Genomic DNA, 115,343 nt, shown 5'->3' on the forward strand with positions numbered 1-115,343 from the left:
TTCGGGCTCTTCGGTTCCGGACCGCGCGCCGACCGCCAAGTCCCCCACATCTACTCCTCACTCCACGCACTCGCCTGCCCGTCAACCGGCGCAGGCCCACCACTCCCATAACGAGCGGGAGTTCCGCAGGGGTCGGGAGTACGGTCAAACTCTCGGGGGACAGCCTATGCGGAGCGCCTGCCGCCGACGCCTTGGCGCCCGGCGCGTCGTGCACGGTCGTGAAGGTGTCCGGCTCTTCCAGGCGCCGCCAGTGGCTGAACGGCCAGCCGATCACCACCGCCCGGCCCACGACACCGTCCTCCGAGACCGTGCCACGGTACGGCTCGTCCAGGTGGAAGCGCGAATCCGCGGAGTTGGAACGGTGGTCGCCCATCACGAAGATCCGTCCGGTGGGGACGTTCACCGTGAACTTCAGCGTGGAGGGCGGGTTGCCCGGATGGATGTACGGTTCGGTCAGCGGGGTGCCGTTGACGGTGACCTTGCCCTGTTCGTCGCAGCATTTGACGGTGTCCCCGCCGACCGCCACGACGCGCTTGATCAGGTCCTGCTCGTCGGCCGACGGCAGCAGCCCGATGAAGGTCATGGCGTCCTTGACCGGCTGGAAGGCGCCGCCGTCGGCGGGGGGCTTGTTCTGTTCGCCCTTGAGCCAGCCTCCGGGGTCCTTGAAGACCACCACATCGCCGCGCGCCGGCTTGGAGCCGAACCACGGCGTCAGCTTGTCGACCAGCACCCGGTCGCCGATCTTGATCGTCTGCTCCATGGAGCCGGACGGGATGACGAAGGCCTGGACGAGGAAGGTCTTCAGGACGAGGGCGATGGCCAGCGCCACGCCGACGAGGATGGGGATTTCCTTGAGGTAAGAGCGTTGTCTGCGGCGTTTGATGCGCCGCGCCATACGCCGCCGCTCGGCCCGGCCGCCGGTCCCGGTCCGCCCCGCCCGCCTGCCGGTCGCCGCCCCGCCCGCCCCCAAGCCGTCGCTTCCGCCGGTCTCCTGAGGGTCGCCGTACGCGCCGCTGCCGCTGTACGGGGCGTCGGCGCCGCGTTCCGGCCCGCCGCGGCCGCGCCGGGAGCTGTCGGCGCCCCTTCCGGGCCGAGGGGTGTCGGCACCCCTTCCGGGCTGAGGAGTGCCCTTGCCCCCGTGACGGGGGCGTCCGCGGTTACCCATGGGGGCCTGCCGCGGCGGGTATCCGGTCGAAGGACCGTGGGTGCTCGAAGGTGCGCCAGCGGCTCGCCGGCCAGGTGATCAGGTCCGCGCGGCCGATGACCTTCTCCACCGGGACCGTGCCGCCTCCGGGGTCACCGAGGTGGTCGCGGGAGTCGCTTGATCTGGCGCGGTGGTCCCCCATGACCCACAGCCTGCCCTCCGGCACCACGATGTCGAAATCCACCGAGGACGGCGAGTCCCCGGGGTGGAGATACGCCTCATTCACGGGCTCACCGTTCACTTCGATCCGCCCCCGTTTGTCGCAGCAGGTCACGTGGTCACCGCCGGTGCCGATCACGCGCTTGACATAGTCGGTCTCGGCGGGCCGGGCCAGGCCCAGCGCCGCGCCGGCTCCGCGCAGCAGTCCCGTGACGGGATTCTCCTCCTGCTCCCTGTGAACGAAGGAGCCGGTGCCGTCGAACACCACCACATCGCCCCGCGCCGGCTCGCTGCCGAAACGGTACGCCAGCTTGTTGACCAGCACCCGGTCCCCGATCCGCAGGGTGTTCTCCATGGAGGAACTGGGAATCAGAAAGGGCTGCGCCACACACGCGCTGAGCAGCAAGGCGAAGGCCAGGCACAGCGCGAGCAGGGTGGCCGGCCGGTGGCGCAGACCGGCCGCACGGGCGAGCAAACGCGCGGAGCGCGACCCCTGCTCCGGCCCCTGTTCGGGGGTGGGAGAGGGGTCGCGCTCCGTGAGCTGTGCGTCGGTGTCCATCGGGCCCTGAGCCTATCCGGCCGGATCCGGACCCCGTACGCGAGAGTCGGTTTGCGTTGCCCCGGCGCAAAAAATCGCGCTCCGGGACGGCCCGGCTCAGTTGTCGCGCTTCTCCTTGATCTTCGCGGCCTTGCCGCGGAGCTCGCGGAGGAAGTACAGCTTGGCGCGACGGACGTCACCGCGGGTCACGACCTCGATCTTCTCGACGATCGGGGTGTGCACCGGGAAGGTGCGCTCGACGCCGACGGAGAAGCTGACCTTGCGGACCGTGAAGGTCTCGCGCACGCCGGCGCCCTGACGGCGGATGACAACGCCCTTGAACTGCTGCACACGGGAGCGGTTGCCCTCGATGACGCGGACGTGGACGTTGACGGTGTCACCCGGGCGGAAGGCCGGGATGTCGCTGCGCTTCGACGCGGCGTCGACGGAGTCGAGAAGGTGCATGACCTACTGCTTTCTTCGCTGATGCCACAGGTCATCAACGGGATATCGGAAATGATGTGTCGGATGCCGCTTCGTCGGACGGGCGTCGTTCCCCCTGTGGCAGGGGCGCGCGCCGGACTCACACGGCAGCGGCCTATTCTTCCACGGCCCCACTCGTCCGCCCAAATCGGCCGTCCTCGCCCGCTGACCAGCCCAGAGCAGCCAGGATCGCGCGGTCGTGCTTGTCGAACGCGGCGGGGTCGGCGCGCTCGATCAGATCGGGGCGGTTGAGGTCGGTGCGGCGGAAGGCCTCGTCACGGCGCCAGCGGGCGATCTTGCCGTGGTGGCCGCTGAGCAGCACCTCGGGGATTCCGCGGCCGCGCCACTCGGGAGGCTTGGTGTAGACGGGGCCCTCCAGGAGGTCGGCCATCGCACCGGGGGCGAAGGAGTCGTCCTGGTGGGAGGCGGCATTGCCGAGGACGCCGGGCAGCAGCCGGGCCACCGCCTCGACCATGACCAGCACCGGCGCCTCTCCGCCGGCCAGGACGTAGTCGCCGATGGAGACCTCACGGACGTCGACCCGGTCGCCGTACTCCTCGATGACGCGGCGGTCGATGCCTTCGTAGCGGGCCGGGGTGAACACCAGCCAGGGCTTGGCCGAGAGCTCGACCGCGAGCTGCTGGGTGAAGGGCGCGCCGCTCGGGGTGGGGACGACGATCACCGGTGCGCCTTCACCGGACGCGAGGATCGAATCGAGCGCTTCGCCCCACGGCTCGGGCTTCATGACCATGCCGGGGCCGCCGCCGTAGGGCGTGTCGTCGACGGTGTTGTGCTTGTCATGGGCCCATGCGCGCAGGTCGTGGATGCGCACATCGAGCTGTCCGCGGGCGCGGGCCTTGCCGACGAGGGAGACGTTCAGCGGTTCGAGGTACTCCGGGAAGATCGTGACGACATCGAGCCGCATCAGCTGTCCTCGCGGCTGCCGGCGATGTCCGCCTGGCTGTCGTCGAGGAGGCCGGGCGGCGGGTCGATGACCGCGCGCTGCTCCTCCAGGTCGATCTCCGGCACGATCTCGGAGACGAACGGGACCAGCACCTCACTGCCGTCGGGCCGCTGGACGACCAGCAGGTCCTGGTAGGGCAGATGGGAGATCTCGGAGATCCGGCCGACCTCGGTGCCGTCGCGGGTGACGACATCGAGGTCCATCAGCTGGTGGTCGTAGAACTCCTCGGGGTCCTCGGGGACTTCCTCGGGGTCGACCTCCGCGATCAGCAGGGTGTTGCGCAGCGCCTCGGCGGCCGTGCGGTCCGCGACGCCCTCGAAGCGCAGCAGCAGCCGGCCGCTGTGCACCCGGCCGGCCGTGATGGTCAGCGGTCCGACGGAGGACGGTTCGGTGGCGAGGACGGCGCCCGGGGCGAGCCGCAGTTCGGGCTCGTCGGTGCGCACCTCTACCGTGACCTCGCCCTTGATGCCGTGGGCGCGGCCGATCCGTGCCACTACCAACTGCACGCTGTTCTCTCCCGTTTCTTGCGGCTGAGCCGCCGCCGCTTTCGCGGAGGCGGCCGAGGACCGTCGCGGTTTCTCCATGGAGGGCGGTGCGGGTGGATCCACCCTCACCAACGAACTCGGGCCGGGGACGGCCCGAGGGCCCTCCCCGGCCCGAGCCGGTGTTCAACTTGTCAGCGGACCTGGTCCACGTCGACGAGGTCGACGCGGATGCCACGGCCGCCGATGGCGCCCACGACGGTCCGCAGGGCACGGGCGGTACGGCCGTTGCGGCCGATCACCTTGCCGAGGTCGTCGGGGTGGACCCGGACCTCCAGCACGCGCCCGCGGCGCAGGGTGCGCGAGGCTACCTGCACGTCATCGGGGTTGTCGACGATGCCCTTGACGAGGTGCTCGAGGGCTTCCTCGAGCATGCTCAGGCCTCGGTCGACTCGGAGGTGGACTCGGCCGCAGCCTCGTCCGCCTTCTTGTCAGCCTTCTTCGCCTTCGGGGTGATGGCCTCACCCTTGGGCTCGTTGCCGGAGTCCTTGGCCGCGGCCTCGAAGAGGGCGCGCTTGTCGGCCTTCGGCTCGGCGACCTTCATCGGCGCCGGGGCCGGCAGGCCCTTGAACTTCTGCCAGTCGCCGGTGACCTTGAGGATGGCCATGACGGGCTCGGTCGGCTGCGCGCCGACACCCAGCCAGTACTGGACACGCTCAGAGTCGACCTCGATGCGCGAGGGGTTCTGCACCGGGTGGTACAGGCCGATCTCCTCGATGGCCCGGCCGTCACGGCGGGTACGGGAGTCGGCGATGACGATGCGGTAGTGAGGCGCGCGGATCTTGCCCAGACGCTTCAGCTTGATCTTGACTGCCACGGGAGTGGTGTCTCCTGGTCTTGACGTGGTGGGGCACAACGGGATGCCACGTGGGGTTGCGGTACTCGGGGTGCCCGATGGACGCGTCAGCCGGAGGAGAGAGGGGTCCTGTGCGACTGTCGAGTACAGCTAGCTATTGTGCCACACGCCCGTGGGTCAGCCGACCGCGGCCACCTCGGGGATCCGGAAGGGCTTGCCGCAGCCGCCGCAGACGATCGGCGCCTGGGCCAGCACGGAGGGCACCACGCGGACGTTGCGCCCGCAGTCGCAGACGGCCTTGACGCGGACGCCCCCTCCGGAGGAGCCGTGCCGGGCGGCCGGCCCCCGGAAGCTGCGGGAGGTGTCGGTGGCGGTGGCGGCGGTGTGCGCCTTGAGGGCTCTGGCCAGTCGTTCGATGGTGGAGCGGTAGCGCCTTCTGGCTTCGGGGTTGAGCGTGACCAGGGAGAAGCCGCTGCTGGGGTGCGGCTCGTCGGCATGGTCCAGGCCCAGCTCCTCGGCGATCGCCAGGAAGCGGCGGTTGTGGTAGCGGCCTGCGCGGGAGGTGTCGCGGATGCCGCGGGTGGCGGCGATGCCGTGGACTGCCTCATGGAGCAGCCGTTCGAAAGAGAGTTCGGCGCCGCAGGCGGACGAGGACTCTCCGATCAGGGACTCGGGCGCGGCCAGGTCCGGCAGCTCGGGGTGGTGCCGTTGAATATCGGCCCAGGCGAGCGCCAGTTCGGCGGCGAGGACAGGCGGTGTCGTGCTCACGTCGTGACAACGAGCCGGGGTCGCCCGGTGTTCCGATTCCGGGGCATCCCAAATAATTTGCACGTACCAGTCAGTTTACGGTCATGAGGCGTGCCGGGGGCGGGGTGCGCAGATCTGCGCAGAAGACGCCCAGGGGACCTCAAGCCGGTACGTATCCCCGCGTACGCCGCATGGCGTAGCCGGTCGTATCCCGGGGCAACGATCATCGCGGCGATGGTACGGGGGTGCCTGTGCCCGGTCGGCACCGGCTCGTATCCCACCCTAGGGGCCGGCGGGGGTGGGTGGCCGGACGGCACCCGGGGCGCGGGGAGCGTCCGGGCGGCGGGTGCTGCCGTGGCGGAACGGCGCCGGCCGGGGCACCCTGGAACGGCGCTCCAGGGAGCGGGCCCGGCGCACACGGGGGCGCGCGGGAGACAACCCCGGCGCACCCCCTGGACGCCCGGACGAATGCGCAGTTGTCTGGATCGCGGGGGGCGCACCACGCGCGAACACGGGGGCGATCGGTACGGAACAGCTTCGGGTTCTCGGCGAATAGGGGCGCTATCGATGTCACCGACGCTCGTGCGGCACCAGCTTCCGCACTCCGGATCCATGCGCTGCGACGACCCTCTCGTTCCGGCCGGGTCACGGGCGCGCACCCGTGACTGGGCCGAGATCCAGGAGCGGATGCTGGTGCCGCTCTACGAGGCCGCGTACGACCGTCTGGGGGTCGGGCCCGGTACCCGTCTGCTGGGGCTGGGGTGTGGCTCCGGGCTGGCGCTGCTGCTCGCGGCGGCGCGGGGCGCGCAGGTCAGCGGGGTGGATGCGGACGAGTCCCGGCTGGAGCTGGCGCGTGAACGGCTCACGCCGGACGGTATGCCGGAGCACACCCGGCTGGTCAGCGGCGGGCTGGAGGACGCGGCGCCCGGGGACGCCCCTTTCAATGTGGTCACGGCGTTCCATCCGGTGGGCTGCGTGAGCACGGTCGAGGGGCTGACGGCGTCGCTCACCGCGGCGGCGGGGCTGGCGGAGCGCGGCAGTGCGGTGGTGCTGGGCGGCTGGGGCCCGGTGGAGCGGTGTGCCACGGCCGGGGTACTGCGGGTGGCGCAGCGGCCGGCCGGTCCGGCGGGCGAGGACGCCGCAGGCTCAGCCGGGTGCTGGACCGGCGGCCGGGACGATCTGGAGGAGCTGGCGGAGCGGGCCGGGCTGCGGCCCGATGGTTCGGGCCGGGTGGCCTGCCCGTTCGGGTACGCCGATCTGGCGAGTGCGGTGCGGGGGATGCTGTCGACGGGGCTGTTCGACACGGCGCTGGAGGCGGCCGAGCAGCGTCAGGTGGAGAAGGAGCTCGCGGAGGCGCTGTATCCGCATCAGCGGGCTGACGGGACGGTGTGGATGCCGAATGTCTTCCGCTATCTGATCGCGCGGACGAGGTAGCGCGGGGCCGGGCCGGCGACAGGGCCCCGGGGGCGGCCGTCCGGGCGGGCTTTCGGCGGGCGGCCGGCAGTATCCAGGATCCCGGACGGGATCCGTTCCCGGACGGGGTTCGGCCGCGCCGGGCGGCCGGGAAGGCACTGATGAGCGATCTGCTGCAAACCGTCTCGGGCACCTTGCCCGCTTCCGCCGTGCGCGGGCCGGTGCTCGCCCATGAGCATCTGGCGCTCGATCTGACCCGGGGCGCCGACAGCGCGGCGACCTTGACCCCCGGGCACCGTGCCGCGATCACCGAGGAACTGGCATCGCTGCGCACCGAGTTCGGGCTCGGCCTGCTCGTCGAGCTCACCTGCCGGGGCATGGGGCGCGATGTGGCCTCGATGGCCCGGATCGCCGCGGATTCGGGGGTGGCGGTCATCGCGGCGACCGGCTGGTATTACGAGCCGTTCCATCCCGCGGAGCTGAGCCGCACCAGCGCCGAGCGGCTGGCCGGCACGCTGGTCGGGGAGATCGAGCGCGGCTGCGGTGGCTCCGGGATCCGTCCCGGGGTGATCGGCGAGGTCGGCAGCCACGGCGATGTGCCGAGCGAGCCGGAGGCGCGGACGCTGACCGCGGCGGCGCTCGCCGCTGCGGCGACCGGGCTGTCGGTGGCCACCCATGCCCGGTTCGGCCGCGGCGGGCTCGCCCAGCTGGAGCTGCTGACGGCGGCCGGGCTGCCGCCGCACCGGGTCAGCATCGGCCATCAGGACCTGCTCGACGATCCGGCGGTGCACCGGGAGCTGGCGGCGGCCGGTGCGTACCTCGCGTTCGACACCGTCGGCAAGGAGAGCTACCGGAGCGACCGGGGGCGGCTGCGGCTGCTGCTGGCCCTCCTGGAGTCCGGATACGCCGACCGGGTGCTGCTGAGCTGCGATGTCTCCCGCCACGGCTATCTGCTCAGCGAGGGCGGAACGGGCTACGGGCACCTGTTCCGGTCCTTCCTGCCGCGGCTGCGGGCGGCGGGCGTGGACGAGGAGCTGACCGACCGGCTGACGCGGCGCAATCCGCTGCGGTTTCTCACGGGGCGGGACGAGGCGGACGACGGGCCGCCGGCCCTCTGACGCGGGGGCCGCGGGGCCGGCGCCCGGCCCGTGTCCCGTGCTCCCCGTGCCCACCCCGTATCCGCCGGACACGGCGGAGCCCCCGACCACCCATGGCGGCCGGGGGCTCGTCAGCCGAAGCTGCGGAAAGTCGCGGGAGGGCTCAGCCCATGAACTTCTTGAACTCCTCGGGGAGTTCGAAGTTCTGCGGGTCCTGGCCGCCCTGCGGCAGGCCCAGCGGGTTGCCGGCCTGGGCGGCCTCCCGGCGCGCCGTCGCGGCCTCCTCCTCGGCCTTGCGCTTCATCGGGTTACCGCTCTTGCGCTTGCCCTTGGCCTGCTTGACCTGCTTCTTCTTGCGGGCTCCACCGCCCATGCCAGGCATCCCCGGCATGCCGGGCATCCCGGGCATGCCGCCGCCCTGAGCCATCTTGGACATCATCTTGCGGGCGTCGAAGAACCGCTCGACCAGGCCCTTGACCGCGCTGACGTCGACACCGGAGCCCTTGGCGATACGGGCCCGGCGCGAGCCGTTGATGATCGTCGGCTCCTGGCGCTCGGCCGGGGTCATCGACTTGATGATGGCGGCCGTGCGGTCGACCTCACGCTCGTCGAGGTTGTTGATCTGGTCCTTCATCTGCCCCATGCCGGGCAGCATGCCGAGCAGCTTGGAGATGGAGCCCATCTTGCGGACCTGCTCCATCTGGGCCAGGAAGTCGTCGAGGGTGAACTCCTTGGGGCCCTTCGCCAGCTTGGCCGCCATCTTCTCGGCCTCGGCCTGGCTGAAGGTCTGCTCGGCCTTCTCGATCAGGCTGAGCATGTCGCCCATGCCGAGGATGCGGGACGCCATGCGGTCCGGGTGGAACGCGTCGAAGTCGTCCAGCTTCTCGCCGTTGGAGGCGAACATGACCTGCTTGCCGGTGACGTGCGCGACGGACAGCGCGGCACCACCACGGGCGTCACCGTCGAGCTTGGAGAGCACCACGCCGTCGAAGCCGACGCCGTCGCGGAACGCCTCGGCGGTGTTGACCGCGTCCTGACCGATCATCGCGTCGACGACGAAAAGGACCTCGTCGGGGCTGACCGCGTCGCGGATGTCCGCGGCCTGCTGCATCAGCTCCTGGTCGATGCCCAGACGGCCGGCGGTGTCGACGATGACGACGTCGTGCTGCTTGGTGCGCGCGTACTCGATCGAGTCCTTGGCCACCTGGACCGGGTCGCCGACGCCGTTGCCCGGCTGGGGGCCGTAGAAGGCGACCTCCGCGCGCTCCGAGACGACCTGGAGCTGGTTGACGGCGTTGGGGCGCTGGAGGTCACAGGCGACCAGCAGCGGGGCGTGGCCCTGCGTCCTGAGCCAGCGGCCGAGCTTTCCGGCGAGGGTGGTCTTACCGGCACCCTGCAGACCGGCCAGCATGATCACGGTCGGGGGCGTCTTGGCGAGCCGCAGCCGGCGGGTCTCGCCGCCGAGGATGCCGATGAGCTCCTCGTTGACGATCTTGATGACCTGCTGGGCGGGGTTCAGCGCCTGGGAGACCTCGGAGCCGGTGGCACGCTCCTTGACCTGCTTGGTGAAGGCGCGGACGACGGGGAGGGCGACATCGGCTTCGAGCAGCGCGATACGGATCTCGCGCGCCGTGGCGTCGATGTCCGCCTCGCTCAGGCGGCCCTTGCCCCGGAGGTTTTTGAAAGTACTCGCCAAGCGGTCGGAAAGCGTATCGAACACGGCGGTCGTCGATCCTCGGGGTCGGGGGCGGGGTTCAGTCGGGTTCCAGGGTATCGGGCTGCGCAAGCGAACCGGTCCTGCCCCGCTCCCCGCCGGTCCGGCCCCGCGCCCCGGCCGCTACTGCAGAGCACGCTCGACGGCCGCCGCCACCTCATGGGCCGCGCCGTCGGACAGCGGCTCCCCGTCCGCTCCCGTGACATAGAACGCATCCACCGCGTTCGCGCCCAGGGTGCTGATGTGGGCGCTGCGGACGGCGACGCCGGCCTTCTCCAGGGCGCGGCCGATGCGGTGCAGCAGACCGTGTGCGTCCTGGGCGCGGACCTCGATGACGGTCGCGGTGCGGGAGCTGCCGCAGGCCACGGTGACCCGGGGCGGCGGGGCGAGCACGGCACGGGCCCGGCGGGCGTAGGCGCGTTCGCGCTCGGCGAGGCGGGCGGGGATGTCGAGCGAGCCGTCCAGGGCGCGGGCCAGGTCGGCGCGCAGCCGGTCGGCGCGCGGCAGCGAGCCGTATTCGGCGGCCACCCGCCAGCGCAGCAGCAGGACCGGGCCGTCGTCGACGGGGTCGAGCATCAGCAGGTCGGCGGCGCGGACGGTGAGCCGGTGCAGGGCCAGCACACCTGCCGCGGCGGGCAGGACACCCGGCGTGCCCGGCGGGCTCGTCGAGGGGCGGCGGCCGGGTGAGCGGTGCGCGGGTACGGCGATGAGCAGTTCCACCCCGACCGGCTCCCGGTCGGGCGGCGCGGCCCCGTCCCCGGTTCCGGCGGCGGGTTCGGAGCGGGCGTGCAGCGCCAGGACCGGGCCGCCGGTGCGCCGGGCCTCGGTCGCCAGCCGCTCCTGCTCGGCGGTCGGCTCGTCGGCGTCGCGCACCTCCGTACGGGGCTCCCCCGCGAGCCGCGCGGTGACCCGTTTGACCAGGTCGGCGACGAGTCCACCGCGCCAGGCGCTCCAGGCGGCGGGCCCGGTGGCCAGGGCGTCGGCCTCGGTCAGGGCGTGCAGCAGCTCCAGGGTGCCGGTGCCGCCGACCGCCTCGGCGACCGCGCCCACGGTCGCCGGATCGTCCAGATCGCGCCGGGTGGCGGTCTCGACGAGCAGCAGGTGGTGGCGTACGAGGGTGGCGATCACCGCGGTGTCGCGGGCACCGAAGCCGAGCCGGGCCGCCACATCGCGGGCGATGGTCTCACCGGCCACCGAGTGGTCACCGGGCCAGCCCTTGCCGATGTCGTGCAGCAGGGCGGCGATCAGCAGCAGGTCGGGACGGTGCACCCGGCGGGTCAGGGCCGAGGCCCGTACCGCGGTCTCGATGAGGTGGCGGTCCACGGTCCAGGTGTGGACGGGGTTGCGCTGGGGGCGGCAGCGGACGCGTTCCCAGTCGGGCAGCAGCCGGGTGATGATGCCCTCGGCTTCCAGTGCCTCCCAGACGGGGACGGTGTGGCTGCCCGCGCCCAGCAGCGTCACCAGCTGTTCGCGGGCCTCGGCGGGCCAGGGCACGGGCAGCGGCCGGGTGGCGGCGGCCGCGCTGCACCGGCGGATCGAGTGGGTGGCCAGCGGGATCCCGGCCTGGGCGGCAGCGGCGGCGGCGCGCAGGACCAGCACCGGGTCCCGCTCGGGGCGTGCGGTACGGGCCAGCACCGCCTCGCCGTCGAGTTCGACGACGCCTTCGGCGAGCGGTGAGCGCTCGCCCCTGCCCGCGGTACGGCCGTGCAGCAGGCCGCGCAGCATGGGCTTGACGGAGCGGGCGCGCAGCACCCGGCCGACCTCCCGCCAGGTGACATCGGCGGCGTAGGAGATGGTGCGGGCGGATTCGTAGGTCTGCCGCAGCAGGGCGTCCGCGTCGAGCATGCCCAGGGCGCCGGCGACCTGGTCCTGTTCCTGGAGGGAGAGCCGGTCGGTGGCGCGGCCGGTCGTCAGATGGAGCGCGTCGCGGGTGTCCAGCAGGCGGGTGCGGGCGGCTTCCAGACCACCGCGCGGGGCGTCGGCGAGCCAGGAGGCGGCGACCGCACGGAGCGCGGTGGCGTCCCGCAGCCCGCCCCTGGCGTCCTTGAGGTCGGGTTCGAGCAGGTACTGGAGTTCGCCCTGCCGCTCGGCGCGCTCCTGGCACAGGTCGTGGAGTTCCGGCAGCCGCTTGGGGGCGCTCTCCCGCCAGTCGGCGTAGGCGGTGGTGCGCAGCGCGCCGGTCAGTTCCGCGTCGCCGGCCAGGTGGCGGGCGTCGAGCAGGCCCAGCTGCACCTTCAGGTCGTCGCGGGCCGCTTTACGGGCCTCGGCGGGGGTGCGTACGGAGTGGTCGAGGGCCAGACCGAGGTCCCAGACGGGGTACCAGAGGCGGTCGGCGAGCGCGGCGAGGTCGCCGCGGTCGGCGCGGCCGTCGTGCAGCAGGAGCAGGTCGAGATCGCTGCGCGGGGAGAGTTCGCCGCGGCCGTAGCCGCCGACGGCGACCAGGGCGGTCCCGGACAGGCCGGCTTCGGTGGCGTGCCGGTGCAGCAGGCCGGCCAGCCAGTCGTCGGTCAGCCGGGCGAGAGCGGCGCGGCGGTCGGGTCCGATGGCCGCCTCGTCCTGGAGGAGCCGCAGCCGGGCCGCCGGGTAGCCGCCTTCCGGGGCGGGCGCGGGCTCCCGCGCCGGGCCCGGTGTTCCGTCCGGTCCTGCCGTTTCCTCGGCGCTCTCCGTCACGTCGTGCGCTCCTCGGTCGTCCGGTCCCCCGCGGTCACGTCTTCCCCGTACGGCCCCGGGGCACCTTCAGTCTGGGGTGCCGCGGGGCGGGCTGCCATCCGCCGCCCGGACGTCCGCTCCGGCACGGCGGCGGGTGCCGCCGGTGCCGGAGCCGCGCCGCGGCGGCGGTGGCGCGTCACAGTGCGTCCGGTCCCCGCTCCCCGGTCCGCACCCGTACCGCGTCGTCCACCGGAATGCTCCAGACCTTCCCGTCGCCGATCTTGCCGGTGCGCGCCGCCTTGACGACGACGTCCATCAGCTCCTCGGCGTCGGCGTCCTCGACCAGCACCTCGACGCGGATCTTGGGCACCAGGTCGACGGTGTACTCGGCACCGCGGTACACCTCCGTGTGCCCGCGCTGCCTGCCGTAGCCGCTGGCCTCGGTGAGCGTCAGGCCGTGCACGCCGAAGGCCTGCAGGGCGTCCTTCACCTCGTCCAGCCGGTGCGGCTTGATTACTGCCGTGATGAGCTTCACGCGTCCACCTTCTTCGTCAGAGCCTCGCCGAGTGCCGGTCCCTTGCGGCCGACCGTGCCGCCGCCCGCGCCGGCGAAGTCGTACGCGGTCTCCGCGTGTGCGGCCTGGTCGATGCCGGCGACCTCCTCGTCCTCGCCGACCCGGAAGCCCATCACCAGGTCGATGGCCTTGGCAAGGACGTAGGAGACGACCAGGGAGTAGAGCAGTACGCAGACCACACCGACGGCCTGCCGGCCGAGCTGGTCGAGGCCGCCGCCGTAGAACAGGCCCTTGGCCTTGCTCTGCACCCCGCCGGTGGCGAAGAAGCCGATCAGCAACGAGCCGACGACACCGCCGACGAGGTGGACGCCGATGACGTCCAGGGAGTCGTCGTAGCCGAACTTGTACTTGAGGTTGACGGCCATGGCGCACAGCACACCGGCGATCACACCGACCGCGATGGCGCCCAGCGGGCTGACGGCGCCGCAGGCCGGGGTGATCGCGACCAGTCCGGCGACCGCGCCGGAGGCCGCGCCGAGCGTGGTGAACGAGCCGTGCCGGAGCTTTTCGTACGCCAGCCAGCCGAGCATCGCGGCGGCGGTGGCGACCTGGGTGTTGACGAAGGCGACCGCGCCGATGCCGTCGTCGTTGCCGAGCCAGGAGCCGGCGTTGAAGCCGAACCAGCCGAACCACAGCAGTCCGGCGCCGAGCATCACCAGGGGCAGGCTGTGCGGCCGCATCGGGTCCTTCTTGAAGCCGATGCGCTTGCCGACGACGAGAATCACGCCGAGCGCCGCGGCACCGGCGTTGATGTGGACGGCCGTACCGCCGGCGAAGTCGATGACGCCCAGCTTGAAGAGCCAGCCGCCCTCGCCCCAGACCCAGTGGGCGACGGGGAAGTACACCACGGTGACCCACAGGGCGACGAACAGCGCCCAGGCGGTGAACTTCACCCGGTCGGCGAGCGCACCGCTGATCAGCGCCGGCGTGATCACCGCGAACATCAGCTGGAAGACCGCGAAGACATAGACCGGGATGGTGCTGGTGCCCCACAGCTCGGTCAGGCCGATGTGGCTGAGGCCGGCGAAGTTGCCGTTCCAGCCGATGAAGCCGCCCTTGTCGGTGCCGAACGCGAGCCCGAAGCCGTACAGGACCCACAGGATCGTGACGATGCCCAGGCTGATGAAGCTCATCATCAGCATGTTGAGCACGCTCTTGACCCGGACCATGCCGCCGTAGAAGAAGGCGAGCCCGGGGGTCATGATCATCACCAGGGCGGAGCAGATCAGCATGAACCCGGTGTTCGCCGGGCTGAGCGTCACCTTGTCTGCTGCAAGCGTCAGGATGCCTGGGGGCATCGGCGTCTCCTCGTCGTCGATGCGGCCCGTGCGGGCGTGTTTCTGGTGGGCCGGCTTCGCGATGAGGTTGTCGCAGCGCGGTTTCGGCCAAACCTTGCCGGTGTTTCACCGCAGTGACGAAGAAGGCCCCCGTGTTACGCCCCGGTGAACTCCCAGATCAGCCCCGGACCAGCACCGGACCACCCGCAGATCACCCCAACGTCCCCCGTTCACCCCACCGAAACCACCGCTTGAGCAACCCCCACGGCGCCCAACCACCTCCGCGAAAGCGGCGCCGGCTTAGGCGCAAAGGCGAGCCCGGCCGCGACTGCCGCCCGCGTGACCTGGCATGGGGGAGCCGAGTCGGGCTGTACGGGGCGGCGGCCGCGGCCGGAGTTCTGGGAGGGCGTGCCGTCAGACGGCCGCCGCTGATTCGGGAAGCTGGCGGGTGAGCTCGTCGCTGAGCCGGATCACCTCGGCGACACCGCCGAATTCCCGCGCCGCAGTGTCCACGGTCTTGCGCAGCCGGGTGTTGACCCGCTCCGAGCGGACCTGCCGGGCGAACGGGATCGCCTGCTGCGCCATCGCCGCGCAGGCTTCCGGCTCCTTCTGCAGCAGATGCACGGTCGCCATCCCGATCAGGTTGAGCGCATACGACCGCTGGTGCTCGGGGTCCTGGCCGAACAGTTCCACGGCGCGCTCCATGACGGGCTCGGCGAGCGAGGCGTAGGTGGGGCTGCGGCCGGCGACATAGGCGAGATCGCGGTAGGAGTGGGCGTTCTCGGCGTTCAGCTCGGCCTCGGAGAAGAAGCGGATCCAGTCCGGTTCGGGCTCGCCGGGCAGCACGTCGGAGAAGGTGTCCTCGGCCATCCGGACGGCCCGCTTGACCTTGCTGGGCTGGCCCATTCCGGCGTAGGCGCGGGCCTCCATCGCATACAACATGGCCTGGGTGCGCGGGGTGGCCGTTTCGCGGCTGCCGTACTGGGCCAGATGGATGAGCTCCAGTGCATCGTCGGGCCGGCTGAGGTGGATCATCTGCCGGCTCATGCTGGAGAGGATGTACGAGCCCAGGGGCCGGTCGCCGGCCTCCTTGGACGCATGCAGGGCCAGCACGAAGTATTTCTGGGCGGTGGGCTGCAGCCCGATGTCGTAACTCATCCAGCCGGCCAGTTCGGCGAGTTCGGCAGCGACCTTGAACAGCCGCTTGGACACCGCCGCGGGCTGTGGCTCCTGGAGGAGGTCGGTGACCTCGTGAAGCTGGCCGACCACCGCCTTGCGCCGCAGCCCGCCGCCGCACTGCGCGTCCCACTGCCGGAACATCGCCGTCGTCGACTCCAGCAGGTCCAGCTCCGGCTTGGACAGCCGTGCGTGCCGCCTGCCACGGTCGGGCTCCGCGACGTCGCCCTGGCCCGCGGGCACCGGGACCAGCCAGCGCTGCATCGGCTCGATGAGGCTGGGGCCGGCGGCGAGGGCGAGGGAGGTGCCGAGGAAGCCGCGGCGGGCCAGCATCAGGTCGCTGCGCGAGAACTCACTGATGAGGCTGACCGTTTGGGCCCCGGCCCAGGGCAGGTCCACGCCGGAGACGGACGGGGACTGGTGCGCGGAGCGCAGCCCCAGCTCCTCGATGCCGACCACGCAGCCGAAGCGCTCGGAGAACAGCTCGGACAGGATCCGCGGGATGGGCTCGCGCGGCTGCTCGCCGTCGAGCCAGCGGCGGACCCGGGAGGTGTCCGTACTGATGTGGTGCGCGCCCATCTGGCGTGCCCGGCGGTTGACCTGCCGCGCCAGCTCCCCCTTGGACCAGCCGCTGCGCATGAACCACGAACCCAGCTGTGCGTTGGGTTGTTTGGCGGCGTCGGTGCCGCCACTGCCGCCGTTGCCTCCCACTGGAAGCCCCCATCCCGATAGCTGCCTTGAAGTCTGTGCCCGGTGCCCGGTGCCCGGTGCGTGCCGCGAACCCGCCACAGCCTGCCGCCTGTTGCGACGCCTGTCCGGGGTACATCTACCCGACCACGGATTCCGGCCACACCTTTTGGCCTGTGCCCCACCGGTCGTTGCCACCGGCATACCCGTGCGAATGATGCCTCTCCGGGGTTCGTGTACCGAAAGTAATCCTACGATCACCCCTCACGCGAGGGCGATTGCGGAAACGCCACCATTCGCCACCCCTTCGTATGAACTCCCCGACAGGCTCTCGCGATTGACTTGACACAGGTCGAGCAAGGCCGGGCGGAGCGAAGCGCGCCAGGGCTCGCACGGCACACCGCACCACCCGGCACACCACGTCACACCACCGGCACCACGGGCCGGCGACGGAGCGTGAAGGGCGCGACGTCGTCAACCCGCCGACTCGTAACCACTGGCACGCACCACCCGTTGGAGGGGGCATGGGCTTCACGATCGGCGGCATCCGAGAGATGCGCTCCAGCTCCCGGCGCCGCGTCCGCTCGACCGACATCACGGCGGCGGCGGAGTACACCGGGCTGTGGGGCTGGGACGTCGTCCCCGGCGCCCGGGCGGTGCGCGCGGGCAGCGGAGGCACGGAGTGCTCGTGCGGCGCCGCGGACTGCCCCGCTCCCGGCGCCCATCCGCTGGCCTTCGCCGCGGAGCTGACGGCCGGGGCGAGCTGGGAGACGGCCGCCGCGGCCTGGGCGGAGACACCGGGCGCCGCGCTCTTACTCCCGGTGGGCCGGACGTTCGACATCCTCGACGTGCCCGAGGCCGCGGGGCGCAACGCCCTGGCGCGCCTGGAGCGGATGGGACTGCCGCTCGGCCCGGCCGCGGTGACCCCGACCGGCCGGGCGCTGTTCTTCGTCGCCCCCGGCGCGGCCAAGGAACTCCCCGACCTGCTCTACCGGATGGGCTGGGACGACGCCACGCTCGATCTGCGGTCCCTGGGCCCCGGCGACCACATCACCGCGCCGCCCTCCGACCTCGGCGGCCACGGACCGGTGCGCTGGCTGCGCCCGCCGACGCCGGCCACCACGGACCGGCCGCCGCAGGCGCGGCTGGTGGTGGGCACCCTGGCGTATGTGTGCCACCGCGCGGCGGTGTGAGCCGGGCGCCCGGGGCGCACGACGCCGGCCCCCGGTACCCGCCGTGTGCGGGTCCGGGGGCCGATGACTGTCCGGGGCGCGGCGGCCGGCGGCGGCCTCAGTCGATCAGGGCGTCGACGAAGGCCTCCGGCTCGAACGGCGCGAGGTCGTCCGCGCCCTCGCCCAGGCCGACGAGCTTGACGGGGACGCCGAGCTCGCGCTGGACGGCGACGATGATGCCGCCCTTGGCGGTGCCGTCGAGCTTGGTGAGCACCACCCCGGTGATGTCCACGACCTCGGCGAACACCCGGGCCTGGACCAGGCCGTTCTGGCCGGTGGTGGCGTCCAGGACGAGCAGCACCTCGCCGACCGGGCCGTGCTTCTCGACGACCCGCTTGACCTTGCCGAGCTCGTCCATCAGCCCGGTCTTGGTGTGCAGCCGGCCCGCGGTGTCGATCAGTACGACATCGGCGGCCTCGGTGATGCCTTCCTTCACCGCGTCGAAGGCGATCGAGGCGGGGTCGCCGCCCTCGGGTCCGCGGACCGTACGGGCACCGACCCGCTCGCCCCACGTCTGCAGCTGGTCGGCGGCCGCGGCGCGGAAGGTGTCGGCGGCGCCGAGGACCACGGACTTGCCGTCGGCGACCAGGACACGGGCGAGCTTGCCGGTGGTGGTGGTCTTGCCGGTGCCGTTGACGCCGACGACCATGACGACGCCGGGGATCTCGTCGCCGCCGTTGCCGATGCCATTGGCGGTGTGCACGGTGCGGTCGGCGTCCGTGCCGATGAGGGTGAGCAGTTCCTCGCGCAGCAGGGCGCGCAGTCCCTCGGGGGTGCGGGTGCCGAGGACCTTGACCCGCTCGCGCAGCCGCTCGACGAGCTCCTGGGTGGGAGCGACGCCGACGTCGGCGGTCAGCAGGGTGTCCTCGATCTCCTCCCAGGTCTCCTCGTCGAGGTGTTCCCGGGACAGCAGGGTCAGCAGGCCCTTGCCCAGGGTGTTCTGGGAGCGGGAGAGCCGGGCGCGCAGCCGGACCAGCCGTCCCGCGGTGGGCTCGGGGACCTCGATCCCGGGCGCGGCGGGCGCCTCGGGCTCGGCGGCCGGCGCCTCGGCCACGGGGGCCTCGGCGGTGGGCAGCGTGACTTCTTCGATGGTGCGACGCTCTTCGTCGCTGGGGGTCTCGGCCTCCTCGCCGACCTGCGGTTCGGCGGGGGGCGCGGTAACGGAGGGCTTCGGGGCGGCCGGCGGGGACGGCGGCAGCTGCTTCTTCTTGCGGCCGCTGACGACGAGCCCGCTGATCGCGCCGAGCACGACCACGGCGATGATGACGGCAAGGATGACGGTTTCCATAACCCCTCCAGTATCAGCCACGCCCCGCCCGTGGGGACCGCACGCGCCGAAGCCGCGGATGGCGGGAACCGGACGCTGCAGAGTGGCCGGAAAGGGGCGCCGAGAGGGTCGAGCGGGCCGGTGGCGAGACGCGGATCTCCTCGCCGGCCGATGCCCCGCAGGAGCGGCCGCGACGGGCCGGCCATCCGGTGGGCGGGGCGACGGACCGTACCGGGCCGGCGACGGACCGTACGGCCTCCGCCCCTGATCAGAAGCGCTCGACTGGACCGTTCGACGAAGGTGGGTGACACTCGTTCTCGTCGTGGAGTCCAACGGAGCGAATCGGCAGAAGTTGGATCAAAGTACGATGGTGAGCGGCCGCGCAACGCGCGTAGAGTCCTGGCAACCAATTCTGGCCAAGGCACCACAGCCGCTGCCTGCACCTCCTCCCCCGGGGGTGCCTCCAGATCCCCGCACGGAGATACCTGCACCAATGGGCACCACCACGTCCGCTTCCGCTCCCGCATCCGAAGGCACCGTCGAGACCCGCGGCATCGAGCCCGTCCCCGACCACGAACGCCAGGGCCGCGTCCGCGAGCTCTTCCCGACCTGGGTCGCCGCCAACATCAGCGTGTTGTTGCTCACCATGGGCGCCTCGCTCGTGGTGAGCAACGGGCTGAACTTCTGGCAGGTCCTGCTGGTGGCCGCGATCGCCGCCGCCGTCGCGTTCGGCATGGTGGGCGTGCTGTCGGTCTCGGGCAAGTGGGGCGGCGCCCCCGGCGCGATGCTCTCCCGGGCCGCGTTCGGCGTCCGCGGCAACTACTTCCCCGGCGCGATCCTGTGGGTCGCCCGCTTCGGCTGGGAAACGATCAATGCGGTCACCGGCGCCTACGCGGTGCTGACCGTGCTGCATCTGCTGCTGGGGATCGAGACGAACGACGTCCTCGTCGTCGTCACCCTGCTCGCGTTCGTGGCCGTCACCTACCTGGTGAGCGGCCTGGGCCGCAAGGCGCTCAACGTCTGCAACAAGTACTCGACGTACCTGTTCGGCCTGTTCAGCATCATGGTGCTGGTCTACCTGGTCGCCACGATGAACTGGGACGCCATCTTCGCCAAGAAGGCCGGGACCACCGCCATGGTGATCGCGGGCATCGGCACCATCGCGGCCGGCGGCATCAGCTGGGTGCCCACCGGCCCCGACTTCGCGCGCTACCTTCCGCACTCCACGTCCGGCAAGAAGATCGTCGGCACCACCGTCTCCGGCGCGGCCCTGGTGCTGCTGCCGATGGTGCTGATGGGCGGCGTGATGGCCGTCTCCAATCCGAAGCTGGCCGGCCAGAACACCGACCCGATGTCGTTCCTCGGCACCATCCTGCCGCCCTGGCTCGCGGTGCCCTACCTGGCCACCGCGCTGGTCGGCATGGTGCTGATCAACAGCCTGTCGATGTACTCCGCGGGCTTCACCGCCCAGACCATGGGCGTCAAGCTGCCGCGTGCCCTCGCGGTCAGCATCAATGCCGTCATCAGCCTGGTCGGCGGCCTGTTCATGATGCTGGTGGCCAAGGACTTCATCGGCCAGTTCATCGCCTTCCTGACGCTGCTCGCGGTCTCCTTCTCCGCCTGGATCGGCGTCTACGGCGTCGACATGGCCCGGCGGCGCAAGCGGGCGGTGCGCTATGACGCCGACAGCCTGATGAACACCGGCCGCACCAGCCGCTACTGGTACACCGGCGGCTTCTGCTGGCAGGCCATGACGGCCTGGGCGGCCGCGCTCGTCGCGGGACTGTGCTTCACCAAGGTCCAGTGGTTCGCCGGCCCGCTGGCCACCACCTGGATCGGCGAGAACGGCCTGGGCTGGGCGGCCACGATCGCGATCGCCGCGCTCGCCTTCGCCCTGCTGCCGGCACCCCGGGAGTCCGTCCCGGCGGCCGGGGCCGGCGACGCGGCCGGGGCCCGGCAGCCGGCCGAGGTGGGCTGACCCGGCCGCCGCGCCGCGGACCGGAACCGCCCCCTAGTGATCTGACGTAACGTCAGCTAGCGTCCCCTTCGCCAACCGCCTTGGCGAAGGGGACGTTTGCCATGTCTGCCCTGCCTGACCTGCCTGCGCAGCCCGGCCTGCCGGTCACCGTCCTGCGCATCAACCTCGTCGACCCCGCACCCACGCCCGCCGCGCTGTCCGCCCGCTACCGGGCCGCCGTCGAGATGGCCGCGTTCGCCGACGACCGCGGCCTGACCATGGTCCAGACCGAGGAGCACCACGCCACCACCAACGGCTGGATGCCCTCCCCGCTCACCTTCGCGGGCGCCGTCTTCGGCGCCACCCGCCGCATCGGCGTCACCGTCTCCGCACTGATCACCCCGCTGCACGACCCGCTGCGGCTGGCCGAAGACCTCGCCTCGCTCGACCTCCTCAGCGGCGGCCGGCTGGTCACCGTCGCCGGCCTCGGCTACCGGCCCGAGGAGTACGCGGCGCACGGGAAGGACTGGCGGGGCCGTGGCGCGCTCCAGGACGAGGTGCTGGAGACCCTGCTGTCCGCCTGGACCGGTGAACCGTTCGCCTACCGGGGGCGCACGGTCCAGGTCACCCCCCGCCCGTACACCCGGCCGCACCCGCTGCTGCTGATCGGCGGCAGCTCCCGCGCCGCCGCCCGGCGCGCGGCCCGCCTGGGGCTCCCGCTCTTCCCCAGTGCCCACCTTCCGGAACTGGAGGCCTACTACCACGAGCAGTGCACCGCCTTCGGCACCGGAGGCTGGGTGATGCAGCCGCCCGAACACACCTCGCTCCTCCACCTCTCCGAGGACCCGGACCGCACCTGGGCCGCGTACGGCGGCCATCTGCTGCACGAGGCCCGGATGTACGCCTCCTGGCAGTCCGCCGGCACCCGCTCCGCGGTGCGCTCGTCGGCCCGGGATGTCGCGGCGCTGCGCGAGGAGGGTGTCTACCGCATCGTCACCCCGGACGAGTGCCTGCGGCTCGCCCGGCGGGCGGACGCCCAGGGCTCGCTGATCCTGCACCCGCTGTGCGGCGGGATGCCCGTCGACGAGGGGTGGCGCTCGCTGCATCTGTTCGCCGAGGAGGTGCTGCCACACCTCAAGGGCTGACGGCCGGGGCCGGCCTCAAGGACTGACGGCCGGGAACGGCCTCAAGGACTGACGGCCGGGGCCGGGTTCAGCCTTCCGGGTAGAAGACGAAGAGGGTGCAGCCCACCGCCGTCTGCGGGACGTGCCAGGAGCCGGCCGGCGCATGGAGGAAGGACCCGGCCGGGTGGTCGCTGTCACCGTCGTGGAAGGTGCCCGCGACCACGAAGACCTCCTCGGGCCCGGGTGCGTGCACATCGATGCCCTCCCAGCAGCTGCCCGGATCCATCTCCAGCACCTGGGCCTTCGCCCCGTTGCCGCCGGTCCACAGCGGCCTGACCCGGATGCCGGGGAACAGCTCCTTGACCGGGGCGTCGTCCACCGACGTCCACACGTAGCCCGGGGTCCGGCCGGCTCCCCCTGCGCCCCGTCCGTGTTCCGCCCCTTGCCCGTCCGCGGCCGGGCCGGTAGCCGCATCCGCGGTCGTCTCGGTATCTCTCATGTCCCCACCCTCGCCGGACGGAAGGCATCCTCCCCAGTGTCAGAAATGACGTCCTGAGGTACTTTCCTGCCATGGCAGGATCGCCGCGGCACGCCCCGCAGCAGGACCCCGTACACCGTGTGGTGGCGCTGGTGCGCCCGCCCCAGCCGGTGTTCGAACTCGGCTGTGCCGCCGAAGTCTTCGGCACCCGGCGCCCCGGGCTGCCCGCCCGCTACGACTTCGGGGTGTGTACGCCACGGCCCGGCCCCGTACCGACGACGGCGGGCTACGACATGGTGGTGACCCGTGGCCTGTCGGCGCTGGAGACCGCGGACACCGTCGTCATCCCCGGCTGGACCCCGGCCGGGGAACCGCTCGCGCCCGCCACCCGCACGGCACTGCGGCGCGCGCATGCGCGGGGCGCCCGGCTGGTCAGCATCTGTTCCGGTGCCTTCGCGCTGGCACAGACCGGGCTGCTGGACGGCCGCCGGGCAACCACCCACTGGAATCTGGCGGCCACCCTCACGGAGCGTTTCCCCCGTATCGAGGTGGACCCCGCGGTGTTGTACATCGATCACGGCGACCTGGCGACCAGCGCGGGAGCGGCGGCCGGTGTGGACCTCTGTCTGCATCTCGTACGCCGCGACCACGGCGCGGCCCATGCCGCACGGATCGCCCGTCACATGGTCATGCCGCCGCACCGCGAAGGGGGCCAGACCCAGTACGCCGTGCCGTCCCCGGGGGAGGGCGGCGCCCCCTCCCCCGGCATGCGGCACTCACTGGCCCCGCTGCTGGAGTGGGTGACCGGCCGGCTGGCCGAGCCGGTTTCCGTCGAGGACATGGCCGGGCAGCTGCGGATCTCCCCGCGCACCCTCGCCCGGCGGTTCGCGGACCAGCTCGGCACCAGTCCCGGCCAGTGGCTGCTGGACCGTCGCCTCGGCGCCGCCCGGGCCCTGTTGGAGGAGAGCGATCTGCCCGTCGAAGCGGTCGCGCTGCGCGTCGGCCTGTCGTCGGCGGTCAACTTCCGCCGGCGCTTCCAGCGCGCGCTGCACACCACGCCGTCCGCGTACCGGCGGGCGTTCCGCGCGGCGGGCGGCGCGCCCCGGGCCGGCGACGGCGCCTGAGGCGCCGCGGCGCACCGGCACAAAAAACGGGTACTGCCCGGGGTCCCTGATGACCCGGGGCAGTACCCAGTACTGAGGAGACGGACTGGCGGGGGGTTAGCCCATCTCCTCCAACGCCTTGCCCTTGGTCTCCTTGACGTACTTCAGCACGAAGGGGATCGAGAGCAGAGCGAAGACTGCGTAGATGACGTATGTACCCGAGAGGTTCCAGTCCGAAAGGCTCGGGAAGCTGGCCGTGATGGCCCAGTTGGCGATCCACTGCGCGGAGGCGGCGACGCCCAGCGCGGCAGCGCGGATCTTGTTCGGGAACATCTCACCGAGGAAGACCCACACCACGACGCCCCAGGAGAGGGCGAAGAAGAGCACGAAGACATGGGCGGCGATCAGGGCCACGGTGCCTTCGGTGGCCGGCAGGGTGCCGGCCGCGGTCTTGGCGGAGAAGGCCCACGCCTCCAGGCCGAGCGCGATGGCCATACCGGCCGAGCCGACCAGTGCCAGCGGGCGGCGGCCGATCCGGTCGACGAAGATCATCGCGATCACGGTGCCGATGATGTTGATGATCGACGTCGTGAAGCTGTAGAAGAACGACGCACTCGGGTCGATGCCGACGGACTGCCACAGCGCCGAGGAGTAGTAGAACGCGACGTTGATGCCGACCAGCTGCTGGAAGACCGACAGTCCGATGCCGACCCAGACGATCGGCAGGAAGCCGAACTTGCTGCCGAGCAGGTCCTTGAACGACGCCTTGTGCTCGCGGCGCATCGCGTCCTCGATCTCCACGACCCGCTTGTCGAGGTCCACGGTCTTGCCCTCGACCTCGGCAAGCACCTCCTTGGCCCGGGAGACCTTGCCGACGGAGATCAGGTACCGCGGCGACTCGGGGATCGCGAAGGAGAGCAGACCGTAGAGCACGGCCGGGACGACCATCACGCCGAGCATCCACTGCCAGGCCTCCAGGCCGGCGATGACGCCCCGCTGCTTGCCGTCCGCGAGGTTGAGGATGCCCCAGTTGACGAGCTGGGAGATGGCGATGCCGACGACGATCGCGGCCTGCTGGAACGAGCCGAGACGGCCGCGGTAGGCGGACGGCGAGACCTCGGCGATATAGGCCGGGCCGATGACCGAGGCCATACCGATGGCGAAGCCGCCGATGATCCGCCAGAAGGCGAGGTCCCAGAGGGCGAACGGAAGAGCGGAACCGACGGCGCTGATGGTGAACAGCACCGAGGCGATCTGCATCACGCGGATACGGCCGATGCGGTCCGCGATCCGGCCCGCGGTGGCGGCGCCGATGGCACAGCCGATCAGCGCGATGGCGATCACCTGGGCGAGTACGGCGGAACCGACCTCGTAGCGGCCACGGATCGCCTCGACGGCACCATTGATGACAGAGCTGTCATAGCCGAAGAGAAAGCCGCCCATTGCGGCAGCCGCGGTGATGAAGATGACATGGCCGAGATGTTCGGGATGGGCCTTGCGGCCTTCCGAACCCGTCGGCTGCGCGGTGCTGGTCAACGTGAACTCCAGTGGCCCGGCTGCGCTGCCGGGTTAGGGGGCTGGCCCTACAAGTGGTGCATAGGTTGGGGGCACCCACCACTTGAAGGTAAAAGCGACGTTGCAGAGACTATGCCTTCAAGTTTCGAAGTCAATAGGCCGAGATGAATTTGTTTCTCGACCACTCGAGAGGCAGTTCGTTCAAGTTCTGAACTGATGCAGTGTCGGACACTCCGGGCGATCAAAGACCACTCCGAGGTGGGCCACGGCAGACGCCGATTCCGGGCGATATCACCCCGTCCGGCGCGGGCGCTCCCGCGCTCAGTGCAGCCGCTGGCTGATGACCTTGGTGACGCCGTCCCCCTGCATCGATACCCCGTAAAGGGCGTCCGCGACCTCCATCGTCCGCTTCTGATGCGTGATCACGATCAGCTGGGAGCTCTCCTGCAGCTCCTCCATGATCCCGATCAGCCGCTGCAGATTGGTGTCGTCCAGGGCGGCCTCCACCTCGTCCATCACATAGAACGGGCTGGGCCGCGCCTTGAAGATCGACACCAGCAGCGCCACCGCGGTCAGCGACCGCTCACCACCGGACAGCAGCGACAGCCGCTTGACCTTCTTCCCCGGCGGGCGCGCCTCCACCTCCACGCCGGTCGCCAGCATGTCGTCCGGATCGGTCAGCACCAACCGCCCCTCGCCACCCGGGAAGAGCCGCGCGAAGACGCCCTCGAACTCGCGCGCGGTGTCGCGGTAGGCCTCGGTGAAGACCTGCTCCACCCGCTCGTCGACCTCCTTGACCACCTGCATCAGATCGGCGCGGGTCTTCTTCAAGTCTTCAAGCTGCTCGCTGAGGAACTTGTGCCGCTCCTCCAATGCGGCGAACTCCTCCAATGCCAGCGGATTCACCTTCCCGAGCTGCTGATACGCCCGCTCGGCCGCCCTGAGCCGTTTTTCCTGCTCGGCCCGTACGTAGGGCACCGGCTGGTGGCGCGGATGCTCCGGATCGTCCGGAAGCACCTCGCCGTCGGCGGCCGGCGACGGCGGGACCAGCTGCTCGGGGCCGTACTCGGACATCAGGCCGGCCGGCTCCACCCCCAGCTCCTCCAGCGCCTTGGTCTCCAGCTGCTCGATCCGCAGCCGCTTCTCCGCGCCCAGCACCTCGCCGCGGTGCATCGAGTCCGTCAGCTTGTCCAGCTCGGACTTCACCTCCCGGCCCTGGTTGCGCTCGGCCACCAGCGCCTGCTCCCGCTCGGCCTTGGCCCGCTCCGCCGTGCCCCGCTCCTCCTCGGCCCGTACGGCCGACACCTCGGCATGCGCCAGCAGCTGCCGGGCACCGGCGGCGACCGCCCCGGCCACCTGCGCCTCGTGCCGCAGCCGTGCGCGCCGCCGCTCGGCCCGCAGCCGCGCCTCGCGTTCGGCGCGCGCCCCCCGGTCCAGCGCATCCGCCCGTCCGGCGAGCGCCTTGACCCGCTCCTCGTGCGTCCGCGCCTGGAGCCGGGCCTCCATCTCGGTCTGCCGCGCATTGGCACCGTCGGCAGCCAGCCGGTCCCGCGCCGAGGTATCGGGCTCCTCGTCGCCGACGCCCGGCTCCTCCTCGGCCACCGCAAGGCGTTCGGCCAGCTCCTCGGCCTCCTCGGTGGCCCGCGCCAGCGCCTCCTCGGCCTTGGCGGCCGCCGCACCGGCCCGCTCGGCCTCCCCCGCGGCCGCCCGCGCCTGCCCGCCGAGCCGGCCGAGGTCCCCGGCGACCTTCGACTTCTCCCGGTCCGCCGCCCGCCACCGTCCGGCCAGCTCCTCCACCAGCGCGGCACACTCCGTACGGCGTTCCGCCGCGGCCCGCTGCGCCCGTGCCAACTCCTCGCAGCGCGCCGCCAGCTCCTCCAGCTCGGCGGCCGCCTCGTCGACGGAGGCCTGTACCTCCAGCAGGCTCGGCGCACCGGCGGAGCCGCCGTGCGCGAAATGCGCCCCGAGCAGATCGCCCTCACCGGTCACCGCCGTCAGCTCCGGCCGCGCGGCCAACAGCTCCTCGGCGTCCTCCAGCGTCCCGACCACCACGACGTCCTGCAGCAGCCGGGCCACGGCGGCCGACAACTCCGCGGGTCCCCGCACCAGTTCCTCCGCCGGTACGGGCCCGGAACGGGGCCCGGGAACGCGGTGCCCGGCGGGCTCGGCGGCGCCCGGTGCCGCGGCCGCGCCCCCCGCCGGCACCCGAACGGCGGCCTCAGCGGCCTCCGAGGCCCCGGTGATGTCCCCGGCCTCCGCCGCCCGCGCGGGCGCAGGCACCCGCCCCGGACCCCGTCGGCCCCCGCTTCCCCCCAGCACCATCGCCGCCCGCCCCGCGTCCTGGGTGCGCAGCAGCCGGATGGCCTCGGCGGCGGTGTCCGGTCCGGTGACGGCCAGGGCGTCCGCGGCCACGCCGAGGGCGGCCGCCACCGGGATCTCGAAACCGGGGGTGACGGTCAGCAGTTCCGCCGCCGGACCGAGCAGGCCGGTGAGCTGGCCGGCGGCGGCCAGCAGCGCACCGGTGCCATCCTTGCGGCGCAGTCCCAGCGCCAGTGCGTCATGCCGTGCGGCGGTCGCGGCCCGTTCGCGCTCGGCCGTGCTCAGCGCCTCACGCGCGACGGACAGCGCGGACTCCGCCTCCGCCAGGTCGTGGCGGGCCGTCTCGTGCCGCTCGGCGATCTCCTGGTCATCCGCGTCCAGCCCGTCGACCTCGGCCTTGAGCTGTTCGTACTCCTCCTGGGCGGTGGCCGCCCGGCGCCGGGCGTCGTCCCTGGCCTCGGCCAGCCGGCCGATCTCCGCCTGCGCCGAGGCGGCCCGGCCACGGGCGGCGGTGACCTGTCCGCTCAGCCGGGCCAGGCCCTCGCGGCGGTCGGCGATGGCCCGGGCGGCGTCCCGCAGCCGTCGCTCCTCGTCCGCCAATTGCCGCTCCAGTTCGGCACGGTGTTCGACGGTGTCCTCCAGCGCCCGGCTCGCCGCCTCCAGCGCGGCCGTCAACTCCGCCTCCTGCTCGCGGATCCGCGCCGCCTCGCGCTCCATGTCCTCGGGGTCGCGCCCGTGCCGCTCCTCCGGCGGGGCCGCCGAAGCGCTCTTGACCCGTGCCTCGGCCAGCGAGATCGTGCCGCGCACCCGCTCCGCAAGCTGGGAGAGCTCATGCCAGGTCTGCTGGGCGCGCTGCACCCGCGGCGTCAGGGTGCGCACCTCCTCCTCCAGCGCCGCCTCGCGCTGCTGGGCGGTGCGCAGCCGGTCCTCGGCGGCCTGCTTGCGCTCCTTGAGCGCCGCCTCGTCCGCGATCTCGGCGCGCAGCGCCCGGCGCAGGGTGACAAGGTCGTCGGCGAGCAGCCGCAGCCGGGCGTCCCGCAGGTCCGCCTGGATGACGGCGGCGCGCCGGGCGACCGCGGCCTGCCGCCCCAGCGGCTTGAGCTGGCGCCGCAGCTCATCGGTCAGATCCTGGACGCGGGCGAGGTTGGCCTTCATCGCGTCGAGCTTCCGCAGCGCCTTTTCCTTGCGCTTGCGGTGCTTGAGGACACCGGCCGCTTCCTCGATGAACGCCCGGCGCCCCATCGGGTCGGCATGCAGGACGGAGTCGAGCTGGCCCTGTCCGACGATGACGTGCATCTCCCGGCCGATACCGGAATCGGAGAGCAATTCCTGGATGTCCAGCAGCCGGCAGGTGTCTCCGTTGATCTGGTATTCGCTGCCGCCGTTGCGGAACATGATCCGGGTCAGGGTGACTTCGGCGTATTCGATCGGCAGTGCACCGTCGGCGTTGTCGATGGTGAGCGAGACCTCGGCACGGCCGAGCGGCGGCCGCCCGGTCGTCCCGGCGAAGATGACGTCCTCCATCTTCCCGCCGCGCAGCGACTTGGCTCCCTGCTCGCCCATGACCCAGGACAGCGCGTCCACCACATTGGACTTGCCGGAGCCGTTCGGGCCCACGACGCAGGTGATGCCCGGCTCGAACCGGAGCGTCGTGGCGGAGGCGAAGGACTTGAAACCTCGCAGGGTCAGACTCTTGAGATGCACGCCGTGGGACTCTACCGGCCGCCCATCGGGGGACGACCCCCAACATTCCGGCGCCGATCACCCACCCCGTACGGTCCCGGGTATACCGCACCGTTCATTTTCGGTTTCATTGCCGAAAGCGCAGGGCACATCATGCGGTAAGGGAGGGGCGGCACGGCTGAAGTGGCCGGAAGGTCCGAATAGGCCGGACAACGCAAGAGCCGGAAACGACGAAGGGACGCCGAAGCGTCCCTTGCAGATCTTGAAGAGAGCGGTGCCTCAAGCGGCTGGCGAGCAGCCCTACCGGCCCTGAGGTTGGGGTCAGGTGAGCGCGGGCTCCGCCTGGGGTACGTCGATGTCGAGCATCGAGTCGTCGCGACGTGCGGCAGCGGACAGCATGTCGTTTTCGGCCTGCATCCGAATAAGTTCGGATTCAAGGTCTTGGACGCGCTGCTGAAGCCGTCGCATCTCGGAGAGGACTCGGGGGTCGGAGCCGCCGACGTAACCGAGAAGCGCCTTTGCCATGATGGATGGTCCTCCACAATGAGTGACCGACCGAAGCGGTGTGGGTCGTGAGGGATTCGCACCCGCGGTGCTTGTCATTCTCTGCGTGTACTCAATGCCAAACAGCTAAGGTGCGCGGGGATTCCAGAGTCTCACCAAACGGTTTGACGGTCAACACGATCACGCCCCGTATCCTCGGGCACCTGAGAGTGCGCGGCCGCGAGGGCGCTGCGCCGACTCCCCAGAAAGGTCCCGCGGGGGCGTGGAGATCATCCGTACAGCGGCAGCCTTGCACGGGTCAGCCGGATTGGCAACCACCAGGCCTTATCTCCTGTGAGCAGCTGACAAGGACGCCTCTGCAAGATCGCGTGTGACCGCCGTACGGACGGTTCCGGCCGACCCGCTCAGCGGATTTCGAAGCCGTCGTAACCGCCGCGGGGCGTGTCCCATATCTCAGTGACTCCGTCGACCCGCCCGGGCGTGTCTCCGGTGCGGAGCCAGTCCAGCAGCGCGTCGCAGTGATCCTTCGGGCCCTCGGCGACCACCTGGACACGGCCGTCACCGAGATTGACCGCAAATCCGGCGAGTTCGCCGATGCGAAGGGCGTTGGCCCGGGTGAACCAACGGAACCCGACGCCTTGGACCTGACCACGCACCCAGGCGGTCACACGGACATCTTCGTTCATGTGTGCACGTTAACTGGCCAATTGCTCAGCAGTCACTTCTGCCCTTCCGTCATCGCGTACAGTCCACCGGCAAGCGAGGCTCACTCTTATGGGTGAGCCATCTTGACGCAAGGAAGGCTGTGCGGCGGTAGCCGCTCCAGTGGAGCCGGTGCTTGCACCGGGGTAAGGAAGACAGTGGATGGGCCGCCATCGACGCTCTGCTCCCCCAGCCCCCGATGCCCCCGGTGCAGGGCCTGTTGACGCATCGCCGACAGGACACCCCGGCCCGTCGGCCGTGGACCTGCGCCGCGGACATCGCGCGGACCGGCGCCGCGGGCGGGCCCCCGTACGCACCGGACTGCTCGGCGCCTCCGCCGTAGTGGCGATGGGGGCCGTCGCGGTCGCCTCCGGACTGATCCCGGGCCACGGCCAGTTCGACGGGGGGACCGACGGCGACCGGGGAGACCGGGTACGGGCCGGCGCGTTGCCGGAGGCCACCGAGCCGCCGGTCGGCGGGTCGGTGGCCCCGTCCGACCGCGCCACGGAACAGGCCAGTCGCGGCAGCGCCCGCGCCACCGCCCCCGGCACCGGCCGCCCCTCCTCCCCCACCACCCCGTCGACCTCCCCCTCTCCGCACCGGACGGCCGCCTCCCCCGCCGGCAAGTCCGGGACCCGCCGGTCCACCGGGCCCGCCGACCGGTCGTCCTCGGCCGCACCCGAACGCAGCGCGGCTCCGTCGAAGGCCACCGATACCCAGTCGTCCGCCGAGACCCAGGTTCTGTCCCTGGTCAACCAGGAGCGCGACCGGGCCGGCTGCTCCCCCGTCACGGCGGACAAGGAACTGGCGGGGCTCGCCCAGCAGTTCAGTGACGACATGGCCCGGCGTGGCTTCTTCGACCACACCGACCCGGACGGGGACACGCCCTGGGACCGCGCCCGTGACGCGGGCATCGACGACCTGGGCGGCGAGAACATAGCCCGCGGCCAGGCCACCGCCCAGTCCGTGATGGACTCCTGGATGAACAGCCCCGGCCACCGCGCCAACATCCTCAACTGCGATTACAAGACCCTCGGCGTCGGCGCCCATGTCGGGCCGGGCGGCCCGTGGTGGACACAGGACTTCGGCTTCTGAGGCCCGGCCGGACGACGGCACCCGGCCGGGGCGGGACAACCCCGAAGGCATGAAACGCCCGCGCCGCCCCGTGACGGATCACGGGGCGGCGCGGGCTTCTCGCGTGCGGGAGAGCCGCGGGCTTGCGGACCTCGCGGGTGTCTCGCGTACCGGGGGCCGCGGCTTTGCGGACCTCGGGGTGTCGTGCGCGGGGGGACCGCAGGGCCTGCGTCCCCCCGCACTGGTCAGGCGGCGACGGCGGCGCGGCCCGCGGCGAAGATGCGGGCCTGCTCGGCGATACGGCGTCCGAGGTGTTCAGCGGTGGCGATATCGGCCTTGTGGACCGCCTCCGCGCCCTGGTCGTTGTCGGACTGGGCGCCGGCCCCGAGGAAGAAGCCGAGCCGGTTGAGGTCGTTCTCCGAGGCGGTGGAGGAGTTCCAGCCGGGGAGCAGGTTGAGGCTGACCCAGCTCATGCCGTGCTGGGCGGCGAGCACCGTGAAGAACTGCAGGGTGTGCAGCTTGTCCCCGCTCTTGGAGGCGGAGTTGGTGAAGCCGGCCGCGAGCTTGTCCTGCCAGGCACGGGTGGCCCAGCGCTTGGCGGTCGCCTCGGCAAAGGTGTGGAACGCCCCGGAGGCCGTCCCCATGTAGGTCGGGGAACCGAAGACGATCGCGTCGGAGGCATCGAGCTGATCCCACTGGGCCTCGGTGATCTCGTCGACCTTGATCAGGTGGACGGTGGCCCCCGCCCCGGCGGCGGCGGCGCGGACGGCCTCGGCCAGTACGGCGGTGTGGCCGAAGCCGGAGTGGTAGGCGACGGAGACGACGGGGGCGGGCAGGGCGGAGCTGGTCACGACGGTTTCTCCTCAGGGTCAACGGCACCCCGGGACGGTCGGTGCCCGGGGCGTCGGGTGTGATGGGAAAAGAGAAGCACTAACTTTTAGAAAGCGCAATCCATTAGTTAGCGCTGTGTGCGGGTATGGTGTCGGTATGGCGAGCGAGAACCCTGCCGAGACGACCGAGGAGCCGCCCTCCGGCTGTGCGGACGATCTGGCCTATGACGTTTTCGCGCGCGACTGTCCCTCCCGTGACGCGCTCAAGCACGTCACCGACCGGTGGGGCAGCCTGACGCTGGGCGCGCTGCTCGACGGCACCTTCCGCTTCAACGAACTGCGGCGCCGGGTCCAAGGGGTGAGCGAAAAGATGCTGGCCCAGACCCTGCACGCACTGGAACGGGACGGACTCGTCCACCGCGAGGCCCAGCAGACCAACCCGCCGCGGGTGGATTACGCGCTGACACCGCTGGGCCACCAGGTCGCCCACCAGCTGCAGCTGCTGATCGCCCTGGTGGAGGACCGGATGCCGCAGGTGCTCCAGGCCCGGGAGCGCTATGACGCCCGGCACCCCGCGGGCTGAGCCGGCGACCGCGCCGGCCTGCCGGGATCAGCCGCGCGGCGGCCGCTGGCAGCGGGGGCAGAAGTAGCTGGAACGGTTCATCCAGGGACGGCGGCGGATCGGGGTACCGCAGCGGCGGCAGGGTTCGTCCTCGCGGCCGTAGGCGTCCAGGGAGCGGTCGAAGTAGCCGGACTCCCCGTTGACGTTGACATAGAGGCTGTCGAAGCTGGTGCCGCCGACGGCGAGCGCGGCATCCATCACCTCCCGTACGTGGCCGAGCAGTTCGGCGGTGCGCGGGCGGGTGAAGGTGGCGGTCGGCCGCTCGTAGTGGAGCTTGCTGCGCCACAGCGCCTCGTCCGCGTAGATGTTGCCGACGCCGCTGATCAGCGTCTGGTCGAGCAACGCCCGTTTGACGGTGGTCCGGCGGCGGCGCAGTGCGTCGTGGAAGGCGGCGTCGTCGAAGGCCGCATCGAGCGGGTCGCGGGCGATATGGGCGATGGCGTCGGGCAGGTGGTCCGCATCGCCGGGGACGGTGTCGTGCAGCGAGAGACCACCGAAGGTGCGCTGGTCGACGAAGCGGAGTTCGGTGCCGAGGTCGTCGGCGAAGCGGAGCCGGATCCGCAGATGCTTCTCGTCCGGGGCGTCCTGCGGCTGGACGAGCAACTGGCCGCTCATCCCCAGGTGGGCGAGGATCGCCAGGCCGTGGGTGACGGACGGCGTGACCATCGGCGGGAGGCCTTCGGCGGCGGTCTGTGCGGCCGGGCCCCCGCCGGTCACCGGGAGCCAGAGGTACTTGCCACGCCGGCGTGCCGCCCCGAGTTGCAGACCCATGAGCCGGGCCGCGAAATCGGCCGCACCGGCCGTGTGCCGGCGGATCGCGCGCGGATGCCGCACCTCGACCTCGTCGATCGTGCGGCCGCTGACCCAGCGCTCCAGTCCGCGGCGTACGACCTCGACCTCGGGCAGCTCGGGCACCGGACTCCTCGGGACGACTGGGGGACGACAGCCGCAGCGTACCTCTCCCCTCCGGGGCCCAGGGGCCCGCCCGGCACCGTGCACGGGGCTCCGGGCAAGAAGGACCCCCGGTGCGCCGAAGCACAACGGGGGTGGGGTGCCGCGCCGCAACGGCGTGCGCCGTACGGCTAGCCGGCGGTGTCTTCCGAAACGGTCTCGGCGGGCTCTGCCGCCTTGGCCGCTTCGGCCGCCTTGGCCGCCTCGTCCGCCGCGGCGCGGATCTCGCGCCACGCGGATTCGGCCGCCTGCTGCTCGGCTTCCTTCTTGCTGCGGCCGGTGCCGGTGCCGTACGAGACACCACCGACGCGGGCGGCAGCAGTAAAGGTCTTCTCGTGGTCCGGTCCGGTCTCCGTGACCAGGTACTCCGGAACGCCAAGACCCTCGGTCGCAGTGAGCTCCTGGAGGCTGGTCTTCCAGTCCAGGCCCGCGCCCAGGCTGGAGGACTTCTCGATGAGCGGGTCGAAGAGCCGGTGCACCAGCTCGCCGGCCGCATCGAGGCCCTGGTCGAGATAGACCGCGCCGATCACCGCTTCCAGGGTGTCGGCGAGGATGGATGCCTTGTCCCGGCCGCCCGTGCCCTCTTCGCCCCGTCCGAGGCGGATGAAGGCGCCGAGGTCGAGGCCGCGGCCCACCTCGGCAAGCGCACGCGAGTTGACCACCGCGGCCCGGAGCTTGGCCAACTGGCCTTCCGGCAGATCGGGGTGGATGCGGTACAGCGTGTCCGTGACCACCAGGCCGAGCACCGAATCCCCGAGGAATTCGAGCCGCTCGTTGGTGGGCAGACCGCCGTTCTCGTATGCGTACGAGCGGTGTGTCAGCGCACGCACCAGAAGGGCGGACTCGAGCTTGTACCCGAGCCGCCCTTCCAGAAGCGTGTGGGACGAGGCCGTGTCCGCCGGAGTCGGTTCATCCCCGCGTTTGCGGGAAGTCGAATTGGCGTCTGACATGAAGCCTGTCACCAGCCGCTCAGACCTCGAGGACCTGGCGCTTGTTGTAGGTGCCGCAGCTGGGGCACGCGATGTGCTGCAGCTTCGGCTCGTGGCAGCTAGCGCATGCCACCAGGGTGGGGACCGCAGCCTTCCACTGCGACCGGCGGTGGCGCGTGTTGCTGCGCGACATCTTCCGCTTCGGAACAGCCACGGCTACTTCTCCTGCTTCTCGTCGACGCCCGCTTCGGCGCCGCCCATGTTGTCCTTCTCGCCGTCCTTGACGGTCCCGGCGAGTCCCTGCAGTGCCGCCCAACGGATGTCGACGGCGTCGTGGTGGTGGTCCGGGTCGTCCGCCAGCCGCACTCCGCAATCGGAGCACAGGCCGGGGCAGTCGTCCTGGCACACCGGCTGCATCGGCAGTGCAAGCACCACCGCGTCACGCAGCACGGGTTCGAGGTCGAACAGGTCGTCCTCGAGGAAGAGGGTGTCCTCCTCGTCCTCGGCGTCGTCGCCGGCGTCCTCACGGACCCTGGCGTCGGCGTCGGGGTAGGCGAACATCTCCTGGAAGTCCGCGTCGAGCTCTCGCTCCAGCGGCTCCAGACACCTTACGCACTCCCCCTTCACGGTTGCACGGCCGGTGCCTGTGACAAGCACCCCGTCCATGACCGATTCCAGGCGGAGGTCGAGCTCGACCGGTGCGCCCTCGGGCACACCGATGACCTCATTGCCGAGGTCCCGGGGGGCCTCGACGGAGCGGGAGGCCCTCTTCAGCGCACCGGGACGCCGGCCCAGCTCGCGTGTGTCGAACACGAGAGGGGAACGGTGGTCGAGGCGGGCGTTGATGGCTTCCTGCTTTCTGTGGGTTTTCCGGGCCGTCCGTATTCCTGCTGGACAGGATTCGGGCAGCAGAGATCGCGGAGATACGCGCGACCGAAGAGCCAGGATACTGGACGGGCCCCGATAGGCCCAATCCGCTCCCGGCCCCTCCCCGGCCCGCGAGCGGGGCCGCCTACTGGCGCCCCTCTTCGTACGCCCGGAGCTGGTCCAGGTCGATCATGCTGGTGTCGAAGAGGCTGGTCTCGTCCAGGGCGCCGGGCTGCGCGGGGTGGCCGTGCGGAGGCTGCTGGGGCTGCTGGGGCACCTGCTGCTGGAGGTAGGCGTTCGGGTCGTAGCCCTGCTGCTGTGCCTGCTGCCAGTCGTAGCCGTACGGGTCCTGGTGCGGGGCGTACGGGACCTCCTGCGGCTGCTGATAGCCGTAGACGTCCTGCTGCTGGTAGACCGCCGGGTCGGTGTAGTAGCCCTGCTGCTGGAGCTGGGGCTGGAGGGGCTGCTGGTGCTCCTGGACCTGGGGCTGGGGTTGCGCCTGGGGCATGGGAGGTGCCTGGGGCATCGGGGGCGCCTGGGGCGGCTGCTGTTCCTGCTCGGCGCCGATGCCCGCCAGACCGGCGAGATAGTCGGCGTCGGCCTGATGACCGGTCTGCGGGTCACCCTGCGCGGCCAGGTGAAGGCCCAGCTCATCGATCGCACGGGCCCCCTGGAGCTTGTCGCGGCCCCGGCCGACCGCCTCCAGCGTCTTGGTCAGTACGGCCTGGAACGCCCCGAACTTGGCGTCCACATAGGCGTCGGCGCGCTGCCGCAGGGTCTCCGGGTCGGCACTGCGCTCCGGGGGCTGCGTGCCGTCCTCGTCCGGGTACTCCTGCTCGCCCTGCCCGGGGCCGCGGCCGAGCAGCTTCTCGCGGCCGCGGTCGACGGATCCGATGGTCTTGGTCAGCACGACCTCGAAGTTGGCGAGCTTGCTGTCGACGTAGTCGTCGGCCTCGGCGCGGATCTCCTCCGCCTCCCGGCGGGCCTCCGCGAGGATCCGGTCCGCCTCGTCCTGGGACTGCCGGGCGACCTCGGTGTCGGAGATCAGCGATCCGCGCTGGGCGTGCGCGGTCTCGATGATCCGCTCCGCCTCGGCCCGGGCCTGCTCGACCATCTGCTCCCGCCCGCCGAGCAGCTCCTGCGCCTGCGCGAGGGAGCCGGGGAGCGCCGCCCGCACCTCCTCCAGCATGGCAAGCAGCTCGGCGCGGTTGACCACGCACGAGGCCGACATGGGCATGGACCGGGCACCGCCGACGGTCGCGACGATGTCGTCGAGCTTCTTCTGCACGTCCACCTTGGACTCGCCACTCTCTGAAGGGGTTGGAACGACGGAACGGGACGACTGTACGTCCACGGCCCCTTTCCCCGACACCAACTGACGCCCCGTCAGCCGGGCATCGGGCCGGTGCGCCCGGCGGGCGTCAGCCCTTGTTCCGCAGGCGCTCGGTCAGAGCCTCCAGGACGAACGGCGGCACCAGATGGGAGACATCACCGCCCCAGGCGGCGACCTCCTTGACGAGGCTGGAGGAGAGGAAGCTGTAGGTGGGGTTGGTGGGGACGAACAGCGTCTCCACTCCCGACAGGCCGTTGTTCATCTGGGCCATCTGCAGCTCGTAGTCGAAGTCGCTGACGGCGCGCAGCCCCTTGACGATCGCGGGGATGTCGCGCTGCTTGCAGAAGTCGACGAGCAGGCCGTGGAAGGACTCGACCTCCACATTGCCGTACTCGGCGGTGGCGCGGCGGATCAGGTCGATCCGCTCGTCGACCGTGAACAGCCCCTGTTTGGACTGGTTGATCATCACGGCGACGTGGACGACGTCGTACAGCTTGGAGGCACGGGCGATGATGTCCAGGTGCCCGTTGGTGATGGGGTCGAACGACCCCGGACAGACGGCGCGGCGCAACTCGGGTTCCTCGCTCTCCGATCCGGTCATGACACGCTTACTGACGTCGATTCGACGGACGTCGAAGCGGCGCGACCGTACCAAAGCGTCCCCTCGCCGTAGCGACGGGCCTTGATCGCTGCAAAACCGTCCGGCCACGGGAACGTGCCGCCTCGGGTACTGCGTTCCACCGTGACGAGTGCGTCGTCGGCAAGCCAGCCCTGGCCACGGAGTGTGAGCAGGATCTCGCACAGTTCCGCGTCGGTCACCACGTAGGGCGGGTCCAGGAAGACGATGTCGTACGGCTCGCCCGGGGGCGGTGCGGCGGCGGTCTGCTCGGCCTTGCCGGCCCGGACGTCGACGCCCGGGAGGCCCACCGCACGGACGTTGTCCCGGATGGTGCGCACGGCGCGGGCATCGGCCTCGACCAGCAGGACGTGTGCGGCGCCGCGGGAGAGCGCTTCCAGGCCGACGGCGCCGGAGCCGCCGTACAGATCGAGCACCCGGGCACCGCCGAGCGGCCCGTCGAGGGATTCCCAGGTGGAGAACATGCCCTCGCGCGCACGGTCGGAGGTCGGGCGGGTGCCGTTTCCCGGGGGTACGGCCAGGCGGCGGCCGCCGGCCGTACCGGCGATCACGCGGGTCATGGGCCCGTCCTTACGTTGCGCGTGGTCGGTGAGGAGGAGCCGGGCGGGCTCCGCCCCTCCACGATATTCCGTCGGCCGGGGCCCGGCGTCCGGCCGGGGCTTCCCCCAGGCGCACCCGGTGGTGATCGATCTCACGTGGCGGCGGGCGGGTGGAGCCGTGGGCGGGCGGTCCGGGGCCGCGGACCCCGCTCACCCCTTGTCCAGATACTGCTCCCGGTCCTCGTCCAGCAGGGCGGACAGGGCGATCCGCAGCTCCGGATACCCGGTCAGCTCGGGATCGGCGGTGACCAGCGCGGTGGCCTCCTCGCGGGCGGCCGCGATCACCTCCTCGTCCTCGATGACCGCGAGCATCCGCAGCGACGAGCGGACGCCGGACTGCGCCTGGCCCAGGACATCGCCCTCGCGTCGCTGTTCCAGGTCGATACGGGAGAGTTCGAAGCCGTCGAGGGTGGCGGCCACCGCGGCGAGCCGGGCGCGGGCCGGGCCGGCCTCCGGCATCTCGCTGACCAGCAGGCACAGACCGGGCGCCGCGCCACGGCCGACCCGGCCGCGGAGCTGGTGCAGCTGGGAGACGCCGAAACGGTCGGCGTCCATGATCACCATGGCGGTGGCGTTCGGGACGTTCACCCCGACCTCGATGACGGTCGTCGCCACCAGCACGTCCAGCTCACCGGCGGCGAACCGGCGCATCACCTCGTCCTTGTCGTCCGGCGCCATCCGGCCGTGGAGGACCGCCACCCGCAGGCCGGCGAGCGGCCCCTCGGCGAGCTGCCCGGCGATATCGAGCACCGCGAGCGGGGGCCGCTTCTCCTCCGCGTCCTCCGCTGAACCCGCCTGGTCCGCGGCCCCCTTGGAGCCGGCCGGTTTCTTCGCCCCCTTGGGCGCGTCCTCCTCGTCGCCGATCCGGGGACACACCACATAGCCCTGGTGTCCGGCCGTCACCTCTTCGCGGACCCGCTCCCAGGCGCGCGCGAGGAAGTGCGGTTTGTCCTTGGCGGGCACCACATGGGTGGCGATCGGCGAGCGTCCGGCGGGGAGTTGGTCCAGGACGGAGGTCTCCAGATCGCCGAAGACGGTCATGGCGACCGTGCGCGGAATGGGGGTCGCCGTCATGACCAGGAGGTGCGGCGTCTGCTTTTCCCGCTGGGAGTGCCCCTTGCCCCGAAGCGCGTCCCGCTGCTCGACGCCGAAGCGGTGCTGTTCGTCGACGACAACCAGGCCCAGGTCGTGGAACTGCACCTTGTCCTCGATCAGGGCGTGGGTGCCGACGACGATTCCGGCCTCGCCGGTGACCAGATCGAGCAGCGCCTGCCGGCGGGCGGCGGCGCCCATGGAGCCGGTCAGCAGCACCACCTTGGTGCCCTGCTCCGCGCCGCCGAGCATCCCGCCCTCGGCCAGCTCCCCCATCATCTCGGTGATCGAGCGGTGGTGCTGCTGGGCGAGGACCTCGGTCGGCGCCAGCATCGCGGCCTGACCGCCGCTGTCGACCACACCGAGCATGGCGCGCAGCGCGACCATGGTGTTGTGGGTGACGGTGAAGTGGTCGGTCACATAGGCGTGGCCGGGGTGCCGGACGCTGATGCACTGGACGGGCTTGCGGCCGGCGTGCTCGATGGCCCGGATCGTGCGCCCGAAGCCTGCCCCGCCTTCCTGAGGCAACGCCACGTCGACGTCGTACGCCCCCTCCCCCACGGCGCTCAGCCGGGCCCGTCCGCCCAGCGAGCGCACCAGCCAGGCGAGGTCGTCGGCCAGCGGGCGGTGCGCGGCACGGAACACCGCAGTGGCGCCGGCGGGCCCGCTTCCGGCGTCCAGCAGGCCCCGCAGCACGGCCAGCCGGTCCTTGCGCGGCGCGTTGCGGTAGGCGTCCGGCACCCGGGCCGCCGGACCGCCGTCCTCCGCGAGCTTCCGCCCCAGCAGATACGGATCGAGCGGCCGGTCCCCGCCGTCGTCGAGGTCCACCGGTACGGCCGCGGCGATGGACCACCGGGGGCGGCCGTCGGGGTCGTTCAGGTCGCGGCGCAGCTCGCGGGTGGTCAGCACCCTCTCCTGGGCATCGCAGGACCGGACGATCCACAGATGCTCGTCGTCGCACTCGACGGCGCTGCCGTCCGAGAGCACCAGCCGCCACACCTCGCGCTCGCCCTGCGGGAAGACACCGTCCACCACGGCGAGCTCGCCGCTGGGCACCACCACTTCGGTGCCGACTCTCATCTCCCCCATGGGCAGGAAGCCGCGCGGTGTCAGCACCAGCGCATCCAGCGGCTGGGCCTTGCCGGAGCCCACCTCGCCCTGGAGGAGGCGGTGCATGGGGTGTTCGGTCGCCAGGTCGTCGAAGATCTCCCGGCTGACCTTCTGCTGGCCGTCGGTGAGGGTGAAGGGCAGCTTCGCGTCGAAGGCGTCGAGGATGCCGCCGGCGGCCGGCCTCCTTGCCACCGCGGGGAGTTGGGTCTCGGCGAGGCGGCGCCGGGCGAGCGCGACCTGCAGGACGTACGCCTCGTCCCACTTGAGCCGGTCCCGCGCGGCGGCGATGTCGGCCTTGCTCGCCGGGCGGTGGATCTTGAGCAGCGCCTCGGTGAGCGGGACCAGCTCCCGGCCGTCCCGGAGCGCTTCGGGCAGCGGGTCGACGGCGTCGCGCGCGCTGGGCAGCACCGCGTCGACCGCCTTGGAGATCTTCCAGGACGCCATCTGCTGGCAGGCCGGGTAGATCGGCAGGAGCTGACCGGCGAAGGCGCTGACCGCATCCGTGCCGCCCTCGGCGTCGCCGTCGAGGAGCTCGTAATCGGGGTGGGCGAGCTGGAGTGTGCGGTTGAAGACCGACACCTTGCCGGCGAACATCGCCCGGCGGCCGGGCAGCAGATCCTTGTGCGGCTTGTGGATGCCCTTGCCGAAGAAGACCAGCCGCAGGCGGCCGCTGCCGTCGGTGAGCGTCACCTCGAGGCGCTGTCCCCGGCCTCCGTTGAACTTCAGCACCCGGGAGTCCGCGACCCGGGCGACGACCGTGACGTGTTCGTCCAGCGGGAGGTCCGAGAGGCGGGTCAGTTCGCCGCGCTCGGCGTAACGGCGCGGATAGTGGTGCAACAGGTCGCCGACCGTATGCAGGTCGAGATGCTCGGCCAGCACCTTTGCGGTGGTGCCACCGAGAATTTTCTTGAGAGGTTCGTCGAGCGCTGCCACGCCTCTATTGCACACCACGCCTGTGACAATCGCGGCCGGCTCACCCGCCCGGCGCGCTCCCACCGGCCCGTACGCTCGGGCCGGCCCCGACGCTCATCCCGGCCGCACGCGCACACCGGCCCGCGCGCTCACTCCACGCCGATGAGCAGCGGCGCGGCGTGCTGGCCCCCGTCGTAGACGACCGTGTCCACGGCGAGATGACGCTCGCGGACGTACTCCGCCAGCCGCCCGGCGAGCCCGTCGGGTGCCGTCGCGCCGAGGACCAGGGTCACCATCTCCCCGCCCGCCGACAGCATCCGGTCGAGCACCGTCATCGCGGTGCCGGTGAGGTCGGAGCCGATCACCGCGACATCGCCGTCGATCAGGCCGAGGACGTCCCCGGCCTGGCAGACGCCGGCCATCGTCCACGACTGCCGCTCGGCGAGGGCCAGCTCGGCGTAACGGGTGGCGCCCGCGGCCGCGGTCATCGCGACCACGTCCTCGTCGAAGCTGCGGCCCGGTTCGTGCACGGCCAGGGCCGCGAGGCCCTGGACGGCGGAGCGGGTGGGGATGAGCGCGACCCGTACGCCTTCGGCGCGGGCCTCCTCGGCGGCGGCCGCCGCGGTGTGCCGCAGCTCGGCGTCGTTCGCCAGCAGCATCACCTCCCGGGCGTGCGCCTGCCGGATCGCCTGCACCAGTTCGCCGCTGGCGGGCGGCTCCCCGGGACGTACCGGGACGGGGGTCGCGCCGGCCTGGGCACACAGCCCGGCGAGCCCGGCACCCGGCACCACCGCGACCACGGCCCGCGCCGTCATCTCCGGTTCCTTGGTGCGGGCGCCGCCGAAGTGCGTGATCCGGATCCGGTACGGGCGGCCCGCCTCGATGCCGGCCTCCACCGCGGCGCCCGCGTCGTCGACATGGACGTGAACGTTCCACAGGCCGTCCCCGCCGACCACCACGAGGGAGTCGCCGAGCCCGTCGAGCCGGGACCGCAGCCCCGCCACGGCGTCGTCGCCGGCCTCCAGCAGATAGATCACCTCGAAGGCGGGCCCGTCCGGGTCCCCCTGGCCGTCCGCCGCCACCCGGCCCGCGACCTCGCAGCCGGCCGCCTCCGGGAGCGGGGCGTCGGCGCGTACGGCGACCGGTACCGCCGAGACCTCTCCGGACAGCACATCGGCGAGCGCGCCCAGCAGCGCGACCAGCCCGCAGCCGCCGGCGTCCACGACACCTGCCCTGCCCAGCACCGCGAGCTGCCCGGGGGTCTCCTGCAGGGCGCTGCGGGCGCCCTCGTGGGCGGCGCGGGCGACCTCGGCGGCCCCGGCGTCGCCGCCCGCGGCGCGTTCCGCGGCGTCGGCGGCGGCGGTCGCCACCGTCAGCACGGTGCCCTCCACGGGGTGGGCGACGGCCTCGTAGGTCGATGCGGCGGCCCGGCGCAGCGCCCGGCGCAAGGCGTCGGCGGAGCCGTCGGTGGTGGCCAGCACCTCGGTCATCCCGCGCAGCAGCTGCGCCACGATCGTGCCGGAGTTGCCGCGCGCCCCGATGAGGGCGCCGTGTGCCATGGCGCCGATGGCATCGGCGAGGCGGGGGGCGGTGCCGGCCGAGGCGTGCCCGTCGAAGGCGGCCTCGACCGCGCGGGCCGCCGATTCGAGGGTCAGATAGAGGTTGGTGCCGGTATCGCCGTCGGCCACCGGGTAGACGTTGATCGCGTCGATCCGCTCGCGTTCCCGTCCCAGCGCCTCCAGGGCCAGTCCGCACCAGGAGCGGACCGCGGCGGCGTCGAGCGGGTACGGCACGTCGTCCTCCTGAGTCGCGGGATGCCACCGCACAGTAGCCGCGCTGCGGGGGCGGGGCCGGGGCGGGGGCCGGTGGGTGCGTGGTAGTTTCGTTCTACGGGAGCGGTCGTTGTATGCTGCTCCGGTTGCCCGATGCGAATCGGGCCATTCCTCTCCTGACGGTGCCGTTCGGGCAATGCACTCGGCTCGTCGGGATTTCACCGTAAGTGCATCTGAAGTCTTTGGAGTGACCCGTGGCTGCCAACTGCGACGTCTGCGGCAAGGGGCCGGGCTTCGGCAAGAGTGTCTCGCACTCGCATCGCCGTACCAACCGTCGTTGGAACCCCAACATCCAGACGGTGCGTGCAGTGATCGGGCGCACGCCGAAGCGGCTGAACGCCTGCACCTCGTGCATCAAGGCCGGCAAGGTCTCGCGCTGACGTCTTAGCCGTAGCGCACCCAGCCGGTTGCTTGGAGAGCCGGTCCACCTTCGTGGTGGACCGGCTTCTTCCATTTCCGGGGGCGGGTGCGGCTTCTGCCGTCTGTGCGGCGTGGCACGTCTCCCGCCGTTCCCGGGCCGGGCGCCGCGGTGTGCTGCGCCCGGCCGTGGGGCCGCGGTGCACGTCCTCAGTGCGCGTCGCGCCGGCTCCATCGCCAGCCGTGGTCCACGGGGCCGATGCCCGCGCCCAGCCGGAAACCGGCCGCGAGGGCGCCGGTGACATAGTCCTTCGCGGCCGCGGTGGCCTGCGGGACCGTATCCCCCTTGGCGAGCTGCGCGGCGAGCGCACTGGCGAGGGTGCAGCCGGTGCCGTGGGTGTGCCGGTTGTCGTGCCGCGGGGCGCGCAGCCAGTGCTCCTCGGTGCCGTCGGTGAGCAGGTCGACGGCGCTGTCGTCGCGGCCGGCGGGCAGATGGCCGCCCTTGATGAGCGCCCAGCGCGGACCGAAGTCCAGGATCGCGGCGGCCGCCCGGCGCATATCGGCCTCCTCCTCGACGCGGATACCGGTCAGCTGGGCGACCTCGTCCAGGTTGGGGGTGGCGACGGTGGCCGTCGGCAGCAGCGCGGTGCGGACCGCGTCCAGGGCGGTGGCGGCGAGCAGCGCGTCGCCGTGCTTGGAGACCCCCACGGGGTCGATGACGACGGGTACCCGCAGTCCGGCGAGCAGTTCGGCGACGGTCTCGACGAGTTCGGCCGAGGAGAGCATCCCGGTCTTCACCGCCTGAACGCCGATGTCGTCGACGACGCTGCGGAACTGGGCCCGTACGGCCTCGGCCGGCAGCTCCCACGCGCCCTGTACGCCCAGGGAGTTCTGGGCGGTGACGGCGGTGACCACGCTCATGCCGTGGGTGCCGAGCGCCAGCATCGTCTTGAGGTCGGCCTGGATGCCCGCGCCGCCGCCGGAGTCGGACCCGGCGACGGTCAGGACGCGTGGAGGTATGTGCATACCGCCGAATCTACTCGGCGGCGCCCCGCGGTCCTGCGGGCGCCCGTGGTGTCGTCGCCCGTGGTGTCGTCGTCTCCGGTGTCGCCGCCCGTGGCCGTACGCGGCCTATTCGGCATCCCCGTTGTCGCCGAAGTGATCCCAGCCGGCCTTCACCCAGGGGGCGCCGTCCACCGTCACCTGGGGCAGCGCGGAGGGGTGGAGCACTTCCCCGATGACCTTCCACCGGGCGGGCAGCTTCACATCGGGCGGGAAGGTGGCGACGATCGCGTGGTCCTCGCCGCCGTTGAGCACCCACTGCATCGGGTCCACGCCCACGGCCGTGCCGATGTCGGACATCTGCGAGGGGATGTCGATACCGGCGGACCGCAGGTCGATCCGGACCTTGCTGGCCTCGGCGATGTGCCCGAGGTCGGCGACGAGTCCGTCGCTGACGTCCGTCATGGCGGTGGCGCCGAGTCCGGCGGCGGCCGGGCCCGCGTGGTACGGCGGCTCGGGGCGGCGGTGGGCCTCCACGAAGGCGCGCGGCGAGCGGAAGCCGCGGGAGAGGACGGCATGCCCGGCGGCGGACCAGCCGAGCCAGCCGGTCACCGCGACCACATCGCCGGGCTGGGCGCCGGCCCGGGTGACCGGCTCCTGGTTGCGCAGATCGCCGAGCGCGGTGATGGAGACGGTGATGGTGTCGCCGCGCACCACGTCCCCGCCGACGACCGCGGCGCCGGCCACCTGGCACTCGTCGCGCAGCCCGTCCATCAGCTCGGTCGGCCAGGTGGCGGGGAGTTCCGCGGGCACCACCAGGCCGAGCAGGATCGCCGTGGGCACCGCACCCATCGCCGCGATGTCGGCGAGGTTCTGCGCGGCGGCCTTGCGGCCGACGTCGTAGGCGGTGGACCAGTCGCGCCTGAAGTGCCGGCCCTCCAGGAGGATGTCGGTGCTGGCGACCACCCTCCGGTCCGGCGCGGTGACCACCGCGGCGTCGTCACCCGGCCCGATCCGTACGGCCGGAGTGGTCGTGAGCCGGGAGGTGAGCTCCCTGATCAGCCCGAACTCCCCCAGCTCGCCCACGGTGCCCTTCATGCTGTTGCCCTTCCCATGTGTACGGACGGTCCGTACGTGGCTGACGACTGTGCCGTACTTGCCGTGTTCACCGCGCGGGTCTCCCCGCTCCGCTCGGTGACGCGGTACCGTGGCGTCCCTTCTTCCCACATGATCCTCGTAGCCGCCCTGGAGGTTCCGTGGTACAGGCCTACATCCTGATCCAGACCGAGGTCGGCAAGGCCTCGGCGGTAGCTGAGACGATCTCCACGATCCATGGTGTGCTGCAGGCCGAGGATGTGACCGGTCCCTATGACGTCATCGTGCGCGCTCAGGCCGGCACGGTCGATGAGCTGGGTCGCATGGTGGTCGCGAAGGTCCAGCAAGTGGATGGCATCACGCGCACCCTTACCTGCCCGGTCGTCCATATCTAGCTCCCCCGTATCCTCGGCCGGGTGATCTCTACGCGCCGCCGGTACCTGGCCCTTCCGGTGCTCACCGTGCTGTTCGCCGCGGTGAGCTGTTCCCCGTCCGAAGACGTGGCCGTGCCCTCCCCCAAGGGTGCGGCGGCGCGGTACTGCAAGGCGCTGCACAAGGAGTTGCCGCCGACCGTGGACGGGCTGAAGCGGGGTACCCCCGAGCCCGTATCCGACTTCACTGCCATATGGGGCGATCCTGCCGTGAAACTGCGCTGCGGGGTGCCGAAGCCCGACGTCCTGACGTACGGGAGTGAACATTACAACCCCCGTGCCGACGCGGCGGAAGTCAACGGGGTCGAATGGCTCTTTGAGAAGGAGGACGACGGGTACCGCTTCACGACGGTGCTGCGCAAGGCCTACGTCGAAGTGACCGTTCCCGGGAAGTACGCCCCCGAGGTCGATGCGCTCACCGATCTCGGGAGCGCCGTGAAGAAGACGGTTCCCACCGGGGTGTAGGGGCCTTGCCGGGGCGTCGCCCCCGGAGGGGCGGGCCGGCCGCCGGGACGGGCGGCCGGCTCAGCGCAGTCCCGTGGAGCGCTGCAGCGCGGCCTGCAGGAGCCGGTCGATCAGCTCCGGGTAGCTCACACCGCTCTCCTGCCACATCCGCGGGTACATCGAGATGGGCGTGAAGCCGGGGAGCGTGTTGATCTCGTTGATCACGAACTCGCCGTTGTCCTGCAGGAAGAAGTCCGCCCGCACCAGTCCCTCGCAGGACGCCGCCTCGAAGGCCGCGACGGCCAGCTCCTGCACCTTCGCGGTCTGCTCGTCGCTCAGCGGAGCCGGCACGATCCCGTCCGCCGAGTCGATGTACTTGGCCTCGAAGTCGTAGAAGTCGTGCGCGGTGACCGGCGGAATCTCGGCCGGCACGCTGGCCCGCGGGCCGTCCTCGAACTCCAGCACCCCGCACTCGATCTCGCGGCCGCGCAGCAGCGACTCCACGAGGATCTTGGGGTCGTGCCGGCGGGCCTCCTCGATCGCCTCGTCCAGGCCGCCGAGGTCGTCGACCTTGGTGATGCCCATGGACGAGCCGGCCCGGGCGGGCTTCACGAAGAGCGGCCAGCCGTGCTCGCCGGCGAAGTCCACGATCTTCCTGCGGGCGGCTGCAGGATCCTTTTCCCACTCGCGGGGGCGGATGACCTCGTACGGGCCGACCGGCAGCCCGAAGGAGGTGAAGACCCGCTTCATGTAGTCCTTGTCCTGGCCGACGGCGGAGGCGAGCACGCCCGAGCCGACGTAGGGCACACCGGAGAGCTCCAGCAGGCCCTGCAGGGTGCCGTCCTCGCCGTAGGGGCCGTGCAGCACGGGGAAGACGACGTCGACCTCGCCCAGCGCCTTGGGGACCGAGCCCGGCTCGCTGTAGACGACCTCGCGGTTGGTGGGGTCGACGGGGAGCACCACGGCGCCCTCCGTCGACTCGGCGAGCGCGGCCACCGAGGGCAGCTGCCGGTCCGCGATGGCCATCCGGTCGGGGTCGTCGGCGGTCAGCGCCCAGCGGCCGTCGGTGGTGATGCCGATGGGCAGCACGTCGTACTTCTCGCGGTCGATGGCGCGCAGCACGGCGCCGGCCGTGAGCACGGAGATCGCGTGCTCGGAGCTGCGGCCGCCGAACACGACGGCGACGCGGGGCTTGTGTGGGGAGGTCTCGCTGCTCATATCGGGTTGAGGGTACCTGCTGACCGGCGCGGAGTCAGTGCTGCGGCGGCCGTTGGTGGCGTCGCGCCGACGGCCGCCGGGGTGCCGGGGGCCGGGCGCCCGGACGGAACGGGAGGGGACCGGACGTTTCGGCTCCGGTTTCAGTGCCGTTCGGACTTGGCGCTGCGCGACATCAGCTCCTTGAGGGCGACCATCGGCGGCTTGCCCTCGTGGACGATCTCCACGACCGTCTCGGTGAGCGGCATGTCGACACCGTGCCTGCGGGCCAGATCCCGTACGGATTCGCAGGACTTGACGCCCTCGGCGGTCTGTTTGGTGACCGCGATGGTCTCCTGGAGCGTCATCCCGCGGCCGAGGTTCGTGCCGAAGGTGTTGTTGCGCGACAGCGGCGAGGAGCAGGTGGCGACGAGGTCGCCCATGCCGGCCAGCCCGGCGAAGGTGTGCGCGTCGGCGCCCATGGCCAGGCCGAGCCGGGTGGTCTCGGCAAGACCCCGGGTGATCAGGGACGCCTTGGCGTTGTCGCCCAGGCCCATGCCGGTGGCGATGCCGACGGCGAGCGCGATGACGTTCTTGACCGCGCCGCCCAGTTCACAGCCCACCACGTCGGTGTTGGTGTACGGGCGGAAGTACGAGGTGTGGCAGGCGGTCTGGAAGCGCCGGGCGACCGCCTCGTCGGCACAGGCCACCACGGCGGCGGCGGGCTGCCGGGCGGCGATCTCCTTGGCGAGGTTGGGCCCGGTCAGCACCGCGACGCGCTCCGCGGGGACCTTGGCCACCTCCTCGATGACCTCGCTCATGCGCTTGGCCGTGCCCAGTTCGACGCCCTTCATCAGGGAGACCAGGACTGTCCCGTCGGGCAGCAGCGGCGCCCATTCGGCGAGATTGCCGCGCAGTGTCTGGGCGGGCACCGCCAGCACCGCGAACTCCGCACCGCGCGCCGCCTGTGCCGGGTCGGTGGTGGCCCGCACGGACGCGGGCAGCTCGACCCCCGGCAGGTAGTCGGGGTTCGTACGGCCGTTGTTGACGGCGTCGACCAGGGCCGTACGGCGTCCCCACAGGGTCACCTCGCATCCCGCGTCGGCGAGCACCATCGCGAAGGCGGTACCCCAGGACCCCGTGCCGTAGACGGCGCAGCGCGTCACTTGCTTTCATCCTCCTGTGCCTGCTGGGTGCTTCGGGCCTGCTGCGGGCCGACGGCCGGTTCCGGGGCGGCGGCCCGCTCGGCGGGAGCCTGGGCCGCAGCGGCGCCCTGGGCCGTCTTCGCGGCTTCCCGGGCGGCGCGGCGATCCCGGGTGATCGCCTTGCGCCAGTCGTACGGTTCGGCCGGCGCGGGCTCGCCGCGCACGACGGCCAGCTGCTCGGTGATCGCCGCCATGATGACCTCGGTGGCGGCCCGCAGCACCTCGGCGGTCGGCTCCTGGTCGTAGAACGCGCTCAGGTCGACCGGCGGCCCGGCCTGCACCCGCAGCGTCTTGCGCGGCAGGAGGCGGAGCTTCTTCTCCTTGGCGTACGGCGGCATCGCGTCATTGGCGCCCCACTGCGCGACGGGAATGACCGGCGCCTTGGTCAGCAATGCCACCCGGGCGGCACCGGTCTTGCCCTGCATGGGCCACAGCTCGGGGTCGCGGGTGAGGGTGCCCTCGGGGTAGAAGGCGACGCATTCGCCCTTCTCGATGGCGCTGACGGCGGCGCGGAAGGCGGTGGCGGCGTCGGTGGTTTCCCGGTAGACGGGGATCTGCCCGGTGCCGCGCATCATCAGGCCGACAAAGCCGCTCTTGAAGAGTCCGGCCTTGGCGAGGAATCGGGGGACCCGCCCGGTGTTGTACTGATAGTGCGCATAGGAGAGCGGATCAAGATACGAGTTGTGGTTGACCGCGGTGATAAATCCGCCGTCGGCCGGAATGTGCTCCATTCCCTGCCAGTCCCGCTTGAACAGAACCAAGAGCGGCGGTTTGCAGATGACCGCGGCCAAGCGGTACCAGAAGCCGATTCTGCGGCGGGACACTGGGACACCCTCCTTGTGGGACCTGCAAAGCTGCTGCGGGCCGGCAGCCGCACAAGTGTCGCCCCAGGTACCCGCTATGTCGAGGACACCGTAACCCCGACGCTCCCGGAGAGCGGCGGCAGCAGGTGAGAATGGCGCCGATGCGAAGAGACGGAGCGGATGTGGGCTGGAGCCTGGTGGTACCGCTGAAACCGCTGCTGCAGGCCAAGAGCAGGCTCTCCCGGGCCGCCGGGGAAGAGTTTCGGCCACGCCTGGCCCTCGCGTTCGCCCTGGACACCGTGACAGCGGCGCTGGCCTGCAAGGACGTCCGGGATGTGGCGGTTGTCACGGACGACCGGGTGGCCGGTGAGCGACTGGCGGCGCTGGGCGCGCGCATCGTGCCCGACACACCGGCCGGCGGGCTCAATGCGGCGCTGGCCCATGGCGCGGGCGCGGTCCGGGCGCGTCGCCCGGGCGCGGCGGTCGCCGCGCTGAACGCCGATCTTCCGGCGCTGCGCCCCGCCGAGCTGGAACAGGTGCTCCATTCCGCTTCGCTATTTCCCCGTGCATTTCTCGCGGATGCGGCGGATATCGGGACAACACTTCTGACCGCGGCTTCCGGAGTGGAATTGGAACCGGCATTCGGAGGTGCGTCCCGGGCCCGTCACCTGGCATCCGGGGCACGGGAGATCACCACGCCCACGGTGCCCTCGGTACGCCGGGACGTGGACACCGGCGAGGATCTGCTGGCCGCGCTGGCACTGGGCGTGGGCCCGCACACGGCCCTCCAGGCGCCGCACCTGGCGGGCGGGGCGGGCCGGGCGGCCACGGCCACCGACGCGCCGGACGGCTCATCGCGGCTGCTGCCGCCGCAGGTCAAGGCCTCCGGAGCGTGATCGGGCCAAGCATCCGGAGCGTGATCGGCCAAGGATCCCGGAGCACGACCGGTCAGAGCGTCTGGAGCGTGATCAGGGCGATATGCCGGTCGTCGCCTTCGCCGGTGACGTCGATACGGACCCGCTGACCGGGCCGCAGCAGCAACAGACCGCCGGCGTCGAAGGCCGCCGCGTCGAAGGGCAGCGGGGTGCCGTCGTCCAGCAGCACGCTGCCGGAGCGGGTCTGGGAGTCGTACGTATACGCGGTGGCCTGCATGGGAGAGAGCCTAGACGAGCAGCCCCGGGACCCTCCTCCCGCCCGCGGACCGGGAGAACCGGGGAGGGACCGGGGAGGTGGCCGCCGCCCGAAGGGCCCCGAACGCACCGCGGGCCGGGCTCCCCGAAGGGAGACCGGCCCGACGCGTGGCGTCGCCGCTGCTGAATTACCGCTTGCGTGCGGTGGTCTTCTTGGCGGTGGTCTTGCGTGCGGTGGCCTTCTTCGCGGGGGCCTTCTTCGCCGTCGCCTTCTTGGCCGGGGCGGTCTTCTTCGCGGTGGCCTTCTTCGCGGTGGTCTTCTTGGCCGGGGCCGCCTTCTTGGCGGTGGCCTTCGTGGCGGCCTTCTTCGCCGTCGCCTTCTTCGCCGTGGTCTTCTTCGCCGCGGTGGTCTTCTTCGCCGTGGTGGCCTTCTTCGCCGTCGCCTTCTTCGCGGCGGTCTTCTTGGCGGTGGCCTTCTTGGCGGCGGCCTTCTTGATGGCCGTACCGCCGGTGAGGCTGCCCTTGGGGGCCTTCTTGACCGAGACCTCTCCGCCCTTGGGGAGCTTCTTCGAGCCGCTGACCAGGTCCTTGAAGCCCTGACCGGCGCGGAAGCGCGGCACGGAGGTCTTCTTGACCCGCACGCGCTCACCCGTCTGCGGGTTGCGGGCGTAGCGGGCGGGGCGGTCAACCTTCTCGAACGAGCCGAATCCGGTGACCGAAACGCGGTCGCCGGAGACAACTGAACGGACGATTGCGTCCAGTACGGCGTCCACCGCGTCCGCGGCGTTCTGGCGGCCGCCGAGCTTGTCGGCAATGGCTTCTACGAGCTGCGCCTTGTTCACGTCTTCCCCTTCGGAGACATTGCTGGAACGAAAGTTTCCAAGCTTTTTCGCACGTTAGGCAGATATATACCGCAAATCAAACACGAAACGGGCTAATCACCCTTGTGCCGCAACGAACTCGACCTTCACGGACTTCCGTCGGCGCGCACATCTTCGGGATAACGACCTTCGTCGAGGTCTTCCATGAACCACTCCAGACGCCTTGCCGCGTCCGCAAGATCGTGTTTAGCCGCGGCCGTGATGACGAGCAGCTTCCGGGTCAGCGCCATCCGTACGCCCTCCGGGACTTGCAGTGTGCGCACTCTTGTATGTGCGTCCTTGAGCCGGTCGGCGACGAGACCGTAGAGCTCGAGTTGGTCGTCGCGTTCCATGCGCTAATTGTGCCATCTGCGGCGAGTTGTCGCTTCACGGGGCCTCAACAGCAGCCTCGACAAGCAGAAGCGCCCCCTGCCAACTGCACAGGGGGCGCATCGTACGCAATATAGCTTTGAGCCATAAAACCCGAGGTCAGACCTCGAGGGTACGCGGCTTGAACGACGGCCTGTTCGCCTCGTACTCCACGATGGCCGACTCCTCCCGAAGGGTGAGGCTGATGTCGTCCAGCCCCTCCAGCAGGCGCCAACGGGCGTTCTCGTCCAGCTCGAAATCGGCGCTGACACCCTCGGCGCGTACCTGCCTGCCGACCAGGTCAACGGTCACCTCGGCGGCCGGGTCGGCCTCCACCAGCTGCTGCAGCCGGTCCACGGTCTCCTGCGGCAGGACCACCGTCAGCAGTCCGTTCTTGAGGGAGTTGCCGCGGAAGATGTCCGCGAACCGCGAGGAGATGACGGCCTTGAAGCCGTAGTTCTGCAGCGCCCAGACGGCGTGCTCACGCGAGGAGCCGGTGCCGAAGTCGGGGCCGGCCACCAGCACCGTGGCACCCTGGTACCGCTCCTGGTTGAGGACGAACTGCGGGTCCTTGCGCCAGGCCTCGAACAGCCCGTCCTCGAAGCCGTCGCGGGTGACCTTCTTCAGCCAGTGAGCAGGGATGATCTGGTCGGTGTCGACATTGCTGCGGCGCAGCGGGACGGCCCGCCCGGTGTGGGTGGTGAAAGCTTCCATGGTTCAGACTCCCGCGGGCGTGGCGATGGCTGCATCGGACAGATCGGCCGGTGAGGCCAGATGGCCGAGAACCGCCGTTGCGGCGGCAACCTGGGGCGAGACCAGGTGCGTCCGCCCGCCCTTGCCCTGCCGGCCCTCGAAGTTGCGGTTGGAGGTGGACGCGGAGCGCTCACCGGGCGCCAGCTGGTCGGGGTTCATGCCCAGGCACATCGAGCAGCCCGCATGCCGCCATTCGGCGCCCGCCGCGGTGAAGACCTTGTCCAGCCCCTCGGCGACGGCCTCCAGCGAGACCCGGACCGAGCCGGGCACGATCAGCATCCGCACGCCGTCGGCGACCTTGCGGCCCTGAAGGATCGAGGCCGCGGAGCGCAGGTCCTCGATGCGGCCGTTGGTGCACGAACCTACGAAGACCGTGTCCACGTTGATCTCGCGCAGCGGCTGACCCGCCGTCAACCCCATGTACTCCAGGGCCTTTTCGGCGGCGTAGCGCTCCGAGGCGTCCTCGTACGAAGCCGGGTCGGGGACGCTCGCCGAAAGCGGTGCGCCCTGGCCGGGGTTGGTGCCCCAGGTGACGAACGGGGCCAGTGCGGAGGCGTCGATGTGCACCTCGGCGTCGAAAACCGCGTCGTCGTCGGTGCGCAGCGTCTTCCAGTAGGCGACGGCGGCGTCCCAGTCCTCGCCCCGGGGCGAGTGGTCGCGGCCCTGCAGGTAGTCGAAGGTGGTCTGGTCGGGGGCGATCATGCCCGCCCGCGCACCCGCCTCGATCGACATGTTGCAGATGGTCATCCGGGCTTCCATCGACAGTTTCTCGATGGCCGGGCCGCGGTATTCCAGGACGTAGCCCTGGCCGCCGCCGGTGCCGATCCTGGCGATGATCGCCAGGATGAGGTCCTTGGCGGTCACGTCCTCGGGCAGCTCACCGTCGACGGTGATCGCCATGGTTTTGAAGGGTGCCAGGGGCAGCGTCTGGGTGGCCAGGACGTGCTCGACCTGGCTGGTGCCGATGCCGAAAGCCAGCGCGCCGAAGGCTCCGTGGGTGGAGGTGTGACTGTCACCGCAGACCACCGTGGTGCCGGGCTGGGTCAGTCCCAACTGCGGTCCCACGACGTGGACAACGCCCTGCTCGACATCGCCCAGCGGGTGCAGCCGGACGCCGAACTCCGCACAGTTCTTGCGCAGCGTCTCCAGCTGGGTGCGCGAGACCGGGTCGGCGATCGGCTTGTCGATGTCGAGGGTGGGGGTGTTGTGGTCTTCGGTGGCGATGGTCAGGTCCGTGCGGCGCACCGGGCGGCCGGCCTTGCGGAGGCCGTCGAACGCCTGCGGGCTGGTGACCTCGTGCAGCAGGTGCAGATCGATGAAGAGAAGGTCGGGCTCGCCTTCCGCGCGCCGGACGACATGGTCGTCCCAGACCTTCTCCGCGAGTGTCCGTCCCATCGCTTTCCCTCCGGCCGGCCGCATCGCCGGCCTTTCTCGTCCGTGCGCGATGCCCGCAGAAGTCCCCCTGCCGGGCCTTACGCCGGGCCCTGGTCCAGGGCCACACCTACAGATTGACGACTTCCCCGGAAAATTGAACTTGCGTTTCACAGTGTGAGACGCGAGTATCGTTTCATGGACAACTCTAGCGGCGTCGGCGTTCTCGACAAGGCAGCTCTGGTTTTGAGCGCTCTGGAGTCCGGTCCGGCCACCCTCGCCGGGCTGGTCGCGGCGACAGGGCTTGCACGGCCCACGGCCCACCGGCTGGCCGTGGCTCTGGAACACCACCGGATGGTGGCGAGGGACATGCAGGGCCGGTTCATCCTGGGCCCCCGCCTGTCCGAGCTGGCCGCGGCGGCCGGCGAGGACCGCCTGCTGGCCACGGCCGGCCCGGTGCTCACGCACCTGCGCGACGTGACGGGCGAAAGCGCCCAGCTCTATCGACGGCAGGGCGATATGCGGATCTGCGTGGCGGCGGCGGAACGGCTGTCCGGATTGCGGGACACCGTCCCGGTCGGCTCCACACTCCCCATGAAGGCGGGCTCGGCCGCCCAGATCCTGATGGCCTGGGAGGAGCCCGAGCGGCTGCACCGCGGTCTGCAGGGCGCGCGCTTCACGGCCACCGCCCTCTCCGGCGTACGGCGCCGCGGCTGGGCCCAGTCGATCGGCGAGCGGGAGCCGGGCGTGGCTTCGGTCTCCGCCCCCGTACGCGGCCCCTCCAACCGCGTGGTGGCCTCCGTATCGGTCTCCGGCCCGATCGAGCGGCTGACCCGCCACCCCGGCCGGATGCACGCCCAGGCGGTCATCGACGCGGCAGCCCGCCTCTCCGAGGGCCTGCGGCGAAACGGCTGAGTACCCCGCAGCGGGACGGGACGGGGCAGGGGCCGCTGTCGGCCGCGGTCACGACGACGGAAAAGCCCGAGCACCGGCTGAGTACCCCGCAGCGGGACGGGACGGGGCAGGGGCCGCTGTCGGCCGCGGTCACGACGCCGAAAAAGGGGTGGCCCCGTGCGGACGGTCCGCGCGGGGCCCCCGGACGCTCAGGCCGCCATCCGGTCCGCGGCCCGCTCCCCGCGGCGGCCGACCGGCACCGTCCCCCGTGCCTCCCCCAGCCCGGACGACGGCATATTGACGTAGATGCTCTGGTACGAGCCCGCCGGGACGACGAAGGTCTCGTACCAGAGGCCCGCCTTGCCGCGCCCCTCGCGCACCCGCCGGTTGAACGCCGCCCAGGCCGGCCGGTGCCCGCCGCCCTGGTCCGCGGCGTACACCAGCAGCTTCTCCATCGACTCCCAGTACCGGATGACGCCGAGGTCCCTGGGAGCATCTGCGCCGGCTACGGCTCGTCCGGGCCCTGATCCAGGCCGGCCGGGTCCCGGTGACCACCGCCCGCGAGGTCCTGGCCGCCATCGCGGCACTGCACCGCCTCGACCACGCCTGCGACACCGCGCATCTGCTGCCGTACGCGCGCCAGGCGGAACAACTCGCCGTCGCGGACCTGGACCTGCTGCGGGAGTTCGAGACGCCGGAGGGGCAGGTGGAGGCGGCGGTGGCGCTGACCGTGCTCTACGAGCCGGTGCTGCTGAGCCTGCGCCGGCCGGCCGAGCCGGAGGAGCCCAACCGGCGCTTCGGCAGCGGAAGTTGACACGAAGAAGCCCCCCGCATGATGCGGGGGGCTTCTCCTTCTTGTACCCCCGACCGGATTCGAACCGGCGCTACCGCCTTGAGAGGGCGGCGTGCTAGGCCGCTACACAACGGGGGCAAGTTTTCCTGCAGTTGACGTGTCCCGAGGACACACTGCGCTGGGCTACCAGGACTCGAACCTAGACTAAATGAACCAGAATCACTCGTGCTGCCAATTACACCATAGCCCATGGTGGTTTAGACCAGTACCCCCGACCGGATTCGAACCGGCGCTACCGCCTTGAGAGGGCGGCGTGCTAGGCCGCTACACAACGGGGGCCCTAGCGATCCTGCATGAACGACAGTGGGTGCGACCCGGACTGTCCCCCTGGGAAGGATCTGTACCCCCGACCGGATTCGAACCGGCGCTACCGCCTTGAGAGGGCGGCGTGCTAGGCCGCTACACAACGGGGGCCTTGCAGATGAGCTCTGCGAGCTGGCCTACCAGGACTCGAACCTAGACTAACTGAACCAGAATCAGTCGTGCTGCCAATTACACCATAGGCCATCAAAGCGCAACCCCCCGTGGGGGGCTTGATTTGATCTGCGCTTTCCGGCCGGGCCTTTCGGCCCTCTCGGGCGGCGCAGGAAGAACATTACCTGATCGTGGACGGCGCACCAAAACCGATAGTTCCGCGCAACAGCTCGGGGAGCTCCGCCAGACTCGCGATCCGCCGCACCCCCGGCGGCCGCTCCTCCCCCGCCTCCTTCCCAGTGCCCGCACGGTCCAGCCATACGGCTCCCAGCCCGGCATCCCGGGCACCGAGCGCGTCGATATCGAGCTTGTCGCCCACGTAGACCACGTCGCCGGGCGTTAGGCCAAGCGCCTTACAGGCGGCGTGGAATGCCTCCGCGGCCGGCTTTGCGTACCCCAGTTCATCGGCACAGAGCACCGCCTCGAAAGACTCGCGGATCCCGAGGACGGCCAGCTTGCGCTCCTGGTTGGCGGTGGCGGCGTTGGACAGCACCGCCTGCCGTACCAGCGGCGCCAGCGCCTCCAGTACGGGCACGGAATCCGGGAAGAGGACCCAGGACGCCTCGTAGTGGGCGATGTACCGGCCGAACCATGCGTCGGCCTCCGCGTCGGAGAGGAGCGGGGTCCCCAGAAACGTCCGGGCGCGGGCCCTGCGGTGATCGAGAAAGCCCACCTCGCCGGCGAGGAAACGGGCGAACTCGGTCTCCATGACCGTCCGCCAGCGCTCCAGTGCCGCCTCCTCGCCACCGTGGGCGGCGAGGAGCCCTTCGGCCCGGAGGTGGCGCAGCGCACCCGCCCGGTCCGAGCCGGTGTAGTCGAAGAGGGTGTCGTCGAGGTCCCACAGGACGGCGCGCACGGGCATAGGGGCAAGGTAGCCGAGCGCTGCCGGACAGGCGACGGGCCCGGACGCCGTACGGCGTCCGGGCCCGTGGGCACTGCTACCGGGTCAGCCGGCCAGCTTGGCCAGTGCCGCGTCGATGCGCTGGAGGGTGCGCTCCTTGCCCAGGATCTCCAGGGACTCGAAGAGGGGCAGGCCGACCGTGCGGCCGGTGACCGCGACCCGGACGGGGGCCTGTGCCTTGCCGAGCTTGAGGCCGTGCTCCTCGCCGGCGGCCAGGACGGCCTCCTTGAGGGGCTCGGGGCCGGACGCCCAGTCGGCGGCGTCGAGCCTGGCGCGGGCCGTGGTGAGCAGCGCGACCGGGTCGCCCTTCATCGCCTTCGTCCAGGACGCCTCGTCCTCGACCGGCTCCTTGCGGAACAGGAAGTCGACATTGGCGGTGATGTCGGAGAGGACGGTGAGCCGGGTCTGGGCGTGCGGGGCGATGGCCTGCCAGGCGGCCTCGTCGAAGTCCCCGGGCTCCCAGTTGGCGTGCGGGGCCTTCAGCCAGGGCTCGCAGGCCGTGATGAAGTCCTTCACGTCCAGCTGCCGGATGTGGTCGGCGTTGATCGCCTCGGCCTTCTTCAGGTCGAAGCGGGCCGGGTTGGCGTTGACGTCCGCGATGTCGAACTTCTCGATCAGCTCGGCGACCGAGAAGAGGTCCTGGTCCGCCGAGAAGGACCAGCCGAGCAGCGCAAGGTAGTTGAGCAGGCCCTCGGGGAGGAAGCCGCGCTCGCGGTAGAGGTTGAGGTTCGCCTGCGGGTCGCGCTTGGAGAGCTTCTTGTTGCCCTCGCCCATGACGTACGGCAGGTGGCCGAAGGCCGGGACGGTCTTGGCGATGCCCAGCTCGATCAGCGCCTTGTACAGCGCGATCTGGCGGGGGGTGGAGGAGAGCAGGTCCTCGCCGCGCAGGACGTGGGTGATCTCCATCAGCGCGTCGTCGACGGGGTTGACGAGGGTGTAGAGGGGCGCGCCGTTGGCACGGACGATGCCGTAGTCCGGAACGTTCTCCGGGGTGAAGGTCAGCTCGCCGCGCACCAGGTCGGTGAAGGTGATCGGCTCGTCGGGCATCCGGAAGCGGACGATGGAGGTACGGCCCTCGGCCTCGTACGCGGCCTTCTGCTCGTCGGTGAGCGTGCGGCAGGTGCCGTCGTAACCGGAGGGGCGGCCGGCCTTGCGGGCCGCCTCGCGGCGGTCGTCCAGCTCCTCGGTGGTGCAGTAGCAGTGGTAGGCGTGGCCGGCGGCGAGGAGCTTTTCGGCGATGTCCTTGTAGAGGTCCATGCGCTGCGACTGGCGGTAGGGCGCGTGCGGGCCGCCGACCTCGGGGCCCTCGTCCCAGTCGAAGCCGAGCCAGTGGAAGGAGTCCAGCAGCTGCTGGTAGGACTCTTCGGAGTCGCGGGCCGCGTCGGTGTCCTCGATCCGGAAGACCAGGGATCCCTTGTTGTGCCGTGCGTAGGCCCAGTTGAACAGGGCGGTACGGATCAGGCCGACATGGGGGTTACCGGTCGGGGAGGGACAGAAACGGACGCGGAGGGGGGTCGCGTTAGCCACGCTTGATCACCTTGTTGGTGAGAGTGCCGATGCCTTCGATGGTGACGGCGACCTCGTCGCCGACGTTGAGCGGGCCGACCCCGGCCGGGGTGCCCGTGAGGATGACATCGCCCGGGAGCAGGGTCATCGCCTCGGTGATGTGGACGATCAGGTCCTCGACCCGGCGGACCATGTCGCTGGTGCGGCCGAGCTGGCGCTGTTCGCCGTTGACCGTGCACTGGACGGCGAGGCCGGCGGCGATGTCCTCGGGGGTGAGCCCGGTCTCGATCCAGGGGCCGAGCGGGCAGGAGGTGTCGAAGCCCTTGGCCCTGGCCCACTGCTTCTCACGCTGCTGCACATCGCGTGCGGTCACGTCGTTGGCGCAGGTGTAGCCGAGGATGACGTCCTTGGCGCGCTCGCGGGGCACCTCCCGGCACATGCGGCCGATCACGACGGCGAGCTCCGCCTCGTGGTGCACCTCCTGGGAGAAGGAGGGGTACGCGATGGGGTCGCCGGGGCCGGTCACCGAGGTGGACGGCTTGAAGAAGGTGACCGGCACGTCCGGGACGGCGTTGCCCAGCTCGGCGGCGTGATCGGCGTAGTTGCGGCCGATCGCCACGACCTTGTTGGGCAGGACCGGCGGCAGCAGCCGGACCTTGTCGAGGGGGACCTTCTGGCCCGAGCGCTCGAATTCTGCGAAGGGATGCCCCTTGATGACGTCGAGTTCGTCGCCTTCGAGGACGCCGAAGCCGACGTTGCCGTCGATGGAGAATCTGGCGATGCGCACGGGTTGCCGCTGCCCCTCAATTGATCACTGGCCGGAGTTGACACTCCAGGCTATCGCGGGGCCGCTGCCGATCCGGTGACGTATTACGCCGGGACGTCCTGCGCGGGCGCGTCCATCAGGACGGTGCGGCGGGGATTGGCGGTCTGGGCCGGCAGGTCGACGGTGTGCTCCGGTGCCTGGAGTGCCTCGGTGCCGAGCTCGCCGGCGTCGTTGAGGTGAGCCAGGGTGGTGCGCCGCGGGTTGGCTATGTTGCGGAACATCGTCGTCGTCTTCACTGCTGCTTGCCTCGCGTCATCAAAGGTCGGGAAAGGGCCTGCGGAAAGCTGCCTTGTCACATCGGGCAACTGTGTAAAGCGTCAGGCTATGCACGCCATTCCCTGCGAAGTGCTGGGAAACTCAATGATCTTCCTGTGAGTTTGCTCACGAACTGTGCGACAAATGCCGCATTTCCCATGATCAACATCCCTGGGCGAAACGGACAATGGCGGATTGAACTGCACGTTCCGCTCCCGATCACCGCACCTGGGACAGCCGCTGCAGGCGAACGACTCGCGGACAAAAGTCCGTTATGAACAGGGGTACGTTCTACAAGTCGTGACGCGCTCCGTACATTGCGTCACCCACGTCACAGTGCGCGGTTCCGCTCTTGTTGGAGATCCTGCACTGTGCTGGAATTCCACGGACCGCCGCACGTTTCAGCCGGCGCGCAGGGCGCAACGTAGCGCCGCGCGGTGGTGCCGCTCTCTCGGCCAGAGAGGGCAGCCCGCCGGTCACTCACGACCGCCATGGGGGACTCAGCGGTCCCCCATACGACTCGACACCGTCCCGCCGAGGCGGGACGCCTGGTCCAGAGGTTGCGACGCTAGTGCAGGGACGTTTCAAGAGGGATGGCAGCGCTGCGGCGGACCCGGAGCTGCGCGGCGGGACAGACCGCGCCTCCTCGCCCCAGCGCGCCCAGAGCAACGGTTTTGCGGGGGGCACTCTGCCCGTCGACGGAGGCGGTCAGGCGCCGGGCAATGACGCCGCGGACAGTGGCAAGGCCAAGGCGCAGAAGGACGCCGGCGGCCCCGGTTCGCGAATAGCGTTGCGCAACTGGCGCATCAGCACCCGCCTGGTGTCCCTGCTCGCGCTTCCCGTGGTCGCCGCGACCACGCTGGGCGGCATGCGCATCGACACGTCGCTGGACAACATCGACCAGCTCGACAAGATGCAGCTGCTGACCGAGATGACCCGGCAGGCGACCGAGCTCGCCGACGCGTTGCAGGTGGAGCGGGACAAGTCGGCCGGTCCGCTGGCCGGCAGCGGCAACTCCAAGGACGATGCGAACGTCGTCGCGCCCCGTGAGGCGACCGACCGCGCCAAGCTGTCGTTCAACCAGGCCACCGGTGACATCCAGGGCCAGGACGCCACGATGGCCGGTGTCCGGGCGACCGTCCTGGAGATCGGCCGCCAGCTCAACACCCTCAACGAGATCCGTGCGAACTCCTACAAGGACGGCGACAACGCCGCGCGGACCGTCACCAGCTACAACCAGCTGATCAACTCGCTGCTCTCGCTGTCCCAGGACATGGCGCAGGCGACCAGCAACCCGGAGATGATCCGCAGTACCCGTGCGCTGGCGGCGTTCTCGTCGGCCAAGGAGTACGCGTCGATCCAGCGCGCCCTGGTCAGTGCCGGTCTCGCCCACAAGGGCGGCCCCCAGCTGTCCTCCAACGACCGGCTGGCCGGCCGTAACGCCGAGGACAGCGAGAAGGCGGCCCGCGACCGCTTCTCGCAGATCTACACCAACAACGCCGGCGCGCTCACCCGCGGTCTGGACGGCAACAACGACGAGATCAAGGCCGCGGTCGCCTTTGCGCACCGCGCCTTCGCCAGCGGTTCCGGCATCCGCAGCCAGGACTACCGCTACCTCGACTGGTACGACTCCGACACCGTCAAGATCGACGAGATGTCGCGGATCGAGACCACGCTGCTCTCGGAGATGGAGCAGAAGTCCCGTGAGCTGCGCAACGAGGCCACCCAGTCCGCGATCATCAGCGGTGCGCTGATCCTGCTCGTCCTCGGCGTCTCGCTGGTCGGCGCGTTCGTCGTGGCCCGGTCCATGGTCCGCTCGCTGCGCCGGCTGCAGGACACCGCGCAGAAGGTCGCCCAGGACCGGCTGCCCGAGCTCGTCAAGCAGCTGTCCGAGTCCGACCCGCAGGACGTGGACACCTCCGTGCAGTCGGTCGGTGTGCACAGCCGGGACGAGATCGGCCGGGTGGCCGCGGCCTTCGACGACGTGCACCGCGAGGCGGTCCGCCTCGCCTCCGAGCAGGCGCTGCTGCGGGGCAACGTCAACGCGATGTTCACCAACCTCTCGCGCCGTTCGCAGGGCCTCATCCAGCGTCAGCTCTCGCTGATCTCCGAACTGGAGTCCCGCGAGGCCGACCCGGACCAGCTGTCCTCCCTCTTCAAGCTCGACCACCTCGCCACCCGCATGCGCCGTAACGGTGAGAACCTCCTGGTCCTCGCGGGTGAGGAGCCGGGGCGCCGGTGGACGCGGCCGGTGCCGCTGGTCGACGTGCTCCGCGCCGCCGCCTCCGAGGTGGAGCAGTACGAGCGGATCGAGCTCAACGCCGTTCCGCAGACCGAGGTCGCGGGCCGGGTCGTCAACGACCTCGTGCACCTCCTCGCCGAGCTGCTGGAGAACGCCACCTCGTTCTCCTCGCCGCAGACCAAGGTCAAGGTCACCGGTCACGCGCTGCCCGACGGGCGGGTGCTGGTCGAGATCCACGACACCGGTATCGGTCTGTCGCCCGAGGACCTGTCGGCGATCAACGAGCGGCTGGCCAGCCCGCCGACCGTGGACGTCTCGGTGTCCCGGCGGATGGGTCTGTTCGTGGTCGGCCGGCTGTCGCTGCGGCACGGCATCCGTATCCAGCTGCGGCCCTCCGACTCCGGCGGCACCACCGCACTGGTCATGCTGCCGGTCGATGTCGCCCAGGGCGGCAAGAAGCCGGCGCCGAGCAACGCCAAGGCCGGCGGCGACCACGGTGGCGGGCAGTCCAGCCGGCTCGCGGGGCTGCAGCCGCGCGGACAGGTCGGTTCGGGCCCCTCGGCCGGCGGGCGCCCCGCGCTGCCCGGCCGCGGCGGGCCCGGCGGCGGTGCGCCGAACGCCTTCGGTGCCCCGGCACCGGCCGGCCGTACGGCGCCTCCCGGCGCGGGCTCGCCCGGCGCCCCGGCGCGCGGCGGCGACGCCCGCCCGGTCGCCGGCCGTCCCGGCGACTCGCGTCCCTCGCTGCCCACCCGCGGCGCGGACAGCGGCCCGGCGCCCACCGTGGCACCGCCCACCGGCGCACCGCGCCGTGCGGAGCGTCCGCAGCTTCCGGCCCGGGGTCCCGCTGCCGAACTGCCGGGCGGTTCTCCGGCCGGCGGCCAGGGCGGCCAGGGCACTGCGCAGCCGGGCGGTACGAGCTGGGGTGCGCGCCGTGAGCGCGGCGGCTCCGACGACTGGCCGCTGACGCCCCGCGAGCCGCAGGACCGGCCCCGTGGCCACGAGGAGCCGGAGAACACCGGCAGCTTCGAGCGGCCCGCGCCGAGCGGCGGCCCCGGTGACACCGCGGCGTTCGCCCGTCCCGACTTCAACGGTCCGCCGCCCGCCGCGGACGGCTCCCAGGGCGGACACGGCCGGCCCGGCGCGCGTCCGGCCGGCCGGGCCGCGGGCAACGAGCGTGGCGACACCGGACAGTTCGCCGTGCCGGACACCGACGCGGGCCGGCCCGACACGGGTGGGCGCGAGACGGGCCGGTACGAGACGGATCGGTACGACGCCGGCCAGTACGACACCGGCCAGTACGAGACGGGCCAGTTCCCGCAGTCCGGCAGCGACACCGGGCAGTACGAGCGGCCCGGCAGCAACACCGGCCAGTACCAGCGGCCCGACAGCGACACCGGCCAGTACGAGCAGCCCGGCAGCAACACCGGCCAGTACCAGCGGCCGGACGCCGACCGCGGTGCGTACGCCGACGAGTCGCAGGGCACCGGGCAGTTCCCGGCGCCGCAGCCGCAGGAGGGCGGTGCGCCGTCCGCCGATGTGCTCGGCAACGCGGACGCCGGTCCCGGCGACGGCCGTACGCCGATCTTCGACACCATCGAGTCCAACTGGTTCAACACCCCCGCGGCCGCCGCTGCCGGGGTGCCGCCCCAGGGTGACGCCGAGCCCGAGGCCCCGCGGCTGCCGCGCCGCGGATCCGCCCAGGACGGCGAGGCACGCGGTGGCGCCCGCGGCGAGGCACCGGTCAACGGCGCCCGCAACGCGGCGCCCGCCGAGGCCACGCAGTGGCGCAGCTCGCCGAACGACGAGACCTGGCGGCAGGCGGAGCAGATCCGCCAGCCCGCCGCGGGCGGCATCACCACCTCCGGACTGCCCCGCCGGGTCCCGCGCGCGAACCTCGTCGCGGGCACCGCGCAACAGCAGTCCACGCAGAGCGGTCCGCAGGTCTCGCGTGCGCCCGGCGATGTGCGGGGGCGGCTGACCAATCTCCGTCGGGGTATCCAGCAAGGCCGGCAGGCCGGGACGTCGTCCACCGGCAATCACGGCATTGTCGATCCCACACACCAGCAGGAGCGTTAGTTGAGTCCGATGAGCCAGGCGGCGCAGAATCTGAACTGGTTGATCACCAACTTCGTGGACAACACCCCAGGGGTGTCGCACACGGTGGTGGTCTCCGCGGACGGACTGCTCCTCGCGATGTCCGAAGGCTTCCCCCGCGACCGTGCCGATCAGTTGGCGGCGGTGGCCTCCGGCCTGACCTCGCTGACCTCCGGCGCGTCCCGCATCTTCGAGGGCGGGACGGTGAACCAGACCGTTGTGGAGATGGAGCGGGGGTTCCTCTTCATCATGTCCGTCTCGGACGGATCGTCGCTGGCCGTGCTCGCGCACCCCGAGTGCGACATCGGCCTGGTCGGCTACGAAATGGCGCTGCTGGTCGATCGCGCAGGCACGGTCCTGACGCCCGATCTGCGCGCCGAACTGCAGGGCAGCCTGCTGCACTGAAGCGGCGCCCGCAGCGCCGCACCGTTCAGCACCCAACCACCCATGTGCCGCACCCCCCACCGGCCCAACCCGACGACACGTCAGTTGTCCCGCCCGGAGGACCCATGACCCCGCCACCTGCCACTTCCGGCCCGTACGGCGCCTACAGCCAAGCGCCGTACGGGAGCGAAGGTGACCAGCCGCTGGTGCGCCCGTACGCCATGACCGGAGGCCGGACCAGGCCGCGCTACCAGCTCGCCATCGAGGCGCTGGTCAGCACGACCGCCGACCCCTCTCAGCTGCCCGGGCTGCTGCCCGAGCACCAGCGGATCTGCCACCTGTGCCGTGAGGTGAAGTCGGTTGCCGAGGTCTCCGCGCTGCTCCACATCCCGCTGGGTGTGGCGCGGATTCTGGTCGCGGACCTGGCAGAGGCCGGCATGGTGGCGATCCACCAGCCCGGCGGCAGCGGTGAGGCCGGCGGTACGCCGGACGTGACCTTGCTCGAGAGGGTGCTCAGTGGACTTCGCAAGCTCTGACAGCAGCTCCGACGGGAACGGAACCCGCGCCACCACCTCCGCCAAGATCGTGGTGGCGGGCGGCTTCGGCGTGGGCAAGACCACGTTCGTCGGAGCCGTCTCAGAGATCAATCCGCTGCGCACGGAGGCCGTGATGACCTCCGCTTCGGCGGGGATCGACGACCTCAGCCACGTCCAGGACAAGACCACGACGACCGTGGCGATGGACTTCGGCCGGATCACCCTGGACCAGGACCTGATCCTGTACCTCTTCGGTACGCCGGGCCAGGACCGTTTCTGGTTCATGTGGGACGACCTGGTCCGCGGTGCCATCGGCGCCGTGGTGCTGGTCGACACCCGCCGGCTGGCCGACTGCTTCGCCGCGGTCGATTACTTCGAGAACAGCGGCCTGCCGTTCGTCGTCGCCCTCAACGGCTTCGAGGGGTATCAGCCGTACACGCCGGACGAGGTGCGTGAGGCACTGCAGATCGGCCCGGGGGCCCCGATCATCACGACCGACGCCCGGCACCGCAGCGAGGCCAAGAGCGCGCTCATCACGCTCGTGGAGCATGCGCTGATGGCCCGGCTGCAGTAGCGCGCAGACGGCCCGCTCCCGCACCGGGAGCGGGCCGCAGGGCAGTTGTCACCGGCAGGGGCGTTCCCCCCTGCCCGGGCCGGGTTCCCGGCATCCGTGAGTGGATCTGTGTCCTTCGACACGCCACCGAATTTGCTTCATAACGTTTCGACAGTGAATCAGCGGGCTTTCGACACCCCGCGCGCATGCCCGGCTTCGCTGCGCTCACAGATCTCCTGCATTTTGGCGCCGCTCGCCCTTAACGCCCCTTTTATCTCAGGCCCTTTCGACCCCGCTCCGGCTTTGCCCAGTGTTTGGAACGCACCGCCCTGACGTGCTGAAATTCGCTGAAACTCCGGAGTAGGAACGCCCAGAAGAAACGGCACAGCAAATCAGTGCCGGCGCCGAGAGGTTGTTGGTCGAGTGAGGCGAAGCAAGGCGAGCCCTGAGCCGCAGGAACCGCGGCGGGGCAACTTCACCCCGCCACCCAGAGGTGGCCTACCGGCTTCCGACGCGCCCGAAAATACGGTCGCGAAGCCTCCGGTCAGTGGCGGTAAGTACTCCCCGCGCAACTGGCGCGTGGCGACCCGCCTGAACGCCATTCTGCTGATCCCTGTGCTGCTCGCCCTGGTCTTCGGCGGTCTGCGCGTGGACAGCTCGTTCGGCACCTGGCAGGAGGCGCAGGACGCGGAGAACACCGCGAAGCTGGTGCGCGCCGCGCTCTCCTACAGCACCGCCCTGATCGACGAGCGGGACCGCACCGCGGCGCCGCTGCTGAAGGGCAAGAAGGACGACCCCGCCGTCCAGCAGGCGCGGGACACCACCGACGCCGCCGCCGACGCCTTCCACCGGGCCGCCAAGACCATTCCGGACAAGCCGGGCCTCAACCGCCGTCTCGCCGCGTTCGAGAAGGTCGAGCCCAAGCTCCAGAAGCTGCGTCAGGCCGCCTACACCTCCCATCTGCACGGTGTGCAGACCGAAGAGGGCTATGTCGAGGTCCAGCACCCGCTGATGGAGTTCGCCAACGAACTCGGCCTGGGCACCGGCAACATCACCTCCTACGGCCGTACGGTCTACGCCATCGCGCTGGCCAAGGCCGCCGAGTCCCTTGAGCGCTCCATCGGCACCCACCTCCTGGTGGACCCGGCGAGCCCGCAGGGCGGCAAGGAGCACAAGCTGCAGCTGACCGCCTTCGCGTCGTACCGCTACCTGGAGGGCATCGCCATCGGCGAGTACACCTCCGGCGGCACGCCCGAGGACGTCGAGCGGCTGACCAAGGACGCCGGGGCGCTCAAGCAGGCCGCACAGCAGAAGGTCGCACGGGCAAAGGCGCAGGCGCAGGCCGTCGGCCGGCCGTTCCGCACCCCGCCGTCGATCGACCAGATGGGCACGCTGATCGGCACCGGCGCGGCGCCGGAGACACTCGGCGCGCGCGGCGTCACCTCGGACAGCTACTTCGCGGCTGCGACCGGCAAGTTCGACATGTACCGGTCCATCGAGAAGGACCTGGCGGACAAGGCCGTGAACGAGGCGGCCCAGATCTCCGAGGACGCCCGGCAGTCCACCTTCGTCGACTCCGGCATCGTGCTGGCCGCGCTGATCATCGCGTTCGTGGTGGCCGGTCTCATGGCCCGCCGGATGAGCCGGAACATGCGCCAGCTGCGGACCGCCGCCTTCGGCATCGCCGAGCAGCGGCTGCCGATGCTGGTCGACCAGCTCTCGCGGACCGACCCGGGCCGGGTCGACACCCGGGTGCAGCCGATCCCGATCGCCACCACCGACGAGATCGGCGAGGTCGCCCGCGCCTTCGACCAGGTGCACCGCGAGGCCGTCCGGCTCGCCGCCGAGCAGGCGCTGCTGCGGGGCAACGTCAACGCGATCTTCACCAACCTTTCCAGCCGCAACCAGGGTCTGATCGAGCGCCAGCTGGAGCTGATCACCGACCTGGAGAACAACGAGGCGGACCCGGACCAGCTGGAGAACCTCTTCCGGCTCGACCACCTCGCCACGCGTATGCGGCGCAACGGCGAGAACCTCCTCATCCTCGCGGGCGAGGAGCCCGGCCGGCGCTGGAACCAGCCGGTGCCGCTGATCGACGTCCTGCGGGCGGCGACCTCCGAGGTCGAGTCCTACGAGCGAATAGAGCTCACCGGCGTCCCCGAGAGCGAGATCCACGGCACCGCCGTGACCGACCTCGTGCACCTGCTGTCCGAGCTGCTGGAGAACGCCACCACGTTCTCCTCGCCGCAGACCAAGGTGCGGGTCGCCGCGACCCGGCTGCCCGACGGCCGGGTGATGATCGAGATCCACGACAAGGGCATCGGGCTCACCCCCGAGGACTTCGCGGACATCAACCACAAGCTGGCCAACCCGCCGAGCGTGGATGCCGCGATCTCCCAGCGCATGGGCCTGTTCGTGGTCGGCCGGCTGGCCGACCGGCACGGGATCCGGGTGCAGCTGCGCCCCTCCGGCGAGCAGGCGGGCACCACGTCCCTGGTCATGCTGCCCGAGGCGATCACCCACGGTGGTGGCGGCGAGGAACGGTACGACGACGACGACTTCACGGTCTCCCGGATCGTTCCGGAGCACCAGCAGGCGTCGTACGAGCCCCATCAGCGCACCGCCGCCGAGCTGGGCTTCGACGACAGCCGCTACGGCCGCACGGACGGCGCGGATCTGGACATGATGGGCCGCTCGCTGCTCCGCGAGGAGCGCCGGGCAGCCCTGGAGGCCCAGACGGGCGGTGAGCCGGCCGCCGAGTACGAGAGCGGCGAGCGTCCGCTCTTCCGTGACGAGGCACCGTCCGCCGGTGGCTACCAGGAGTCCCCCGGCGCCTACCAGGACTACCCGTCCCAGGCATATGCGGAAGCCGATCAACCGGTCTACGACGACCGGTCCCCCGGCCACCAGGCATTCGGCGAGGGAAGCTTCGCCGAGACCACGGGCCAGCAGCCCTTTGTCTCGCGCGAAGCGGCACCGGCGGACGACTGGCCCGAACGCCCTGCGTTCGAGGGCTACTTCGGGGCAGAAGCGGAATCCGACCGGAATACCACTGCCGCTCCCGCTGACGCCCCCGAGCGCGTACCATTCGAGCGTCCGGGCCCCACACCGAGCGACGCCCCGTCGCTGACGGACGCCGGCCTTCCGCGCCGCGGAGGCCGCGACCAGCAGGCACCGCAGGTGCAGCAGCAGCGGAGCACGCCGGAGGCCGGCCAGGACGGCTCCGACTGGCGCAGCTCCAACGATGATCGCTGGGAGAGGGCGGAGCGGCTTCGCGAGCCGAAGGCGGGCGGAGTCACCTCCTCCGGTCTCCCCCGGCGGGTGCCCAAGGCCAACCTGGTCGAAGGTGCCGCGGAGCAGACGCCGCAGGGCGGCCCCCAGGTCTCCCGCGCCCCGGAGGACGTCCGCGGCAGGCTGAGTAACCTGCGCCGCGGTGTCCAGCAGGGACGCAACGTCGGCACGGACCCCTCCGGGGTCCCCCAGAATGACCAACAGGGCTTCGGCCCCGGCAGCACCTACGATCAGGAGCGTTAGTGTGAGCCCGATGAGCCAGGCGGCGCAGAATCTGAACTGGTTGATCACCAACTTCGTGGACAACACCCCCGGGGTGTCCCACACGGTCGTGGTCTCCGCGGACGGGCTGCTCCTTGCCATGTCCGAGGGTTTCCCTCGTGACAGAGCCGATCAGTTGGCGGCGGTGGCCTCCGGCCTCACCTCGCTGACCTCCGGCGCGTCCCGCATCTTCGAGGGCGGGAGCGTCAACCAGACCGTGGTGGAGATGGAACGCGGCTTCCTCTTCATCATGTCCGTCTCGGACGGATCGTCGCTGGCCGTGCTCGCACACCCCGAGTGCGACATCGGTCTGGTCGGCTACGAGATGGCCCTGCTGGTCGACCGCGCGGGCACGGTACTGACACCGGATCTGCGTGCCGAACTGCAGGGCAGCCTTCTCAACTAAAAGACAGGCAGTGCGTTTCCCGCCACCGCGCCTTATGGTTCGGTGGCGCGACCGGCGTCAGACAGGCAAGTTGGAGGAGGAGACGTGGCAACGCCCCCGAGCGGATACCCGTATGGTTCCGGACAGCAGTCCGGGCCTGTGGGCGAGACCCATAACAACCGCTTCAACTTCCCGTCTGCGCCGAGCCGCCGGCCGCAGCGGCCCCCGCAGCAGCAGCCCCGGCCGTACGACTCCCAGCCGTACGAGCCATCGGTGTACGACCAGCCGCAGGCACCGCGCATCCAGCCGGTGCAGCCGCAGCGACGCGCGCCCGAGCCCTCCCCCACGGGCTCGAACAACCCGCTCGTGCGCCCGTACGCCATGACCGGAGGCCGGACCAGGCCGCGCTACCAGCTCGCCATCGAGGCGCTGGTCAGCACGACCGCCGACCCCGCGAAGCTGCAGGGCCAGCTGCCGGAGCACCAGCGCATCTGCCACCTCTGCCGTGAGATCAAGTCAGTTGCCGAGATCTCCGCGCTTCTCTCCATCCCCCTCGGCGTCGCCCGGATCCTCGTCGCCGACCTGGCGGAGGCCGGACTCGTCGCCATCCATCAGCCCGGCGGGGACGAGACCGCCGGCGGACAGCCAGATGTGACACTGCTCGAAAGGGTGCTCAGTGGACTTCGCAAGCTCTAGCGGTGCAGCCCGCTCCACCACCTCCGCGAAAATCGTGGTGGCGGGCGGCTTCGGCGTGGGCAAGACCACGTTCGTCGGGGCCGTCTCAGAGATCAATCCGCTGCGTACCGAAGCCGTGATGACTTCCGCTTCGGCGGGGATCGACGACCTCACGCACGCGCCGGACAAGACGACCACGACCGTGGCGATGGACTTCGGCCGGATCACCCTGGACCAGGACCTGATCCTGTACCTCTTCGGTACGCCGGGCCAGGACCGTTTCTGGTTCATGTGGGACGACCTGGTCCGCGGTGCCATCGGCGCCGTGGTGCTGGTCGACACCCGCCGTCTCGCCGACTGCTTCCCCGCGGTCGACTACTTCGAGAACAGCGGCCTGCCGTTCGTCATCGCCCTCAACGGCTTCGACGGCCACCAGCCGTACACGCCGGACGAGGTGCGTGAGGCGCTGCAGATCGGCCCGGACGCGCCGATCATCGTGACCGACGCCCGGCACCGCAGCGAGGCCAAGAGCGCGCTCATCACGCTCGTGGAGCACGCGCTGATGGCCCGCCTGCGCTAGGCGGCCCACGGGACGCGTCCGGGCCCCCGTGCCCGCACGCGCCGTACGACGAAAGGCCCCCACACCTCTTGGTGCGGGGGCCTTCGTCGTACCCGGCCTCAGGGCCCGTACGCGGCGCTGCACGGGCCCTCGGCCGGCGGCGGGGCTACTTGCGTGCGGGGCACTCCTTCCATGCGAAGTGGTACACCGTGTTGATGTTGCCGTCGGTGGAGTCCATGGCCATGTAGCTGGTGGCCTTGGGGTCCGCCGACTTGGCGTCCACCCTCATCTCGGTGTTGATGTTGAAGTAGCGCTCCTCGCCGCAGGGGGCATACACCAGGGCGTCGACGTCGGTCTCGTCCGAGGTCTGCCAGTTGGAGTCGTAGGGGCCGACGAAGGTGTGGCTCTTACGGGCCGTCTGCTGCTGGCCCTGGAAGTAGTAGCCCGCCTGCTCCAGCCCTCTGGCACCCGGGGCCAGGGAGGCGTAGCCCCGGTAGTCGGCCCGGGCGACCGCGTAGGTGAAGCCCTGCGGGACGTGCACGTTCAGCGCGATCTGGCAGTTCTTGCGGGAGTCGGTCGGCTTGCTGCCGGCGCCCGCCTGGGCGAGGTACTCGCTGTACGTGACGGTGAAGGCGGTGTTGTCGGGGGCGATGGCCACGGCGGCGCTGCCGGGTCTGCAGCCCGAACCGTTGACCGTGGCGACGGTAATGGTGATCTTGCCGCTCGGCGGGTCGTCGCCGAACCGGCTGGCGGTGGTGGGGGATGCCGATCCGGCGAGGAGCAACGATGCCACGGCGGCACCAGCACTGAGCGTGCTGAGCATGGGCTTTCCTTCCGGTCGTCCTAGGACCCGCGGTGCGGGAACGCCAGGAGTGGATTGACGAGCGCATGCCAGCACGGGCAGAGCGGCTTGAACAGCTCTGCTCCCCATGGTTGAGGTGAACCTACGCCTTGATCCGGACACCACCTGCCAAACCGGAATACCGCGTCCGAAAAGTGATGAGGCGCCATATCGCGCTGGTTGAGGGGCTGTTGGGCGGTATATCCCTCATGTAGTCACGGGTTGGCGTGCGTTGCGTGTGGCTGGGGCCGTTTCGCCCAGGCGTTGGGGGTGGTGGGTCGGAGGGGACGCCCGGTCCCCCGTCCTCGGCGCGGGCGGCCCTGGTACGTGGGAAAGACTGACCCGGCGTTCGCTCCGGTCCTGCGGGCGGGGCACCGGACATCCCCTCCGACCGCCGCACGTTGGCGGCCGTCCCGCCGTACCGATCACCGTTACGGCCACCACCAGCTCGCCCCTTGGCAGGGCACTGGGCAACCACCAGGTCCGAGCCGCACCAGGCGTTGGCAGGGCACTGGCAGACCGGCCCTAGCTTGGACGCGGCTGTGGTGCGATCGGTGACGGACAGTGCCACCGGGCGGCAGACGGGAACGAACGAAGGCCGGAGGGGATGCACCGGGACCCGCCCGCAGGACCGGAGCGAACGCCGGGGAAATCTATGCCACGTAGCAGATGCGCCCGCGCCGAGGACGGGTCGCGGTGCGTCCCCTCCGGCCCCCGCAGCACTCACGAACCCCGCACGGCGCCAGCCCCCACAGACCAAGCGGCGACACTCAGGCCCGGCGCAACAGCGCCCCAAAGGGGCGCGGGGAACTGCGCGCCCAGCCACAACGCACCCGCAGCCAAACGCCGGCCCGAGAAACCCACGAGGGCCCCGCAAAGCGGGGCCCTCGGTGGCATCAGCGAAGTGTCACGGCGTCACCGCTGCCAGCTGGTCGCCCCGTGGAAGCCGCTCTGTCGCTCCAGGCGCCGCCAGCGGGCGGCGGTGGCGTGCGGGCGGGACGGGGCGGCGGCGGCCGGCCGGTGGGCGGCGCGGGCCAGCAGGACGGCGGTCAGGGCGGCGAGCTCTTCCTCGCTGGCCTGGCCCTTCTCCACGCGGATGGAGTCGGTGCGGTGGGCAGGATTCACGGTGTGTTCTCCGTCGTCGCGGTGGGCGTGGTGCCGAAAGCGGGTGCGGTGTGTGGCTACTGGGGCGGGTTGCCGTGCTTACGGGCCGGCAGGTCCGCGTGCTTGGTGCGCAGCATCTCCAGGGCCCGGATGAGCGTGTGGCGGGTCTCGGCCGGGTCGATGACGTCGTCGACCAGGCCGCGCTCGGCCGCGTAATAAGGGTGCATCAGCTCGGACTTGTACTCCTTGACCATGCGCACCCGCATGGCCTCCGAGTCGTCCGCCTCGGCGATCTGCTTGCGGAAGATGACGTTGGCGGCGCCCTCGGCGCCCATCACCGCGATCTCGTTGGTGGGCCAGGCGTAGGTCAGGTCTGCGCCGATGGACTGCGAGTCCATGACGATGTAGGCGCCGCCGTACGCCTTGCGCAGGACTAGGGAGATCCGCGGGACGGTGGCGTTGCAGTAGGCGTAGAGCAGCTTGGCGCCGTGCCGGATGATGCCGCCGTGCTCCTGGTCGACGCCGGGCAGGAAGCCGGGGACGTCCAGCAGGGTGACGATCGGGATGTTGAAGGCGTCGCACATCTGGACGAAGCGGGCCGACTTCTCGGACGCCTCGATGTCCAGCACACCGGCCAGCGACTGCGGCTGGTTGGCGATGATGCCCACGACCCGGCCGTCGAGCCGGGACAGCGCGCAGATGATGTTGGTCGCCCAGCGCTCGTGGACCTCCAGGAACTCGCCGTCGTCGACGATCTCCTCGATGACCTTGCGCATGTCGTACGGGCGGTTGCCGTCGGCCGGGACCAGGTCCAGCAGTGCGTCACCGGAGCGGTCGGCGGGGTCCTCGCAGGGCACCGACGGCGGGTTCTCCCGGTTGTTCGCCGGCAGCAGCGAGAGGAGGTAGCGGACCTCCTCCAGGCAGGTGGCCTCGTCGTCGTAGGCGAAGTGGCACACGCCGGAGGTCTCGGCGTGGACGTCGGCGCCGCCGAGTCCGTTCTGGGTGATCTCCTCGCCGGTCACCGCACGCACCACGTCGGGGCCGGTGATGAACATCTGCGAGGTCTCGCGGACCATGAAGACGAAGTCGGTCAGGGCGGGGCTGTAGGCCGCGCCGCCGGCGCAGGGGCCGAGCATGACCGAGATCTGCGGGATGACGCCCGAGGCCTTGGTGTTGCGCTGGAAGATGCCGCCGTAGCCGGCCAGCGCGGAGACGCCCTCCTGGATACGGGCGCCGGCGCCGTCGTTGAGCGACACCAGCGGCGCACCGGCCTGGATGGCCATGTCCATGATCTTGTGGATCTTGGTGGCGTGGGCCTCGCCCAGCGCGCCGCCGAAGATCCGGAAGTCGTGCGCGTAGGTGAAGACGGTCCGGCCGTGCACGGTGCCCCAGCCGGTGATCACGCCGTCGGTGTAGGGCTTCTTGGCCTCCAGGCCGAAGCCCGTCGCCCGGTGCCGCCGCAGCGGCTCGACCTCGTTGAACGAACCCTCGTCCAGCAGCAGCTCGATCCGCTCGCGCGCCGTCAGCTTGCCCTTGGCACGCTGCGCTTCGGTCGCCCGCTCGCTGGGTCCTCGCCGGACCTGCTCGCGGATGGCGTGCAGCTCGGCGACGCGCCCGCGGGCGTCGTTGGCGCCGGCGGGCAGATCTTCGACAGTGGTCATGCCTCGACGGTACGTGTGCGAGGCGTCCCGCACCGATGTCGGTTTCGTACAACGTCGCATGCGATTTGGTGGGCAGGCAGTACAGAACCGTGCTGTACGCGCCCCGCGTCCCGGCCTCCGTTCGGGTGGCAGCGCCTCCCCACGTCTGTATGGGGCCCACAAACCGGAGGGTAGCGATGTTGTCGTGACCGGTTGACCGGCGGGGCCCGGTGCCGGTCAGCCCAGTCGCACCGTGCAGGTGTGGGTGGCGCAGCTCGTACCGGGGGTCAGGCGCAGCCGCAGGGCGCGCCCGGTGGCCAGCACCTCGATCGCCACGTCGTGGGCGAGCACCGCGCGCACCGGCCGTGACCAGGTGATTTCCAGAGTGTCGCCGGTGCGCTCCGGGGCGGCCAGGCACAGCAGCGCGGTCGGCCGCCGCCGCCCGTGCCGCTCACGCACCAGCACGCTCGCCGGGCCGCTGCTGGTGAGCGGCCCCGCGCGGCCGGCCCGCCAGAAGTTGGCGGCCGTTACGCCGAGCGGGTCGACGGCGACCGCCTGGCGGCCGTCGTCGTTGGCGAGCACGGTCAGCCAGCGCCGGTCGGCGGCGCGGGCGGCGAGGGTGCGGGCGGTGGCGCCCGGCATGAGGAGGTAGGCGTAGCGGGCGTCGGTCGGGTCGGTGCCGTGGTCGTGCCAGAGGGTGAGGTAGCGGCGGGTGAACGGCTCGGTGGACGAGGTCGTGTTGATGTCGTGCCAGGAGCCGGTGCGGGCCTCGCGCAGTGCCTTGAGGGGCGCGCCACCCGGGAAGACGTAACCGCCGTGTCCGGCGAGGTGGGCCCAGTGGGCGCGGCGGAAGGAGGTGGTCACGCCGAGCGTGCCGGACTGGCGTACGCCGTCGACGGTGAGCGCGGCGGTGCCCCGCTCGCCCAGGCAGCGGTTGTCGACGACGGTCTCGGCCGGTACTCCGTCGCGGGCGGTGACGCCGGCGCCCAGGCAGACCAGGCAGTCCGCGAGCGCGAACCAGGATTTGCGGGCGGTGAGGGTCGAGGACAGGCCGCGCAGGTCCTGGCCGATGGCGGCGAATTCCCCGTCCGTGGTGCCGCCGACCCAGCGCGCGGCGGGCTTGGGCTCGCCCCAGCCGCCGCCCTCGTTGTCGGCCAGCCGCTTGGTGGACACGGTCGTGCCGGGGAGCCGGTAGGGGTCGACGGTGGGCCAGAAGGCGTCCGTGTACTGGTCGCCCCCGAAGTCGGCGCCCCACCAAGAGAGCATGCCGGCGCCGGTGTGCCAGCCGTGCGGGTTCTCGCCGTTGCCGTTCTCGTAGTACGCGATGCGGTCGGAGGCCATGGCCAGGCCGGCCGCCCACCCGGGACGGCGGTGCACGGCACGGTCCATGGCCGGGAAGAGGCGGTGGCCGACGGGTTCGGGAGCGGCGGCCGCGGGGCCGTCGGCGATCTTCGCGAGCCGGGCGAGGTCGGCGACCGGGTACTGCCGGTCGGTGCGGACCGGCAGCGTGATGTCCCGGGCGATCCAGCCCTTGACCATGGCGTGCCAGCGGGCCCGCTCGGCGCCGCTCGCGGCCTGGGCGAGCAGCGCGATGGCGGCGATCAGCGCATGGCCGTGGTGGTGGTCGCTGCGCAGGATGTGCCGTTCGTCGCTGCGGAGATAGCCGCGGCTGATGGCGCGCCCGTTGACGCTGTCCATCATCAGGCCGTTGTGCAGCAGCGGGGCCCAGGCCCGCTCGACACTGTCGAAGATGATCTGCCGCGCCGGGTCGGTGACCTGCCAGGACGAGCCGCCGAGCAGGGTGAACAGCCGGCCCAGGCCGTCCAGCAGGACATAGCCGTAGGTGCCGGAGTAGGCGACCCAGGTGTGCTGGACGAAGGAGCCGTCGGCGTAGAGGCCGTCGCCCCGGGTGACGTAGGGGAAGACCGGTGAGAGGGCGTCGCGGGCCAGGGCGATCCTGTCGGGGGCGCGGCCGAGGATGCCGCGCAGTGCGACCACCCGGCACAGGTCGACGCGGTTGGCGCCGGTGCTGGTCCCGGTGTAGTCGCCGAGCAGGGCGTCCGGGACGAAGTGGTCGACGGCGGCCAGGCAGCGGTCGCGCAGCGCGTCGTCGAGGCCACCCTCGGGCAGGTGCTGACCGAGGATCGCGAGGGTGTCGAGGAGGAGTCTGGGGCTGCCGATCTGCCACTCCCACCAGTTGCCGTAGCGGGTGGTGGCGGTGTTGTAGACGGTGGCTTCGAGGTGGTCGAGGCCCGTGAGCAGGGCAGTGGCGAGGCCGGGGTCGCCGGTGCGGCCGGTGCCGGGCTGGGCACAGGCCCGGGCCATGGTGGCGAGCCGGCTGTAGCTCTGGGTGATGCCGGACGGCGGGTCGTAGCGGCAGTCCGGCCAGAGGGATGTGGCGGCCGGCCGCATGCTCGCCTCGAAGGCGCCGGCGAGGGTGCCGGTCTCCTGGAGGGCGGCGGCGTACGGCGCGGCGGCGGGGTCGAAGCCGCTGCCGAGGGTGAGCTCGCACCAGCGGGCGCGGAGGGTGGCGAACTCGTCCCCGGGAGCGGTGGCCGGCCCGGGAGCGGCAGTCGGCCCGGGGGCGGCGCCGGCGGGGCGCGCGGTGAGGCCGAGTGCGCTCGCCGCGGCGGTGGCAGTGGCGGCGGCAGCGGCGGTGGCAAGGAATCCTCGGCGTGACCAGACGGACGTGGCGGGGAAGGGCGGCACGGTCGGTCCTCTCCATGGCGTCAACTGACGGGTGGCGCTGCGCACTTGGGAGTTCCCGATGGTCTAGCACGCGCCGTCGGCGAGCGGCAATGACCGCGCCGGAGCGCCGTCCGTCACCCACCCGGCGGAACCCGTCCGACGGAACCCGTCCGACGGAAGGCCGCCCAGAGAGGTTGAATGTTGAACCAGATGCCGCTACGGTGAATCTCGTTGAAGCTTAAACAAATCTGCGCACCCGCCCGGTGCGCCGTCTTCGAGGAGGAGCCATGGCTCTGTTCCACCGCAAGCGCACCGCCGACACCGGCGACACCACCGCCCCCGCCGCCACCCGTGCTGCCGTCCTCGACGCCGACCCCGCGCTCGCGGCGCTGACCGGCGACTACGCCATCGACCCGGCACACAGCAGCATCGGCTTCACCGTCCGGCACGCCATGGTGACCAACGTCCGCGGCACATTCGGCGACCACGAGGGCACGCTCCGCCTCGACGGCGCCGACCCGTCCCGCTCCACCGCCTCCCTCGACGTCAAGATCGCGAGCATCGACACCGGGATCGCGGACCGCGACGGCCATCTGCGCAGCGCCGACTTCTTCGACGCCGAGGCCTTCCCGCTGATGACCTTCCGCAGCACCGCCGCCGAGCAGGTGTCCGGTGACCGCTACCGCATCACCGGCGATCTCACCCTCCGCGACGTCACCAAGCCGCTCACCATCGACCTGGAGTTCCACGGCGCGGCCACCGACGTCTACGGCGCCGAACGGGTGGGCTTCGAGGGCAGCGCCGAGATCCTGCGCTCCGACTGGGGCCTGACCTGGAACGCCGCGTTGGAGACCGGTGGGGTGATGGTCAGCGACAAGGTCAAGCTCCTCTTCGACATCTCCGCCGTCAAGGCCGCCCCGCAGGCCTGACCCCGCATGGCCCGCCACACGACCGCGGCCCCGCACGGCCCCTCTCCCCCGAGGGTCGTGCGGGGCCGCGGTCGTGCCGCTGCCGCGGCGCTCACTCCTGCGGCTCGACCCCGGCCCGCAGCAGTCCGTAGGCGTACGCGTCGTCCAGCGCCTGCCAGGACGCGGCGATGACGTTCTCCGCGACGCCGACCGTGGACCACTCGCCCCGGCCGTCGCTGGTGGAGACCAGCACCCGGGTGATCGAGCCGGTGCCCAGGGCGCCCTCCAGGATGCGGACCTTGTAGTCCACCAGCTCCATATGGGCCAGCTGCGGATAGATCCGCTCCAGGCCCACCTTCAGCGCCCGGTCCAGCGCGTTGACCGGGCCGTTGCCCTCGGCGGTGGTGACGATCCGCTCGCCCTTGGCCCACAGCTTCACGGTTGCCTCGTTGGCGTGCGTGCCGTCCGGGCGGTCCTCGACGATCGCGCGCCAGGACTCGACCGTGAAGTAGCTGCACGGCCGGCCCCCCGCCGCCCGCTGCAGCTCCTCGCGCAACAGCAGCTCGAAGGAGGCATCGGCGGCCTCGTAGGTGTAGCCCGCCAGCTCCCGCTCCTTGACCCGCTCGACGACCCGGCCGACCAGCTCGCGGTCGTCGCCGAGGTCGACGCCGAGTTCCTTGCCCTTGAGCTCGATGGACGCCCGCCCGGCCATGTCGGAGACCAGCATCCGCATGGTGTTGCCGACCAGCGCCGGGTCGATGTGCTGATAGAGGTCCGGGTCGACCTTGATCGCGGAGGCGTGCAGTCCGGCCTTGTGGGCGAAGGCGGAGACACCCACATAGGGCTGGTGGGTGGAGGGCGTGAGGTTGACGACCTCGGCGATGGCGTGCGAGATCCGGGTGGTCTCGGCGAGCTTGCCCTCGGGCAGCACCGGGCGCCCGTACTTGAGCTCCAGGGCGGCGACGACCGGGAAGAGGTTGGAGTTGCCGACCCGCTCGCCGTACCCGTTGGCGGTGCACTGGACGTGGGTGGCACCCGCGTCCACCGCGGCCAGGGTGTTGGCGACCGCGCAGCCGGTGTCGTCCTGGGCATGGATCCCCAGGCGCGCGCCGGTGTCCGCGAAGACGGTCCGTACGACGGCGGTGACCTGCGCCGGAAGCATGCCGCCGTTGGTGTCGCAGAGCACCACGACATCGGCGCCGGCCTCGCTCGCGGTGCGCACGACCTCCTTGGCGTAGACCGGGTCCAGCGCATAGCCGTCGAAGAAGTGCTCACAGTCGAGGAAGACCCGGCGGCCCTGGTCGCGCAGGTAGGCGACGGTGTCCCGCACCATCGCCAGGTTCTCCTGCGGCGTGGTCCGCAGCGCCAGCTCCACATGCCCGACATGGGACTTGGCGACCAGCGTGATGACCGGAGCCTGGGACGCCAGGAGCCCGGCGACCTGCGGATCGTCCTCGACGCGGACGCCCGCCTTGCGGGTGGCGCCGAACGCGACCAGCTGCGCGTGCCGGAAGTCGATCTCTGCACGGGCCCGCTCGAAGAACTCGGTGTCCCGCGGGTTGGCGCCGGGCCAGCCGCCCTCGATGAAGCCCACGCCGAAGTCGTCGAGGTGCCGGGCGATGGTCAGCTTGTCGGCGACGGTGAGGTTGATGCCCTCGCGCTGCGCACCGTCGCGGAGCGTGGTGTCGAAGACATGGAAGTCGTCGGGCACCGCGTCGGCGGGGAGGGGGGCGTGCACCGGGTTCGGGGAGGTGCGCCGCGCAGCGGCTCCGGCCGGGGTGGTGGCGGGAGACGGGTGGGAAGGTGCGTCCGTCATGCTGGTCTGGCTCCTGTCGGGTCTCGGTCTACCGGAATAACCGGTTCCACCGTCCCTCCATGGTCCCTCGCGCTCCGCCTCCGGTGAGGTGTGGGCCGGAAACGAAAAAACCTCTCGCGGGTGCGAGAGGTCTGCGCGCGGGTCTGGGACGACGATGGCCGCGCCGTACTCGGTTCGTACGGGGCGGTCACTGCGGACCGGCGCGCCTGCTGCCAATAATCATGGCGAACGAGAGCACGGTCCGCAGTGTGCCACACGCCCGGACCGGACACGCGGCGGTCTCACTATGCGGTCGGAGTGTCCACCGCCGCCCAGCGCCGGAGCGCAGCGGTGGCCCGTGCCCGGTCCCGGGGCGCCAGCTTCTCGATGCGCACCACGTGGCTGGTGTGCGGGGCCAGGTAGACGTGCGCGTCCCGGCTGCCCTTGCCCGTACGGAAGGGCTCGGCCCGGGCGGGATCCATCTCGCCGTACACGAACAGCAGCTCGCTGCCGTGGTGGCGTACCCAGCGGTCGACGTCGGGCATGGCGTCCGGCTGGAAACGCAGCGGAATGCTGCGCGGCACATAGGTGCGCATCTCCTGGATGCCGGGGTAGCGCAGCATCCCGGCGAGGTGCGGGGCGGCCGTCGACACCTGGCCGAGCTGGGTGCCCAACTGGTAGTAGGAAGCGGTCATGGCGGCCAGGTGGTAGTCACTGAAGGCCGGGAGCATGGCCTTCTCCGCGAACCAGGTGAACAGCGCGTCGCCGGGGGCGGAAGGCCCGGGGATCGCGCAGACGTCCCCCTCTTCCTTCTGCATCCAGAAGAGCATGGGCAGATCCAGCACGGTGAGTTCCAGGGCGCGGTCGGCGCTGCCGATGGTGTGGAACGTGTAGCCCTGGCCCGCGGCCCAGCGTGCGAGGCGGCCCGCCATCTCCGCTCGCCGGGTCCCGAGCATCGCGCGCTGCACCGCGGTGAGCGCGTTCCGGCAGGCGGGCGAGCCGACCCGCTGGAGGAAGCGGTCCACGGCGGTGTCGTCCCGGTCGTCGGTGTTGTTGGGTGCCGCGTACACGACGGAGCCGGCCACATCGTGCGGGTAGAAGCGCCGGTGGTAGACGGTGGCCATCCCGCCCTTGCTGCCGCCGGTGGAGATCCAGGCGGCACGGTAGACCGTCTTGAGGGCCCGGATCAGCCGGTGGTGATCGCTCGCCGCCTGCCAGATGCCGAGCTTCGACCAGTCGGTGGGGTGGGGGCGGGACGTGCCGAAGTACCGCTGCTCGACGCTGATCTGGTTGCCGTACACGATCCCGGTCGGCTCGGCGCGGTATGCGGGGCCCTGGTAGGTGAGGTCGTAGCCGTTGGTGTAGAGCACCATCGGCCGGGCGGTGGACCGGTGGAGCAGCGACAGCCGCTGCTCGAAGCTGCCCTTGCCGGGGTGCCGGTGGTCGACGGGCTGACGGTAGACCAGCGCGAAGGAACGGTAGCCGGCCGGGGCGGGGTTCTCCTTGACCACCCGCATCCCGGGTACGGCCGCGATCTGGGCGCGGATGTCGTCGGCGGCCGGGCGGGACGCGGCCGGGCGCGCCGTGGCAGGAGGGGCCGTGGCAGGAGGGGCCGTGGCCGGGTGGGCCCCGCCGGTCCGGGCGGTCGCCACGGACGGCGCCGCGACGCCCGGGGCCAGCAGGGCCGTCAGCAGCAGCGGCAGGAGTAAGTGCCTGGTGTTCTTCATGCCGTCCAGCCAAGCCGCCCGGCGCCGGACGCGGATCCCCCGGGAACGGCAAACGGCCTCCCCCGGGCGGGGGAGGCCGCTCCCGGCCAGGACGAACCCTCAGTCGGCGACGGGCTCCCCCACCCGCGTCCGGCCGGCTCCGGTGCCCTCGTCCTGCTTGCCGACCCGGTGCAGATCGATGGTGCGGGTCTCGCGCATCGTGACGTAGACGATCAGCGAGACGGCGGCGCAGCCGGCGACGTACCAGGGGAAGGCCGACTCGATGCCCGACTGCTTCAGCCGCAGTGCCAGCGGCTCGGCGGTGCCGCCGAAGAGCGCGTTGGCAATGGCGTACGGGAGAGCGACGCCGAGGGACCGGATGCCGGTGGGGAACAGCTCGGCCTTCACACAGGCGTTGATCGAGGTGTAGCCGGTGACGATCACCAGGGCGAGCAGGGCCAGGCCGAGGGCCGGCCAGAAGCTGCCGGCGTACTTGAGCAGCGACATGATCGGCACGGTCAGGAAGGTGCCGCCGACCGCGAAGGTGATCAGCAGCGGACGCCGGCCGATCCGGTCCGAGAGCGCCCCGGCGAGCGGCTGGAGGCACATGAACACGAACAGCGCACAGAAGCTGACCAGGGTCGCGGTCTGTTTGGGCAGGCCCGCGGTCCCCGACAGGTACTTGGTCAGGTATGTCGTGTACGTGTAGTAGGCGACGGTGCCGCCCATCGTCAGGGCGACGACCAGGAACGCCTCGCGCTTGTGCTGCCACAGTGCCTTGAGGGTGCCGCGCCCGGCCCCGTCGTGGCCCGCGTCGCCGCCGACCGTCTCGCCCGCCTCGTTGAAGACCTCGGTCTCCAGCATGTTCCGTCGCAGGTAGAAGACGACGGCCGCGCCCAGGGCGCCGATGATGAACGGGATGCGCCAGCCCCAGCCGTGCAGCGCCTCGTCCGACAGGGTGTTCTGCAGGACGATCTGCAGCGCCAGCCCGATCAGCTGGCCCGCGGTCATGGACACGTACTGGAAGCTGGAGGCGAAGCCGCGCTTGCCCTCCGCGGACGCCTCGGTGAGATAGGTCGCGCTCGCCGCGTACTCGCCGCCGACGGACAGGCCCTGAAGGAGGCGGGCAATCAGCAGGACAGCCACCCCGCCGTAGCCGGCGACCGCATAGGTCGGCGCGAGGGCGATGAGAATCGCGGACGCGGACATCAGGGTGACGGTGAGCGTCAGTGCGGCTTTCCGTCCCCGCCGGTCACCGATCCGGCCCAGCAGCCAGCCGCCGATGGGGCGCATGATGAAGCCGACGGCGAAGATGGCCATGGTATTGAACAGTTGTGCGGTGGTGTTGCCTTCGGGGAAGAAGGAGCCTGCGAAGTACACCGCGAAGCTGGAGTAGACGAACCAGTCGAACCACTCGACCATGTTCCCCGCTGAACCCACCCAAATCTTTCGCCAGTTGGCCCTGCCACCGCTTGCATCCATCTCACCCGGGCGCTGTGCCACGCCAGCCTCCTCGCTTCACGGGCCGATCGACCGGCCAGCGGTTACGGTCGTCGATCGGTGCGGTGGCTGACAAGAGCACGGCGGGCAACGATCGGGCGTACTTGCGTGCGTTGTGTACACGGCCCGCAGAAAGGCGGGCGCGGCCCTGGGGCCGCGCCCGCCTCTTCCTCCGTTACGGTCAGGGCTTGCAGTGCCCCAGGTACTTGGCGCCGCGCACCTTCGTGGGGAGCGGGGCGACGGTGCCCAGGAACTCGTCCTTGCCCGGCTTGATGCACCAGGTCAGGTCCGGCGCCATGATGTGGTCCACCGTCACCTTGTGCCAGTACTTCTTCGAGCAGTTGTGGTAGTAGAGTCCGGCGCTGCCACCGGTGTGCACTCCGCACTTGGTCATCGTGGCCGCGGCCTTGGCGGTGGCCGGGGTCGCGGCGTTCGCCGCGGGCGCTGCCGGGCCCAGCAGCGCGGTGGCACCGAGGACGGCCAGGGCCGCGAACGGGGCCCTCTTCCGTGAGATCACTTCTGTTCCCCTCGTGTGGACGTGCGCGTGGAGCAGGCACGTCGGTCGGGCGCGTGCGAGGGGGCGGTCGGTCATGCACGTCCCCCGGGCGTTCGGTCACGCACGCGCATCCGGCGACGCTAGGGGACAAAGATCACGGATTCAAGGGCCGCGCCGTACCGGCTTCCAGCGACTCGTCCAGGAACTCCCGTACGTGGTCCAGGACTTGTTCCCGGTCCGTGCCCGGGAGGCCGACGACGAGCTGGGAGCCGAACCCGTCGAGGAGGGCGCGGGTGCGGGTGGCGAAGCGTTCGGCGTCGACGCGGCGGAATTCGCCCTTCGAGATGCCCTCGACGAGGAGGGCCACCAGGTCGCGGTGCCAGGCGAGTTCGAGGTCGAGCTGGCGTTCGCGGGTCTCGTCGTCGGCGTTCTGGGAGCGGTTCCACACCTCCAGCCACAGCGTCCAGCGCGGGTCGCGGTGCCCCTCGGGGAGGTAGAGGTCGACCAGCGCGTCCAGCCGTTCGCGGGCGGGGACGCGGCGGGAGAGGGCGGCCCGGCGTGCGGCGCCGAGCTGCTCCTCGCTCCACTGCAGGGTCTGCAGCAGCAGCTCGTCCTTCGTGCCGAAGTAGTAGAGGATGTGGCCGCTGCTCATGCCGACCTCGCGGCCCAGACCGGCCATGGTCAGCCGGTCCAGGCCCTCCGCTGCGATGGTCGTCATCGCCGCGGCGAGGACCTGCTCGCGGGGCTGGCTGAGCCGGCGCCGGGGGCGGCGCACGGGACCGGGCACGGGGACCTCCGGGTCGGCGGGACGGGGCCTGCGGGTCAGACCTCCGGCTGCTGCTGGGTGATGCAGTGGATACCGCCACCCGCTGCGAAGATCGTACGGGCGTCGACCAGGGTCACCGTCCGCCCGGGGAAGAGCCGGCGGAAGATCGCGGCCGCCTCCTCGTCGCGCGGGTCGTCGAATCCGCAGAGCACCACACCATCGTTGCAGAGGTAGTGGTTGATGTAGGAGTAGTCGACCAGCTCGCCGTCCTCCTCCAGGACGGTGGGCGCCGGCACCTCGACGACCTCCAGCCGGCGGCCCCTGGCGTCGGTCGAGGAACGCAGCAGCTTGGCGATCTCGTGGCAGATCGCGTGGTCGGGGTGGTCGGGGTCGGGCTGGGTGTGCACGAGGACGACGCCGGGGCGGGCGAAGGCGGCGACGATGTCGACATGCCCGCGGGTGCCGAACCGGCCGTAGTCGGCGGTCAGGCCGCGCGGCAGCCAGATCGCCTTGGTGGTGCCGAGGTGGGCGTGGATCTCGGTCTCGACCTCCTCCTGCGTACGGCCGCGGTTGCGGCCCGGGTCGAGCTGCACGGTCTCGGTGAGCAGGACGGTGCCCTCGCCGTCGACATGGATGCCGCCGCCCTCGTTGACCAGGGGCGTGGCATAGCGGCGGGCGCCGGCCAGCCCGCAGACCTGTTCGGCGATCTTCTGGTCGAGGTCCCAGCGGGCCCAGTCCTGGGCGCCCCAGCCGTTGAACACCCAGTCGGTGGCGGCAAGCCGGCCCGTGCCGTCGGTGAGGAAGGTGGGGCCGATGTCGCGCATCCAGGCGTCGTTCAGCGGGCGCTCGACGAGGTCGATGCCGTCGCCGAGGAGCGCGCGGGCGCCCTCGGACTGCCCCGGTCCCGCGACGACGGTGACCGGCTCGAAGCGGCGCACGGCGCGGGCGACCGCGGCCCAGGCGCGGCGGGCCCCGGCCAGGGTCTCGCCGCCCTCCTCGCCGAAGGTGAAGTTGGGTCCCGGCCAGGCCATCCAGGTGCGCTCGTGACGGGCCCACTCCGGGGGCATGCGGAAGCCGTCGGCGGCAGGGGTGTTCATGCGGGGGTCCTCACGGTTCGCGGTGACGGTCGGCGTCACGGGTGTCGGTGGCGTCACGGGTCTCGGTGGCGGGGCGGCAGGCAGCGGGCGCGGCGGGTGGCAGGCGACGAGCCCGGCAGGCGGCAGGCACGGTGGCCCGCCACGCCGGCCGCGGCGGCGTCACGGGCCGTGCCGTCACAGGAAGTACAGGCGCGAGAGCGAGACGGTGTCGGCCGGCTCCGAGCGCATCGGGTCGCCGTCGAGGGTGACCAGGCCGCTGCGCCCGTCGACCTGCACCTGTCCGATACGGGAGTTGTGGACGAGGTCGCCGGGGCCGATGCCGCGGGTGCCGCGGACGGCGACCCGGCGGCGGCGGGTGGGCAGCCCGTCACCGCCCTGTTCGGCCGCGGCGCGCGCGACGAACGCGACGGAGATCTCGGCGGGGGTCGCCCCGTACGCGCCGAACTGCGGGCCGAGCACCAGGGGTTCGCAGGTGTCGGTGGCGGCGTTGGGGTCGCCGGTGACGCCGTAGGCGGGGAACCCGGACTTCAGCACCAGCTGCGGCTTGGCGCCGAAGTACTGCGGCTTCCACAGCACGATGTCGGCCATCTTGCCTGCCTCGATCGACCCGATCTCGTGCGAAAGGCCGTGCGCGATGGCGGGGTTGAGGGTCAGCTTGGCGACGTAGCGCAGCACCCGGGCGTTGTCGTCGTGCGGGCCGTCGCCCTCCAGCGGGCCGAGTTCGGCCTTCATCTTGCCCGCCATCGCAAAGGTGCGGCGGACGGTCTCGCCCGCGCGGCCCATGCCCTGGGCGTCGGAGGAGGTGATGCCGATCGCCCCGAGGTCGTGCAGCACGTCCTCGGCGCCCATGGTGCCGGCCCGGATGCGGTCGCGGGCCATGGCGGCGTCGCCCGGCAGATCGGTCTTCAGGTCGTGGACCGAGACGATCATGCCGTAGTGCTCGGCGACCGCGTCCCGTCCGAAGGGGAGGGTGGGGTTGGTGGAGGAGCCGATGACGTGGGGGACGCCGGCCATCTTGAGGACGTTGGGGACATGGCCGCCGCCGCAGCCCTCGATGTGGAAGGCGTGGATGGTCCGGCCGTCCAGGACGCGCAGGGTGTCCTCGACGGTGAGGCATTCGTTGAGGCCGTCGCTGTGCAGCGCGACCTGGACGTCGTGCTCCTCGGCGACCCGCAGCGCGGTGTCCAGGGCGCGGGCGTGCGCCCCCATGTCCTCGTGCACCTTGAAGCCGCAGGCGCCGCCCTCGGCGAGCGCTTCGACCAGTGGGGCCTCGCCCGAGGAGGAACCACGGCCCAGGAAGCCGATGTTGACCGGCCAGGCGTCGAAGGCGCTGAAGGCGTGCCCCAGCGCCCAGGGGGAGTTGACGCCGACGCCCCAGACCGGCCCGAATTCCTGCCCGATGATCGTGGTCACGCCGGAGGCCAGCGAGGCTTCCATGACGCGCGGCGAGAGCAGGTGGACATGGGTGTCGACCGCGCCCGCGGTGGCGATCATGCCCTCGCCGGAGACGATCGAGGTGCCGGTGCCGACGACGACATCGACGCCGTCGAGGGTGTCGGGGTTGCCGGCCCGTCCTATGGCGTGGATCCGGCCCGCACGGATGCCGATCGACACCTTGCGGATGCCCTGGACCGCGTCGATGACCAGCACATTGCTGATCACTACATCGCAGGTCTCGCGGACCGCCGCGGCCTTGAGGTGCAGCCCGTCCCTGGCGGTCTTGCCGAAGCCGGCCAGGAACTCGTCACCGGGCTTCTGCGCGTCGGACTCGACCCGTACGACCAGGCCCGAGTCGCCGAGGACGACCCGGTCGCCGGCCCGCGGGCCGTGTACCGACGCGTACTCGTGAGGGTCGATGGTGCCCGTCATGCCTGTTCCTCCGCTCCCAGGTAGCCGCAGGCGGCGGCCCGCCGCAGCGCTTCGGGCTTCGCGCCCGGTGCGTCCAGCGGGCCGTCCACCAGACCGGCGAAGCCGATCGCGATCCGGTCGCCGCCGATCGGGACCAGCCCGACCTCCTCGGTGCCTCCGGGATCGAACCGCACCGACGAGCCGGCCGGGACGCACAGCCGCATGCCGTACGCGGCGCCGCGGTCGAAGTCCAGCCGGGGGTTGGCCTCGAAGAAGTGGAAGTGCGAGGTGACGCTGACGGGCACGGTCGCGGTGTTGCGCACGGTCAGCACGACCGCGGGCGCGGGCTCCGGGGCGGCCGGTCCTGGCAGCACCGCGCCGGGCGCGGGCACCCGGCGGCGCTCCCCGTCCCGTGCCCCGGCGCCGATCGGGTCGCTGACCACCGCGAGCCGGGAGCCGTCGTCGAAGACGGCCTCCACATGCACCTCGGTGACGACGTCGGCCACGCCCGGCAGCACATCGTCGGGGCCGAGCACGCCGCGTGCCGCTTCGATGGCCTGAGCGAGGCGGCGCCCGTCCCGCGCCGCCTCGCAGACTGTGTCCGCGATCAACGCGGTCGCCTCGGGCACATTCAGCTTCAGTCCGCGGGCCCGGCGCGTCCGCGCCAGCTCGGCCGCGCCGAACAGCAGCAGCCGGTCGCGTTCCGTCGGGGTCAACCGCATCCCGCCACTCCTCCCGATCGATTAGAGCAGCACTCTAACCACGAAGCGGCCGGGAGGAAAGCATTGACCGCAGGCACTGGGATGAGCGACATTGAGCGCTGCTCTAAAGAGGCGGCGAGTAGAGCGCCGCACCAAACGATCCCGACAGCGCGAGCACGGCGCGCGGCCCGGCGCCGCTCCGTGCTCCGGGTGCGGCGCGCAGCGCCCACCGCACGGAGCACTTCCCCCGGAGCACCACACGCCCCGCCCTGCTCACCCACTGTTGTCCGGCCTCTCAGGGGAGCCCTCATGCCGATAGAACAACGCGGAGTCGACACCGTCCCGGAGGAGGAACGCACCAGCGGCCCTCGCGACCTGATCTCGATCCTGCTCGGGTCGAACCTCGCCCTCGGCGTGGTGATCTTCGGCTGGCTCCCGGTCTCCTTCGGGCTCGGCTTCTGGCCCTCGGTGACCTCCCTGGCGGCCGGCACCGCCGTCGGCACCCTGCTCACCGCCCCGCTCGCGCTGGTGTCCCTGCGCAGCGCCACCAACCTGTCCACCAGCAGCGGCGCCCACTTCGGCGTGCGCGGCCGGCTGATCGGCTCGGTCATCGGCCTGCTGCTGTCGCTGGGCTACACCGCGCTGACGCTGTGGGTCGGCGGGGACGCGGTCGTCGGCGCACTCCACCGCCTGACCGGGCTGCCGTCGAGCGGGGTGACGTACGCGCTGGTCTACGCCCTGCTGGCGGGCGCCACCGCGGTCGGCGCGGTCTACGGCTACCGGGTGCTGCTACGGCTGAGCAAGGTGCTCGCCATCGGTCTGACCGTGCTGCTGGCCGTCGGCATCGTCGCGTACGCGGGCACCTTCACCACCGCCGCGCCGCACGGCAGCGGCTATCTGCTCGGCGGCTTCTGGCAGACCTGGCTGCTGGCAGCCGTCTCCGCGGGGCTCAGCGGCCCGATCGCGTTCATCACCCTGCTCGGCGACTACAGCCGCTACATCTCCCCGCACCGGCACAGCGCCACGAAGGTCTTCGGCGCCACCTGTCTGGGCCTGCTGGCCGGCCTCCTGGTGCCGCAGCTCTTCGGTACGTTCACCGCGCTCGCCGTCGGCGCGGGTGAGGACTACGCGGGCCCGCTGGTGGCCGGGGCACCGCTGTGGTACCTGGCGCCGCTGCTGCTCAATGCCTCGGCCGGCTCTGTCGGCAACGCCGGTCTGATGCTCTACAGCATGGGCCTCGACCTGGACGCGATCCTGCCGCGCGCCACCCGCACCCAGGCCACCTATGTGGTCGCGGGCCTCTCGACCGCGCTGGTCTACGCCGGTCACTTCCTGTGGGCCGCGCAGGACGCGATGACCTCCTTCGTCCTGCTGATGACGGCCGTCGGCACGCCCTGGGCGGTGATCACCGTGATCGGCTTCGTCCGCTGCCGCGGCGCGTACGACCCGGAGTCCCTGCAGGTCTACAACCGCGGTACCCGGGGCGGCGTGTACTGGTACCGGGCGGGCTGGCACGTCCGGGCCGCCGCCGCCTGGGCGCTGGGCTCGGCGGTCGGCCTGATGGGCGTGGACACGCCCTTCTTCCGGGGGCCGCTGCTCCCCCTGACCGGTGGCATCGACCTCAGCTTCCTGCTCGCGGCGGCCGTGGGCGGCCTCGCCTACCTGGCCCTCACCGCCCGGGAACCGCGCCCGGCCGCGGCACCGCACGCCGCACCTCCCGCTCCCCCGGTCTCCGCCGCGGCGAAGGCTTCCGCGGTGGCCACGGCGGAGGCTCCCGCGGAGGCCGGCTGAACCGGCCGGGACACGGCCGAGGCCGCCCCTGACCTCGTGTCGGGGCGGCCTCAGTCGTATCGGGACCTCGCGCCCTGTCCCGGAATCCCCGATCAGCCCAGCGGGTGCATCCAGCCGTGCTGGTCCTCGGCTATGCCGCGCTGGATGTCGAGGAGCGCGTCCCGCAGCTTCAGCGTGACCTTGCCGGGCTCGCCGCCGGACTGGACCCACTCGCCGCCCGCGCTCTTGACCGTGCCGACGGGGGTGATCACGGCGGCCGTACCGCAGGCGAAGACCTCGGTGAGAGTGCCGTTCTCCGTGTCGGTCCGCCACTGGTCGATGGAGACCCGGGCCTCCTCCGACTCGTAGCCCAGGTCGCGGGCGACGGACAGCAGGGAGTCACGGGTGACACCGGCCAGGAGGGAGCCGGTCAGCGTGGGCGTGACGATCTTGTCGCCGTACACGAAGTACAGGTTCATGCCGCCCAGCTCCTCGACCCACTTGTGCTCCACGGCGTCGAGGTAGGCGACCTGGTCGCAGCCGTGCGCGGCGGCCTCGGCCTGCGCGAGCAGCGACGCGGCGTAGTTGCCGCCGGTCTTGGCGTCGCCCATGCCGCCGGGGACGGCGCGCACCCGGTCCTCGGACAGCCAGATGGAGACGGGCTTGACGCCACCGGCGAAGTACGCGCCGGCGGGCGAGGCGATGACCACGAAAAGGTACTCGTTGGCGGGCTTCACACCCAGCCCGACCTCGGTCGCGATCATGAAGGGGCGCAGGTAGAGCGACTCCTCGCCGCCGTGCGCCGGCACCCAGTCCTTGTCCTGCTGGACGAGCAGGTCGCAGGCCTCGATGAAGGTTTCGACGGGCAGCTCCGGCATGGCCAGCCGGCGCGCGGAGGCCTGGAAGCGGCGGGCGTTGGCGTCGGGGCGGAACGTGGCGACGGAGCCGTCGGGCTGCCGGTAGGCCTTCAGGCCCTCGAAGATCTCCTGCGCGTAGTGCAGGACATTGGTCGCCGGGTCGAGGGAGAGCGGCCCGTACGGCACCAGCTGTCCGTCGTGCCAGCCGCGGCCCTCCGTCCACTTGATCGTCACCATGTGGTCGGTGAAGTGGCGGCCGAAGCCGGGGGCGGCCAGGATCTGCGCCCGCTCCGCGTCGGAGAGCGGATGCGAGGAGGGCTTGAGCTCGATGGTGGGCGTCGTCATGAATGCGTGTCCTTCACTGCGTGTTCCGATACCTGGGCTACCTCCCAGCGTTCACTGGGGGAGCGTCACCGGCCCAGCCCTCCGGCCGGGGGTCGGGGGCGGCCCCCACCATGCGGCACCGGTGCGGTGTGTGGCGACCACGCTCGGATCGTGAACGTACCGGCCGTTACCGGGACGTCCGGGTTTCCTCGCGGGCGGCGATACCACGTCCGATTATCGCCCGTGGGTCTGTGCCGCCGGAACCGAGGGCGCGTTCCGGCTCCGATGGTCGCATCCACCGGGCGGTAAGACCGGAGCGGACCAACACGGACAGCGCCGGGCCTGGTGCGGCCCGGCGCTGTCGGTGGTGCGGGTGTGCGCTGCGGGCCTCAGCCGGCTACGCGGACGGCGAGCGCGTCGCCGATCTCGTCCGTGCTGCGCGGCGAGCCGTCCCTGGCCTCCAGGTCGGCCGCCACGGCCTCCTCGATACGGGCGGCCTGCGGCGCGAAACCGAGGTGGCGCAGGAGCAGGGCCACGGAGAGGACCGTCGCCGTGGGGTCGGCCTTGCCGGTGCCCGCGATGTCCGGTGCGGAGCCGTGGACCGGCTCGAACATCGAGGGGAAGTCGCCGGTCGGGTTGATGTTCCCGGAGGCGGCCAGGCCGATACCGCCGGTGACGGCAGCGGCGAGGTCGGTGAGGATGTCGCCGAAGAGGTTGTCGGTGACGATCACGTCGAACCGCTCGGGCTGGGTGACGAAGAAGATCGTCGCGGCGTCGACGTGCAGGTAGTCGGTGGTGACCTCGGGGTACTCCTGGCCGACCTTGTCGAAGATGTTCTTCCACATGTGGCCCGCGTACACCAGGACATTGTTCTTGTGCACCAGCGTCAGCTTCTTGCGCGGGCGGGCGTTGGCCCGCTCGTACGCGTCGCGGACCACGCGCTCCACGCCGTAGGCGGTGTTGAGGCTGACCTCGGTGGCGACCTCGGCGGGGGTGCCGGTGCGCAGCGAGCCGCCGTTGCCGGTGTACGGGCCCTCGGTGCCCTCGCGGACGACCACGAAGTCGATGTCGGGGCGGCCGGCGAGCGGCGTGGCGGTGTTCGGGAAGAGCTTCGACGGGCGCAGGTTGACGAAGTGGTCGAAGGCGAAGCGGAGCTTGAGCAGCAGCCCGCGCTCCAGCACCCCGGAGGGTACGGACGGGTCGCCGATCGCGCCGAGCAGGATCGCGTCGTGCTGCTTCAGCGACTCCAGCTCCGCGTCGGGAAGGGTCTCACCGGTCGCATGCCATCGCCGGGCACCGAGGTCGTACTCCTGGGTTTCCAGCTTGACGTCCTGCGGGAGGACCGCGGTCAGGACCTTCAGGCCCTGGGCCACGACTTCCTGGCCGATACCGTCACCGGGGATCACTGCGAGGCGAATGCTGCGAGACATGGGGGGACCCTACTCTCCGTCCCATTGATTGACACGTAACGTCCGCCATACGGACACGTGGGCCGCCGGTCAGCCGCCGTTCACCCGCTGTCCCCGTCGCGGTCGGGTCGCCCTGCGACATTCGGCGGCATGACTGGAAACACCCGGGGGACCCACCCGCCCTCGCACACCCCGCGCGTCGGCATACCGGAGCAGCTCGCGGCCCGGATGAGCATGCCGGAGCAGCACGACTACCTCCGTACGAAGCTGAGCCGCCGCGGTCTGCTGCGCACCTCGGCCGCGACCGCGGGAGTGGTGGCGGGCTCCGGCCTGCTGGCCGGTTCGGCCCAGGCCTCCCCCACCCTGCTGGCCTCGCCCTCCGCCGCCCGCGTCGACGGTGCGCTGGTCGCCCCGTTCGGCCGCCACCTGGCCTTCGGCGCCGACCCCAAGAGCCAGATGCGGGTGAGCTGGCAGGTGCCGCTCGCCGTGCGGCGGCCGTATCTGCGGGTGGGGCTCACGCCCTGGGACCTGGGGCGCAAGATCGACGCCGAGGTGCGCGATCTGCACACCCCGTCGCTGTCCGCCAAGCTGCCTGCCGTGCAGCAGTACTACCTGCACGCCGCCCTGGACGGGCTGCGCCCGGGAACGACGTACTACTACGGCGTCGGTCACGACGGCTTCGACCCGGCCGACCCCCGTCACTTCTCCACCATCGGCACCTTCCGCACCGCCCCGGCCCGCCCCGGGACGTTCGTCTTCACGGCCTTCGGCGACCAGGGCGTGAGCTACCACGCCCTCGCCAACGACCAGTTGATCCTGGGTCAGAACCCCTCGTTCCACCTGCACGCGGGCGACATCTGCTACGCGGACACCGACGGCGACGGCTCGGAGCACGACGCCTACGACGCCCGGGTCTGGGACCAGTTCCTCGCGCAGACCGAGTCGGTGGCCCAGTCCGTGCCGTGGATGGTGACCACCGGCAACCACGACATGGAGGCCTGGTACTCCCCCCACGGCTACGGCGGCCAGAACGCCCGCTGGACGCTTCCGGGGAACGGCCCGGACGCCAAGAACGCCCCCGGCGTCTACTCCTTCACCTACGGCAACACCGCGGTCGTCGCCCTGGACGCCAACGACGTCTCGTACGAGATCCCCGCCAACCAGGGCTACACCGACGGCCGGCAGACCCGCTGGCTGGACCGCAGGCTGGCGGAACTGCGCGCGGCCGACGGCATCGACTTCATCGTGGTCTTCTTCCACCACTGCGCCTTCTCCACCACCAACTCGCACGCCTCCGACGGCGGGGTGCGCGACGCCTGGCTGCCGCTGTTCGAGAAGCACCAGGTGGACCTGGTCATCAACGGGCACAACCACGTCTACGAGCGGACCGATGCGCTCAAGAGCGGCCGGGTCAGCAAGAAGATGCCGATCGGTGAGAGCGTCGACACCACGCGCGAGGGCATCGTGTACGTGACCGCGGGCGGCGCGGGCCGGGCGCTGTACGACTTCCCCGCGCCCGACAGCTACGAGGGCCATGTGAAGGACGTCGACCACATCGACACCTACCACTGGGCCAAGGGCCAGAAGAAGAACAAGGACACCGTGGAGTGGTCCCGGGTCCGCTACACCGGCTACTCCTTCATCGCCGTGGAGGTCTCGCCCGGCCACCGCCCGCGGATGAAGGTCACCGCCCTCGCCGAGTCCGGCGAGCGCATCGACCACTTCGAGGTGACCCGCTCCCCCGCGCAGTGAGCAGCGATCGCCTGTAGGGGCGCCCTCGTGCGGGCGCCCCTACAGGCGCAGATCGTTCAGGAGAGAAAGAGCCACCGGGCCACCGACAGCCGGATCCGCCAGCAGCAGCGGCAGGGCACCGACGCCGGCCTCGACAGCACCGACCCGGGTCGCGCGCGCATCATCTCAGTGCCCGGTGGAGCCGCCGTTGTCACGGCGGTCGAGGGCGCGCTGGAGAGCGGCCGCGGCGTTCCTGCGGTCGGCGTCGCTGGTCGTACGGGCGGAGTGACGGGTCCTGCGGACGGCAGTCTCAGCCATGATTCACGTCTCCTATGCCAGAGCCCCGAGAACAAATGGGATGCGTAGATCCAGAAGCGGCCGGAAGAGGCGGGGGCCTCGGCACGACAGGGGTCACCTGCGCTTGCGCACCGGGCCGCATCCGCATCCGCTCGATCGAGCGTTACGTTCGGCTTCCTACAACGCTAGGACAGCTCGGCCGTGATGTCTGCACAATTACTTGGGCTTCCTACTATCTGAGACGGCGGGCGCGTGCTCGAACGAGTGATCCGGGAACATTCGCTGGTCATGGCCGTCCCGGCGCTCCCTAGCGTGGCGGTGTCGCTTGTGCCACGAGGCCAAGCCCGCCCACACTGAGGAGGAGGTGCTACACCATGACCGCGCTCGCACAGGAGGCGCCCGTGACGATGCCGGAGATCACGACACCGGAGGACACGACCCACGGACCGGATCTGGACGAGGTCCTGTGGCAGGCATGGAAAGCCATGGAACTCCCCGAGGGCCTTCGCGCCGAGATCATCGAGGGGTTCATCGAGGTGTCGCCCACCGGACGTTTTGCACAGGGCCAGATCGCCAACCGGCTTCGCCGCGCCCTTGACAAGCACCTGGACGAGGGTGAATGGGCCGCGTACCAAGACATCAACGTCGTCCACGATCGTAAAGTCTGGATCCCTGACTGCTTCATCGCGCCCGAAGACCCCGAAGAGCACATCACCGACGACGGCATCGGCATCAAGGCGTCCGCCGTCCAACTGATCGTCGAGGTGGTCTCCCCGGGCCACGACGGCATCGAGCGTGACCGGGAACGCAAGCGCCGCGCCTACTCCCGTGCAGGCATCCCCGTCTACGTCCTCATCGACGACCACGACGGTCATGGCACGGTCACCGTGCTCTCCGCACCCAGCCCCGACGAGGCGGTCTACACGGACGCCCACTGCGTGGCGTACGGCACCGAAGTCACCATTCCCGAAGGCCCCGCCAAGGGCTTCGTCATCGGCGACGCGATCACCGGCCCCCCGCGCCACGCCTGAGACAACGCCGACGGCCCGGCGCCCCCGGGGAGAGGGGAGCCGGGCCGTCGGCACACGCGGGCGTCAGCCCATGTGCGGGTAGCGGTAGTCCGTCGGCGGGACCAGGGTCTCCTTGATGGAGCGGGTGGAGGTCCAGCGCATCAGGTTCTGCTTGGCGCCGGCCTTGTCGTTGGTGCCGGACGCGCGGCCGCCGCCGAAGGGCTGCTGGCCGACGACGGCGCCGGTCGGCTTGTCGTTGATGTAGAAGTTGCCGGCCGCGAAGCGCAGCAGCTCGCAGGTGCGGGCGGCCTCGGCGCGGTCCTGGGCGATGACGCAACCGGTCAGGCCGTACGCCGAGGCGGACTCCATCTGGGTGAGCATCGCGTCGTAGTCGGCGTCGTCGTAGACGTAGACGCCGAGGATCGGGCCGAAGTACTCGTCCTTGAAGATCTCGTTCTCCGGGTCCGTGGAGGCCAGGACCGTCGGGCGGACGAAGTAGCCCTCGCTGTCGTCGTAGGTACCGCCGGCCACGACCTCGATGGTCGGGTCGGCCTTGGCACGGTCGATCGCCGCCTTGTTCTTGGCGAACGAGCGCTCGTCGATGACGGCGGACATGAAGTTCGACAGGTCCGCGACGTCGCCCATGGACAGGGCGTCGACCTCGGCCGCGAACTCTTCCTTGAGGCCGTTGTTCCACAGCGACGCCGGGACGTAGGCGCGGGAGGCCGCGGAGCACTTCTGGCCCTGGAACTCGAAGGCGCCACGGGTCATGGCGGTCTTCAGCACGGCGCGGTCGGCCGAGGGGTGGGCGACGATGAAGTCCTTGCCGCCGGTCTCGCCGACGAGCCGCGGATAGGTCTTGTAGTTCTCGATGTTGTTGCCGACCGTCTTCCACAGGTACTGGAAGGTCTTGGTCGAACCGGTGAAGTGGATGCCCGCCAGCTCGGGGTGGGTCAGCGCCACCTCGGAGACGTCCTTGCCGTCGCCGGTGACCAGGTTGATGACGCCCTTGGGCAGCCCGGCCTCCTCCAGCAGCTGCATCAGCAGCACGGCGGCGTAGGTCTGCGTCGGGGACGGCTTCCAGACCACGACGTTGCCCATGAGGGCGGGCGCGGTCGGAAGGTTGCCGGCGATCGCGGTGAAGTTGAACGGCGTGATCGCGTAGACGAAGCCTTCGAGGGGGCGGTGGTCCGAACGGTTCCAGACGCCCGGGGAGTTCGCCGGGGGCTGCTCGGCGAGGATCTGGCGCGCGAAGTGCACATTGAAGCGCCAGAAGTCGATGAGCTCACAGGGGGTGTCGATCTCGGCCTGCTGGGCGGTCTTGGACTGGCCGAGCATGGTGGCGGCGGCCATCGTCTCGCGCCAGGGGCCGGAGAGCAGGTCGGCGGCCTTGAGGATGATCGCGGCGCGGTCGTCGAAGGACAGCGCGCGCCAGGCCGGGGCGGCGGCCAGCGCGGCATCGACCGCGTCCTGGCCGTCCTTGACGGTGGCGTTGGCGTACGTACCGAGCCGGGACGCGTGGTGGTGCGGCTGTACGACGTCGAAACGCTCGCCGCCGCCCATCCGGCGCACGCCGCCGATGGTCATCGGCAGCTCGATCGGGTTGTCGGCCAGCTCCTTGAGCTTGGCCTCCAGACGGGAACGCTCCGGGCTGCCGGGGGCGTAGGTGTGGACCGGCTCGTTCACCGGCACGGGGACCTGGGTCACAGCGTCCATAGCGGCCGTGTCTCCTTCGATTTCGCTCGTCGGTTGTCGTACGTCGGTGGTGCGGCCGCGGCCGCTTCGGGTGGGCGGCTGCGGGCGGCGCCGTCCGGGAGGCACCCCGGGCTTCCAGCATCCACCCGCGCCCGCCCTCGCGGGGCGATCAGCCGCGGGTCGCCAGCGACCTCAGGAAGAAGCCGAGGTTCGCGGGGCGCTCGGCGAGCCGGCGCATGAAGTATCCGTACCAGTCGGTGCCATAGGGGATGTACACCCGCATACGGTGCCCGTCGGCGACCAGTCGCTGCTGCTCGCCCTCGCGGATGCCGTACAGCATCTGGAATTCGTAGTCGGCCGGCTTGCGCCCGTTGCGGCGGGCCAGCTCCTGGCCGATGGCCACCATCCGCGGGTCGTGCGACCCGATCATGGGGTAGCCCTCCCCGGCCATCAGGATCTTCAGGCAGCGCACATACGCCTTGTCGACCTCCCGCTTGTCCTGGAAGGCGACGGTCGCGGGCTCTTTGTACGCGCCCTTGACCAGCCGTACCCGGGAGCCTTCCCCGGCGAGCGCGTGGCAGTCGTCCTCGGTGCGGAAGAGGTAGGACTGCAGCACCGCGCCCGTCTGGGGAAAGCGCTCCCGCAGGTCGGCGAGGATCGCGAGGGTGGAGTCGACGGTGGTGTGGTCCTCCATGTCGAGGGTCACGGTCGTACCGGCCTCGGCGGCGGCCTCGACCACCGGAGTGACGTTCTTCAGCGCCAGCTCGTGGCCGCCGGCCAGTGCCTGCCCGAAAGCGGACAGCTTGACCGACATCTCGGCCTTGACGCCGAGTCCCTGCTCCTTGAGGGCCGCGGCCAGGTGCAGGTAGGCATCGCGATTGCGCAGCGCCTCGGCCGGGTCGGTGATGTCCTCGCCCAGGTGGTCGAGGGTGACCTCCAGGCCACGCGCGGCCAGCGACCGCACGGCCGCCATGGACTCGTCCAGGCGCTCGCCGGCGACGAACCGGTCCACCACGGGGCGGGTGACCGGGGCGGCCGCAACGATGCGGCGGATGCTGTTGCTGCGCGCTGCGGCGAGGAGCACGGGACCCAGCATGGGCACCTCCACGATTCAGGGTGACAAGTACCGGCGGACGCCGGACGGGACGAACGCGTCGGCAAGATTGAGCCACCTGAAACTTAAGGATCCCGCCACTTCCCGGCCATCGACAGCTGTCACGCCTTCGTGGTCGGGATCTCAGACAGATGTATGAGAATGGAGGAGTGACGACCGGGTCAGTGGTGCCGGTGGTGTGAGGGGTGTCCGAGGTACTGGTGATGCCGGTGATGTGGTGGCGGGAGACCGGTGGGGTGACGGCCGGCGACCGGTGGTGTGACGGCAAGCGGCCGGTAGCGACCGGTGGTGTGATGACAGGAGAGGAGCCGGGCGGCAGATGCGGGGCGACTACCAGCAGCTCGTGGACGAGATCTCGGCGGCGCTCGGCGCCCCGGCGACCCTGGAGGACCGGGATTTCGGACTGATTGCGTTCGGCGCGCACGAGGGCGACGACGACGAGGTCATGGACCCCGTGCGGACCCGCTCGATCCTGCAGCGCCGCTCGTCGGCGGCGGTACGGGCCTGGTTCGAGGCGTTCGGGATCGCCCGTGCCCGGACGGCGCTGCGCATCCCGCCGGACCCGGCGGCCGGGGTCTTCAAGGGCCGGATCTGTCTGCCCGTACGCCATCGGGGCATCGTGCACGGCTATGTCTGGCTGCTGGACGACGGGCATCTGACCGATCTCGAACTGGGCAGCCGTGGCGCGCCGCCCGACCCGCGGATCGCCCAGGCGATGGAGACCGCCGCCCGGATCGGCGCGCTGCTGGCCGACGAGGCCCGCGCCGGGTCCGAACTCGGCGATCTGCTGCGGGAGTTGCTGGCCGCACCGCCTGCCGGACGGGCGGCCGCGGCGGCCGCGCTGAGCGATGCGCTGCGGGACAGCCTGCGCTCCACTCCGGGCATCCCGCTCACCCTGGTCGCGGTGCTGCCCTGGGACACCTCGGACACCGATGTGGCACCGCTGCCCAGCCTGCCGGGCCTGCTGGCGGCGTGTGCGCTGCCCGCGGGCGGGCCGGCCCTCCCGGCCGGACGTGCGGACGAGACGGACGCCGCCGCTCAACCCGCGGGCGGGCCCACCGGCCGCGCCGGGGCGGGCGCCCGTCCGCAGCCCGCGGCCGCCGCGCCCGCCCTGGCCGCGCTGGTACGTCTGCGCTCGGCCGGCGCGCTCGCCCCGGCCCGTGCGGTGGCCGAGCATCTGCTGCGCTCCCCGCGCGCGGGCGCCGTACCCGCCGAGGGGCGGGCGGCCCGCGGCGGCGCGCGCAACGGCGGCCCCGCCGGGCACCCCCCGCCCCGGCCGGGTGCCGCCGGAATCGGCGCCGGGACACAGGAGTTGACCGACCTCCCGGCCACCTGGCGGGAAGCGTTGGACGCGGCCCGCGCCGCCCGCGCCGAGCCCCGGCTGGGCCCGGTCACCCAGTGGGACGCCCTCGGCCCGTACCGCATGCTGACCGCGCTGCCGGACACCGCACCCGACCCGGCCATCGGCCCGCTGCTGGCCCCCGCGCACGCCGAACTCGCGCGCACCGCCGAGGTGTTCCTGGACTGCGCGGGCCAGGCGAGCCGCACCGCGCAGGCCCTGGGCATCCACCGCCAGACGCTCTACTACCGCCTGGGCCGGGTGGAGAAGCTGACCGGCCTCGACCTGGACGACGGCGAGCACCGGCTGCTGCTGCACATGGCACTGAAAGCCGCACGGCTGTGAGGCGTACGGGCCGGGCGGAGGCGACGGCTCCCGCCGCCGCGTGCGTCACTTCCCCTTCAGCACCTCGCCCGCGGTGACCCGGCGCAGGGCGGTCGCCAGGTCCCGGCCAGAAGGCATGGCGTCCGGGGTGAGCAGCGACTGGACCATCAGGCCGGTGAGCAGGGCCTGGTAGAAGGAGCCGACGATGCGTGCCGTCTCCGGGTCGACCTCGGCGTCCGGCACCCCCTCGAAGACCGCGACAAGCCCCTCGCCGCCTTCCGGAAGCACCTCGCCGATCGCCTCGCGCAGTGCCGCGTCGCGCGGCAGCAGCCCCAGCACCTCGACCTGTGCGGCGATGAACTCCCGTTCCGTGGCGATCCGTTGCAGGACCGCGTCCCAGACCGCGGCAAACCGCTCCAGCGGATCCGCGTCCCCCTTCTCCGTCCCCTCGCCGACGGCCGGCGCCTGGGTCACGCCGGCGCCCCATTCCTCGCCGGACGCGATGATCGCCTGGCGCATCAGGGCGTCCTTGGAACCGTAGTGGTATCCGATGGAGGCGAGGTTGGCACCGGATGCGGCCACGATGTCGCGGGCGGTGGTGCGCGCATACCCCTTCTCCAGCAGGCAGCGTTTGGCGCCCTCCAGAAGGTCTTCACGGTGTCCCATGGGAGCAGCCTATCGCCGCACATACGCTCGTACCAGACGACCGTATTAAACGCGCGTATACCTTCCGGATGCGGGGTCCCGCGGGCAGCGCTCTCGCGGCCGCCGGTTCCCCACACCCTGCGGCTAGTCGTCCGGATCCGGCGCCTCCCCGGAGCCGGGCATCCCGCCGGGGCCCGCCGTGTCGCCGGGGCCCGCCGTGCCCGGCCGGGCCATCCCGTAGTGGCGGTAGAGCTGGTCCTCTTCCGAGGGGTCGAGATGGCCGTCGGCGTCGATCCGCGGCGCGGCCTTGACGGTCTCCTTGGCGTGCGGAACATGCAGATCGTCGCCGGTCCGACGGACCCCGGCGAGCGGGATGAACGTCTCCTTCATCCCGAACAGCCCGGTGCGCACCGTGATCCACTCGGGGTCGTTGGTGGCGTCGTCCCGGTAGACCTGCTGGACCTTGCCCATCTTCGCCCCGTCCGCATCGACGACATGCAGCCCGGTCAGGCTCCCGGGGGCGTCGTCCAGGGGTGCCTTCATGGCGTTCCCTCCTTCCGCACGCACCGGCGGGGGCACGCACACTTCCCATTGCGCGACGCCGCCCTCGCGGACGCAACCGGGCCCGGACTCCGCCGAAGCGGGGTCCGGGCCCGTTGGCCTGCGAGAACCTGCGAATCAGTCGCCGAGGTTCACCGCGCGCACGGAGGTCGCGCCGATCTCCTCGGCGATCTCGGAGAGCACATTCGGGGGAATCGTGTCGTCGACGGTCAGCGCGACCAGGGCCTCGCCGCCGACATCGGCCCGGGAGACCTGCATCCCGCCGATGTTGATGCCCGCCTCGCCCAGGATCCGGCCGACGGTGCCGACGACACCGGGGCGGTCGCTGTAGCGCATGAAGGCCATGTGGTCCGCGAGCGACAGGTCGATGGAGTGCTCGCCGACCGCGACGATCTTCTGGGTGTTCTTGTGGCCCGACAGCGTGCCGGAGATCGACACCTCGTCGCCGCCCGCGAGGGTGCCGCGCACGGTCACCACATTGCGGTGCTCGGGCGACTCGCTGCTGGTCGTCAGCCGCACCTCCACCCCACGCTCCTGCGCGAACAGCGGGGCGTTGACGTAGGACACCGTCTCGTCCACGACGTCCTCGAACACGCCCTTGAGCGCGGAGAGTTCGAGCACCTTGACGTCGTGCTGGGTGATCTCGCCGTACACCTCGACATCGAGGCGCATGGCGACCTCGCCGGCCAGCGCGGTGAAGATCCGGCCCAGGCGTTCGGCCAGCGGCAGGCCCGGCTTGACGTCCTCGGCGATCACGCCGCCCTGGACGTTGACCGCGTCCGGCACCAGCTCGCCGGCCAGCGCCAGCCGCACCGACTTGGCGACCGAGATACCGGCCTTCTCCTGCGCCTCACCCGTCGAGGCACCGAGGTGCGGCGTGGCGACGACCTGGTCGAACTCGAAGAGCGGCGAGTCGGTGCAGGGCTCGGTCGCGTAGACGTCGAGGCCCGCGCCGGCCACCCGGCCCTCCTTCAGCGCGGTGGCCAGCGCCGCCTCGTCGACGATCCCGCCACGGGCGGCGTTGACGATCCGGACGGACGGCTTGACCTTGTGCAGCGCCTCGTCGCCGATGAGGCCGACGGTCTCGGGCGTCTTGGGGAGGTGGACGGTGATGAAGTCCGCGACCTCCAGCAGCTCGTCCAGGCTCAGCAGCTTGACGCCCATCTGCGCGGCACGGGCCGGCTGGACATAGGGGTCGTAGGCGACGACCTTCATACCGAACGCCGACATCCGCTGGGCGACCAGGACGCCGATCCGGCCGAGGCCGACCACGCCGAGGGTCTTCTCGCTGAGCTCGACACCGGTGTACTTGCTGCGCTTCCACTCGCCGTTCTTCAGGGCGGTGTTGGCCTGCGGGATGTTGCGGGCCGTGGCGACGAGCAGGCCGCAGGCCAGCTCGGCGGCGGTGACGATGTTGGAGGTCGGGGCGTTGACGACCATCACGCCGGCCTTGGTGGCGGCGGAGACGTCGACGTTGTCCAGGCCCACGCCCGCGCGGGCGACGACCCTGAGCTTCCTGGCGGCGGCGATGGCCTCGGCGTCGATCTTCGTCGCGCTGCGCACGAGGACGGCGTCGACGTCGGCGATGGCGGGCAGCAGCTCGGCGCGGTCCGCGCCGTTGCAGTGCCGGATCTCGAAGTCCGGGCCGAGGGCGTCGACGGTGGCGGGCGACAGCTCTTCGGCGATCAGTACGACTGGTTTCGGGCTCACGTGGTCTTCAGTCCTCACTAGTCCTTCGCGGACGGCCGTCCCGACGGCCGAAGGCGGTGAAGGGGGAAAGCCGCGTGGAAGACGCACGACGCTGTGAGCCTGACGCGCTTGTGCTTGGCAGTGTAGTGGCGGTGCGGGGCGCGTCCTGTGCCGATGCGGAAGGATCACCCGTGCGTGGTTCTACGCGGTGGACAAGGCACTGCGGCGGCCTTGGCCGGGCGTATGGACGAGGGGGCCGCGAACTGTTCCGCGGCCCCCTGTCCATTCGGCTTACGCCTCGTCGTCCACCCAGCTCATCAGCTTGCGCAGCTGCTTGCCGGTGGTCTCCAGGAGGTGGTCCTCGTCGGCCTTCTTGTACTCGTTGTACTTCGGCAGACCGGCGTTGTACTCCGCCATCCAGTTGTTGGCGAAGGTGCCGTCCTGGATCTCGGCGAGCACCTTCTTCATCTCGGCCTTGGTGTTCTCGTTGATGATCCGCGGGCCGGTGATGTAGTCGCCCCACTCGGCGGTCTCGGAGACCGACCAGCGCATCTTCTCCAGGCCGCCCTCGTACATCAGGTCCACGATCAGCTTCAGCTCGTGGAGGCACTCGAAGTACGCGATCTCGGGCTGGTAGCCCGCCTCGACCAGGGTCTCGAAGCCGGCCTTGACCAGCGCCGAGGCGCCACCGCACAGGACGGCCTGCTCACCGAACAGGTCGGTCTCGGTCTCCTCGGTGAAGGTGGTCTTGATGACGCCGGCGCGGGTGCCGCCGATGCCCTTGGCGTAGGAGAGCGCGAGCGCGAAGGCGTTGCCGGTCGCGTCCTGCTCGACGCCCGCGATGCACGGGACGCCGCGGCCTTCCTCGTACTGGCGGCGGACCAGGTGGCCCGGGCCCTTGGGGGCGACGAGGGCGACGTCCACGCCGGCCGGGGGCTTGATGAAGCCGTAGCGGATGTTCAGGCCGTGGCCGAAGAACAGTGCGTCGCCGTCCTTCAGCTGGTCCTTGATGGACTCCTCGTAGACCTTGGCCTGGATCGGGTCCGGGACCAGGATCATGATGACGTCGGCCTCGGCGGCCGCCTCCGCGGGGGTCACCACGCGCAGGCCCTGCTCCTCGGCCTTGGCCTTGGACTTGGAGCCCTCGTGCAGACCGACGCGCACATCGACACCCGAGTCGCGCAGGGACAGCGCGTGGGCGTGGCCCTGGCTCCCGTAGCCGATGACCGCGACCTTGCGGTTCTGGATGATGGACAGGTCGGCATCGTCGTCGTAGAACAGCTCGGCCACTTCGGGTATCTCCTTGGATCTAGCGGGGTGCCCACACAGTACGTCGGGCGGGGTGAGGAAAGGCGGTGGGTCTCGCCATACGGTCCGGTCGGACCGCAGGGTCAGGCCGAACGGTCCAGTGCGCGCAGCGAGCGGTCGGTGATGGACCGGGCGCCGCGGCCTATGGCGATGGTCCCGGACTGCACCAGTTCCTTGATGCCGAACGGCTCCAGCATCTTGAGCATCGCCTCCAGCTTTTCACTGGATCCGGTGGCCTCGATGGTGACGGCCTCGGGCGAGACGTCGACGGTCTTGGCGCGGAAGAGCTGGACGATCTCGACGATCTGCGAGCGCGTCTCGTTGTCGGCGCGGACCTTCACCAGGACCAGTTCGCGCTGGATCGCGGCGCCCGGCTCCAGCTCGACGATCTTCAGGACGTTGACGAGCTTGTTGAGCTGCTTGGTGACCTGCTCCAGCGGCAGCGACTCGACGCTGACCACGATGGTGATGCGGGAGATGTCGGGGTGCTCGGTGACCCCGACCGCGAGCGAGTCGATGTTGAAGCCGCGGCGGGAGAACAGTGCGGCGATCCGGGCGAGGATGCCGGGGGTGTTCTCCACCAGGACGGAGAGCGTGTGCTTGGACATGGTCTTCTCTCTTCTTCCGTGCGTCCGTGACGTCCTGGGCTCAGTCGTCTTCGTTGTCGCCGAAGTCGGGACGCACGCCCCGGGCGGCCATGACCTCGTCGTTGGAGGTGCCGGCGGCGACCATCGGCCACACCTGGGCGTCCTCGTGCACGATGAAGTCGATCACGACCGGGCGGTCGTTGATCGCATTGGCCTTGGCGATGACCGCGTCCAGCTCGGCCGGGTCCTCACAGCGCATCGCGACGCACCCCATCGCCTCGGACAGCTTCACGAAGTCCGGGATACGGGTGCCGGCGCTCGGCTGCTTGCCGTCGGCCTCGGGGCCGGAGTGGAGCACGGTGTTGGAGTAGCGCTGGTTGTAGAAGAGGGTCTGCCACTGGCGGACCATGCCCAGCGCGCCGTTGTTGATGATCGCGACCTTGATCGGGATGTTGTTCAGCGCGCAGGTGACCAGCTCCTGGTTGGTCATCTGGAAGCAGCCGTCGCCGTCGATCGCCCAGACCGTACGGTCCGGCTGTCCGGCCTTGGCGCCCATCGCGGCGGGAACGGCATAGCCCATCGTCCCGGCGCCGCCGGAGTTCAGCCAGGTCGAGGGCTGTTCGTAGCCGATGAAGTGGGCGGCCCACATCTGGTGCTGGCCGACGCCCGCGGCGTAGATGGTGTCGGCGGGGGCGAGCTGCCCGATCCGCTCGATGACCTGCTGCGGGGAGAGGCTGCCGTCCTCGGGCAGGTCGTAGCCCAGCGGGTAGGTCTCCCGCCAGCGGTTGAGGTCCTTCCACCAGGCCGCATATCCCGTTCGGGCGGCCTCGCCCCTGTGGCCGGCGTCGTGCTCGGCCTGGACGGCGACGATCAGGTCGGCGATGACCTCGCGGGCGTCACCGACGATCGGCACGTCCGCGGCACGGTTCTTGCCGATCTCCGCCGGGTCGATGTCCGCGTGGACGACCTTGGCGTACGGGGCGAAGGAATCCAGCTTGCCGGTGACGCGGTCGTCGAAGCGGGCGCCGAGGGTGATCAGCAGGTCCGACTTCTGCAGCGCGGTGACGGCGGTGACCGCACCGTGCATCCCGGGCATGCCGACGTGCTGCGGGTGGCTGTCGGGGAAGGCACCCAGGGCCATCAGGGTGGTGGTGACGGGGGCGCCGGTCAGCTCGGCGAGCACCTTCAGCTCGGCGGTGGCACCGGCCTTCATCACGCCGCCGCCGACGTAGAGCACCGGGCGCTTGGACTCGGCGATCAGCCGGGCGGCCTCGCGGATCTGCTTGGCGTGCGGCTTGGTCACCGGGCGGTAGCCGGGCAGCTCGGTGTGCGGCGGCCAGACGAAGGTGGTCTGCGCCTGGAGGGCGTCCTTGGCGATGTCGACCAGGACCGGGCCCGGGCGGCCGGTGGCCGCGATGTGGAACGCCTCGGCGATCGTCCGGGGGATCTCGGCGGGGTCGGTGACCAGGAAGTTGTGCTTGGTGATCGGCATCGTGATGCCGCAGATGTCCGCCTCCTGGAAGGCGTCCGTGCCGATCGCCTTGGACGCGACCTGCCCGGTGATCGCCACCATCGGGACGGAGTCCATATGGGCGTCGGCGATCGGGGTGACGAGGTTGGTGGCACCGGGGCCCGAGGTCGCCATGCAGACGCCGACCTTGCCGGTGGCCTGGGCGTAGCCGGTGGCCGCGTGGCCGGCGCCCTGCTCGTGGCGCACCAGGACGTGCCGGACCTTCGAGGAGTCCATCATCGGGTCGTACGCAGGAAGGATCGCACCGCCGGGAATGCCGAACACGGTGTCGGCCCCGACCTCCTCGAGCGAACGGATCAGGGACTGCGCACCCGTGACGTGCTCGACGGCGGCGGTCTGCTGCGGTCCGCCGGAGTGACGGGCCCGCGGCTGCGGATGGTGGGCCCCGGAGGCCTGCTCGGTCATCTGCGTCTCTTCTCGAAGCTGAGGGTTTTGACGGATTTGTGAGGTTGCTATGCAACAAAAAACCCCCCGTGCCAAGTGGCAAGCGAGGGGAGCGCGTCGGTGTGCGAGTCGGGTTTCGTCAGTGACCCGGCTTCAGCCGACGCGCTTTCCAAGTACGAGAATTCGGGTGCGCATGGCACAGACCCTCCCCCCGCCGTGCACCGAGTGTCAAGTGGGTGGGACGGAGGTCTCACTATTTGAGCGCAATGGCGGATGCATGAGCGAATCCGGACCCGCCGGTCCGCCGTGCCGGACGGGCAGTCCGCTGCCGGTCAGCACCACCGCCCGGCTCTGGCCCGGCAGGTCCGGCACCGGGTAGTGGGCGTGCGTCAGGGACCGCCGCAGCCGGTGTTCGTCGAGCGGCCCGGAGAAGGCCATGCCCATGCCGTGCGTGCAGCCCATGGAGCGCAGCGCGAGGACCTGCTCGGGCAGATCGACGCCGTCGGCGACGGACTGCATGCCCAGGTCTCCGGCGATCCGCAGCAGCCCTGCGGTGATCTTGTGCAGCCGGGCGGACTCCACCACTCCGTCGACCAGCCCGCGGTCCAGCCGCAGGACGTCGACCGGAAGCCGGCGCAGCGCGCTGATGGCGGCGTATCCGCTGCCGAAGCCGTCGAGGGCGATCCGTACGCCGAGGCGGCGCAGCGCCACCAGACGGCGTTCCAGGTCGTCGAGCGGGATACGGGAGTCGCTGTCGGACAGCTCCAGGACCAGCGCCCGCGAGGGCAGGGCGTGCCGGGTGAGCAGCGACTCGACGCCCTTGGGGGACAGTGCATGGTCCAGCAGCCGGCGGGCGGAGAGCCGGACCGCGACCGGGACCGGATAGCCCGCGCGGTGGCGCGCCGCGGCCTGCTCGACGGCCGCCTCCAGCTGCCACCGGTCCAGCTCCGCGGTGCGCTCGCCGTCGTCGGCGAACCGGCCGCGGTCGCCGACCCGCAGGAACTCGGCGGGGGTGAAGAGGATGCCCTGGGCGGAGCGCCAGCGGGCGTGGGCCGCGACCGCGGTGACCCGGCCGCCGGCCAGCTCCACCACCGGCTGGTGCAGCAGCGTGAACGCCCCGTCGTGCAGGGCCGTACGCAGCTTGGTGGCGAGCTCGGCGCGGTGTGCCACCTCGCTCTGCATCTGGGGTGCGTACAGCTCCACCCGGCCCTTGCCGGCCTGCTTGGCGCGGTACATCGCCAGGTCGGCGTTGCGCAGCAGGCCCGCGGGGCTCACCCCGGGGTCGGCGAAGGCGACGCCGATGCTGGCCGCCACCCGGACGTCCCGGCCGTCGATGCGGTAGGGCTCGGAGAGCTTGATGCGCAGCCGGTCGGCGATCTCGTGGATGCGGAATTCGCGGGCGGCGCGGTCGCGGGTGCCGTCGCCGGTGATCAGCGCGGCGAACTCGTCGCCGCCCAGGCGCGCCGCTATGTCCCCGGAGCGCACCGAGTCACCGAGCCGCCGGGCGGCCTGGATCAGCAGTTCGTCGCCCGCCTGATGGCCGATGGTGTCGTTGACCTGCTTGAAACCGTCCAGGTCGATGTAGAGCACGGCGGTGTCGTGGTCGCTGGCCCGGCGGCCGGTGACGGCCTGGGTGACGCGTTCGGTGAACAGCGCGCGGTTGGGCAGGTCGGTGAGCGCGTCGTGGGAGGCGTTGTGCTGGAGCTGGGCCTGCAGCCGGACGCGTTCGGTGACATCGCGGGAGTTGAAGATCAGGCCGCCGTGGTGGCGGTTGACCGTGGATTCGACGTTCAGCCAGCCGTCGCCGCCCGAGCGCTGTTCGCCGGCGCGGAAGCGGCATTCGATACGGGTGGTCGGTTCGTCCTCGGGGGCGGCGGCGAGGAATCTGCGGACCTCGTGCACCACCCGGCCCAGGTCTTCGGGGTGGATCAGCGAGGCCAGCTCGGAGCCGACCAGTTCCTCGGCGTCGCGGCCGTAGACCCCGGCGGCGGCCGGGCTCACATAGCGCAGCACACCGGTCGGGGCAGCGATCATGATGACGTCGCTGGAGCCCTGCACCAGGGAGCGGAAGTGGTTCTCCTTCTGCGCCAGCTCCTGGGTGAGGGTGATGTTGTCGAGCAGCATGATGCCCTGGCGGACGACCAGCGCCAGCACGACCGTGCAGCCGGTGAAGAGCACCACGCGGTCGATGCGGCGCCCGTCGAGGACGTTGGTGAGGATGCCGAGCGTGCAGACGGCGGCGGCGAGATACGGGGTCAGCGCGGCGAGCGAGCCCGCGATGGGGCGGCTGCCGTGCGGCTGGACCCGGCGGGCGGCGGGCTTGACGTCCTCCTCGGGGCACTCCTCACCCGCGCGACGGGCGACCCAGGGTGCGTACGCGAGCAGCATCGAGCCGGCGAACCAGCCGGCGTCCAGGATCTGTCCGGAGCGGTAGTGCTCGCGCAGCAGCGGCGAGCTGAACAGGGCGTCGCACAGCACCGTCAGCGCCAGCGCCGCGACGGCGGTGTTGATGGCCGAGCGGTGCACCGAGGAGCGCCGGAAGTGCAGCGCGAGCACCATGCTCACCAGCACGATGTCCAGCAGCGGGTAGGCCAGCGACAGTGCGCTCTGCGCCACGCTGCGGCCCTGGAAGTGGGCGGTGTGGGCGAGCGCGAGGCTCCATGAGAGAGTGACCAGCGATCCCGCGATCAGCCAGGAGTCGAGGCCCAGGCAGACCCAGCCGGCCCTGGTCACCGGCCTCTTGGCGAGCACCAGCAGGCCGACGATGGCGGGTGGCGCGAACAGCAGGAAGCAGAAGTCGGCCAGGCAGGGGCTGGGGACCGTGGTGCCCTGGATGACCTCGTACCAGCCCCATACGCCGTTGCCGAGACCGGCCATGGCCGACGAGGCGGCGAACAGCATCCATGCCGGGCGGAACCGGGTGCGGCGCTTGCGGGCGTACAGACCGCAGGAGAAGGCCGCCAGGAACGCCGCGAAACTGAGGCCGAAGTCCCCCATGAACGCGGCGACTTCGGGCGATCCCCAGCCGAAGGCGGCACCGACGGCATAGCCGCCGCAGAGTACGGCGAGGACGATCTGCGGCACCACGCCCGGCGGGTTGCCGGCCGGTGCCGGTGACCGCGAGAGCATCGCCCCGGGGGCGCTCACCGGACTCTTCCCCTCGTCCGTGGCGGGCGTCGCGAGCGGTGCGCCTGCGGACCTCGCAGTATTCCCGTGGGCGGTCGTGGATCGCGCTTTTCGCGAATCATCCATCGGCTGTACATCGCCCGTCGCCCCCCTCGAGTCCCGGATCTTTCGCATCGCGCCGTGTCCTTCCCGGCGTCGTCCCCGCTCGGGACGATACACCAGTTCCGTCACTCAGGGACATAGCATCTCTACGGAGCGTGACTATCAGCGAATGACGAACACGCTTTGCAGTCGTACGGCCTCGTAGTGCTATTGCGCAAGCGGTCAGCCGGCGGTGGCGACCACGTTCCGCAGGGGCTCGCCGGCCGCGAAAAGCGTCAACTGATCGCGCAGCAGCCGCTTCGCACGGGGCAGGAAGGCAGAGCTGGGGCCACCGACGTGTGGAGTGATGAGTACGCCCGGAGCGTGCCACAGCGGATGCCCGGGGGGCAGGGGTTCCGGATCGGTGACATCGAGTGCGGCGCACAGCCGTCCGGATTCCAGTTCGGCGAGCAGCGCCTTGGTGTCGACGATCCCTCCGCGCGCGACGTTCACGAGCAGTGCGCCGTCCTTCATCCGCGCCAGGAAATCGGGTCCGACCAGGCCACGCGTCGTATCGGTGAGCGGAGTCGCCAGCACGACCACGTCCGCATCGGGCAGGAGGGCGGACAGGTCGGAGAGTGGATGCACAGGACCGCGCACAGTGTCACGCGCGGTGCGCGCGACGCGCGTTACCCGCGCACATTCGAAGGGTGTGAGCCGGTCTTCGATGGCACTGCCGATCGAACCATAGCCCACAATGAGGACCGACTTGTCGGCGAGCGCCGGACGGAAGCCGTGCCGCCACTCCCCCGCGTCCTGGCCTCGTACGAAGCCCGGGACATCGCGCAGTGCGGCGAGGATCAGGGTGAGCGCCAGCTCGGCGGTGCTCGCGTCGTGCAGCCCCCGCGCGTTGCACAGTTGGGCTCCGGACGGCATCCACTCCAGCCCCGGGAGCATGTTGTCGACACCGGCGGTGAGTGTCTGCACCACCCTCACACGGCTCATCCGGGACAGCGGGCGCAGGCTGGTCTCCGTGTCCTTCATGTAGGGGACGGCGTAGAAGGCACAGCGGGCCGGGTCGGCCGGGTAGTCGGGGCCGGCGTCCCAGTGGACGTAGCGGAGACCTCCGGGGAGGCCGTCGATCTCGTCGGGCGGGATCGGGAGCCATACGTCATGCGCTTCGGTGCGCTGGTCTGCGGTTGCCATGGCCGCAGGCTATGCGAAGAGACGTTCTGTTCAGACGTTAGTTTGGTCTGGCCCTTGATCGGGGGCGAGGGGACGGAGGCAGAGCCAGGTGGAGCGCAGGACAATCGGTGCGGCGGCTCTCGACGTGGGCGCCATCGGGCTCGGCTGTATGCCGATGAGCTGGGGGTACACCGAGTCGCAGCGCAGCTTGGACAGCTCGCTGCGGGCCGTGCACACCGCGCTGGACCAGGGGTGCAGCCTGCTGGACACCGCCGATATGTACGGCCCGTTCACCAACGAGCTGCTGGTGGGGCGGGTGCTCAAGGAGCGGCGGGCGGAGGCGTTCGTCTCGACGAAGTGCGGGCTGCTGGTGGGTGAGCAGCACATCGTCGCCAATGGGCGGCCCGGTTACGTCAAGCGCGCCTGCGACGCCTCGCTGCGGCGGCTGCAGACCGACCGGATCGATCTTTACCAGCTGCACCGGGCCGATCCCGAGGTGCCCGTCGAGGAGACCTGGGGAGCGATGGCGGAGCTGGTGGCGGCGGGGAAGGTGCGGTCGCTGGGGCTGTGTGCGGTGGGCGCGCAGGCGGTACGGCCGTCCCGCGCGGCCCGTACGGAGCGGCGTCCGGCGGGCGGCGGGGCGCGCCCCCGCTCCCGGATGCACGACGGCACGCTGGCCCAACTGGAGCGCATCCAGCAGGTGTTCCCCGTCAGCAGCGTGCAGGCGGAGCTGTCGGTGTGGTCGCCGGAGGCGCTGGAGGAGCTGCTGCCGTGGTGTGAGTCGCGGGGGGTCGGCTTCCTCGCGGCGATGCCGCTGGGGAACGGCTATCTGACCGGCACCCTCACCCCGGGGCAGGGCTTCGAACGGGAGGACATACGGGCCCGCCACCCCCGCTTCACCGCCGAGATGATGGCCGCGAACCAGCCGGTGGTGGCGGGGCTGCGGCGGGTCGGCGCCCGGTACGGCGCCACGCCCGGGCAGGTGGCGCTGGCGTGGGTGCTGGCGCAGGGCCGGCATGTGGTGCCGGTGCCGGGCACGAAGAAGGAACGCTGGGCCGCGCAGAACGCCAAGGCCGCACAGCTGACGCTGACCCGCGAGGACCTGGCGGAGATCGCCGCGCTGCCACCGGCGCGCAGGTCCTGGTACTGACGGGTCCTGCTGCTGGTGCGTCCTGGTACCGAGCGGGGCGTCCCCGGGGCCGGGAGAGCGGCGCAGCGCCAAGGCCGCGCGTGTCCCGCTCGCGGCGCGGCCGCCCCGGCCCGATCATGGCAGGTGGGAGTGGTGCGGGATGGGACAAGGCGCGGCGCGGCGAGGCCGCGGTGTGGTGTTCTGGTCCACTCCACGTCCTGCCGACGAGAGGACCCCTGCCGTGCAACGCCGTTTCCGGACCGCTGTGTTGGCCGCCGCTTCGCTGCTCCTGGCAGCGGGCTGCACGTCCGGCGGCGCGCAGCCCCGGGGCGGGGGGAGCACCGGCCCGGCGGAGAACCGTGGCGGAGCCGCCTCGCCGAGCGCCACCGCGTCGTCGGCCGCGCCGCCCGCCAAGGGCTCGGTGCAGGTGACCGGCACCCTGGCCACCGGGCTGAAGTCGCCGTGGGGCGTGGCGGTGCTGCCGGGCGGGGATCTGCTGGTCTCCTCCCGTGACACCGGGAAGATCTTCCGGGTCGCGGCGCACGGCGGGAAGATCACCGAGCTGGGATCGGTGCCGGGGGTGGATCCCGGAGGTGAGGGCGGACTGCTGGGGATCGCGGTGTCGTCCACGTTCGGTACGGACCACCAGGTGTACGCGTACTTCACCACCGCGTCCGACAACCGCATCGCCCGCATGATCTACGACGAGAAGCGGCTCCCGGGCAATCAGCTGGGCGCGCCCGACACGATCTTCAAGGGGATCCCCAAGGGCCAGATCCACAACGGCGGCCGGATCGCGTTCGGCCCGGACAAGATGCTCTACGCCGGCACCGGTGAGACCGGCGACACCGGACTGGCGCAGGACAAGCAGTCCCTGGGCGGCAAGATCCTCCGGATGACGCCGGACGGACAGCCGGCGCACGGCAACCCGGAAGCGGATTCGGTGGTGTACGACTACGGCCACCGCAATGTGCAGGGCCTGGCCTGGGACGACGGCAAGCGCCTGTGGGCCTCGGAGTTCGGCCAGAACACCTGGGACGAGCTCAATCTGATCGAGCCGGGCAAGAACTACGGCTGGCCCGAGGTCGAGGGCAAGGGGAAGGGCGCAGGCAAGGCCGCGGGCACCGTGTTCACGGATCCGGTCGAGGTGTGGAAGACCGCGGACGCCTCGCCCAGCGGTATCGCCTACGCCAAGGGCTCGATCTGGATGGCCTCGCTGCGCGGCGAACGGCTGTGGCGGATCCCGCTGAACGGGACGAAACCGGTGGCGGCGCCGCAGGCCTTCTTGAAGGGCGCCTACGGACGCCTGCGGACCGTCGTGGCGGCCGACGACGGGGCGTTGTGGCTGGTCACCAGCAACACGGACGGACGGGGCACACCGCACAAGGGCGATGACCGGATTCTCCGCCTCAAGGTGAGCTGATCGGGCTGATCCCCTTTTCGGGCGACCTGCCTACACTCGTGGGCAGGGGGGACGGGTGCGTGTCAACCGATGAGGGGGCAGGGCACCATGTTCAACATCGCGGAAGAACTGTTCGCACCGGGGCGCAAGCACACCGACGAGGAGCGGCAGAAAATGTCGCTCGTCGTCGATGACGTGGGTGACGGTGACCCCGGCAAGGGCCCGATCGATCTCTCCTCGGGGACCGTCGTCGTCAGGACCCCCCGGCAGCGGCAGGACGACGACCGCGGCCGGGAGCGGGACGGGGAGCAGGGCCGGGGACGGTCGTAGGTGTAGGGCCCTGTGCGGTCCCGACGCGGGGTCGACGGTGACATGCCCTGGGCCCGGCCGTGCCCGTCAGGGGGCCAGGGCGGTCCCCTGACCGGGTATCGGCTCCCCGAACAGGCGCAGGCGGTGTGCCACCGCGCCCGCCTCTCCGCGCCCGGAGACGCCCAGCTTGGCGAGGATGTTGGAGACATGGACGCTGGCGGTCTTCGGGGAGATGAACAGGGCGTCGGCTATCTGGCGGTTGCTGCGCCCGTCGGCGACCAGGCGCAGTACGTCGCGTTCGCGCGGGGTCAGGCCGAGGGATTCGGCGGGGACGGCGCCGGCGGGTGACGCGGACGCGGCCGCGGGGACGGCACCGGAGGCCGGCTCCGTCGCGGCCGCCGGCTGCAGGCCGGGCAGGGGGACGCGGGCCCGCTGGGCGAGGAGGGCGAGTTCTTCGGCGAGCGGACGGGCGCCCATCGTCGCGGCGGCGGTGTGCGCCTGGGTGAGCAGGAGTACGGCGGCCTCGCGCGGGGTGCGGCCGTGCAGTCCGAGGGTGGCCCGCTCGCTGCCGTGGAGGAGGGATTCCGCCCAGCGGTAGCACGCCCGGGCGAGCTCGTGCGGGCGTTCCAGGGGTTCGAAGGCGGCGACCGCCTCCGCCCAGGAGTCGGGGCTTTCGCGGCCCTCGGCGCGGCGGAGTTCGGCGTCGAGCGCGAGGCCGTGGGCCGTCCAGACCGGGCAGAGCCGGGGCAGCTTCTTCGCGGCCTCCCGGATGCGGGCGAGGACCGCGGCCCGGCCCGGCTCGGCGGCGGGAAGTCCGCGGGCGTCCGCTTCGGCGGTGGTGGCCGACCAGAGCAACGGCCAGGCGTAGCGCTGGGTGCCGGGCGGGAAGCCGGCGTCCAGGGCCTGCTGGAGAATGCTGCGGGCATCGAGGATGCGGCCCTGGTGGGCGGCGATCCGCAGCGCGTGCCGCGCCATGACCAGGACGTTCTGCGGCTGCGGGTCGTGGGTGCCGTAGTGCTCCTGGGCGACGGCCAGTTCGCGTGCGGCGGCGGCGAAGTCTCCCTCGTCCAGCGCGAGATCGGTATGGCGGCTGGCGGCCAGCGCAATGGTCCGGGGATTCTGGGCGAGGCGGCGGGATGTGGCTGCGGCCCGGCCCGCTTCCTCCCAGCGGCCGAGCGACTGCAGGGATTCGGCGCGGTTGCCCAGGACCCAGCTGGTGCTGTCCTTGAGGCCGTAGCGGGTGGTGAGTTCGACGCCCTGCTCGCTGACCTCGACGGCTTCGCGGGAGCGGCCGACGCCTTCCAGGGCGGACGGGAAGTTGATGTGGCCGCGGGCGATGACGGCGAAGTAGCCGCGGTCGACGGCGAGGCCGAGGCCGGCACGGAAGTCGTCGAGGCCCGCGTCGACCTCCCCGGAGTCCACCCGCAGCCCCGCCAGGGTCAGCCGGGAGTTGAGCTCGGCCTCTTCGTCGCCCACCAACTGGGCCAGTTCCACGGCGCGCTCGGCCGTCGCGAAGCTGCCGGGACCCGGGTCGTGCAGGATCGCCCAGCTGGCGACGGCGGCAAGCACCTCGGCGTGCACGGACGACGGCGGCAGGCCGCGCATCAGCTCCTGAGCGGCGCCCAGGTCCTCCCAGCCGTTGCCGCGGCCGGTGCCCTGGCAGAGCCGGGAGCGCTGCACCAGGAACCACGCCGTACGAAGAGGATCGCTCTCGCCGCGCAGCGACCGCAGGGCGCGCTTGACGATCGTGAAGGCGCGTTCGTTGTCGCCGGAGAGCCGGGCGGCCACCGCGATCTCGGCGAGCAGGTCGAGGAAGCGCAGGGCGTCGCCGTCGTGGCAGCCGCAGGCCGGGTACGCCTCGGCGTAGTCGACCGGGCGCACCCCCTGGCGGACCTCGGTGGGCGCGTCGTCCCACAGCTCCAGGGCGCGCTCCAGCAGCCGCAGTTGTTCGGCGTAGGCATGACGGCGGCGGGCCTGGACGGAGGCGGCGAGGACGGCGGGCAGCGCCTTGGCGGCGTCATGGGACTTGTACCAGTAGCTGGCCAGCCGGG

At 71.3% G+C, this 115,343-nt stretch carries 99 protein-coding genes, 5 tRNA genes and 2 pseudogenes (3 of these 106 only partly in view); 30 read left to right on the forward strand and 76 right to left on the reverse strand.

Going from position 1 to position 115,343, the window contains the following annotated elements; genetic code table 11:
- Positions 1–39: the 5' end (the start) of a signal peptidase I gene (lepB, locus tag OHS81_RS09600; protein WP_328391014.1), read on the reverse strand. It extends 933 nt beyond the left edge of the window; 39 of the gene's 972 nt are visible here — the first part of the coding sequence; its start codon is at positions 37–39; its stop codon lies off the left edge, out of view.
- Positions 1–1,165 carry the 5' portion of a signal peptidase I gene (lepB, locus tag OHS81_RS09605; protein WP_328384256.1) on the reverse strand. Its footprint begins 20 nt before the window's first position, so 1,165 of the gene's 1,185 nt are visible here — the first part of the coding sequence; its start codon is at positions 1,163–1,165; the stop codon falls past the left edge of the window. Before lepB (OHS81_RS09605) ends, lepB (OHS81_RS09600) begins: the two co-directional genes overlap by 59 nt.
- Entirely contained in the window at positions 1,158–1,922 is a 765-nt protein-coding gene (gene lepB, locus OHS81_RS09610; RefSeq protein WP_328384258.1) for a signal peptidase I, read from the reverse strand. Before lepB (OHS81_RS09610) ends, lepB (OHS81_RS09605) begins: the two co-directional genes overlap by 8 nt.
- A 96-nt stretch (positions 1,923–2,018) precedes the next feature.
- Positions 2,019–2,366: a 50S ribosomal protein L19 gene (rplS, locus tag OHS81_RS09615; RefSeq protein WP_018087148.1), complete on the reverse strand. Its 348-nt coding sequence runs from the start codon at positions 2,364–2,366 to the stop codon at positions 2,019–2,021.
- Positions 2,367–2,499: 133 nt separating this feature from the next.
- Entirely contained in the window at positions 2,500–3,309 is an 810-nt protein-coding gene (gene trmD / locus OHS81_RS09620; RefSeq protein ID WP_328384260.1) for a tRNA (guanosine(37)-N1)-methyltransferase TrmD, read from the reverse strand.
- The gene (gene rimM / locus OHS81_RS09625; RefSeq protein ID WP_328384262.1) at positions 3,309–3,854 is read right to left on the reverse strand and encodes a ribosome maturation factor RimM; all 546 of its coding nucleotides are present in this window, start codon (positions 3,852–3,854) and stop codon (positions 3,309–3,311) included. The genes trmD and rimM overlap by 1 nt, the downstream gene beginning before the upstream one ends.
- Positions 3,855–4,024: 170 nt before the next feature.
- The gene (locus tag OHS81_RS09630) at positions 4,025–4,264 is read right to left on the reverse strand and encodes an RNA-binding protein (protein ID WP_003980229.1); all 240 of its coding nucleotides are present in this window, start codon (positions 4,262–4,264) and stop codon (positions 4,025–4,027) included.
- 2 nt (positions 4,265–4,266) lie between these two features.
- The gene (gene rpsP / locus OHS81_RS09635) at positions 4,267–4,707 is read right to left on the reverse strand and encodes a 30S ribosomal protein S16 (protein ID WP_030080385.1); all 441 of its coding nucleotides are present in this window, start codon (positions 4,705–4,707) and stop codon (positions 4,267–4,269) included.
- A gap of 156 nt (positions 4,708–4,863) precedes the next feature.
- Positions 4,864–5,454: a hypothetical protein gene (locus tag OHS81_RS09640; protein ID WP_088800283.1), complete on the reverse strand. Its 591-nt coding sequence runs from the start codon at positions 5,452–5,454 to the stop codon at positions 4,864–4,866.
- 546 nt (positions 5,455–6,000) lie between these two features.
- Here OHS81_RS09640 and OHS81_RS09645 point away from each other — a divergent pair.
- Both OHS81_RS09645 and OHS81_RS09650 read left to right on the forward strand, forming a co-directional pair.
- On the forward strand, positions 6,001–6,867 hold the full coding sequence (locus OHS81_RS09645) for a class I SAM-dependent methyltransferase (RefSeq protein ID WP_328384265.1): 867 nt from the start codon (positions 6,001–6,003) through the stop codon (positions 6,865–6,867).
- A gap of 140 nt (positions 6,868–7,007) precedes the next feature.
- A complete protein-coding gene (locus OHS81_RS09650) occupies positions 7,008–7,964 on the forward strand; it encodes a phosphotriesterase family protein (protein ID WP_328384267.1) in 957 nt (318 codons plus the stop codon).
- A gap of 142 nt (positions 7,965–8,106) precedes the next feature.
- Here OHS81_RS09650 and ffh read toward each other — a convergent pair whose 3' ends face one another.
- The 5 genes from ffh to nsdA form a co-directional block, all read right to left on the reverse strand.
- Complete coding sequence (gene ffh / locus OHS81_RS09655) at positions 8,107–9,663, reverse strand: signal recognition particle protein (protein WP_328384269.1); 1,557 nt, start codon at positions 9,661–9,663, stop codon at positions 8,107–8,109.
- A 117-nt stretch (positions 9,664–9,780) separates the two neighbouring features.
- Positions 9,781–12,327, reverse strand: a complete 2,547-nt coding sequence (locus OHS81_RS09660) for a [protein-PII] uridylyltransferase (RefSeq protein WP_328384271.1) — start codon at positions 12,325–12,327, stop codon at positions 9,781–9,783.
- Between the two features lie 175 nt (positions 12,328–12,502).
- The gene (locus tag OHS81_RS09665) at positions 12,503–12,841 is read right to left on the reverse strand and encodes a P-II family nitrogen regulator (RefSeq protein WP_088800278.1); all 339 of its coding nucleotides are present in this window, start codon (positions 12,839–12,841) and stop codon (positions 12,503–12,505) included.
- Positions 12,838–14,178, reverse strand: a complete 1,341-nt coding sequence (locus OHS81_RS09670) for an ammonium transporter (protein ID WP_328384274.1) — start codon at positions 14,176–14,178, stop codon at positions 12,838–12,840. Before OHS81_RS09670 ends, OHS81_RS09665 begins: the two co-directional genes overlap by 4 nt.
- Before the next feature lie 393 nt (positions 14,179–14,571).
- Positions 14,572–16,044 carry a transcriptional repressor NsdA gene (nsdA, locus tag OHS81_RS09675; protein ID WP_328384276.1) on the reverse strand — a complete coding sequence of 491 codons (1,473 nt, stop codon included), beginning with the start codon at positions 16,042–16,044 and terminating at the stop codon, positions 14,572–14,574.
- Positions 16,045–16,544: 500 nt separating this feature from the next.
- On the opposite strand from nsdA, the gene OHS81_RS09680 reads away from it, so the two are divergent.
- Positions 16,545–17,213 carry a bifunctional DNA primase/polymerase gene (locus OHS81_RS09680; RefSeq protein ID WP_328384278.1) on the forward strand — a complete coding sequence of 223 codons (669 nt, stop codon included), beginning with the start codon at positions 16,545–16,547 and terminating at the stop codon, positions 17,211–17,213.
- Between the two features lie 97 nt (positions 17,214–17,310).
- Here the strand turns inward: OHS81_RS09680 and ftsY are convergent, their stop codons facing one another.
- Entirely contained in the window at positions 17,311–18,540 is a 1,230-nt protein-coding gene (gene ftsY / locus OHS81_RS09685; RefSeq protein ID WP_328384280.1) for a signal recognition particle-docking protein FtsY, read from the reverse strand.
- Positions 18,541–19,012: 472 nt separating this feature from the next.
- Here ftsY and OHS81_RS09690 point away from each other — a divergent pair, with 472 nt between their 5' ends.
- Positions 19,013–20,497 carry a purine-cytosine permease family protein gene (locus OHS81_RS09690; RefSeq protein ID WP_328384282.1) on the forward strand — a complete coding sequence of 495 codons (1,485 nt, stop codon included), beginning with the start codon at positions 19,013–19,015 and terminating at the stop codon, positions 20,495–20,497.
- Positions 20,498–20,598: 101 nt separating this feature from the next.
- On the forward strand, positions 20,599–21,621 hold the full coding sequence (locus tag OHS81_RS09695; protein WP_328384284.1) for an LLM class flavin-dependent oxidoreductase: 1,023 nt from the start codon (positions 20,599–20,601) through the stop codon (positions 21,619–21,621).
- A gap of 67 nt (positions 21,622–21,688) precedes the next feature.
- Here the strand turns inward: OHS81_RS09695 and OHS81_RS09700 are convergent, their stop codons facing one another.
- Positions 21,689–21,991 (reverse strand): cupin domain-containing protein, encoded by a 303-nt coding sequence (locus OHS81_RS09700; RefSeq protein ID WP_328391015.1) that lies wholly within the window; start codon positions 21,989–21,991, stop codon positions 21,689–21,691.
- Positions 21,992–22,170: 179 nt separating this feature from the next.
- Here OHS81_RS09700 and OHS81_RS09705 point away from each other — a divergent pair, with 179 nt between their 5' ends.
- Positions 22,171–23,202, forward strand: coding sequence for a GlxA family transcriptional regulator (locus OHS81_RS09705; RefSeq protein WP_328384286.1), 1,032 nt, complete (start codon positions 22,171–22,173; stop codon positions 23,200–23,202).
- Positions 23,203–23,298: 96 nt separating this feature from the next.
- Here the strand turns inward: OHS81_RS09705 and OHS81_RS09710 are convergent, their stop codons facing one another.
- The 4 genes from OHS81_RS09710 to OHS81_RS09725 form a co-directional block, all read right to left on the reverse strand.
- On the reverse strand, positions 23,299–24,717 hold the full coding sequence (locus tag OHS81_RS09710) for a sugar porter family MFS transporter (protein ID WP_328384288.1): 1,419 nt from the start codon (positions 24,715–24,717) through the stop codon (positions 23,299–23,301).
- Between the two features lie 300 nt (positions 24,718–25,017).
- Positions 25,018–28,719, reverse strand: a complete 3,702-nt coding sequence (locus tag OHS81_RS09715; protein WP_328384290.1) for an AAA family ATPase — start codon at positions 28,717–28,719, stop codon at positions 25,018–25,020.
- Positions 28,720–29,019: 300 nt separating this feature from the next.
- Positions 29,020–29,223, reverse strand: a complete 204-nt coding sequence (locus tag OHS81_RS09720) for a hypothetical protein (protein ID WP_006602857.1) — start codon at positions 29,221–29,223, stop codon at positions 29,020–29,022.
- A gap of 383 nt (positions 29,224–29,606) precedes the next feature.
- Entirely contained in the window at positions 29,607–29,888 is a 282-nt protein-coding gene (locus tag OHS81_RS09725; protein ID WP_328384315.1) for an acylphosphatase, read from the reverse strand.
- A gap of 178 nt (positions 29,889–30,066) precedes the next feature.
- Between OHS81_RS09725 and OHS81_RS09730 the strand changes: the two genes are divergently transcribed.
- Positions 30,067–30,999 (forward strand): CAP domain-containing protein, encoded by a 933-nt coding sequence (locus OHS81_RS09730; RefSeq protein WP_443058672.1) that lies wholly within the window; start codon positions 30,067–30,069, stop codon positions 30,997–30,999.
- Between the two features lie 224 nt (positions 31,000–31,223).
- Here the strand turns inward: OHS81_RS09730 and OHS81_RS09735 are convergent, their stop codons facing one another.
- Positions 31,224–31,829, reverse strand: coding sequence for a flavodoxin family protein (locus tag OHS81_RS09735; protein WP_093491692.1), 606 nt, complete (start codon positions 31,827–31,829; stop codon positions 31,224–31,226).
- Positions 31,830–31,965: 136 nt separating this feature from the next.
- Between OHS81_RS09735 and OHS81_RS09740 the strand changes: the two genes are divergently transcribed.
- The gene (locus OHS81_RS09740) at positions 31,966–32,391 is read left to right on the forward strand and encodes a winged helix-turn-helix transcriptional regulator (protein WP_328384319.1); all 426 of its coding nucleotides are present in this window, start codon (positions 31,966–31,968) and stop codon (positions 32,389–32,391) included.
- 27 nt (positions 32,392–32,418) lie between these two features.
- Here the strand turns inward: OHS81_RS09740 and mutM are convergent, their stop codons facing one another.
- The 9 genes from mutM to OHS81_RS09785 all read right to left on the reverse strand — a co-directional run bounded on the left by mutM (position 32,419) and on the right by OHS81_RS09785 (position 42,653).
- Positions 32,419–33,345 (reverse strand): bifunctional DNA-formamidopyrimidine glycosylase/DNA-(apurinic or apyrimidinic site) lyase, encoded by a 927-nt coding sequence (gene mutM, locus OHS81_RS09745; protein WP_328384321.1) that lies wholly within the window; start codon positions 33,343–33,345, stop codon positions 32,419–32,421.
- Positions 33,346–33,512: 167 nt separating this feature from the next.
- Entirely contained in the window at positions 33,513–34,331 is an 819-nt protein-coding gene (gene rnc, locus OHS81_RS09750; protein WP_328384323.1) for a ribonuclease III, read from the reverse strand.
- Between the two features lie 19 nt (positions 34,332–34,350).
- Positions 34,351–34,524 carry a 50S ribosomal protein L32 gene (gene rpmF, locus OHS81_RS09755; protein ID WP_030087884.1) on the reverse strand — a complete coding sequence of 58 codons (174 nt, stop codon included), beginning with the start codon at positions 34,522–34,524 and terminating at the stop codon, positions 34,351–34,353.
- Positions 34,525–34,526: 2 nt separating this feature from the next.
- Positions 34,527–35,156, reverse strand: coding sequence for a YceD family protein (locus tag OHS81_RS09760; RefSeq protein ID WP_443058839.1), 630 nt, complete (start codon positions 35,154–35,156; stop codon positions 34,527–34,529).
- 166 nt (positions 35,157–35,322) lie between these two features.
- Positions 35,323–36,471, reverse strand: a complete 1,149-nt coding sequence (locus tag OHS81_RS09765; RefSeq protein WP_328384328.1) for an ATP synthase F0 subunit B — start codon at positions 36,469–36,471, stop codon at positions 35,323–35,325.
- A 127-nt stretch (positions 36,472–36,598) separates the two neighbouring features.
- A complete protein-coding gene (coaD, locus tag OHS81_RS09770) occupies positions 36,599–37,111 on the reverse strand; it encodes a pantetheine-phosphate adenylyltransferase (protein WP_129293998.1) in 513 nt (170 codons plus the stop codon).
- Positions 37,108–37,707: a 16S rRNA (guanine(966)-N(2))-methyltransferase RsmD gene (gene rsmD / locus OHS81_RS09775; protein WP_328384331.1), complete on the reverse strand. Its 600-nt coding sequence runs from the start codon at positions 37,705–37,707 to the stop codon at positions 37,108–37,110. The genes coaD and rsmD overlap by 4 nt, the downstream gene beginning before the upstream one ends.
- 189 nt (positions 37,708–37,896) lie before the next feature.
- Positions 37,897–40,881: a helicase-related protein gene (locus OHS81_RS09780; protein ID WP_328384333.1), complete on the reverse strand. Its 2,985-nt coding sequence runs from the start codon at positions 40,879–40,881 to the stop codon at positions 37,897–37,899.
- 128 nt (positions 40,882–41,009) lie between these two features.
- Positions 41,010–42,653 (reverse strand): DAK2 domain-containing protein, encoded by a 1,644-nt coding sequence (locus OHS81_RS09785; protein ID WP_328384335.1) that lies wholly within the window; start codon positions 42,651–42,653, stop codon positions 41,010–41,012.
- Positions 42,654–42,886: 233 nt separating this feature from the next.
- On the opposite strand from OHS81_RS09785, the gene rpmB reads away from it, so the two are divergent.
- Positions 42,887–43,072: a 50S ribosomal protein L28 gene (rpmB, locus tag OHS81_RS09790; RefSeq protein ID WP_018087178.1), complete on the forward strand. Its 186-nt coding sequence runs from the start codon at positions 42,887–42,889 to the stop codon at positions 43,070–43,072.
- A 187-nt stretch (positions 43,073–43,259) separates the two neighbouring features.
- Here the strand turns inward: rpmB and thiD are convergent, their stop codons facing one another.
- Together thiD and OHS81_RS09800 are read right to left on the reverse strand one after the other, a co-directional pair.
- Entirely contained in the window at positions 43,260–44,075 is an 816-nt protein-coding gene (gene thiD, locus OHS81_RS09795; RefSeq protein WP_328384337.1) for a bifunctional hydroxymethylpyrimidine kinase/phosphomethylpyrimidine kinase, read from the reverse strand.
- Between the two features lie 105 nt (positions 44,076–44,180).
- The gene (locus OHS81_RS09800; RefSeq protein ID WP_086720456.1) at positions 44,181–45,149 is read right to left on the reverse strand and encodes a thiamine-phosphate kinase; all 969 of its coding nucleotides are present in this window, start codon (positions 45,147–45,149) and stop codon (positions 44,181–44,183) included.
- 158 nt (positions 45,150–45,307) lie between these two features.
- Between OHS81_RS09800 and OHS81_RS09805 the strand changes: the two genes are divergently transcribed.
- Complete coding sequence (locus OHS81_RS09805) at positions 45,308–45,541, forward strand: Lrp/AsnC ligand binding domain-containing protein (protein ID WP_328384341.1); 234 nt, start codon at positions 45,308–45,310, stop codon at positions 45,539–45,541.
- A gap of 21 nt (positions 45,542–45,562) precedes the next feature.
- A complete protein-coding gene (locus OHS81_RS09810; protein WP_328384343.1) occupies positions 45,563–46,042 on the forward strand; it encodes a DUF3515 domain-containing protein in 480 nt (159 codons plus the stop codon).
- A 60-nt stretch (positions 46,043–46,102) separates the two neighbouring features.
- Here the strand turns inward: OHS81_RS09810 and OHS81_RS09815 are convergent, their stop codons facing one another.
- The 3 genes from OHS81_RS09815 to OHS81_RS09825 all read right to left on the reverse strand — a co-directional run bounded on the left by OHS81_RS09815 (position 46,103) and on the right by OHS81_RS09825 (position 49,244).
- On the reverse strand, positions 46,103–47,239 hold the full coding sequence (locus OHS81_RS09815; protein WP_328384345.1) for a D-alanine--D-alanine ligase family protein: 1,137 nt from the start codon (positions 47,237–47,239) through the stop codon (positions 46,103–46,105).
- 140 nt (positions 47,240–47,379) lie between these two features.
- Positions 47,380–48,381, reverse strand: a complete 1,002-nt coding sequence (locus OHS81_RS09820; protein ID WP_129294006.1) for an NAD(P)H-dependent glycerol-3-phosphate dehydrogenase — start codon at positions 48,379–48,381, stop codon at positions 47,380–47,382.
- On the reverse strand, positions 48,378–49,244 hold the full coding sequence (locus OHS81_RS09825) for a lysophospholipid acyltransferase family protein (protein WP_328384348.1): 867 nt from the start codon (positions 49,242–49,244) through the stop codon (positions 48,378–48,380). The genes OHS81_RS09820 and OHS81_RS09825 overlap by 4 nt, the downstream gene beginning before the upstream one ends.
- 131 nt (positions 49,245–49,375) lie before the next feature.
- On the opposite strand from OHS81_RS09825, the gene cofC reads away from it, so the two are divergent.
- Positions 49,376–50,119, forward strand: coding sequence for a 2-phospho-L-lactate guanylyltransferase (gene cofC, locus OHS81_RS09830; protein WP_443058673.1), 744 nt, complete (start codon positions 49,376–49,378; stop codon positions 50,117–50,119).
- A gap of 52 nt (positions 50,120–50,171) precedes the next feature.
- Here the strand turns inward: cofC and OHS81_RS09835 are convergent, their stop codons facing one another.
- The 5 genes from OHS81_RS09835 to leuC form a co-directional block, all read right to left on the reverse strand.
- Positions 50,172–50,375 (reverse strand): hypothetical protein, encoded by a 204-nt coding sequence (locus OHS81_RS09835; RefSeq protein WP_088800250.1) that lies wholly within the window; start codon positions 50,373–50,375, stop codon positions 50,172–50,174.
- Between the two features lie 166 nt (positions 50,376–50,541).
- Positions 50,542–51,195: an HU family DNA-binding protein gene (locus OHS81_RS09840; protein ID WP_328384354.1), complete on the reverse strand. Its 654-nt coding sequence runs from the start codon at positions 51,193–51,195 to the stop codon at positions 50,542–50,544.
- Between the two features lie 125 nt (positions 51,196–51,320).
- Positions 51,321–51,566: a hypothetical protein gene (locus tag OHS81_RS09845; RefSeq protein ID WP_088800248.1), complete on the reverse strand. Its 246-nt coding sequence runs from the start codon at positions 51,564–51,566 to the stop codon at positions 51,321–51,323.
- 136 nt (positions 51,567–51,702) lie between these two features.
- Positions 51,703–52,296 (reverse strand): 3-isopropylmalate dehydratase small subunit, encoded by a 594-nt coding sequence (gene leuD / locus OHS81_RS09850; RefSeq protein ID WP_328384357.1) that lies wholly within the window; start codon positions 52,294–52,296, stop codon positions 51,703–51,705.
- 3 nt (positions 52,297–52,299) lie between these two features.
- Positions 52,300–53,730 carry a 3-isopropylmalate dehydratase large subunit gene (gene leuC / locus OHS81_RS09855; protein ID WP_328384359.1) on the reverse strand — a complete coding sequence of 477 codons (1,431 nt, stop codon included), beginning with the start codon at positions 53,728–53,730 and terminating at the stop codon, positions 52,300–52,302.
- Positions 53,731–53,904: 174 nt separating this feature from the next.
- Between leuC and ndgR the strand changes: the two genes are divergently transcribed.
- Entirely contained in the window at positions 53,905–54,621 is a 717-nt protein-coding gene (gene ndgR / locus OHS81_RS09860; RefSeq protein WP_088800245.1) for an IclR family transcriptional regulator NdgR, read from the forward strand.
- A gap of 188 nt (positions 54,622–54,809) precedes the next feature.
- On the opposite strand, the pseudogene OHS81_RS09865 reads toward ndgR, so the two are convergent.
- Positions 54,810–55,091, reverse strand: a pseudogene (locus tag OHS81_RS09865) (monooxygenase family protein); the annotation flags it as partial.
- Between OHS81_RS09865 and OHS81_RS09870 the strand changes: the two are divergent.
- Positions 55,091–55,414 (forward strand): annotated as a pseudogene (locus OHS81_RS09870) (hypothetical protein); the annotation flags it as partial. The pseudogenes OHS81_RS09865 and OHS81_RS09870 overlap by 1 nt on opposite strands.
- A gap of 44 nt (positions 55,415–55,458) precedes the next feature.
- Here OHS81_RS09870 and OHS81_RS09875 read toward each other — a convergent pair.
- The 9 genes from OHS81_RS09875 to OHS81_RS09915 all read right to left on the reverse strand — a co-directional run bounded on the left by OHS81_RS09875 (position 55,459) and on the right by OHS81_RS09915 (position 59,396).
- Positions 55,459–55,531, reverse strand: a tRNA-Glu gene (locus OHS81_RS09875).
- A 40-nt stretch (positions 55,532–55,571) separates the two neighbouring features.
- Positions 55,572–55,643: transfer RNA gene (locus OHS81_RS09880), tRNA-Gln, on the reverse strand.
- A gap of 16 nt (positions 55,644–55,659) precedes the next feature.
- Positions 55,660–55,732: transfer RNA gene (locus OHS81_RS09885), tRNA-Glu, on the reverse strand.
- 62 nt (positions 55,733–55,794) lie between these two features.
- Positions 55,795–55,867, reverse strand: a tRNA-Glu gene (locus OHS81_RS09890).
- A 21-nt stretch (positions 55,868–55,888) separates the two neighbouring features.
- Positions 55,889–55,960: transfer RNA gene (locus OHS81_RS09895), tRNA-Gln, on the reverse strand.
- Between the two features lie 88 nt (positions 55,961–56,048).
- A complete protein-coding gene (locus OHS81_RS09900) occupies positions 56,049–56,789 on the reverse strand; it encodes an HAD family hydrolase (RefSeq protein ID WP_328384364.1) in 741 nt (246 codons plus the stop codon).
- An 84-nt stretch (positions 56,790–56,873) separates the two neighbouring features.
- Complete coding sequence (gltX, locus tag OHS81_RS09905; RefSeq protein WP_328384366.1) at positions 56,874–58,355, reverse strand: glutamate--tRNA ligase; 1,482 nt, start codon at positions 58,353–58,355, stop codon at positions 56,874–56,876.
- Positions 58,348–59,121 carry a fumarylacetoacetate hydrolase family protein gene (locus tag OHS81_RS09910; protein ID WP_328384368.1) on the reverse strand — a complete coding sequence of 258 codons (774 nt, stop codon included), beginning with the start codon at positions 59,119–59,121 and terminating at the stop codon, positions 58,348–58,350. Before OHS81_RS09910 ends, gltX begins: the two co-directional genes overlap by 8 nt.
- Before the next feature lie 83 nt (positions 59,122–59,204).
- Positions 59,205–59,396 (reverse strand): hypothetical protein, encoded by a 192-nt coding sequence (locus OHS81_RS09915; RefSeq protein WP_088800241.1) that lies wholly within the window; start codon positions 59,394–59,396, stop codon positions 59,205–59,207.
- A gap of 590 nt (positions 59,397–59,986) precedes the next feature.
- On the opposite strand from OHS81_RS09915, the gene OHS81_RS09920 reads away from it, so the two are divergent.
- From OHS81_RS09920 to OHS81_RS09955, 8 genes are all read left to right on the forward strand, one after another.
- Positions 59,987–63,733, forward strand: coding sequence for a sensor histidine kinase (locus OHS81_RS09920; RefSeq protein WP_328384370.1), 3,747 nt, complete (start codon positions 59,987–59,989; stop codon positions 63,731–63,733).
- Between the two features lie 9 nt (positions 63,734–63,742).
- Positions 63,743–64,156 carry a roadblock/LC7 domain-containing protein gene (locus OHS81_RS09925; RefSeq protein WP_018087200.1) on the forward strand — a complete coding sequence of 138 codons (414 nt, stop codon included), beginning with the start codon at positions 63,743–63,745 and terminating at the stop codon, positions 64,154–64,156.
- A 104-nt stretch (positions 64,157–64,260) separates the two neighbouring features.
- The gene (locus OHS81_RS09930) at positions 64,261–64,671 is read left to right on the forward strand and encodes a DUF742 domain-containing protein (RefSeq protein WP_030087818.1); all 411 of its coding nucleotides are present in this window, start codon (positions 64,261–64,263) and stop codon (positions 64,669–64,671) included.
- Positions 64,652–65,245 (forward strand): GTP-binding protein, encoded by a 594-nt coding sequence (locus OHS81_RS09935; RefSeq protein WP_311622770.1) that lies wholly within the window; start codon positions 64,652–64,654, stop codon positions 65,243–65,245. Before OHS81_RS09930 ends, OHS81_RS09935 begins: the two co-directional genes overlap by 20 nt.
- 402 nt (positions 65,246–65,647) lie before the next feature.
- The gene (locus OHS81_RS09940) at positions 65,648–68,758 is read left to right on the forward strand and encodes a nitrate- and nitrite sensing domain-containing protein (RefSeq protein WP_443058674.1); all 3,111 of its coding nucleotides are present in this window, start codon (positions 65,648–65,650) and stop codon (positions 68,756–68,758) included.
- A 10-nt stretch (positions 68,759–68,768) separates the two neighbouring features.
- Positions 68,769–69,182 carry a roadblock/LC7 domain-containing protein gene (locus OHS81_RS09945; RefSeq protein WP_018087204.1) on the forward strand — a complete coding sequence of 138 codons (414 nt, stop codon included), beginning with the start codon at positions 68,769–68,771 and terminating at the stop codon, positions 69,180–69,182.
- Between the two features lie 84 nt (positions 69,183–69,266).
- Positions 69,267–69,857 (forward strand): DUF742 domain-containing protein, encoded by a 591-nt coding sequence (locus OHS81_RS09950; RefSeq protein WP_328384378.1) that lies wholly within the window; start codon positions 69,267–69,269, stop codon positions 69,855–69,857.
- Entirely contained in the window at positions 69,838–70,416 is a 579-nt protein-coding gene (locus OHS81_RS09955; RefSeq protein ID WP_159469791.1) for a GTP-binding protein, read from the forward strand. Before OHS81_RS09950 ends, OHS81_RS09955 begins: the two co-directional genes overlap by 20 nt.
- Positions 70,417–70,561: 145 nt before the next feature.
- On the opposite strand, the gene OHS81_RS09960 is transcribed toward OHS81_RS09955, so the two are convergent.
- From OHS81_RS09960 to OHS81_RS09975, 4 genes are all read right to left on the reverse strand, one after another.
- Positions 70,562–71,218: a DUF4360 domain-containing protein gene (locus tag OHS81_RS09960; RefSeq protein WP_328384380.1), complete on the reverse strand. Its 657-nt coding sequence runs from the start codon at positions 71,216–71,218 to the stop codon at positions 70,562–70,564.
- 933 nt (positions 71,219–72,151) lie between these two features.
- A complete protein-coding gene (locus OHS81_RS09965; RefSeq protein ID WP_328384382.1) occupies positions 72,152–72,361 on the reverse strand; it encodes an acyl-CoA carboxylase epsilon subunit in 210 nt (69 codons plus the stop codon).
- Between the two features lie 56 nt (positions 72,362–72,417).
- On the reverse strand, positions 72,418–74,001 hold the full coding sequence (locus OHS81_RS09970; RefSeq protein ID WP_088800235.1) for an acyl-CoA carboxylase subunit beta: 1,584 nt from the start codon (positions 73,999–74,001) through the stop codon (positions 72,418–72,420).
- Positions 74,002–74,217: 216 nt separating this feature from the next.
- On the reverse strand, positions 74,218–76,689 hold the full coding sequence (locus tag OHS81_RS09975) for a polysaccharide lyase 8 family protein (protein WP_328384384.1): 2,472 nt from the start codon (positions 76,687–76,689) through the stop codon (positions 74,218–74,220).
- Between the two features lie 266 nt (positions 76,690–76,955).
- Between OHS81_RS09975 and OHS81_RS09980 the strand changes: the two genes are divergently transcribed.
- Positions 76,956–77,597 (forward strand): YceI family protein, encoded by a 642-nt coding sequence (locus OHS81_RS09980; protein ID WP_328384386.1) that lies wholly within the window; start codon positions 76,956–76,958, stop codon positions 77,595–77,597.
- 91 nt (positions 77,598–77,688) lie between these two features.
- On the opposite strand, the gene cimA is transcribed toward OHS81_RS09980, so the two are convergent.
- The 8 genes from cimA to ureA form a co-directional block, all read right to left on the reverse strand.
- Positions 77,689–79,392 (reverse strand): citramalate synthase, encoded by a 1,704-nt coding sequence (cimA, locus tag OHS81_RS09985; protein WP_328384388.1) that lies wholly within the window; start codon positions 79,390–79,392, stop codon positions 77,689–77,691.
- 284 nt (positions 79,393–79,676) lie between these two features.
- Positions 79,677–81,098, reverse strand: coding sequence for a S28 family serine protease (locus OHS81_RS09990; RefSeq protein WP_328384390.1), 1,422 nt, complete (start codon positions 81,096–81,098; stop codon positions 79,677–79,679).
- 99 nt (positions 81,099–81,197) lie between these two features.
- On the reverse strand, positions 81,198–82,559 hold the full coding sequence (locus tag OHS81_RS09995; RefSeq protein ID WP_328391020.1) for an MFS transporter: 1,362 nt from the start codon (positions 82,557–82,559) through the stop codon (positions 81,198–81,200).
- A 199-nt stretch (positions 82,560–82,758) separates the two neighbouring features.
- A complete protein-coding gene (locus OHS81_RS10000; RefSeq protein ID WP_328384392.1) occupies positions 82,759–83,094 on the reverse strand; it encodes a hypothetical protein in 336 nt (111 codons plus the stop codon).
- A 133-nt stretch (positions 83,095–83,227) separates the two neighbouring features.
- Entirely contained in the window at positions 83,228–83,860 is a 633-nt protein-coding gene (locus tag OHS81_RS10005) for a TetR/AcrR family transcriptional regulator (protein ID WP_328384394.1), read from the reverse strand.
- Between the two features lie 35 nt (positions 83,861–83,895).
- On the reverse strand, positions 83,896–84,936 hold the full coding sequence (locus OHS81_RS10010; protein WP_328384396.1) for an agmatine deiminase family protein: 1,041 nt from the start codon (positions 84,934–84,936) through the stop codon (positions 83,896–83,898).
- Positions 84,937–85,110: 174 nt separating this feature from the next.
- A complete protein-coding gene (locus OHS81_RS10015; protein ID WP_328384397.1) occupies positions 85,111–86,805 on the reverse strand; it encodes an urease subunit alpha in 1,695 nt (564 codons plus the stop codon).
- Positions 86,802–87,506 carry an urease subunit gamma gene (gene ureA / locus OHS81_RS10020; protein ID WP_328384399.1) on the reverse strand — a complete coding sequence of 235 codons (705 nt, stop codon included), beginning with the start codon at positions 87,504–87,506 and terminating at the stop codon, positions 86,802–86,804. Before ureA ends, OHS81_RS10015 begins: the two co-directional genes overlap by 4 nt.
- Positions 87,507–87,794: 288 nt before the next feature.
- Between ureA and OHS81_RS10025 the strand changes: the two genes are divergently transcribed.
- Positions 87,795–89,276: a cytosine permease gene (locus OHS81_RS10025; RefSeq protein WP_328384401.1), complete on the forward strand. Its 1,482-nt coding sequence runs from the start codon at positions 87,795–87,797 to the stop codon at positions 89,274–89,276.
- A 92-nt stretch (positions 89,277–89,368) separates the two neighbouring features.
- On the opposite strand, the gene OHS81_RS10030 is transcribed toward OHS81_RS10025, so the two are convergent.
- Together OHS81_RS10030 and OHS81_RS10035 are read right to left on the reverse strand one after the other, a co-directional pair.
- Positions 89,369–90,457, reverse strand: a complete 1,089-nt coding sequence (locus tag OHS81_RS10030) for a branched-chain amino acid aminotransferase (protein ID WP_328384403.1) — start codon at positions 90,455–90,457, stop codon at positions 89,369–89,371.
- A gap of 368 nt (positions 90,458–90,825) precedes the next feature.
- Positions 90,826–91,866 (reverse strand): 3-isopropylmalate dehydrogenase, encoded by a 1,041-nt coding sequence (locus tag OHS81_RS10035; protein WP_328384405.1) that lies wholly within the window; start codon positions 91,864–91,866, stop codon positions 90,826–90,828.
- A gap of 129 nt (positions 91,867–91,995) precedes the next feature.
- Here OHS81_RS10035 and OHS81_RS10040 point away from each other — a divergent pair, with 129 nt between their 5' ends.
- Positions 91,996–93,597: a fibronectin type III domain-containing protein gene (locus OHS81_RS10040; protein ID WP_328384407.1), complete on the forward strand. Its 1,602-nt coding sequence runs from the start codon at positions 91,996–91,998 to the stop codon at positions 93,595–93,597.
- 165 nt (positions 93,598–93,762) lie between these two features.
- On the opposite strand, the gene OHS81_RS10045 is transcribed toward OHS81_RS10040, so the two are convergent.
- Complete coding sequence (locus OHS81_RS10045) at positions 93,763–93,894, reverse strand: hypothetical protein (RefSeq protein ID WP_088800221.1); 132 nt, start codon at positions 93,892–93,894, stop codon at positions 93,763–93,765.
- A 353-nt stretch (positions 93,895–94,247) separates the two neighbouring features.
- On the opposite strand from OHS81_RS10045, the gene OHS81_RS10050 reads away from it, so the two are divergent.
- Positions 94,248–94,904, forward strand: a complete 657-nt coding sequence (locus OHS81_RS10050) for a Uma2 family endonuclease (RefSeq protein WP_328384409.1) — start codon at positions 94,248–94,250, stop codon at positions 94,902–94,904.
- A gap of 63 nt (positions 94,905–94,967) precedes the next feature.
- On the opposite strand, the gene pruA is transcribed toward OHS81_RS10050, so the two are convergent.
- Both pruA and OHS81_RS10060 read right to left on the reverse strand, forming a co-directional pair.
- A complete protein-coding gene (gene pruA / locus OHS81_RS10055; protein ID WP_328384411.1) occupies positions 94,968–96,599 on the reverse strand; it encodes an L-glutamate gamma-semialdehyde dehydrogenase in 1,632 nt (543 codons plus the stop codon).
- 148 nt (positions 96,600–96,747) lie between these two features.
- On the reverse strand, positions 96,748–97,674 hold the full coding sequence (locus OHS81_RS10060; RefSeq protein ID WP_328384413.1) for a proline dehydrogenase family protein: 927 nt from the start codon (positions 97,672–97,674) through the stop codon (positions 96,748–96,750).
- A 337-nt stretch (positions 97,675–98,011) separates the two neighbouring features.
- Between OHS81_RS10060 and OHS81_RS10065 the strand changes: the two genes are divergently transcribed.
- Positions 98,012–99,376 carry a helix-turn-helix domain-containing protein gene (locus OHS81_RS10065; protein WP_328384415.1) on the forward strand — a complete coding sequence of 455 codons (1,365 nt, stop codon included), beginning with the start codon at positions 98,012–98,014 and terminating at the stop codon, positions 99,374–99,376.
- Between the two features lie 45 nt (positions 99,377–99,421).
- Here the strand turns inward: OHS81_RS10065 and OHS81_RS10070 are convergent, their stop codons facing one another.
- The 8 genes from OHS81_RS10070 to OHS81_RS10105 form a co-directional block, all read right to left on the reverse strand.
- Entirely contained in the window at positions 99,422–100,021 is a 600-nt protein-coding gene (locus OHS81_RS10070) for a TetR/AcrR family transcriptional regulator (RefSeq protein ID WP_328384417.1), read from the reverse strand.
- Between the two features lie 123 nt (positions 100,022–100,144).
- Positions 100,145–100,543 carry a PRC-barrel domain-containing protein gene (locus OHS81_RS10075; RefSeq protein ID WP_328384418.1) on the reverse strand — a complete coding sequence of 133 codons (399 nt, stop codon included), beginning with the start codon at positions 100,541–100,543 and terminating at the stop codon, positions 100,145–100,147.
- Positions 100,544–100,678: 135 nt separating this feature from the next.
- On the reverse strand, positions 100,679–102,271 hold the full coding sequence (serA, locus tag OHS81_RS10080; RefSeq protein ID WP_328384420.1) for a phosphoglycerate dehydrogenase: 1,593 nt from the start codon (positions 102,269–102,271) through the stop codon (positions 100,679–100,681).
- A 270-nt stretch (positions 102,272–102,541) separates the two neighbouring features.
- Complete coding sequence (gene ilvC, locus OHS81_RS10085; RefSeq protein ID WP_328384422.1) at positions 102,542–103,540, reverse strand: ketol-acid reductoisomerase; 999 nt, start codon at positions 103,538–103,540, stop codon at positions 102,542–102,544.
- 101 nt (positions 103,541–103,641) lie between these two features.
- Positions 103,642–104,166, reverse strand: a complete 525-nt coding sequence (gene ilvN / locus OHS81_RS10090) for an acetolactate synthase small subunit (RefSeq protein WP_030816355.1) — start codon at positions 104,164–104,166, stop codon at positions 103,642–103,644.
- Positions 104,167–104,206: 40 nt separating this feature from the next.
- Positions 104,207–106,081: an acetolactate synthase large subunit gene (locus tag OHS81_RS10095; RefSeq protein WP_328384424.1), complete on the reverse strand. Its 1,875-nt coding sequence runs from the start codon at positions 106,079–106,081 to the stop codon at positions 104,207–104,209.
- A gap of 207 nt (positions 106,082–106,288) precedes the next feature.
- Positions 106,289–109,189, reverse strand: coding sequence for a putative bifunctional diguanylate cyclase/phosphodiesterase (locus OHS81_RS10100; protein WP_328391022.1), 2,901 nt, complete (start codon positions 109,187–109,189; stop codon positions 106,289–106,291).
- 321 nt (positions 109,190–109,510) lie between these two features.
- Complete coding sequence (locus OHS81_RS10105; RefSeq protein WP_328384426.1) at positions 109,511–110,473, reverse strand: 2-hydroxyacid dehydrogenase; 963 nt, start codon at positions 110,471–110,473, stop codon at positions 109,511–109,513.
- Between the two features lie 88 nt (positions 110,474–110,561).
- Here OHS81_RS10105 and OHS81_RS10110 point away from each other — a divergent pair, with 88 nt between their 5' ends.
- The 3 genes from OHS81_RS10110 to OHS81_RS10120 all read left to right on the forward strand — a co-directional run bounded on the left by OHS81_RS10110 (position 110,562) and on the right by OHS81_RS10120 (position 113,313).
- Positions 110,562–111,602: an aldo/keto reductase gene (locus OHS81_RS10110; RefSeq protein WP_328384428.1), complete on the forward strand. Its 1,041-nt coding sequence runs from the start codon at positions 110,562–110,564 to the stop codon at positions 111,600–111,602.
- A 220-nt stretch (positions 111,603–111,822) separates the two neighbouring features.
- Positions 111,823–113,004 (forward strand): PQQ-dependent sugar dehydrogenase, encoded by a 1,182-nt coding sequence (locus OHS81_RS10115; RefSeq protein WP_328384430.1) that lies wholly within the window; start codon positions 111,823–111,825, stop codon positions 113,002–113,004.
- A gap of 87 nt (positions 113,005–113,091) precedes the next feature.
- Positions 113,092–113,313, forward strand: a complete 222-nt coding sequence (locus tag OHS81_RS10120; RefSeq protein WP_328384432.1) for a DUF6191 domain-containing protein — start codon at positions 113,092–113,094, stop codon at positions 113,311–113,313.
- 66 nt (positions 113,314–113,379) lie between these two features.
- On the opposite strand, the gene OHS81_RS10125 is transcribed toward OHS81_RS10120, so the two are convergent.
- Positions 113,380–115,343, reverse strand: the 3' portion of a protein-coding gene (locus OHS81_RS10125; protein ID WP_328391024.1) for a helix-turn-helix transcriptional regulator. Its footprint extends 1,162 nt past the window's final position; the window shows 1,964 of its 3,126 coding nt (coding positions 1,163–3,126); the start codon falls outside the window, past its right edge; its stop codon occupies positions 113,380–113,382.

The sequence above is a fragment of the Streptomyces sp. NBC_00400 genome (assembly GCF_036048035.1).
Classification (GTDB): Bacteria; Actinomycetota; Actinomycetes; order Streptomycetales; family Streptomycetaceae; genus Streptomyces.

Coding starts and splice junctions, on each gene's coding strand:
- OHS81_RS10070 (WP_328384417.1), bottom strand. CDS start 100,021: ATGGGACACCGTGAAGACCTTCTGGAGGGCGCCAAACGCTGCCTGCTG.
- ndgR (WP_088800245.1), top strand. CDS start 53,905: ATGGACAACTCTAGCGGCGTCGGCGTTCTCGACAAGGCAGCTCTGGTT.
- cofC (WP_443058673.1), top strand. CDS start 49,376: ATGGCGCCGATGCGAAGAGACGGAGCGGATGTGGGCTGGAGCCTGGTG.
- OHS81_RS10035 (WP_328384405.1), bottom strand. CDS start 91,866: ATGTCTCGCAGCATTCGCCTCGCAGTGATCCCCGGTGACGGTATCGGC.
- OHS81_RS09815 (WP_328384345.1), bottom strand. CDS start 47,239: ATGAGCAGCGAGACCTCCCCACACAAGCCCCGCGTCGCCGTCGTGTTC.
- OHS81_RS09980 (WP_328384386.1), top strand. CDS start 76,956: ATGGCTCTGTTCCACCGCAAGCGCACCGCCGACACCGGCGACACCACC.
- OHS81_RS09960 (WP_328384380.1), bottom strand. CDS start 71,218: ATGCTCAGCACGCTCAGTGCTGGTGCCGCCGTGGCATCGTTGCTCCTC.
- OHS81_RS10025 (WP_328384401.1), top strand. CDS start 87,795: ATGCCGATAGAACAACGCGGAGTCGACACCGTCCCGGAGGAGGAACGC.
- OHS81_RS09670 (WP_328384274.1), bottom strand. CDS start 14,178: ATGCCCCCAGGCATCCTGACGCTTGCAGCAGACAAGGTGACGCTCAGC.
- OHS81_RS10065 (WP_328384415.1), top strand. CDS start 98,012: ATGCGGGGCGACTACCAGCAGCTCGTGGACGAGATCTCGGCGGCGCTC.
- OHS81_RS09995 (WP_328391020.1), bottom strand. CDS start 82,559: ATGGATGCAAGCGGTGGCAGGGCCAACTGGCGAAAGATTTGGGTGGGT.
- rsmD (WP_328384331.1), bottom strand. CDS start 37,707: ATGACCCGCGTGATCGCCGGTACGGCCGGCGGCCGCCGCCTGGCCGTA.
- OHS81_RS10120 (WP_328384432.1), top strand. CDS start 113,092: ATGTTCAACATCGCGGAAGAACTGTTCGCACCGGGGCGCAAGCACACC.
- OHS81_RS10030 (WP_328384403.1), bottom strand. CDS start 90,457: ATGACGACGCCCACCATCGAGCTCAAGCCCTCCTCGCATCCGCTCTCC.
- OHS81_RS09990 (WP_328384390.1), bottom strand. CDS start 81,098: ATGAAGAACACCAGGCACTTACTCCTGCCGCTGCTGCTGACGGCCCTG.
- OHS81_RS09970 (WP_088800235.1), bottom strand. CDS start 74,001: ATGACCACTGTCGAAGATCTGCCCGCCGGCGCCAACGACGCCCGCGGG.
- ilvN (WP_030816355.1), bottom strand. CDS start 104,166: ATGTCCAAGCACACGCTCTCCGTCCTGGTGGAGAACACCCCCGGCATC.
- coaD (WP_129293998.1), bottom strand. CDS start 37,111: ATGACCGGATCGGAGAGCGAGGAACCCGAGTTGCGCCGCGCCGTCTGT.
- OHS81_RS09930 (WP_030087818.1), top strand. CDS start 64,261: ATGACCCCGCCACCTGCCACTTCCGGCCCGTACGGCGCCTACAGCCAA.
- leuC (WP_328384359.1), bottom strand. CDS start 53,730: ATGGGACGGACACTCGCGGAGAAGGTCTGGGACGACCATGTCGTCCGG.
- OHS81_RS09705 (WP_328384286.1), top strand. CDS start 22,171: ATGGCAGGATCGCCGCGGCACGCCCCGCAGCAGGACCCCGTACACCGT.
- OHS81_RS09650 (WP_328384267.1), top strand. CDS start 7,008: ATGAGCGATCTGCTGCAAACCGTCTCGGGCACCTTGCCCGCTTCCGCC.
- OHS81_RS10015 (WP_328384397.1), bottom strand. CDS start 86,805: ATGACGGGCACCATCGACCCTCACGAGTACGCGTCGGTACACGGCCCG.
- OHS81_RS09720 (WP_006602857.1), bottom strand. CDS start 29,223: ATGGCAAAGGCGCTTCTCGGTTACGTCGGCGGCTCCGACCCCCGAGTC.
- thiD (WP_328384337.1), bottom strand. CDS start 44,075: ATGCACATACCTCCACGCGTCCTGACCGTCGCCGGGTCCGACTCCGGC.
- ureA (WP_328384399.1), bottom strand. CDS start 87,506: ATGCGGTTGACCCCGACGGAACGCGACCGGCTGCTGCTGTTCGGCGCG.
- OHS81_RS10095 (WP_328384424.1), bottom strand. CDS start 106,081: ATGACCGAGCAGGCCTCCGGGGCCCACCATCCGCAGCCGCGGGCCCGT.
- rnc (WP_328384323.1), bottom strand. CDS start 34,331: ATGTCAGACGCCAATTCGACTTCCCGCAAACGCGGGGATGAACCGACT.
- trmD (WP_328384260.1), bottom strand. CDS start 3,309: ATGCGGCTCGATGTCGTCACGATCTTCCCGGAGTACCTCGAACCGCTG.
- OHS81_RS10040 (WP_328384407.1), top strand. CDS start 91,996: ATGACTGGAAACACCCGGGGGACCCACCCGCCCTCGCACACCCCGCGC.
- OHS81_RS09845 (WP_088800248.1), bottom strand. CDS start 51,566: ATGGAACGCGACGACCAACTCGAGCTCTACGGTCTCGTCGCCGACCGG.
- OHS81_RS10045 (WP_088800221.1), bottom strand. CDS start 93,894: ATGGCTGAGACTGCCGTCCGCAGGACCCGTCACTCCGCCCGTACGACC.
- pruA (WP_328384411.1), bottom strand. CDS start 96,599: ATGGACGCTGTGACCCAGGTCCCCGTGCCGGTGAACGAGCCGGTCCAC.
- OHS81_RS09925 (WP_018087200.1), top strand. CDS start 63,743: ATGAGCCAGGCGGCGCAGAATCTGAACTGGTTGATCACCAACTTCGTG.
- OHS81_RS09730 (WP_443058672.1), top strand. CDS start 30,067: ATGGGCCGCCATCGACGCTCTGCTCCCCCAGCCCCCGATGCCCCCGGT.
- OHS81_RS09695 (WP_328384284.1), top strand. CDS start 20,599: ATGTCTGCCCTGCCTGACCTGCCTGCGCAGCCCGGCCTGCCGGTCACC.
- OHS81_RS10060 (WP_328384413.1), bottom strand. CDS start 97,674: ATGCTGGGTCCCGTGCTCCTCGCCGCAGCGCGCAGCAACAGCATCCGC.
- OHS81_RS10105 (WP_328384426.1), bottom strand. CDS start 110,473: ATGGCAACCGCAGACCAGCGCACCGAAGCGCATGACGTATGGCTCCCG.
- OHS81_RS09945 (WP_018087204.1), top strand. CDS start 68,769: ATGAGCCAGGCGGCGCAGAATCTGAACTGGTTGATCACCAACTTCGTG.
- OHS81_RS09800 (WP_086720456.1), bottom strand. CDS start 45,149: ATGAAGGGCACCGTGGGCGAGCTGGGGGAGTTCGGGCTGATCAGGGAG.
- rplS (WP_018087148.1), bottom strand. CDS start 2,366: ATGCACCTTCTCGACTCCGTCGACGCCGCGTCGAAGCGCAGCGACATC.
- OHS81_RS10010 (WP_328384396.1), bottom strand. CDS start 84,936: ATGAACACCCCTGCCGCCGACGGCTTCCGCATGCCCCCGGAGTGGGCC.
- OHS81_RS10050 (WP_328384409.1), top strand. CDS start 94,248: ATGACCGCGCTCGCACAGGAGGCGCCCGTGACGATGCCGGAGATCACG.
- cimA (WP_328384388.1), bottom strand. CDS start 79,392: ATGACGGACGCACCTTCCCACCCGTCTCCCGCCACCACCCCGGCCGGA.
- OHS81_RS09835 (WP_088800250.1), bottom strand. CDS start 50,375: ATGCAGGCCACCGCGTATACGTACGACTCCCAGACCCGCTCCGGCAGC.
- lepB (WP_328384258.1), bottom strand. CDS start 1,922: ATGGACACCGACGCACAGCTCACGGAGCGCGACCCCTCTCCCACCCCC.
- OHS81_RS09900 (WP_328384364.1), bottom strand. CDS start 56,789: ATGCCCGTGCGCGCCGTCCTGTGGGACCTCGACGACACCCTCTTCGAC.
- ftsY (WP_328384280.1), bottom strand. CDS start 18,540: ATGGAAACCGTCATCCTTGCCGTCATCATCGCCGTGGTCGTGCTCGGC.
- OHS81_RS10100 (WP_328391022.1), bottom strand. CDS start 109,189: ATGCTCTCGCGGTCACCGGCACCGGCCGGCAACCCGCCGGGCGTGGTG.
- OHS81_RS09630 (WP_003980229.1), bottom strand. CDS start 4,264: ATGCTCGAGGAAGCCCTCGAGCACCTCGTCAAGGGCATCGTCGACAAC.
- OHS81_RS09645 (WP_328384265.1), top strand. CDS start 6,001: ATGTCACCGACGCTCGTGCGGCACCAGCTTCCGCACTCCGGATCCATG.
- OHS81_RS09725 (WP_328384315.1), bottom strand. CDS start 29,888: ATGAACGAAGATGTCCGTGTGACCGCCTGGGTGCGTGGTCAGGTCCAA.
- leuD (WP_328384357.1), bottom strand. CDS start 52,296: ATGGAAGCTTTCACCACCCACACCGGGCGGGCCGTCCCGCTGCGCCGC.
- OHS81_RS09740 (WP_328384319.1), top strand. CDS start 31,966: ATGGCGAGCGAGAACCCTGCCGAGACGACCGAGGAGCCGCCCTCCGGC.
- OHS81_RS09680 (WP_328384278.1), top strand. CDS start 16,545: ATGGGCTTCACGATCGGCGGCATCCGAGAGATGCGCTCCAGCTCCCGG.
- OHS81_RS10075 (WP_328384418.1), bottom strand. CDS start 100,543: ATGAAGGCACCCCTGGACGACGCCCCCGGGAGCCTGACCGGGCTGCAT.
- OHS81_RS09690 (WP_328384282.1), top strand. CDS start 19,013: ATGGGCACCACCACGTCCGCTTCCGCTCCCGCATCCGAAGGCACCGTC.